At 61.5% G+C, this 115,343-nt stretch carries 94 protein-coding genes and 2 pseudogenes (1 of these 96 running past the window's edge); 47 read left to right on the top strand and 49 right to left on the bottom strand.

All coding sequences use genetic code 11. The features are described 5' to 3' along the window. The 3 genes in view from AB4Y34_RS15665 to AB4Y34_RS15655 are tightly spaced (at most 11 nt apart) and all read left to right on the top strand, a layout consistent with a single transcriptional unit that may run on beyond the window. Nucleotides 1-800, top strand: partial view of a methyltransferase domain-containing protein gene (locus AB4Y34_RS15665; RefSeq protein WP_368716539.1) — the 3' portion only. It extends 502 nt beyond the left edge of the window; only the last 800 of its 1,302 coding nucleotides appear in the window; its start codon lies off the left edge, out of view; the stop codon is at nt 798-800. Further along, a complete protein-coding gene (locus AB4Y34_RS15660) occupies nt 797-1,828 on the top strand; it encodes a glycosyltransferase family 4 protein (RefSeq protein WP_368716538.1) in 1,032 nt (343 codons plus the stop codon). Before AB4Y34_RS15665 ends, AB4Y34_RS15660 begins: the two co-directional genes overlap by 4 nt. Before the next feature lie 11 nt (nt 1,829-1,839). Further along, a complete protein-coding gene (locus AB4Y34_RS15655) occupies nt 1,840-4,260 on the top strand; it encodes a glycosyltransferase family 4 protein (RefSeq protein ID WP_368716537.1) in 2,421 nt (806 codons plus the stop codon). A gap of 40 nt (nt 4,261-4,300) precedes the next feature. Here AB4Y34_RS15655 and AB4Y34_RS15650 read toward each other — a convergent pair whose 3' ends face one another. From AB4Y34_RS15650 to AB4Y34_RS15635, 4 genes are read right to left on the bottom strand one after another with little or no spacing between them, the layout of a single operon-like run. Then, complete coding sequence (locus tag AB4Y34_RS15650; protein ID WP_368716536.1) at nt 4,301-4,543, bottom strand: hypothetical protein; 243 nt, start codon at nt 4,541-4,543, stop codon at nt 4,301-4,303. A gap of 58 nt (nt 4,544-4,601) precedes the next feature. Beyond that, nucleotides 4,602-5,918 carry a tetratricopeptide repeat protein gene (locus AB4Y34_RS15645; RefSeq protein ID WP_368716535.1) on the bottom strand — a complete coding sequence of 439 codons (1,317 nt, stop codon included), beginning with the start codon at nt 5,916-5,918 and terminating at the stop codon, nt 4,602-4,604. Continuing rightward, the gene (locus AB4Y34_RS15640; RefSeq protein WP_368716534.1) at nt 5,905-7,770 is read right to left on the bottom strand and encodes a CHASE2 domain-containing protein; all 1,866 of its coding nucleotides are present in this window, start codon (nt 7,768-7,770) and stop codon (nt 5,905-5,907) included. Before AB4Y34_RS15640 ends, AB4Y34_RS15645 begins: the two co-directional genes overlap by 14 nt. Beyond that, entirely contained in the window at nt 7,758-9,047 is a 1,290-nt protein-coding gene (locus AB4Y34_RS15635; RefSeq protein ID WP_368716533.1) for a FecR domain-containing protein, read from the bottom strand. The genes AB4Y34_RS15640 and AB4Y34_RS15635 overlap by 13 nt, the downstream gene beginning before the upstream one ends. Nucleotides 9,048-9,273: 226 nt before the next feature. On the opposite strand from AB4Y34_RS15635, the gene AB4Y34_RS15630 reads away from it, so the two are divergent. The 4 genes from AB4Y34_RS15630 (at nt 9,274) to AB4Y34_RS15615 (ending at nt 13,843) form a co-directional block, all read left to right on the top strand. After that, entirely contained in the window at nt 9,274-10,053 is a 780-nt protein-coding gene (locus AB4Y34_RS15630; protein ID WP_368716532.1) for a Crp/Fnr family transcriptional regulator, read from the top strand. Between the two features lie 157 nt (nt 10,054-10,210). Then, on the top strand, nt 10,211-10,957 hold the full coding sequence (locus AB4Y34_RS15625; protein ID WP_368716531.1) for a DUF1796 family putative cysteine peptidase: 747 nt from the start codon (nt 10,211-10,213) through the stop codon (nt 10,955-10,957). Nucleotides 10,958-11,242: 285 nt separating this feature from the next. Then, a complete protein-coding gene (locus tag AB4Y34_RS15620; RefSeq protein WP_368716530.1) occupies nt 11,243-11,842 on the top strand; it encodes a LemA family protein in 600 nt (199 codons plus the stop codon). 51 nt (nt 11,843-11,893) lie between these two features. Beyond that, nucleotides 11,894-13,843, top strand: coding sequence for a M48 family metallopeptidase (locus AB4Y34_RS15615; RefSeq protein WP_368716529.1), 1,950 nt, complete (start codon nt 11,894-11,896; stop codon nt 13,841-13,843). A gap of 46 nt (nt 13,844-13,889) precedes the next feature. Here AB4Y34_RS15615 and AB4Y34_RS15610 read toward each other — a convergent pair whose 3' ends face one another. Both AB4Y34_RS15610 and AB4Y34_RS15605 read right to left on the bottom strand, forming a co-directional pair. Further along, nucleotides 13,890-14,462 carry a class I SAM-dependent methyltransferase gene (locus AB4Y34_RS15610; protein ID WP_368716528.1) on the bottom strand — a complete coding sequence of 191 codons (573 nt, stop codon included), beginning with the start codon at nt 14,460-14,462 and terminating at the stop codon, nt 13,890-13,892. After that, the gene (locus tag AB4Y34_RS15605; RefSeq protein ID WP_176379795.1) at nt 14,462-14,812 is read right to left on the bottom strand and encodes a NirD/YgiW/YdeI family stress tolerance protein; all 351 of its coding nucleotides are present in this window, start codon (nt 14,810-14,812) and stop codon (nt 14,462-14,464) included. Before AB4Y34_RS15605 ends, AB4Y34_RS15610 begins: the two co-directional genes overlap by 1 nt. A 178-nt stretch (nt 14,813-14,990) precedes the next feature. Here AB4Y34_RS15605 and AB4Y34_RS15600 point away from each other — a divergent pair, with 178 nt between their 5' ends. Beyond that, entirely contained in the window at nt 14,991-15,182 is a 192-nt protein-coding gene (locus AB4Y34_RS15600; protein ID WP_368716527.1) for a hypothetical protein, read from the top strand. Between the two features lie 32 nt (nt 15,183-15,214). After that, on the top strand, nt 15,215-15,817 hold the full coding sequence (locus AB4Y34_RS15595; RefSeq protein WP_176379796.1) for a phosphatase PAP2 family protein: 603 nt from the start codon (nt 15,215-15,217) through the stop codon (nt 15,815-15,817). A gap of 182 nt (nt 15,818-15,999) precedes the next feature. On the opposite strand, the gene AB4Y34_RS15590 is transcribed toward AB4Y34_RS15595, so the two are convergent. Next, the gene (locus tag AB4Y34_RS15590) at nt 16,000-16,131 is read right to left on the bottom strand and encodes a hypothetical protein (protein ID WP_255208780.1); all 132 of its coding nucleotides are present in this window, start codon (nt 16,129-16,131) and stop codon (nt 16,000-16,002) included. A 136-nt stretch (nt 16,132-16,267) separates the two neighbouring features. Further along, entirely contained in the window at nt 16,268-17,191 is a 924-nt protein-coding gene (locus AB4Y34_RS15585) for a DMT family transporter (RefSeq protein WP_368716526.1), read from the bottom strand. A 340-nt stretch (nt 17,192-17,531) separates the two neighbouring features. Here AB4Y34_RS15585 and AB4Y34_RS15580 point away from each other — a divergent pair, with 340 nt between their 5' ends. Further along, a complete protein-coding gene (locus AB4Y34_RS15580; RefSeq protein WP_176379798.1) occupies nt 17,532-18,332 on the top strand; it encodes a helix-turn-helix transcriptional regulator in 801 nt (266 codons plus the stop codon). Between the two features lie 483 nt (nt 18,333-18,815). Continuing rightward, entirely contained in the window at nt 18,816-19,304 is a 489-nt protein-coding gene (locus AB4Y34_RS15575; protein ID WP_368716525.1) for a hypothetical protein, read from the top strand. Between the two features lie 889 nt (nt 19,305-20,193). Here the strand turns inward: AB4Y34_RS15575 and AB4Y34_RS15570 are convergent. Further along, complete coding sequence (locus tag AB4Y34_RS15570) at nt 20,194-20,610, bottom strand: mucin-associated surface protein (protein ID WP_368716524.1); 417 nt, start codon at nt 20,608-20,610, stop codon at nt 20,194-20,196. Nucleotides 20,611-21,462: 852 nt separating this feature from the next. Here AB4Y34_RS15570 and AB4Y34_RS15565 point away from each other — a divergent pair. Then, nucleotides 21,463-22,680: a hypothetical protein gene (locus AB4Y34_RS15565; RefSeq protein ID WP_368716523.1), complete on the top strand. Its 1,218-nt coding sequence runs from the start codon at nt 21,463-21,465 to the stop codon at nt 22,678-22,680. A 174-nt stretch (nt 22,681-22,854) separates the two neighbouring features. Here the strand turns inward: AB4Y34_RS15565 and dmeF are convergent, their stop codons facing one another. Further along, complete coding sequence (gene dmeF, locus AB4Y34_RS15560; RefSeq protein ID WP_368716601.1) at nt 22,855-24,093, bottom strand: CDF family Co(II)/Ni(II) efflux transporter DmeF; 1,239 nt, start codon at nt 24,091-24,093, stop codon at nt 22,855-22,857. Between the two features lie 672 nt (nt 24,094-24,765). On the opposite strand from dmeF, the gene AB4Y34_RS15555 reads away from it, so the two are divergent. After that, nucleotides 24,766-26,418 (top strand): alkaline phosphatase family protein, encoded by a 1,653-nt coding sequence (locus AB4Y34_RS15555; RefSeq protein WP_368716522.1) that lies wholly within the window; start codon nt 24,766-24,768, stop codon nt 26,416-26,418. Between the two features lie 1,284 nt (nt 26,419-27,702). Here the strand turns inward: AB4Y34_RS15555 and AB4Y34_RS15550 are convergent. Then, nucleotides 27,703-29,853 (bottom strand): hypothetical protein, encoded by a 2,151-nt coding sequence (locus tag AB4Y34_RS15550; protein ID WP_368716521.1) that lies wholly within the window; start codon nt 29,851-29,853, stop codon nt 27,703-27,705. A 417-nt stretch (nt 29,854-30,270) separates the two neighbouring features. Between AB4Y34_RS15550 and AB4Y34_RS15545 the strand changes: the two genes are divergently transcribed. Continuing rightward, on the top strand, nt 30,271-31,548 hold the full coding sequence (locus AB4Y34_RS15545) for an MFS transporter (RefSeq protein ID WP_368716520.1): 1,278 nt from the start codon (nt 30,271-30,273) through the stop codon (nt 31,546-31,548). A gap of 14 nt (nt 31,549-31,562) precedes the next feature. Here AB4Y34_RS15545 and AB4Y34_RS15540 read toward each other — a convergent pair whose 3' ends face one another. Further along, the gene (locus AB4Y34_RS15540; protein WP_368716519.1) at nt 31,563-32,576 is read right to left on the bottom strand and encodes a LacI family DNA-binding transcriptional regulator; all 1,014 of its coding nucleotides are present in this window, start codon (nt 32,574-32,576) and stop codon (nt 31,563-31,565) included. 158 nt (nt 32,577-32,734) lie between these two features. Here AB4Y34_RS15540 and AB4Y34_RS15535 point away from each other — a divergent pair, with 158 nt between their 5' ends. Next, complete coding sequence (locus AB4Y34_RS15535) at nt 32,735-33,568, top strand: NAD(P)-dependent oxidoreductase (RefSeq protein ID WP_176379806.1); 834 nt, start codon at nt 32,735-32,737, stop codon at nt 33,566-33,568. A gap of 562 nt (nt 33,569-34,130) precedes the next feature. Further along, the gene (locus tag AB4Y34_RS15530) at nt 34,131-34,523 is read left to right on the top strand and encodes a hypothetical protein (RefSeq protein ID WP_176379807.1); all 393 of its coding nucleotides are present in this window, start codon (nt 34,131-34,133) and stop codon (nt 34,521-34,523) included. Nucleotides 34,524-34,990: 467 nt separating this feature from the next. On the opposite strand, the gene AB4Y34_RS15525 is transcribed toward AB4Y34_RS15530, so the two are convergent. The 4 genes from AB4Y34_RS15525 to AB4Y34_RS15510 all read right to left on the bottom strand — a co-directional run bounded on the left by AB4Y34_RS15525 (nt 34,991) and on the right by AB4Y34_RS15510 (nt 40,970). Then, a complete protein-coding gene (locus tag AB4Y34_RS15525; protein ID WP_368716518.1) occupies nt 34,991-37,330 on the bottom strand; it encodes a filamentous hemagglutinin N-terminal domain-containing protein in 2,340 nt (779 codons plus the stop codon). A 636-nt stretch (nt 37,331-37,966) separates the two neighbouring features. Beyond that, the gene (locus AB4Y34_RS15520) at nt 37,967-38,842 is read right to left on the bottom strand and encodes an amidohydrolase (protein ID WP_368716517.1); all 876 of its coding nucleotides are present in this window, start codon (nt 38,840-38,842) and stop codon (nt 37,967-37,969) included. 51 nt (nt 38,843-38,893) lie between these two features. After that, on the bottom strand, nt 38,894-40,186 hold the full coding sequence (locus AB4Y34_RS15515; RefSeq protein ID WP_368716516.1) for an MFS transporter: 1,293 nt from the start codon (nt 40,184-40,186) through the stop codon (nt 38,894-38,896). Between the two features lie 61 nt (nt 40,187-40,247). Continuing rightward, a complete protein-coding gene (locus tag AB4Y34_RS15510; protein ID WP_176383646.1) occupies nt 40,248-40,970 on the bottom strand; it encodes a GntR family transcriptional regulator in 723 nt (240 codons plus the stop codon). A 164-nt stretch (nt 40,971-41,134) separates the two neighbouring features. Here AB4Y34_RS15510 and AB4Y34_RS15505 point away from each other — a divergent pair, with 164 nt between their 5' ends. Beyond that, a complete protein-coding gene (locus AB4Y34_RS15505; RefSeq protein WP_368716515.1) occupies nt 41,135-42,439 on the top strand; it encodes an MFS transporter in 1,305 nt (434 codons plus the stop codon). A gap of 799 nt (nt 42,440-43,238) precedes the next feature. Here the strand turns inward: AB4Y34_RS15505 and AB4Y34_RS15500 are convergent. After that, entirely contained in the window at nt 43,239-43,541 is a 303-nt protein-coding gene (locus AB4Y34_RS15500) for a VF_A0006 family four-cysteine protein (protein ID WP_368716514.1), read from the bottom strand. 200 nt (nt 43,542-43,741) lie between these two features. On the opposite strand from AB4Y34_RS15500, the gene AB4Y34_RS15495 reads away from it, so the two are divergent. Beyond that, nucleotides 43,742-43,870: a hypothetical protein gene (locus tag AB4Y34_RS15495; RefSeq protein ID WP_255208987.1), complete on the top strand. Its 129-nt coding sequence runs from the start codon at nt 43,742-43,744 to the stop codon at nt 43,868-43,870. Nucleotides 43,871-44,413: 543 nt separating this feature from the next. Here the strand turns inward: AB4Y34_RS15495 and AB4Y34_RS15490 are convergent. The 3 genes from AB4Y34_RS15490 to AB4Y34_RS15480 form a co-directional block, all read right to left on the bottom strand. Continuing rightward, on the bottom strand, nt 44,414-44,884 hold the full coding sequence (locus AB4Y34_RS15490) for a DUF4188 domain-containing protein (RefSeq protein WP_368716513.1): 471 nt from the start codon (nt 44,882-44,884) through the stop codon (nt 44,414-44,416). Beyond that, nucleotides 44,881-45,402 (bottom strand): hypothetical protein, encoded by a 522-nt coding sequence (locus AB4Y34_RS15485; RefSeq protein ID WP_176383649.1) that lies wholly within the window; start codon nt 45,400-45,402, stop codon nt 44,881-44,883. Before AB4Y34_RS15485 ends, AB4Y34_RS15490 begins: the two co-directional genes overlap by 4 nt. Nucleotides 45,403-45,663: 261 nt before the next feature. Beyond that, complete coding sequence (locus tag AB4Y34_RS15480) at nt 45,664-46,914, bottom strand: aminotransferase class I/II-fold pyridoxal phosphate-dependent enzyme (RefSeq protein ID WP_368716512.1); 1,251 nt, start codon at nt 46,912-46,914, stop codon at nt 45,664-45,666. Nucleotides 46,915-47,338: 424 nt separating this feature from the next. Between AB4Y34_RS15480 and AB4Y34_RS15475 the strand changes: the two are divergent. Then, nucleotides 47,339-47,518: pseudogene (locus AB4Y34_RS15475) on the top strand (acyl-CoA dehydrogenase); the annotation flags it as partial. Between the two features lie 25 nt (nt 47,519-47,543). Here AB4Y34_RS15475 and AB4Y34_RS15470 read toward each other — a convergent pair. Next, nucleotides 47,544-47,996, bottom strand: coding sequence for a CmcJ/NvfI family oxidoreductase (locus AB4Y34_RS15470; protein WP_368716511.1), 453 nt, complete (start codon nt 47,994-47,996; stop codon nt 47,544-47,546). A 38-nt stretch (nt 47,997-48,034) separates the two neighbouring features. Further along, entirely contained in the window at nt 48,035-48,256 is a 222-nt protein-coding gene (locus tag AB4Y34_RS15465; protein ID WP_368716510.1) for a hypothetical protein, read from the bottom strand. Between the two features lie 468 nt (nt 48,257-48,724). Here AB4Y34_RS15465 and AB4Y34_RS15460 point away from each other — a divergent pair, with 468 nt between their 5' ends. From AB4Y34_RS15460 to AB4Y34_RS15445, 4 genes and pseudogenes are all read left to right on the top strand, one after another. Then, complete coding sequence (locus AB4Y34_RS15460) at nt 48,725-49,801, top strand: LLM class flavin-dependent oxidoreductase (RefSeq protein WP_176368189.1); 1,077 nt, start codon at nt 48,725-48,727, stop codon at nt 49,799-49,801. Between the two features lie 11 nt (nt 49,802-49,812). Next, nucleotides 49,813-50,628, top strand: a complete 816-nt coding sequence (locus tag AB4Y34_RS15455; RefSeq protein WP_368716509.1) for a class II aldolase/adducin family protein — start codon at nt 49,813-49,815, stop codon at nt 50,626-50,628. Next, nucleotides 50,628-51,224 carry a cysteine dioxygenase gene (locus AB4Y34_RS15450; protein ID WP_368716508.1) on the top strand — a complete coding sequence of 199 codons (597 nt, stop codon included), beginning with the start codon at nt 50,628-50,630 and terminating at the stop codon, nt 51,222-51,224. The genes AB4Y34_RS15455 and AB4Y34_RS15450 overlap by 1 nt, the downstream gene beginning before the upstream one ends. Continuing rightward, a pseudogene (locus AB4Y34_RS15445) lies at nt 51,221-52,827 on the top strand (rhodanese-related sulfurtransferase). The gene AB4Y34_RS15450 and the pseudogene AB4Y34_RS15445 overlap by 4 nt, the downstream one beginning before the upstream one ends. A 7-nt stretch (nt 52,828-52,834) precedes the next feature. On the opposite strand, the gene AB4Y34_RS15440 reads toward AB4Y34_RS15445, so the two are convergent. Further along, nucleotides 52,835-53,746 (bottom strand): LysR substrate-binding domain-containing protein, encoded by a 912-nt coding sequence (locus AB4Y34_RS15440; RefSeq protein ID WP_368716507.1) that lies wholly within the window; start codon nt 53,744-53,746, stop codon nt 52,835-52,837. Nucleotides 53,747-53,937: 191 nt separating this feature from the next. Between AB4Y34_RS15440 and AB4Y34_RS15435 the strand changes: the two genes are divergently transcribed. Genes AB4Y34_RS15435 through AB4Y34_RS15425 form a run of 3 tightly spaced genes read left to right on the top strand, consistent with a single transcriptional unit; the run spans nt 53,938 to nt 57,232 of the window. Then, nucleotides 53,938-54,894, top strand: coding sequence for an ABC transporter substrate-binding protein (locus tag AB4Y34_RS15435; protein ID WP_368716506.1), 957 nt, complete (start codon nt 53,938-53,940; stop codon nt 54,892-54,894). 11 nt (nt 54,895-54,905) lie between these two features. After that, nucleotides 54,906-56,132, top strand: a complete 1,227-nt coding sequence (locus tag AB4Y34_RS15430; protein ID WP_368716505.1) for an acyl-CoA dehydrogenase family protein — start codon at nt 54,906-54,908, stop codon at nt 56,130-56,132. After that, nucleotides 56,129-57,232 carry an LLM class flavin-dependent oxidoreductase gene (locus AB4Y34_RS15425; RefSeq protein WP_176107301.1) on the top strand — a complete coding sequence of 368 codons (1,104 nt, stop codon included), beginning with the start codon at nt 56,129-56,131 and terminating at the stop codon, nt 57,230-57,232. Before AB4Y34_RS15430 ends, AB4Y34_RS15425 begins: the two co-directional genes overlap by 4 nt. A 60-nt stretch (nt 57,233-57,292) precedes the next feature. On the opposite strand, the gene AB4Y34_RS15420 is transcribed toward AB4Y34_RS15425, so the two are convergent. The 4 genes from AB4Y34_RS15420 to AB4Y34_RS15405 are packed head-to-tail and all read right to left on the bottom strand — an operon-like array spanning nt 57,293 to nt 61,208. Further along, entirely contained in the window at nt 57,293-58,327 is a 1,035-nt protein-coding gene (locus tag AB4Y34_RS15420; protein WP_368716504.1) for an ABC transporter substrate-binding protein, read from the bottom strand. 42 nt (nt 58,328-58,369) lie between these two features. Then, complete coding sequence (locus AB4Y34_RS15415) at nt 58,370-59,158, bottom strand: ABC transporter ATP-binding protein (RefSeq protein ID WP_368716503.1); 789 nt, start codon at nt 59,156-59,158, stop codon at nt 58,370-58,372. Then, nucleotides 59,152-60,177 (bottom strand): ABC transporter permease, encoded by a 1,026-nt coding sequence (locus AB4Y34_RS15410; RefSeq protein WP_176383671.1) that lies wholly within the window; start codon nt 60,175-60,177, stop codon nt 59,152-59,154. The genes AB4Y34_RS15415 and AB4Y34_RS15410 overlap by 7 nt, the downstream gene beginning before the upstream one ends. Nucleotides 60,178-60,206: 29 nt before the next feature. Continuing rightward, nucleotides 60,207-61,208 (bottom strand): ABC transporter substrate-binding protein, encoded by a 1,002-nt coding sequence (locus AB4Y34_RS15405; protein WP_176383673.1) that lies wholly within the window; start codon nt 61,206-61,208, stop codon nt 60,207-60,209. Nucleotides 61,209-61,982: 774 nt separating this feature from the next. Here AB4Y34_RS15405 and AB4Y34_RS15400 point away from each other — a divergent pair. Next, nucleotides 61,983-63,656, top strand: coding sequence for an APC family permease (locus AB4Y34_RS15400; protein WP_176383675.1), 1,674 nt, complete (start codon nt 61,983-61,985; stop codon nt 63,654-63,656). A 32-nt stretch (nt 63,657-63,688) separates the two neighbouring features. Here the strand turns inward: AB4Y34_RS15400 and AB4Y34_RS15395 are convergent, their stop codons facing one another. Continuing rightward, nucleotides 63,689-64,600, bottom strand: a complete 912-nt coding sequence (locus AB4Y34_RS15395) for a bifunctional 5,10-methylenetetrahydrofolate dehydrogenase/5,10-methenyltetrahydrofolate cyclohydrolase (protein ID WP_176383677.1) — start codon at nt 64,598-64,600, stop codon at nt 63,689-63,691. 506 nt (nt 64,601-65,106) lie between these two features. Between AB4Y34_RS15395 and AB4Y34_RS15390 the strand changes: the two genes are divergently transcribed. From AB4Y34_RS15390 to AB4Y34_RS15370, 5 genes are all read left to right on the top strand, one after another. Beyond that, complete coding sequence (locus tag AB4Y34_RS15390; RefSeq protein WP_176368176.1) at nt 65,107-65,442, top strand: hypothetical protein; 336 nt, start codon at nt 65,107-65,109, stop codon at nt 65,440-65,442. Nucleotides 65,443-65,565: 123 nt separating this feature from the next. Beyond that, nucleotides 65,566-65,946, top strand: coding sequence for a hypothetical protein (locus AB4Y34_RS15385; protein ID WP_176383680.1), 381 nt, complete (start codon nt 65,566-65,568; stop codon nt 65,944-65,946). A 181-nt stretch (nt 65,947-66,127) separates the two neighbouring features. Further along, nucleotides 66,128-67,522: an APC family permease gene (locus tag AB4Y34_RS15380; protein ID WP_176125227.1), complete on the top strand. Its 1,395-nt coding sequence runs from the start codon at nt 66,128-66,130 to the stop codon at nt 67,520-67,522. Further along, on the top strand, nt 67,519-68,250 hold the full coding sequence (locus AB4Y34_RS15375; protein WP_368716502.1) for a hypothetical protein: 732 nt from the start codon (nt 67,519-67,521) through the stop codon (nt 68,248-68,250). Before AB4Y34_RS15380 ends, AB4Y34_RS15375 begins: the two co-directional genes overlap by 4 nt. Continuing rightward, a complete protein-coding gene (locus tag AB4Y34_RS15370) occupies nt 68,237-68,533 on the top strand; it encodes a hypothetical protein (RefSeq protein ID WP_176125228.1) in 297 nt (98 codons plus the stop codon). The genes AB4Y34_RS15375 and AB4Y34_RS15370 overlap by 14 nt, the downstream gene beginning before the upstream one ends. A 28-nt stretch (nt 68,534-68,561) precedes the next feature. On the opposite strand, the gene AB4Y34_RS15365 is transcribed toward AB4Y34_RS15370, so the two are convergent. Then, entirely contained in the window at nt 68,562-70,442 is a 1,881-nt protein-coding gene (locus AB4Y34_RS15365; RefSeq protein WP_368716501.1) for a PAS domain-containing protein, read from the bottom strand. A 497-nt stretch (nt 70,443-70,939) separates the two neighbouring features. On the opposite strand from AB4Y34_RS15365, the gene AB4Y34_RS15360 reads away from it, so the two are divergent. Beyond that, a complete protein-coding gene (locus AB4Y34_RS15360) occupies nt 70,940-72,322 on the top strand; it encodes a histidine kinase (protein ID WP_368367368.1) in 1,383 nt (460 codons plus the stop codon). Nucleotides 72,323-72,685: 363 nt separating this feature from the next. Continuing rightward, nucleotides 72,686-73,339 (top strand): two-component system response regulator NarL, encoded by a 654-nt coding sequence (gene narL, locus AB4Y34_RS15355; RefSeq protein ID WP_176383683.1) that lies wholly within the window; start codon nt 72,686-72,688, stop codon nt 73,337-73,339. A gap of 60 nt (nt 73,340-73,399) precedes the next feature. Here narL and AB4Y34_RS15350 read toward each other — a convergent pair whose 3' ends face one another. The 3 genes from AB4Y34_RS15350 to AB4Y34_RS15340 are packed head-to-tail and all read right to left on the bottom strand — an operon-like array spanning nt 73,400 to nt 76,247. After that, a complete protein-coding gene (locus AB4Y34_RS15350; protein WP_176383684.1) occupies nt 73,400-74,167 on the bottom strand; it encodes an HAD-IA family hydrolase in 768 nt (255 codons plus the stop codon). 44 nt (nt 74,168-74,211) lie between these two features. Continuing rightward, on the bottom strand, nt 74,212-75,084 hold the full coding sequence (locus AB4Y34_RS15345; RefSeq protein WP_176125233.1) for a phosphoribulokinase: 873 nt from the start codon (nt 75,082-75,084) through the stop codon (nt 74,212-74,214). 14 nt (nt 75,085-75,098) lie between these two features. Then, nucleotides 75,099-76,247, bottom strand: a complete 1,149-nt coding sequence (locus tag AB4Y34_RS15340) for a fructose-1,6-bisphosphatase (RefSeq protein ID WP_368716500.1) — start codon at nt 76,245-76,247, stop codon at nt 75,099-75,101. Nucleotides 76,248-76,380: 133 nt separating this feature from the next. Between AB4Y34_RS15340 and AB4Y34_RS15335 the strand changes: the two genes are divergently transcribed. Further along, nucleotides 76,381-77,352: a LysR substrate-binding domain-containing protein gene (locus AB4Y34_RS15335; protein WP_368716499.1), complete on the top strand. Its 972-nt coding sequence runs from the start codon at nt 76,381-76,383 to the stop codon at nt 77,350-77,352. Nucleotides 77,353-77,381: 29 nt separating this feature from the next. Here the strand turns inward: AB4Y34_RS15335 and AB4Y34_RS15330 are convergent, their stop codons facing one another. After that, nucleotides 77,382-77,795, bottom strand: coding sequence for a dihydroneopterin aldolase (locus AB4Y34_RS15330; RefSeq protein WP_176383687.1), 414 nt, complete (start codon nt 77,793-77,795; stop codon nt 77,382-77,384). Between the two features lie 39 nt (nt 77,796-77,834). Then, nucleotides 77,835-78,758 (bottom strand): LysR substrate-binding domain-containing protein, encoded by a 924-nt coding sequence (locus tag AB4Y34_RS15325; protein ID WP_368716498.1) that lies wholly within the window; start codon nt 78,756-78,758, stop codon nt 77,835-77,837. 301 nt (nt 78,759-79,059) lie between these two features. Between AB4Y34_RS15325 and glyA the strand changes: the two genes are divergently transcribed. The 7 genes from glyA to AB4Y34_RS15290 all read left to right on the top strand — a co-directional run bounded on the left by glyA (nt 79,060) and on the right by AB4Y34_RS15290 (nt 88,807). Next, nucleotides 79,060-80,382, top strand: a complete 1,323-nt coding sequence (gene glyA / locus AB4Y34_RS15320) for a serine hydroxymethyltransferase (RefSeq protein WP_254906076.1) — start codon at nt 79,060-79,062, stop codon at nt 80,380-80,382. A 44-nt stretch (nt 80,383-80,426) separates the two neighbouring features. Continuing rightward, nucleotides 80,427-81,674 carry an aminotransferase class V-fold PLP-dependent enzyme gene (locus AB4Y34_RS15315; RefSeq protein ID WP_368716497.1) on the top strand — a complete coding sequence of 416 codons (1,248 nt, stop codon included), beginning with the start codon at nt 80,427-80,429 and terminating at the stop codon, nt 81,672-81,674. An 82-nt stretch (nt 81,675-81,756) separates the two neighbouring features. Next, nucleotides 81,757-82,713 carry a D-2-hydroxyacid dehydrogenase gene (locus AB4Y34_RS15310; protein WP_368716496.1) on the top strand — a complete coding sequence of 319 codons (957 nt, stop codon included), beginning with the start codon at nt 81,757-81,759 and terminating at the stop codon, nt 82,711-82,713. Nucleotides 82,714-82,774: 61 nt separating this feature from the next. Then, nucleotides 82,775-83,962 carry a malate--CoA ligase subunit beta gene (locus tag AB4Y34_RS15305; protein WP_368716495.1) on the top strand — a complete coding sequence of 396 codons (1,188 nt, stop codon included), beginning with the start codon at nt 82,775-82,777 and terminating at the stop codon, nt 83,960-83,962. A gap of 11 nt (nt 83,963-83,973) precedes the next feature. Next, nucleotides 83,974-84,879, top strand: coding sequence for a succinate--CoA ligase subunit alpha (gene sucD / locus AB4Y34_RS15300; RefSeq protein ID WP_176125240.1), 906 nt, complete (start codon nt 83,974-83,976; stop codon nt 84,877-84,879). After that, entirely contained in the window at nt 84,857-87,769 is a 2,913-nt protein-coding gene (locus tag AB4Y34_RS15295) for a phosphoenolpyruvate carboxylase (RefSeq protein WP_368716494.1), read from the top strand. The genes sucD and AB4Y34_RS15295 overlap by 23 nt, the downstream gene beginning before the upstream one ends. A 54-nt stretch (nt 87,770-87,823) precedes the next feature. Next, nucleotides 87,824-88,807 (top strand): CoA ester lyase, encoded by a 984-nt coding sequence (locus tag AB4Y34_RS15290; RefSeq protein WP_368716493.1) that lies wholly within the window; start codon nt 87,824-87,826, stop codon nt 88,805-88,807. Between the two features lie 86 nt (nt 88,808-88,893). Here AB4Y34_RS15290 and folD read toward each other — a convergent pair whose 3' ends face one another. The 12 genes from folD to AB4Y34_RS15230 form a co-directional block, all read right to left on the bottom strand. Continuing rightward, on the bottom strand, nt 88,894-89,793 hold the full coding sequence (gene folD / locus AB4Y34_RS15285) for a bifunctional methylenetetrahydrofolate dehydrogenase/methenyltetrahydrofolate cyclohydrolase FolD (RefSeq protein WP_368716492.1): 900 nt from the start codon (nt 89,791-89,793) through the stop codon (nt 88,894-88,896). Then, the gene (locus tag AB4Y34_RS15280; RefSeq protein WP_368716491.1) at nt 89,790-91,157 is read right to left on the bottom strand and encodes an FMN-binding glutamate synthase family protein; all 1,368 of its coding nucleotides are present in this window, start codon (nt 91,155-91,157) and stop codon (nt 89,790-89,792) included. The genes folD and AB4Y34_RS15280 overlap by 4 nt, the downstream gene beginning before the upstream one ends. A 15-nt stretch (nt 91,158-91,172) precedes the next feature. Then, nucleotides 91,173-91,871 (bottom strand): protein glxC, encoded by a 699-nt coding sequence (locus AB4Y34_RS15275; RefSeq protein ID WP_368716490.1) that lies wholly within the window; start codon nt 91,869-91,871, stop codon nt 91,173-91,175. Further along, the gene (locus AB4Y34_RS15270; protein WP_368716489.1) at nt 91,859-92,767 is read right to left on the bottom strand and encodes an amidophosphoribosyltransferase; all 909 of its coding nucleotides are present in this window, start codon (nt 92,765-92,767) and stop codon (nt 91,859-91,861) included. The genes AB4Y34_RS15275 and AB4Y34_RS15270 overlap by 13 nt, the downstream gene beginning before the upstream one ends. A gap of 50 nt (nt 92,768-92,817) precedes the next feature. After that, a complete protein-coding gene (glnT, locus tag AB4Y34_RS15265; RefSeq protein ID WP_176383709.1) occupies nt 92,818-94,146 on the bottom strand; it encodes a type III glutamate--ammonia ligase in 1,329 nt (442 codons plus the stop codon). Between the two features lie 81 nt (nt 94,147-94,227). Further along, nucleotides 94,228-94,902 (bottom strand): hypothetical protein, encoded by a 675-nt coding sequence (locus tag AB4Y34_RS15260; protein WP_368716488.1) that lies wholly within the window; start codon nt 94,900-94,902, stop codon nt 94,228-94,230. Continuing rightward, the gene (locus AB4Y34_RS15255) at nt 94,899-97,862 is read right to left on the bottom strand and encodes a glycine cleavage T C-terminal barrel domain-containing protein (protein ID WP_368716487.1); all 2,964 of its coding nucleotides are present in this window, start codon (nt 97,860-97,862) and stop codon (nt 94,899-94,901) included. The genes AB4Y34_RS15260 and AB4Y34_RS15255 overlap by 4 nt, the downstream gene beginning before the upstream one ends. Further along, nucleotides 97,863-98,120 carry a sarcosine oxidase subunit delta gene (locus AB4Y34_RS15250; protein ID WP_176110953.1) on the bottom strand — a complete coding sequence of 86 codons (258 nt, stop codon included), beginning with the start codon at nt 98,118-98,120 and terminating at the stop codon, nt 97,863-97,865. A 14-nt stretch (nt 98,121-98,134) separates the two neighbouring features. Continuing rightward, on the bottom strand, nt 98,135-99,322 hold the full coding sequence (locus AB4Y34_RS15245) for an FAD-dependent oxidoreductase (protein WP_255208991.1): 1,188 nt from the start codon (nt 99,320-99,322) through the stop codon (nt 98,135-98,137). Between the two features lie 128 nt (nt 99,323-99,450). Continuing rightward, on the bottom strand, nt 99,451-100,302 hold the full coding sequence (gene purU / locus AB4Y34_RS15240) for a formyltetrahydrofolate deformylase (RefSeq protein WP_368716600.1): 852 nt from the start codon (nt 100,300-100,302) through the stop codon (nt 99,451-99,453). Between the two features lie 490 nt (nt 100,303-100,792). Further along, complete coding sequence (locus AB4Y34_RS15235) at nt 100,793-101,437, bottom strand: XRE family transcriptional regulator (protein WP_176383717.1); 645 nt, start codon at nt 101,435-101,437, stop codon at nt 100,793-100,795. Nucleotides 101,438-101,835: 398 nt separating this feature from the next. Next, nucleotides 101,836-104,430 carry a winged helix-turn-helix domain-containing protein gene (locus AB4Y34_RS15230; RefSeq protein ID WP_368716486.1) on the bottom strand — a complete coding sequence of 865 codons (2,595 nt, stop codon included), beginning with the start codon at nt 104,428-104,430 and terminating at the stop codon, nt 101,836-101,838. 254 nt (nt 104,431-104,684) lie between these two features. On the opposite strand from AB4Y34_RS15230, the gene AB4Y34_RS15225 reads away from it, so the two are divergent. Next, nucleotides 104,685-105,587, top strand: a complete 903-nt coding sequence (locus AB4Y34_RS15225) for a LysR substrate-binding domain-containing protein (protein WP_368716485.1) — start codon at nt 104,685-104,687, stop codon at nt 105,585-105,587. Nucleotides 105,588-105,942: 355 nt separating this feature from the next. Next, complete coding sequence (locus AB4Y34_RS15220; RefSeq protein WP_368716484.1) at nt 105,943-107,649, top strand: FAD-dependent oxidoreductase; 1,707 nt, start codon at nt 105,943-105,945, stop codon at nt 107,647-107,649. 52 nt (nt 107,650-107,701) lie between these two features. Here the strand turns inward: AB4Y34_RS15220 and AB4Y34_RS15215 are convergent, their stop codons facing one another. Together AB4Y34_RS15215 and AB4Y34_RS15210 are read right to left on the bottom strand one after the other, a co-directional pair. Beyond that, complete coding sequence (locus AB4Y34_RS15215; protein ID WP_176383723.1) at nt 107,702-108,586, bottom strand: pirin family protein; 885 nt, start codon at nt 108,584-108,586, stop codon at nt 107,702-107,704. A 41-nt stretch (nt 108,587-108,627) separates the two neighbouring features. Continuing rightward, nucleotides 108,628-110,208, bottom strand: a complete 1,581-nt coding sequence (locus AB4Y34_RS15210; protein ID WP_368716483.1) for a cation:proton antiporter — start codon at nt 110,206-110,208, stop codon at nt 108,628-108,630. A gap of 500 nt (nt 110,209-110,708) precedes the next feature. On the opposite strand from AB4Y34_RS15210, the gene AB4Y34_RS15205 reads away from it, so the two are divergent. From AB4Y34_RS15205 to katG, 3 genes are all read left to right on the top strand, one after another. Next, nucleotides 110,709-111,704, top strand: coding sequence for an alpha/beta fold hydrolase (locus tag AB4Y34_RS15205; protein ID WP_176383728.1), 996 nt, complete (start codon nt 110,709-110,711; stop codon nt 111,702-111,704). 305 nt (nt 111,705-112,009) lie between these two features. Beyond that, nucleotides 112,010-112,405 (top strand): hypothetical protein, encoded by a 396-nt coding sequence (locus AB4Y34_RS15200; RefSeq protein WP_368716482.1) that lies wholly within the window; start codon nt 112,010-112,012, stop codon nt 112,403-112,405. Between the two features lie 106 nt (nt 112,406-112,511). Continuing rightward, nucleotides 112,512-114,704: a catalase/peroxidase HPI gene (gene katG / locus AB4Y34_RS15195; RefSeq protein ID WP_368716481.1), complete on the top strand. Its 2,193-nt coding sequence runs from the start codon at nt 112,512-112,514 to the stop codon at nt 114,702-114,704. Between the two features lie 117 nt (nt 114,705-114,821). Here katG and AB4Y34_RS15190 read toward each other — a convergent pair whose 3' ends face one another. Then, the gene (locus AB4Y34_RS15190; protein WP_176126488.1) at nt 114,822-115,103 is read right to left on the bottom strand and encodes a XapX domain-containing protein; all 282 of its coding nucleotides are present in this window, start codon (nt 115,101-115,103) and stop codon (nt 114,822-114,824) included. Nucleotides 115,104-115,343 lie beyond the last annotated feature (240 nt).

Below are 115,343 nucleotides of genomic sequence, written 5' to 3'. Positions count from 1 at the left end.
TCGAAAACACTGTCGGTGCCGTGATGCGCCAGGCCGCGCGGTCCGAAGAACTATCACGACGCGTGGACGATCTGCAGGTACAGTTTCGCAAAGGCCTCGCAGTGGCGCCGGAAATCATCGACGCCTATTACCTTGCATTCGAAGATGCCAATCGCGGCACGCGTGAGAACGTGCGCGCGAAGCTGGCGATCTACGACGACTGGCTCGCAACGAATGTTCCGCGCGCGGGCAGACTCAATCAGATCGTGGATATCGGCTGCGGTCGGGGGGAATGGCTCTCGTATGTGCGCGAGCGAGGCCACGACGCAATCGGTATCGACGTCAGCCCGGTCATGGTCAAAGCCTGCGTCGCGCAAGGCTTCGACGCCCGCCATACGGACGCACTGAAGTATCTGCGCAGTTTGCCGACAGGCTCGGTCGCCGCGGTCACCGGTTTTCATATCATCGAGCATCTGCCATTCGACTATCTGTTCGCGCTCGTGCAGGAAAGCTACCGGGTGCTGGTGGAAGGCGGTTCGGTCCTGTTCGAAACGCCGAACCCGGAGAACATACTGGTTGGCAGTCACACGTTTTATCACGACTTCACGCACCGCAACCCGATAACGCCGAGCGCGATTACGTTCCTGCTGAAGTATCACCACTTCGAAGCGATCGACATCATTCGCAGCAGCCCATACCCGGAAGAAGCGAAGGTGCCGGGCAACGATCCGCTGACCGAGCGCGTCAACGGCCATCTCTGCGGTCCGCAGGACTTCGCGGTGTATGGACGCAAACGGACCGCAACAGGAGCGCCGGCGTGAAGATCCTGGTGACCGCGAACATGGTGCCATTCATGCATGGTGGCGCCTCGTATCACATTGCCGGCGTGGTCCGTGAGTTGCAACAGGCGGGACATGAGGTGGAGCTGCTGCGTCTGCCTTTTCGCTTTTCGCCGGAACGGGACATCGCGCGGGCGATGGAACATGCGCAGTCGCTCGACTTCATCCGTCCGAACGGCGTCACGATCGACCAGGTGATCAGCCTGCAATTTCCGGGCTATGGAATCAGCCACCCGAATCACCGGGTGTGGGTCATGCATCAGCATCGCGCGGTTTATGAACTGTACGATGCCGCGCAGGCAACCGCTGAACTCAAGCAGCTGCGCGCGCAGGTGATCGCGTTCGACAACGCGGCGCTCTCGCGCGCGAACCTGGTGTTCGCCAATTCGCGGCGCGTCGCCGCGCGCTTGCGCGACTTCAACCGGATCGAAGCGACGCCGCTCTATCATCCGCCGGCAGACGCGGAGTCGTTCCGCTGCGAACAGGCTTTGCCGTATGTATTTTTCCCGAGTCGCCTGGAAACGCTGAAGCGGCAATCGTTGCTGATCGAAGCGGCGCGTCATATGCACTCGCCGCTGAAGATCCTGCTGGCAGGCGACGGCGGTCAGCGCGAGGTGCTTGCCCGGCTTATCGAACAACATGACGTGGGTAGCCGCGTCGCGCTGATCGGACATGTGACCGAGGCCGAAAAGCGCGCCTTTTACGCACGCGCGCTGGCCGTGGTGTTTCCGGCTTTCGATGAAGACTACGGATACATCACACTCGAAGCAATGCTGTCGTCGAAACCCGTGATTACCTGCACCGACTCCGGCGGACCGCTGGAGTTCGTTCGTGACGGCGAAACTGGCTGGATCGAGCCACCCGACGCCAAGGCGCTCGCCCAGCGCCTCGACTGGCTCGCGCAACATCCGCGCAAGGCTGCCGACGCCGGCATGCGCGGCCTCGAAGCCTACCGGGCTGCGAACATCTCGTGGCGCGGTGTGACCGAGCAGCTTACCCAACCTCTCTAACCTGATCTCCCATGAGAATTGCCATTGTCGCGCCGAGCCCGGTTCCCTTTGTGATTGGCGGCGCTGAGAACCTGTGGTGGGGCTTGCTCGACGCACTGAACGCACGGCCGGGAATCGTGGCGGAACTGATGAAACTGCCAACCCGCGAAGGCAACATGGGCGAACTGCTGGCCAGCTATCGGCAGTTCTTGCGACTGGATCTCGATCACTTCGACATGGTGATCAGCACCAAGTACCCCGCTTGGGCGATTCGACATCGCAATCACGTCGTCTATCTCCAGCACACGCTGCGCGGCCTGTACGACTGCTACCCATCGGGTATGCCGACGCAGTTCGAACCCGACGCACTGCTCGCGCTCGGCATGCCGGCGCGTATCGTGGACGCGCTCGTCAAGCGCGATGCGGCGAACCTCGAACTCGATGAACTGCTCGACGCGCTCGACGCAGCGTGGCAACGCGCGCCGCAAGCGGCTTGCTGGGCGTTTCCAGGGCCCGTCACGCGCGCGGTGATACGCCTGCTCGACGCAATCGCGATGCGGCCTGACAAGATCGTTCACTATGCCGCGATTTCGCAGGTGGTCGCGGCGCGGGAAGGCTATTTCCCCGCCGGCGTGAAAGTCGCGGTCCATCATCATCCGACCGGTCTGAAGGGGCTCGCGCCTGGCCCGCAGGAAGCCATCTTCAGCGCCAGCCGTCTGGACCCGGCCAAGCGTATCGATCTGATCATCGAGGCTTACCGGCAGAGCAAGGTGGAGGTGCCACTGCATATTGCCGGCAGCGGCCCCGATGAAGCGCGCTTGCGCGCGGCCGCCGCTGGCCATCGCGGCATTCATTTTCTCGGACGCATCACCGATGTTCAGCTCGCGCAGGAGTATGCGCGCGCAGTCTGCGTGCCGTTCGTGCCGCGTGATGAAGACTATGGGCTTATCACGCTCGAAGCGATGCTGGCCTCGAAGCCGGTCATCACCACTACCGATTCGGGCGGTCCGCTCGAACTGATCGAGCATCAGCGCTCGGGACTGGTCGTCGAACCGGATGCGGCTGCGCTCGCCGGCGCGTTGCGGCGGGTTTGCGGCGATCTTGCCGAAGCGCGGAATATGGGATTGGCCGGGCGCAAGAGCGTTGAGCATCTGAGTTGGACCACGCTGTGCGATGCGCTGCTCGCTGCCGGCCGACAAGTGGCTTCCGACGGTCAGGCAACCGACGCAACAGTCGCCGCGCCGGCGATCGTCGCCAGGCGCGCGAAGCCAGTGCTTGGCGTGCTCAATACCTATCCGATCACCCCGGTGATCAGTGGCGGCAAACTGCGCCTGCATGGGCTGTACAAACGGGTCGCCGAACACTTCGACGTGCAGTTCGTCAATCTGGCGCCAGTGGGTATGCGAGGTACGCGCAATCTCGCGGATGGCTTTACCGAGGAACTGGTGCCGAAGTCACAGGAATTCACTGAGGCCGAGTATCAGCTCGAACGCTCGCTGGGCGCTTCCGCTGAAGATATCGCGGCCGCCATGCATCCAACCACGGCCCCCGAATGGCTAGACGCGATCGACGCACTCGCGCGACGCGCCGACCTGATCGTGTGCTCTCATCCGTACGCAATGCCCGCATTGCGCGAAGTCACTTCCAAACCCTTCATCTACGAAGCGCACAATGTCGAAGCCGATCTGAAGGCCGACATTTACGGCCCACATCGCTGGGCCGTCGATCAGGTTCTTGCGCTGGAGCGCCGTGCCGTACTCGACGCGGCGCTCGTCACCGCGTGCTCGGAGCGTGATCGCGAACGCATGGGCGAGCTCTACGGGACGGCAGGCGATGCCGCGAAGATGATCGTCGTTCCCAACGGCATCGACGTTGCGGCGACGCGGTTGCGCGCAGGCGCGCAGATAGAGCGCCGCCGCGCGGCGCTGCGTGTCGCGCATCCGCTGGCCCTCTTCATGGGCAGCGCGCACGGCCCGAACATCGATGCCGCGCGCTTGATCGTCGAAGCAGCCACGCGCTTGCCTTCGGTCCACTTCGTGTTGCTGGGTTCGGTATGCCACTCGGTCCAGAGCTGGGAGCTGCCGTCCAACGTCGGTCTCGTGGATGTGGTCAGCGATGCAGAAAAGGCCACGTGGCTTGAAATCAGCGACCTGGGCCTGAACCCGGTAGTTTCCGGCTCAGGGACCAACCTGAAATTGCTCGAATACGCCGCTGTGGGTCTGCCGGTGGTGAGTACCGAATTTGGGGCGCGCGGCCTCGGCTATCGCGCCGGCCATGAATATCTGTGCGCGGAAGCCAACGACTTCGCCGATGGCATTGAAGCGATGTTGCAATTGACGCAGGCGGAGCGTGATGCGATGACGCGCAATGCGCGCCGCCGTGTTGAAGCAGAGGGAGATTGGACCGCGATCGCCGCGGCCTACTCGAAGTCGCTCGCGCAGGTGCTGGCGTAGAGGGGTATGGGAAAGGCGTATCCGCGGCCAGCGGTACGCCCTACAACAGATAGTGGCTCAGCGGCAGCAAGCCATCGAATTGGCCCACCACCGTGACCTCGACTGCGGCGGCCTCGTTCGTTGCATGGGTCGATGCATGGGTCGATGCTGCATGCGTGAACTCGCGCAGCAGATTGTCGACCGAGTCATACGACTGATGCTGGAACCCTTGCCATTCCAGACATACGGATTGGTCCTGGCTAGTTGCGGTATTCGACTCAGAAATTATGATCGGACTTTTCATTGCGCGAACCTGGCGGTGAAGTAGATCTATTCTAGCGATTAGCGCGGCGCTTGTCGCGTTAGTACTTCCACGACAGACCGAGCGAGCCGCTGTACACGGAGTACGCAAAGAGCGATATAGAATCGGAGACACGCGCTGCCGATGCCTGGGCATACACCGACCAGCCGCGCACCACTGGATACGTGTAGCGCAGCGATGCCGCCCGTATGGTCTGGTGCCGGCCCAGCGTGCCGAAGAATATTGGGTCATACGCATCGGCGTCGATCAGCGTTCGCTGCTGCAAGACTGCTTCGAGTTGGCCATGACGGGCCATGTCGTAATCGGCCGACAGCCAGGCTGAATAACCGTGCTGCGATCCGCCGGGGCGTCCGTTCAACGGCTTGTCCCATGCTGGACCGACGAATAGTTGCACCGAGGCGCGCTCGCCGATGCGAGCCTGGAACGCCGCACGCACTTCGACATACACCGAGTCATAGAGCGAGTTGCCGGGATACGCGGAATTCAGCACCGTCAGATCGAGGCCGCCGCGCGTGAGCATCGACCGCCATGCCGACGGCGGCAGCCAGAAATTCGCGTGCCAGCCGATATCGCGCTGATAGACACGCGTGCCGAGCCACAGCATGTCTGCGGTGAGTTGGTTATAAAGCTCGCCGCGCATCACACTGGTCCTGTCGGCCAGACCGATCGTCGCGGAGCGCTGGTCGAAGCTGTGCTGACTGCGGTACTGACGATTGGTTAGTCCAGCGAGCAGTTCCAGACCTGGCACGGACGAAATCGGCAACTCGCCCTGCACCGCCGATTCAATGTACTGGTCACCGTGCGCAAGGCTTTCGGGTGCGAGGATCAGCGAATTGACTGGCGAACTGGGCGCGAAATTCACGACGGAATTCGACGGTCCATAATTCGCGTTCGAAGTGACGCCCGCTCCGACGCTCGCGATCAACTGCGGCCGCGGGGCACTCGGTGTGCACGCGCTCGCGCGATAGAAGACGATCAGCTTCTCGATGGCGGGTGGCACGTCGTATTTTGCTTCGATACGCGCGAGCGTTTCTAGCGAGCGCGTGCGCTCCCCCAGCTGGCAATACAGAATCGCCGCATCGAGTAGCGCGCCTGCCTGGCGGGGGTCACGCCGTACCACTTCATTCAGCAGCAATAGCGCGCGCTGGCGATCTCCGTCACTGATCGCAACCTCGGCCTGCGCTTGCAGATCATCATCGATGGTCTGATCGAAGAGACTTTCCGGGGTCTGCGCCATTGCGTGAGATACCAGTGCGCTTGTCACTACGATGCCGAGCGCACGCAGCACCACTCCGACGATTGCGCGCCATGAACCACGCGACGGCAGCGCGTGAATGCGCCGCTCAATGAATCGCATGGGTATCGCCTTCGTGCATCGTATAAAGCCATTCGGCGGTGTCGCGCCCACGCAGTGCCACCTGAGAGCAGGTCTTCAGACGATGACGTTCGCTCTGCCGCGCAGTTTCGTGGCCAATCAGCACAGTGGTTTCGAGCGTCTTCGCATACTCCTGGAGCCGCGACGCCACGTTGACCGTATCGCCAATTGCGGTGTAGGACTTACGCGAGCTGGAGCCGATTTCACCGACCACCGTGGGTCCGCTATTCACGCCGATGCGAACGCGAATCGTCCTACCGTCGAACACAGGCAGCCCACTATGATTGAGCGCCGCCAACTCGCGCAGCATCGCGCTCGCACAATCGAGAGCGCGATCCGCATGGTCAGGCTGCGCGAGCGGAGCGCCCCAGAATGCCATCAGTGCGTCGCCCATGTATTTATCCAGCGTTCCTTCCGTGTCGTGCACGCAGCCGGTCAGACGCGTCAGCACGACTTCCGTCATCGCGAGCAGATGCTCGGGTGGCATCTGCTCGGCGAGCCGCGTGTAGCCTTCGATATCGACGAACAACACAGATATCTGCCGACGCTCCGGCTTGAAGGTCGCGAGTCCCCGCTCGCGGATGATTTCGCGCAGCACCGTCGGCGGCAAATAGTGGCTGAAGCGGCGCTCGAACGATCGCATCGCCGCCTGCGAATAAATCCACTCGACGGGCGCCTGCACCAGCAGGAACACCGCCGCGGGAATCAACGGCAGTGCGGCCAGTTGCGTGGGCACACTGCGTGTCGAAGCCAACAGGCCAAGCCACAATGACGTCGTCACGACGATCAACACCAGCGCAATCGTCGCGCGTTGCTGGCGGAACAGCACCGCGAAGATCATGATCGAGCACGCCGCCCAGGCGATCGGTAGCCATGCCGCCTGCGCTTGCGTATCGTCGTGCGAGCCCAGATCGAGCAGTTCGCCAAGCAGTTCGGCATGCACGATGACCGCCGGCAACCATGGTTCGATCGGCGATGCGACGTGATCCGTGAGCCCGAGCGCCGACGAGCCGACCAGCACATAACGATGCGCCAGCAGGGAAGATGGCACCCTTTGCGTGAGCACATCGAAAGCGGATACCACGTCGAGCGACTGAAGCGAATGCCGGAACGGCACATGCATCAGGCCTTGCGAGTCAATCGGCAGGCTGGCGAGCGATGCGAGCGGCCAAGTGCTCGCATTGCGGCAATGGATCAACTGCCATGCGAGCATCGGATAGACGGCGTTTGCGTACTGGATCACCGGGGCGACGGAACGGACCACCCCGTCCACACTGGCGTGCGGTGTCACATGCCCGACGCAGACCTGTGGATCACGAAAGAAATTGCCGACAAATCCCGACGCCACCGGCGCATGGGCAACGTGCGTGCCTGTCGGCAGCGCGCCGCCGACATGCCCGGCATGAGGCGCCCCCGCTCCCTCCGAGAGCGCGAATGCCTGCGCGAACACGAGCGGATACTGATGCGCGATGTCGAGCAGTGCGCGATCGCCGTCGTCCGGTCCTGCTTCGGGAAACATGATGTCGAGGCCGACCGCTTTCGCGTGATAACGCGTGAACAGCGTCTGCGCGAGCCGCGCCATCACGGCGCGTGGCCAGGGCCACGGCCCGATCGCATCGAGAGAGCGCTCGTCGATGTCGACGAGAGCGATGCGCGGGTCCGGTGCGGCCGTGATCAATTGCTTCTGCTGCCAGTCGTCGAGCGCATAGCCGAGCCGGCTATATGGTTCAGGCGACCATGCTCCGGTCGCCAGCAAGCAGCCTAGCAGTGAGATCAGGGCGAATATCGTGAGGCGAATTTGGTCCAGCGTGCCAAGGCCTGCTACCGGGACCACTGGGTCGCTCCATAGGCCGCATTGCTCCCGCCGAGAGACTGCGTGAACAGATAGCCCGCCTGCGTGGCGTTCTTGCCTGCGAGCACACCTCTGACGAGCGCCCGCGAAACGCCGAATTCGCTGACGAGCTTGCCGTCCGGAGTCACGCTGCCGCTTCCCGAAATCGCATAGCTCGCGCCGTTTGCGCTGAGGTTCATGCTCGTCTGAAAAGCACGCGTGCCGAAATCGATCGACAGTAGCGGATTGCTGATCTGCGCCTCTGTCGCCGCGCCCGTCGTTGCATTGACCACGAACGCCTGCGCCGCCTGAAGCCCGAATTTGAAGTTGCCGGAGGTGGGCATCACCATCTCCGTCTGCGGCGCGCGGGTCATCGCGAAAGGCCCCGTCCCAGTCAGGCTAACCTGTTCGCTGCCTTGCTGCACCAGCGCCGTCAACGTCGTGTCCGCGCCATACGAACCCAGCGACTTATAGCGTCCCCAGAAGATCTGCGCCTCCGGCGCTGGGTCGACGACGGGTACCGCTGGTGCTGCCGGCGTCGGCGGATCGGCGGGGGGAGGTGTCGTCAGCGGGAAGCTTAACTCCGCAGGCGCAACGCCCGGACTGACCGGCGCCTGGGCGGTCGCCGCGCGAGCGCTGTTTTCCTCGCTCTTCAACTCGGCCACTGCCTGCTCGGACATCATCAGCGACGGTCCAGAGTCGATTACGACAGGGCGCGCGCTGCCGCGATACACCTGCAGCCATTCGTTCGGTTTGCCAGCAAATAGCTGTGCCGCAGCCGAGCCCTCGCAAGGACCCACGCCCGTCGCCGAGCAGCCGGCGCCCAACGGCGTCATCACGATGCCGCCGCTAAGCACGTCTGCGCGCGTCACGTTTTCGTCGGTGAACACGGTGAAATCGGTGCCGCGCACGCCGAGCGCGGCGACCGGCGTGTTCATCCGATAGTGGTCGCGCGCGGCCTGAGCACCCGTACCCGATATCTCGCGCACCATGCCCCTCGTCAGCGACAGCTTGATGACCGTCTTGCGTGGATCGGCCGGGTTGTATTCGTAGCGTTCGAATGTCAGCGATGAATTGGGTCGCACACTGATAAAGCCGTGATCGACCGTGGTGATGTACACGTAGCCATCTTTGCCCGTCTCGATGGTGTCGCCCTGCTCAATGGAGGCGCCCTTGGCAAGCGGGGTGCAAAACGTTTGCGCGCGTTGTGCACACGCCTGTCCAATCACGAGGACTGCATTGCCAATCGTCGCGGACTCCGCATGCGCGTCATGGTGCACAAGAAACGCCGTGCAAACAACGAACTGCAATGCGGCCGAACGACCCCCTCGAAGTATGCGTTCCTGCATCTGATCTTTTCCCCGAGATCCTCACGGCACTGCGATCGAATAATCCGGTAATGATTAGCGAAATTTTGTAATTAGGATGTGACGGCCGTCACAGATACCAGCGCTCGATACGCATATCGTCCTGCGTGCCCGTGTCAGCAAATTACAGTTGAGAGAGATGTCGACCCAAGAAGAAAGGATCAATGGCGGCCCATTAAAGGCCATTGATCTCTTGAAACAACAAAAGCTGCTGCGCAACGTTGCGAACGAAGTCATTGAAGAGACCAGCCGCCACATTCGCTATCGCCGCTTCTCGAAGCGGGAATTCGTCGTTCATAAGGGCGACGCCGGTTCATCGCTACTCATGTTGATGTCCGGCCGCCTGCAGGTGATCGCACTGTCGGAAGACGGCCGCGAGGTGGGACTCGATTTCGTCGAGCCGGGTGACTATTTTGGCGAGCTGTCGATTATCGACGGCGGTCCTCGCTCGGCTTCGATCATTGCGATCACGGAATCAGTGGTCGGCTTTTTGCCGAAGCATCAGGCGCAAACACTGTTTTACCGTAATCCCGCAGTGGTGGAGGCGCTGTTGCAACGGCTGTGCCGCACGATTCGCCAGGCTTCGAATTACCGGTCGATGCTCGGTCTGACGCGCGCTTACGCCAGGGTCTATTCAGTGCTCGAGGCTTCCATGAAAACGAGTGCAGGCGGCCTGTTGACCATCGAGAATCTACCCAATCAGCAGGCCATTGCGATCATGGCCAACGTGAGCCGCGAAACAGTATCGCGCGCGATCCGCTCTTTTATCGACGGAGAGGTGATCGAACGTGACTATCGACGCCTGATCGTTCGCAATGCGGAAATGCTGGCCAAGCTTGCGAGGGGCGAGGCTGAGTTGCAACTACGTGCGAAAGCGATGGGCGAAGGCGCTACGGTCGGGCAATCGCGCCCCTCCTGAAACCGGTTGTTCGAGATAGGCCCTGGCAGGAGCGACGCTGCACCGATTGAGCATTCCAATCCATGCGTCACGATTTGTGACGCCCATCACACACTCAGCCCCGTTGGTTTGCTTTACTTAAAGTTCCGGTGCGATATGCATTGCCGCCGAAACTTTCATGCAAGCCAAGCTAAAGTTCCTCGAGAAATTCGCCGTCTTTAACCGAAAGAATCCGCGCGTCCGATCATACGATCGGGTCATAAGCATTGGCTCGAATTGCGAAGTGACCTGGAATATCCGCCATCACTTCGAGACGCGAACGGCTTATCCGTTCGATTGGTGGATGACGCCCTTCCAAGCTCTGCTCGACGTTCTCGATGCGCGATTCAGCGGCCTGTTCGAGCCGTCGCATCTGGCTATTCCTGCGGATCGAGGCACCGTCGTCGATACGCGGTTCAATCTCATGTATCACCACGATTTCGCGAGAGATGAAGAAGGTCGCGTGATTGTGGACGACGTCGAAAAGCAGCTTCCGGATCTGCGGAAGAAATATGCCCGGAGAATTGATCGCTTCGTCAACGAACTGGACGGCAAAAAGGTGTTGTTCGTTCGAAACAGATGCGGCAACGATCCGGTGTATTTGAATGGCGATTACGGCGACATTCAACCCGATCAATGCATCGAGATTCACCGTGTGCTCTCGGCGCTTCTGCCGCGCACGCAGTTCGATTTGTTCGCGACGAACAAGCCAGGTTTCGAGGCTTTTTCGTATCGCGGCTCCGAAATCTTCAGCGACTCGATCGTCGAGTATGGCGATTGCAGCGACTATATGGTGTCGCCCAAAGGTTGGGCGGAGATGTTCGAGCGCAACCGCATTGTTCTTCGCGCGGGTCATGAGGCATCGACGCGCACCTTGACAGTTTGACCCGGAAAGCACATATCGTCAGGTCGAGTTCGTGATCAGTTAGCCAGATCGACGATAACTAACCATAGTCTCCCGGCGGATCGGCGGGACGACTGAATACATACCGACGATGCTGTTCTGGCCTCGCCGCAACTGGATTGGCGGCGAGCGGCAGAGCATGAATCTCCGCCGTTTTACTTGTATCGGCATGCCGACTTGATTGAATTGAACGCCATTTCGTTTATCCTGTTTCCATAGTCGTGCGGTGGTCCAAACCAGCAGTGCTCTCGTCGGAGGTCACGGCCAATGAGTCCCGTCATCGTCACCCTGCTCGTGCTCCTGGGCATCGGGCTGTTGCTTGCGCTCTGGCTAATGGGCATCTACAACGGGCTGGTGGTTGCCCGGAAGCGCTTCGAGAACGCCTTCGCGCAGATCGATGTGCAGCTCAGGCGGCGCTATGACCTGATTCCGAACTTGGTCGAAGCGGTCAAGGGCTATATGGGCCACGAGAGGGAGACGCTCGACGCCGTCATCAAGGCCCGCAACAGCGCGATGGCTGCCGAGCAGAAAGTCGCCGCCAACCCCAGCGACCCGGAGGCCATTAAGGGGTTCAACCAGGCCGAGGCTCAGCTGGGCGGCGTCCTGGGCCGGCTCTTTGCCCTCTCCGAGGCATACCCGGACCTCAAGGCCAACCAGAACATGCTCGCCTTGCAGGAAGAGCTGACTTCGACCGAGAACAAGGTCGGCTTCGCCCGGCAGGCGTTCAACGATGCCGCCACCGAGTACAACATCCGGCGCGAGGTGTTCCCGGCGGTTACGGTGGCCGGCATGTTCGGCTTCAAGCAGGCGACGCTATTGGAAACCGCGGAGACCGAGCGCGCGGCGCCCAAGGTGTCGTTCCGGTAAGCCGGGACCCCATCGCTCTATGCGTCTCATGCTCCCCAAGCCGCTCTGACCGTGACCACCAATTTCTTTCAGCAGCAGGATTCGGCCCGACGCAAGACTTTTCAGCTGGTGGTCTATTTCGTCCTGGCGATCCTGATACTGATCGCCCTGGTCTACGGGCTGCTCGTGGCGTTCAGCACGTATGACGCCCACGCACCCGTGTCCTGGTGGCAGCCGGAGATGCTCCTGTTCGCGGCGTTGGGGGTGGGCCTTGTGGTCGGCGGTGCCAGCGCATTCAAGGTGAGTCAGCTCGCTTCCGGCGGCCAGGCCGTCGCCCTGATGTTGGGCGGTGTAGAGGTGCCCGGCACGACCACCGACCCGCGGCAGAAACGGCTGCTCAACGTTGTCGAGGAGATAGCCCTCGCTGCGGGAGTGCCGGTACCCCCCGTTTATATTCTGGACGAGCCCGGGATCAATGCCTTCGCGGCTGGCTATGCTCCGGGAGATGCCGTGGTCGCCGTCTCGCAGGGCTGCCTCGACTACCTGACCCGCGACGAGCTCCAGGGCGTGGTGGCCCACGAGTTCAGCCACATCCTCAACGGCGACATGCGACTCAACATCCGGCTAATCGGTCTGATCTTCGGGATCATGGTGTTGTCCATCATCGGCCGCAGCCTCATGTTCGCTTCCAGAGGACGCGCGTCGGGAAGGCAGAATGCCCAGGGCGGCATGGTGCTGCTGGGGCTGGGCGTGTTTGTGCTGGGCCTCGTGGGAGCGTTCTTCGGTCGGCTGATCATGGCGGCGGTGTCTCGGCAGCGCGAGTACCTGGCCGACGCCAGTGCCGTCCAGTTCACGCGCAACCCCGACGGAATCGGCGGGGCGCTAAAGAAGATCGGTGGGCTGGCTGAGGGCTCACGCATCGGCAACCCCCAAGCCGCAGAGGCCGGCCACATGTTTTTCGCCAACGCCTTCGCTGGCGAGGGACTCGCCGGACTGCTAGCTACCCACCCGCCCCTCGTCGAGCGCATCCGCCGGCTCAATCCCCAGTTCGACGGCCGGTTCCCGGAGGTGCGGCCGGTAGGTGTCGATCGGGAAGAACCTGAAGGCCCCCGGCCCAGCCATGCCCCGCCGTTCGGCGGGGCTCCTACGTTGCCGGGGCTTCCGCAGGTGCCGCTGCCGGTCCTGGGGCTCGCCGACGAAACAGCATCCCGGGTCGGCCACATCGATCCGGAACTGATTAGCTATGCGCAGGGGTTACACGACGGTATGCCAGACGTGCTCCGGGTCGCCGCCCAGGAGCCGTTCAGTGCTCGCGCCCTGGTCTACGCCCTCCTCATGGACCCGGGGTCGGACCTGCGGGAACTCCAGCTGACCCGGCTGAAAGCCGGCGCTGAGCCTCAGGACTTTGCCGAAACCCTGCGGCTGATCGCCCCTGTCCAGGCTTTGCCGGACACGCATCGGCTGCCCCTTCTGGACCTGAGCCTGCCAGCACTGCGGCAGATGTCGCCGCGGCAGCATCATTCATTCCGCGCTCAGGTCGAGATGCTAATGATCGCCGACCAGCGGCTGAGCTTGTTCGAGTACACGCTTCGCTGTGTACTGCATCGCCATCTCGACGCCCAATTCCTCCCGCAGCGCCCGGCGCGTGCAATGCGCAGTTCCCTGCAGAGCCTCGCGCACCCGGTGGCAACGGTATTGGCGCTACTGGCCTGGGAAGGCCAACCGGAAACCGATCAGGCCGCGCGGGCTTTCGATGCGGGCATGCGCGGCTACATCGGCGGCGAGCACGCCTACCGCTTGCGGCCTCGCGAAGAGTGCTCCCTCGCCGGATTCGACGCGGCCCTGCAAACGCTCAATCAATCGATCCCGGCCATCAAGCGCCGGATCGTCGCCGCCTGCGCGGCCTGCATCCTGGCAAACCAGCAGGTCACCGTCCGCGAAGCGGAGCTGCTCCGCGCCATCTGCGATACGCTCGGCTGCCCGCTACCGCCGCTCGTCGTGCGAGAAGCGGAAGAAGAGTAGTCCTGGCAATGCAGGTGCGAGGCGCTCCCGCCGAGTGTTGTGCCGCTCATAGTTGCATCGTCACGACACGGGCCGGCGGCAGGTTAGCCCAGATGATCCGGCTCGACAGCATCACAAAGTCGCCCATCCCACCGGCATTCACGACGTTTCGGTCCGGCCGGATATCGTAGGTGAACTGAATCACGACACCACCAGGACGCAGGACCTGCCGCCACTGGTCGACAATCTCATCCACCTCGCGTTGAGGCAACGAGCGCAACGGCAGGCACGACACGATCGCGTCGACGCGCAGGTCCAGTGGCAGGCACCAGGCCAGGCGGGCAGCGTCGGCGTGCATGACCGGCACATCCGGGAATCGCCTGCGCAGATGCTGCACGAAGGTAGGGGAGCGCTCGACGACGATCAGCCGGTCGGTTGGCACGCCGTTTTCGAGCAACGCGTGCGTGACCGCGCCAGTACCGCCACCGAGTTCGATGACCACACCGTTGCCTGCCGGCACCTCCCGCGCGAGGCGCGCGGCGAGTCGCCGTGAGCTCGGGCAGATGGCGCCGACCGACCAGGGCGCCGTCGCCCATTCCCGTGCAAACAGCCGGGACGTGTGCAGGGGGCCGGCAACCATTACTGCACCACCTTGATGTCATAGACCTTGGCCTTTGATGCGCCGACGATTTCCTTGTCGTACTCGCCGGTCAGCTCGATGGTGCCCGTCTGATTCACCGGCTGTGCGGCCGGCCAGCGTTTGTGGTCGATCTTGACCGGGAGCTCTGCCGTGCTGTCGGCGAACTGGTACTTTTCGTCGCCGATGGATTTCACGATATGGCCGCGCAGTGCGATGCGCTGGTCTTCCCTGCCTGCGTCGCGAAGCTGTTGGACCGTCGTGGCCGTCGCTTCGGCACCAGGGCCTGTGCATACCGCGTGAGCCTCTGCGGCGGACGTGGCGATCAGGCAGGCAACAATGAGTTTCTTCATTGGTTCTCCTTGAACGGGCGACATCGTGGTCGCGACAGAAAGCAGTCTACGGAACCGAGGCTGAAGCCAGAGTGAAGGCGACGCTGCGCTGTGTCCGCCCCTTAATGCAGTGTTAACCTTCCGGCCGGTAAGCTTGCGACGCCGCGTCACGGAACCGGCGGGAACAGGATGACGACGGATGCGAATACTGCTGGCCAAGGACGATCCGCTGCTCGGCAATGGACTAAGACTCGGCCTGCGCCGGGAAGGTTTCGCCGCACTACCCTACGGCCGCTTTCGGCGTGTCCAATCTCGCGAGCAGGGCGCGCTCGCTGCGGTGCCGCTTGTCATGTGTAGCCAAGCGCCGCAGCCGCAGCCGCACGGCGGCTGACGCATTCTTCATCTTCAGCACAAAACGACGCAATGAATACCATCGAAGCATTCAACCACGCGCTCTTCCTGATGATCAACGGCACGCCGGCAACGCCGGGATGGCTGGTCAGCACGGCGCTCGTCTCTGCAAATTATCTGATCTGGTTAGTCCCCCTCATGCTGGTCATGATGTGGCTTTCCGGGGACCGCCAGCGGCGCGAGCTGGCCCTGCGTGCCTGCTGCGTCGCGCTGCTGGCGCTCGGCGTCAACCAGTTGATCGGTCTCGTCTGGCAGCACCCCCGCCCGTTCATGATCGGGCTCGGCCACACGTTCCTGGCGCATGTGCCCGATTCGTCGTTCCCAAGCGATCACGCCACCCTCTTTGCCAGCATCGCGCTGCCGCTGCTCTTCGGGCGGATGTGCTGGCTCGGTGGCATGACGCTCGTCGTGGGTATCATCGTCGCGTGGGCACGCGTGTTTCTCGGCGTGCATTTTCCGCTCGACATGATCGGGGCAGTGGCCGTCGCGTGCATCGCTTATGCGGCAATTGCGCGGCTGTGGCAAACGGGTGGCACGGCGATGACGGATCTGGTGGTCACGCTCTATCGTACGCTGCTCGCATGGCCGATCAGCCGAGGCTGGCTGAGGCCGTGATTGCCTGTCTGCGACGCTCGCCGCCCCGCCGGGGGAAGACGCTGGCAGTCTGGGATATCCGGAGCCACCTCTGCCATTTGCAATCGAGACTCGACATTGCATCCACGCCTCACGACACAGGCCACACAAACGGTCTGCGCAAGAATTGAAGCGTGGATTGCACCGAGGATCGCAGCGGTTTGCTAAGGCGCGAACAGATCCATCCCCGCCAGGACCAGCGTGACACTCAGCGCTATTGCGGCCGTAGAATCCAAGAGAAGCAGGATTGCAGCAGACAGCCAGCAGGCGATGGCAAAGCCAATAGCTTGTTTCATGGTGACACCTCGCTGTCGGGGCAATGGCAGGTGATCGAAATCTCGCGGAGGGATGCACAGAGCCAGGCCGGCCCTTACCCAGATGACCACGTCAACGAAAACAGCAGGACTCATCTTCCGCGAATAGGCCGCGCGCTTATCGAGCTTTGCCGTTGCGTCTGGCGCCAGCCGAAGCTGTCAGCGAAATGCCGACAAGGACGGCAACAAAACTGAAAGTGAGACGCGTGCTCATGGGTTCATGTAGGAAAAGAACGCCGCCGAGCGCCGCAACGGGCGGCACTAGCAGTTGGATGGCAGCCGCGGACATTGCAGTCAGTCTTCGGATCGTCGAACTCCACACTACAAAGCCAATTGCTGATGTCACGGCACCAGAAGCCACAGCGAGGGCAACTCCGGCTGCGCTCGCATGTGCAGGGGCGTGAAGGATCAATCCTAAGACGATGCAGATCGGTGTCGCCCGAAGGAAGTTTCCTGTCGTTGCTGATAGTGGACTCGCGACGCGCTTGCCTCTCAGGGTATAGAGCCCCCATGCAGCGCCCGCCCCGACCATCATAAGCAAGCCTGATAATCCCGGAACGCCGGCGCCAGGGGCTGTCAGGCCTAGCAGTCCGGCAATAGCCACCAGATACCCAATTAGCGCCACGCGGTGGAAGCGTTCGCCTTTAAGGAGACAAGAAGTCAATATCGTCAGTTGTACCGTCCCGAACAGGACAAGCGCACCGGTGCTGACACCGAGGGATAGATATGACAACGAGAACAGGATCATGAAAGTGCCTAGCGCAGTCGCCGAAACCCAGTCAGCACTGGATTGCCGAGCACGTTCCGGCCTCAGTTTCGTCACGGCCAGCAATGTCGCACCTCCGGCCAGCAGCCGGATATCGGAAAACGTAGCTGCGTCGATGCTGTTGCTGAATAGCGCGACGCGACACAGCAGAGCGTTCGAGGCAAATGCAGCGATAGCGGCCGCGCCCTGCAAGGCGCAAGAAGGTGTGATTGCACTCGCGTCTGCGGGATCCAGATATGCATTCATCACGGTTCCTTTCCTCAGCACCGCAAACATGCGGGGCGATCAGCGCGACCACATTGCGGGCGGGCGTTCGTCTGGCGCGAGTCGACTCTCGCACGACGGTGCCCCATGCCACCAGGTTGCAGATGTTTTTCAGACTGCCCTTTTCCAGTTGCCGCTGTTGTGCCATGCGCGCAAGATTCAAGGTGATCTTTCTCGGGCTCGCCACGGTGCGCGCGGCGACCCAGTGCTGTTTAGTTCCAGTTGATGACGGTCGCGGCTGTGAGCGGCACATCAGTATCGAGCACCGTGATGCGCGTGGGTACTACCTAAAAAGGTGGTACCCTCATGCTCACCGAAGATCGGTGATCCGCACATTTTTCTTGAGGACGACATGCTTCCATTCGCGGATTCCACCAATCCACCGGTCCAAGATGACGTCTATGCACTCTGGGATCGGCTGGCCGAGTTCTCAGCAGGTGATGGCGATGTCGCGCTGCCCCATCTGCTGACCACGCTCTGTGCTATGGTCAAGGCACAGAATGCGCTTTGGGCCGTTGTTGTGCGATTGCCTTCGCTCGCGCCAAAGGATCCTTTGTTCGGCTGGCGTCCACGACTGGTTCGGCTCCTGCATCCGGTACCGGCGATGGTCGCTTCGGTGCAGGAGCAGTACGACACGCTCTGGTCCGGCCACGTCGACTCGTCACATGTCGTGGCCGCGTCAGGGCACGAGCCGTTCTGCGCCAACCTGCTCTTCGAGGCGATGCCCGCCGAATGGTTTGAAGGTGAGCACTATCGGCGCCACTACCTCGAAGTCGGACACGGCGACAGCATCCAGGTGCGTTGCTCGCTCAACGACGATGTGCGGATTCATCTCTTCGTGTTTCGCGATGTGCGGGCACCTCGTTTCTCTGCGCCGGATCTCGAGCGTCTGGGCTTCGTGATGCATGGGCTGAGATGGTTCAACCGGCAGCAACTGCTCAGCCATGGCCTGCTCATCGCCGACGCTCCCCTGACGACGGCCGAGCGAAGGGTGCTGCTGGGGCTGCTCGACGGACTCACGGAAAAGCAGATCGCGCAGAAACTCGACCAAAGTCCGAACACGACGCATGTCCACATCAAGTCGATCTACGCCAAATTCAACGTCCGAAATCGCTCGACGCTGACCGCGCTGTGGCTCGGCAAGTTGCGATAGCAAACTGCAGGCGCTGGGGCGTTGCAAGCAGCGGGCCTTAGGGCAGCCAGTCAGATGTACCTCCCAATTCACACATCGCCCTGACGACCTGGATCAACGATATCCAAAGCCCAGGATTCAGGGAATTCCAGACCCATATCACATGCCTGAGCCCGGCAGTGGCGCGCCGCTGGCCCCCGGCGCGCCCTCAACTGTGTCCGTCAGGTACGACGCCGATTAGTTCCGCGACAGCAGGTGCCCAACGGCGGCTTCGCCGTCACCGACCGCGAAGTCCGCGAGCTCATTCCAGAGTGCGAATATCGCGCCGTCAGGCTGTCTTTCCGAAGTGAACGGGAGCGGCGCCGTCGGCACTGGCCGGGCTCACGCGATCACCTATTCAGGTTATGTTCGGGCGTCAGCGAATAATCTACGATCCCGTAGAAGGTCCAGCCCGCAACTGTATTGCAGGGCGACCATAACAACCACAGATACGGGGATCCGACCTTGTCGTCGAACGAAGGGGATCACGTCATGATTTCAGTACCGAAATCGGGCCGTCAGGCAGCGAAGCGTCTTGCCGTGCATCTCGCTGGATTCGTTGCAATTGCAGGCGTCGCCGTGGCCTATGGGCTGCAAACGCAGTCGATGGAGGGGGGCGCTGCGGGACGGGCTGGCGGGAGTTACGAGAAGGCGTGGGCGGTGGTTGCGGCCTCGGGTGACGTGGGGAAGTTTGTCGCTTCGAACTATCGGACGTGCATCGAAGCCCACGACACGGGCTACACGATGACGGACTGGTGGCTCACCATCGATCACTCACGCTTGAACACGGCGGCGCAGTGCGGCCTGGAAACCGTCTCCCGCGCGTCAATGAAGGGTGACGCGTTTGTCGCCCAGGTGAAGGGCGTGATCGGCAGCCTGCCCACGCTAATTGCCGTGCCTGACCAACCGGCTCGCACGCTCCGATGGTTCGTCATTGACGATCGACCCACGTGATGCGCTGAGGGTGACGCGATCTACGACTGCTCCCTCGACCTGCATCGGTGGGCCGCAACATGCGGAATGACTGTCTACTTGCAGAGAAGAAGAAAACGACAATTGATCGATAAGGAATCCCATCATGTATTTCGCCTCCCGACTTAACAGCAGTGTGCTCATCGTTCTGCGCAACTTCCGCATTCGCGCAGGCTGCATCATCCGGTCCTGTCATGCACGCCAAGGTCAACGCCGAAGAGTACGGGTGGATATCGAGGGTTTATGAACAGCGCGGTGAGAGTCACTATCCGAAAAACGTGATTGCGCAGACTGTTGACGTACCAGCGACCAGATTCTGGACACACAGCGAATTGTGCGCCGTTCAACCAGACTTGCTCTTCATCCCGTTGCAGCGATGCCGAAGTGTCGACGTCGAATGCCACCTTAAGTGCGCGCGGAACAAGGGGCGTCTTCGATGGGAACCTCGCTTTCCCAATCCGCAAGCAGGCGTGCAGAGGGCACAGGCACGTCGACCGTGAGCGTTTATACGGAACGTGTTGACGACCTCTTCTTCAAAGGTCCAGCTTGGAATACAACTATCTTCCCAGGCAGGCGAGTGGACACTTTAACCTGCCGGGCTGTCGCACGTTGATTCGCGCAACGTGGCCGCCGTCGTCGGGACGCGCGGCACGAAGGTCCGTTCTTTGAGGGGCATTTGCCGCTTGAATGGCCGAGCAAGCCCAAAGGTGAACGGCAGAAGTTGGCCGCTTGCAGTCTTATGCCTCCCGCACCGATCATGCCGCCGTCCGTGGCGCGATAAGTCCCCGGCTGTGGCTCCGGCACCGGTTACGCCACTCCCGGTGCCGGGTGCGAAACGGGGCGGTACAAGGATTGCCCGGAGTGCCGATCGTCAATCCTCGTTGACTTCGCCGTCTTGATCGACGGCCGGATCTACTGGATCGGCCGCTGGGGTCTCATCAGCGGGTGCGCCGGCATCCGCCCCCGCACTTCCAGCTACCTGCGCATCAACGGCGTCGCCTGACGCAACTTCCGCCACAACTGCACCGTCGCTTGACCCAGCTTGCGCAACTTCTGCAACGTCGCCTGACTGAGCTTCCACCAGATCCGCAACGTCGCCCGACTCAGCTACCGCCTCATCTGCAACGTCGGCTGACTCAGCTACCGCCGCATCTGCAACGTCGGCTGACCCAGCTACCGCCAGGTCCGCAACGTCTCCTGACGCATTGGGCTCCTGGATTGACTCATCGGTCGGCGTCGTAACGATCTCATCCGGCACGCCAGCCGTGCCGTCCACGTTCAGTGTCATCGAAATCCTCATATGGTCGAGTTAATGGTAGAACCCCCAAAGGATTCCCAATGAAATGCGCGTCTCCTACGGTCGACTTTTTTATCGCAGGCAGCGTGGCCAGCGTGGGAGAGCACATAGTCTCACATCGCTAGCCCGACAATGGATCACAGCATGGACGCATTCGATCTGGATGTGTTCGCAAGCGAACACATCGCGTGACGCGCATAAAAGCTTAAGTGTTCCGCCGAACGGCCTGCTTGATCTTCTGCCCGGAAATGGCGTGCGTCATGCCGGCAATGCGACCTGAAGTTTGGCGCATCGTCGCTGGCTAAGCTCCAGCTCGTCTGCCAGCGCCTGGTCGCAGTTTGCCTTTGACGAACGGAGACGCTCGAACGAAGGCCGACTCGCGCACCGCGAATGCAATGCGAATACTCGTTCCCGCCGCTGCCAATCGTCGCTGCGGGCAATCGGCGTCAAGCGGTGCTGCCTCGTCCTGATCCTGTCCAGGTCGTCAGGAGCAAGGCGGCTGAGCCGAGGCGTCGGCAAGCGCATTTCGACTGCTATCGCCGGAATATTTGCCGCGCGCAGCCGTTTAGTGCGTACGTGCGGTCCCCTCCGTCTCGCGGCCGGGCCGCCCTGACTGCCGGACCGGTCGTGCCGGCAAGAACGGTGTTGCCGCGCACCTTGCCACAACGCCGCCTTTGTATCGCCTGATGCATCACCCGCCGCGGGTGAGGGGCCTTCGCGCGCTCGCCGTGGCGCAAATGCAACGCATCAGGCGGGATCGCTCGCGACAGCCAGCACACCACCCACAGGGCGTTCGCGCGTACGTGGATGGAGGCTGCCGCAGCTTTCGTGGAGAGTCGAGTCATGAAAACTGTCATCACACGCCTGGCTCCGCGTCTTGCGGCGCCTGCCAACCCCGCGCAAGCAACGCAGCCCATGCTCGCGCGAAGTACTACCCGTTCGGGCCGTCCCGCGCGCAGCGCACGCGGCCACCCGTGGCGCCGTCTGCTGCTCGCGCTGTGCGGCATCGGCGTCGCGCTCGGCGCAGCAAACTTTGTGTACGCCGAAGATTCCGTCCCATTGCTGCCGCCACCCTCGGTCACATCGACCACCGTGCCGGCCAATGGTGACCTCAATCCGTATGGCGTCGCGTTCGTGCCGGCCGGTTTTCCCACCTACGGCACCATCGCGCCGGGCGACCTGCTGGTGTCTAACTTCAACAATGCGCAGAACGTGCAGGGCACCGGCACTACCATCGTCAAGATCGTGCCGGGCGCGAAGCAAGCCACGACATTCTTCCAGGGCCCCCCCGGGCTTGGCCTCACCATGGCGCTCAATGTGCTGCGCGGCGGCTTCGTGCTGGTCGGTAACACCCCCACTACTGACGGCACGTTCCACACGATCAAACCCGGCTCGCTGATCATCGTGAACCGCAGCGGCAACATGATCGCGCAGTGGACGACCGCCGCGAAGATCGATGGACCATGGGGTATGACGGTCTTCGACCAGGGCGATCGCGCGAAAGTGTTCGTCTCGAACGTGCTGAACGGAACCGTTGTGCGGCTCGACGTCACGGTCGACGACAGCGGCGTGCATCTCGTGAGGGCAATCCAGGTCGCATCCGGCTACCAGTTCCGCGGCGACCCGGCAGCAGTGGAGATCGGGCCTGCCGGGCTCGTGTACGATCCGTTACGCGATGTGCTCTACGTTGCGTCGATCGTCGACAATGCGATCTTCGCAGTGTTCGGTGCGGGCACCTCACAGCATGACGGCGGCAAGGGCGTGGTGATCTACGCGGACAACAAGCACCTGCATGGAGCGCTCGGTTTAGCGTCGGGACCGAACGGCCATCTCTTCACCTCAAACGGCGACGCGATCAACCCCGATCCGGCACAGCCGAGTGAACTCGTCGAGTTCACGCCGCAAGGGCAATTCGTTGCGCAACTGCCGATCGATCCGGCGCCAGACGGTGCGTTCGGCATCGCGTTTGGTCGGGTGATGAACGAGCACGTGCACTTTGCCGCGGTCGATGACAATACGAACGCAATCACGGACTGGAACCTGCCGTTTGAGGACCGTTGACGGATCCGGCGGTGCCATCAGAAACGGTGCCGCTCTGAACCGACCCGCGCCGCGGCAGGCGCAATACACGCTACGGGGTAAAGGGGTTCATATACAAGCATGAAAAGTACGGCCGATCGTTCATGGCCAACGACTGCCTGAAGCGGTCGGTCCTAGCCGGCCATCCGCTTAGTATCAGGCGGCGGCATGCGTCGGATTCACTTCTACCGTCACGTGTGTCAGCCCCTTAAAACGTTTGAGCGCCGCGTGATAGAAGCTCGGGCTGCGTTGTATTTCACTGGTGACGACCGATACCACCGCGCTCATGTGCCCGGAGCCGACGCGCCAGACATGTAGGTCAAGCACGGCGTCACCGTTGTCTTCAATGACGTGACGAACGTTTTCGGCCATGCGCTTATCCAGATTCATGTCGAGCAGAATGCCTCCCGTATCGCGCATCAGGCCCCACGACCAGTTCGCAATTACCAGGGCGCCGATTACGCCTGCGAGCGGGTCCATCCAGGCCCAGCCGAACGCACGGGCCAGCAGGAGGCCGATGATCGCGAGCACGGAAACTGCCGCGTCTGCGATGACATGAATGTAGGCCGAGCGAATATTGTGATCGCGATTCGCCGCTGCATGCGCTTCGTCGTGACTGTGATCGTGCTCTTCGAATTCAATTGAGTGCTCGCCATCGGGCAAACTGACAATCGCCCTGAATGCATGCGGCTCGGGAATGTCATCTTTCGACTCCAGATAGCTCCCACGGTCGGCAAACGCGAAGGTCTGACGGGAACCGTCGGGGCGAACCGTAGTGACTGATACCGCGTCGGCGGTCAAGTTCGAAGAAGCCGTCTCAGGCGTAATGCGGAAGACGGGTGGCACGCCATCTTCGAAGATCGACACGGCGAAAACTCCAGCGCTACCCAAGATGCGATGCGCCTCTTCCTCATGACCGTGTGCGTCTTCATGTCCATGCCCGTGACCGTGGCTGTGCCCATGTCCATGATCGTGGCCGTGATGGTTTCCGCTGAGCAGCCAGACGCTTGCGAGATTCACCAGCAGGCCGAGCACCGCGATGGGAATCGCTTGACCGAAGTGGATGGGCACGGGCGAGAGAAAGCGCGAAATGGCTTCATATCCAATCAGCAGCGCGATCATGGCAAGCACGATAGCGCTGGTAAAACCCGCCAGGTCGCCCAGCTTGCCGGTGCCAAATACGAAGCGGCTATCGCTCGCGTGTCTGCGCGCGTAGGTGTATGCCAAAGCGGCGATCAGCATCGCGCCGGCGTGTGTCGACATGTGCAGGCCATCGGCGACGAGCGCCAGCGAGCCGAACAGGCTTCCGCCAACAATTTCAGTCACCATCATCGCACTGCACAGTGCGATGACCATCCACGTCCTGCGCTCGTTGTCTTCATGGGCCGTGCCCAGAAAGACGTGATCCGCTCATACAGCTTCGATTGACTGGTCCCTCGCCTGCTGCCGACGTCGAAAGGTTGGCCATACGAGCGCTTCGACACCTATGTAGTGCGAGGCCGTTTTCCCGATTCATAGCGCGCAAAGCCGCGTCATAGATACGTAATTTCCTGATGCGCCCGGTTGTTTCCGCCAACAGCGAGAACTGGTTGTCGCTTGCCGCGGAGAATCTGTGTCATCGGAACCAAGCTGGTAATTGCTGCGATTGCCGCGCAATCTTGGGACGCGATGCCCGTTTCCAGGGTCTTGGTATCGGTCTCGCCCGCCCGATACTTACGTTTGCCACCAATACGGTCTATCGCACAGCGTGATGGTAGACGCGGCTCGCCTGAGGCGCCGCGCGATGTGACGCGCCGACACGGCCATACTCACCCTGCGAGATATCCCCTCTGATTCGGAAAGCGTCGGTGATCGGCTTGAGTGTTTGGGCATCGGTGGGGGTACTCCAATCTACACTTCACCCTCTGATTCTCTAATCCGACATCAAAAAAGGGGGGCGTCGTCCGGTTGAATCGCCCTGTAACGTGGACGACTTATTCCGTCTGCAGAATGCTTGGCCGCTCGCGTGTCGCGTATGCGAACGCAGGCGCACCTTAACCCAACAATTATGTCGTCCGGAGAACTTTGATGAGCATTCCCTTTCGCTATGCGCTACCTTCAGGCTTGATCGCCGCCGCAGTGCTCGCCGCATGCGGCAGCAACGACAACAGCAATCCAGGTACGCCAGCAGTAGCGAGCGGAATAGCGAACGCGCAGCACGTGCTGCTAGTGAGTATCGACGGAATGCATCAGCAGGACCTCGCCAACTGCGTTGCCGCGAAGACCTGTCCCAACATCGCGGCACTCGCGCAAACCGGCGTCACATACTCAAGTGCGTCGACACCCGGGCTCTCCGATTCGTTCCCAGGCCTAGCTGCTTTGCTAACCGGCGGGTCACCGAAAACCGCCGGCCTTTTTTATGACGTCTCCTATGACCGCACGCTCTATGCACCGAGCGATACGCAATGCGCAGGCCCGCAGGGATGGAACGTGGTGTTCGATGAAACGACCGGCATCGACGCGATGAACGGTGGGGCGCTGACGCACCTTAACGGAGGCGGCGGCTTTAACCCGCAGGCAATCCCGAACGCGAAGGTGAACGGCGTGTGTACGCCAGTCTATCCTCACAATTACATCAAAACCAACACCCTGTTCGAAGTCGTCAAGTCACAGATGGCGAACGCCCGCACGGCGTGGGCCGACAAGCACGCATGGGGTTATGACTGGGTCAACGGGCCGTCAGGCAAGGGCGTCGACGACCTCGCCCGCACCGAAATCAATTCGATTGACCCGACGACGAACAGCGACTACACCGACATCTACACCCACACAGAAGCTTTTGACAATCTGCATGTGCAGGTGATTCTCAATCAGATCGACGGCAAGGATTCGACGGGGGCGACCACGCCGGGTGTACCGACCGTGTTCGGCACAAACTTCCAAACGCTGAGCGTTGCCCAGAAAGCGACGAACGCATCGGGCGGTGGCTACACGGATGCCAATTTCACGCCGGGTCCGCAAGTCAGCGCCGCCATCGCTTACGTCGATGGAGCGATCGGTAAGATGGTCACGGAGCTGAAAGCAAAGAACCTGTATGCGTCGACTGTAGTCGTCCTCACGGCGAAACACGGCCAGTCGCCGTCTGACCATACGAAGCTGGTCAAAAACGGTGACACGCTGACTGCGCTGCTTGAGGCGAACAACTATCTTGATGCGAACGGCAATTTCGGCCAGTTTTCGACGACTAGCGGCTCGCTTAACGATGGCACTGGGCTCGTTGGCACTGGCATGGCTCAGACCGACGATGTCGGGCTGATCTGGCTACGTAACCCAGCGCAAGCGGCTCAGGTCGTGGCGACACTTCAGGCCAATCTCTCGTGTACTTCTACGGGAATCTGTGCCGACGGTCCGCAGGCTTCGATCCTAACCGGCGCCGCACTGGTAGCGAAGTTCGGCGATCCGGCGCAAGGTCGCACGCCCGATATCATCGTGCAGCCTAATCCGGGCGTCATCTATACGAGCAGTACGAAGAAAGATGCCGAACACGGCGGCAACGCGCCGGACGATAGCCATGTCGGTCTGCTCGTTTCGTACCCGACGCTCCAGGCGGCCACGAACACAGAAACCGTCAGCTTGACCCAGGTCGCGCCTACGGTTCTGAAGTCGCTGGCACTGGATCCGTCGCTCCTGCATTCGGTCGCGGCGGAAGGCACGCAAGTATTGCCGGGCTTGGGCTTCTAAAGTCCTTGATGGAAGTCTTCGATCAATAGCATTTCGTGTTTCATCTCCTGGTGAGCGTTCGAGGTACGCTCACCAGGTTGATGAATGCAGTGGAGAAGGAACAGCGATCAATATCGTTAGCAAGTGTTTTCATAGTTCGGCTTCGAACCGAGCACGATTGCCGGTCGCTTGAACGCCCCGACTTTTTCCTGTGACTTTGAATGCCACAGGGAGGGTTCTTGATGTTCTGACGCATTTGCACTTGCGAATGTCCTCGTTGATCCATACCCGTTGTGAACGTCAGTGAAGCGACGGCGGCCAGTTAATATTGGCCGAATTCTGTGCGTAGCTCGTCCGTCACATTGTGGAGTAATGCGACCAGCCCCACGGCAGGCTTGCGGGAAGCGTTGGACAACACCTACCCGCATGCCACCTGTTTCTCGCAACCGGGCGAGGACCACCGCGCCTGTCGCCGACACCGAACACACCGGTCGGGTGGTGTACTGCAGAGATGCACCATGCACTGTAGCGGAACTGAAAGAACCATCGCGTAGGATCGCTAGCCCATGCGCTTGATAGCGTGGCTGCGTTTAACAATCCCTGGAGGTATCCGTGGAAACTTACGTAATTTTCGGCGGCGTTATAGCAATCGGCACAGCCATTGCGATATGGGGAATCTGGCATCTCAGGTGACGCGTACCTTCAGGTTATCCCAGATCCGTGAGGCATGCTGCAGTCGCGGACACGGGGGTGTGCCAGATGCCGATGTCCATCGAGTTCACAGATGTTGAACGCCGCCATGGTCGGCAATCGGGCGCATTGCTGACCAGAAACCCAGCACGGTCCAATGCCGGCTTTGGCCGACAACTGCGCGTTGAGCATCGGGCGGGTCTCGGCCACCGCATGACTCGGGCGAACGGCAGAAAGTGGCCGAACCTAGTCCGACGCCGAACCGAAGATCGGGGCTGTCGTCGATCCGGAGGTATCCGGCAGGAGTCGCCCCATTGCAGCGCGTCGAACCGCTCGGACCATTGACCGCTTTCGAGTAACGAACAGTCCTTCGTCGGGCTTTGGGCTGCCCGAACTGCATCTGGAAGTGGGCTGGACGACATCAATATTTCAGGCAGATCCCGACGAGTCGTCTGCGAATGACTCACTAACTGGCACAGCACTCCCTTTTGTGTGAGAGGAAAGTTGAACATCAAATTACAAATCAGGAAAATTCGACCATAGCAAGCTTTTCAGCTAATAAACTTCCTTGCAGGGCAACGCCGGCCCTTATAAGGGCCGGCCCACTTCGCAGGATCAATTCAAACCGGAGTACTTCAGAGTCCAGGTGAACGTACGACTACTGCCCGCGTTGAGTGCGAAGGGGCGCGTCGTACACGCGAAATTCGAATGCAGTTGCCCAATCGGCGTTGTCGACAGCGGATTGGTGACCCCGCCCGCCATCTCGAAGTTAGACAGGACACAACTGTCAAAACCCGTAGTGTCATAGCTGGTCGCATTACTATTGGAGTAGCGAACCGAGTAACCATCGCTACCCGCTGTGGCGTGCTGGACATCTGCAAAAGACGTGAAGTCCGTCTCGACCGCGATGTTGCCGGTCAACGTCCCAGAATTCAGCGTATCGGCTCGCGTCAGTGTGCCTTGACCAAACGTTAGGACCGTGTGGACCTGCAGGTCGATATCCGTGGCATAGGTTGCATTCTTAACGGCCTGCCGGAACTTGGTCGTGTCGAAAGAGACGATCACCTGGCCGTTATTTTCCTGAACGTTCAGGTTCCTATAATACGTGACCGGAATGTAAGTTTTCCCGTTATAGGAAACTTGCGGAATCAGCAACGCATAACCCTGATCCGTTGTGCCATAAATCAGGTTGTCGGAGAACGGCGTCGGGTAATAGGGCGTGTACGAATTGTAGTCGGGGGCCTGGTTCAGGTTGAGATTGATGATGCGCTTGCCATCGCGCACCGTGATAAGCGCTGCGCTGTATGGGTGAGCCGTGTCCGTGGGCAGGTTGTACCACGTGAGCGTGTAATGCGGTCTCGCATCCAGCCAGGCTTGCAGGTCGGAATCAGCCATGGGTGCACTGCCGCCAAAACCCAGTTTGTTCCACCAGGCATTCACATACATGTACTGGTGTAAAAGACTGAAATTCTCACCCATGACTCGAGGTTTGCCGCGATACGCATCGGTTCCGCGCCCTTTGACCCACATATTCACCGACGGCGTCGGCAGGGTCGGGTCGTACCAGAAAGTGTCAAAGCGGTAAGCCGCCTTATAGATGAACGAATAGGCGGCCTGCATTTCCTGCGCGGTCAACACGCCTGCATTGGCCGCCGCGGTCAGGATTTCCATGAAGGCTGTATCGCCGTATGGGCCGATGGAGCGGCCATAATTGAAACCCTGCCCGTCTGCGTTGAGCTGGGGAAGAATCAGATCGACTGACTTGCGCAGATAGGATTTCAATTCAGGTGTTAGATTGGCCTCATTGCCCATTTCGAACGTTCGCTCAACGACTTCTCCAATGAGCAGCGTGCTGTATCGATCGAAGCGTGCCTGATCAAAATAGGTCGTATGTGTATTCGAGGCCTCGTCGGAAAAACCGCCGGACGAGTCTCTTCTAATGTGATTCGTGAGTGTGTACAGCAGCGCGTCCCGCGCGCCCATCGATGCCACAGCCGGGTCGGTGGCGGAAGAGAAAGTCGGATTGGTCCATCCAAGTTTCTGTCTCAGCCCCGCAATACCGTAAGAAACCGCATAGTAATTCTGTGCGGTATTAAGCGATGCAACGTCGATCGGCACACCTGCGGCGGGGCACGTATTTTTCGTGCCGCTTGCATCCGCGCCGAACATATCGCAGAAGGTCAGGCGATTCTGCAGCGTAGCCAGCATGGCGTCACTGAAGACTTCGTTGAGCATACCGTGCGCCTTGAAATTATTGAGCGCAACGAGGTAGTAGTACTCGCCCCATGACGTATTTGCGTACGTGTAACTGGCGCCGCTCGTCTGCGCCATCATCGCGGTCGTTATCTTTTGATACGTCGCAAGGTAATCCGCGTATTTCGGATCCCCTTTCGCCTTCATATCGATCAATATGTACGACAGACCGAGCGCCAGTTTGCCAGGCAGGAATTTATCGCCCGTGTTGGTATCGAGCACGTGCACCGGGCTGCCGTCGCCCAAGTCCATGACCACTTGCGTGAAATCAGGTGCCTTCCTGATGAGGTCAAAAAGCGCTCTCATCTGTCCCATCACGGTGATGGGCACCCCTGCGCCTGAAGGGACGCTCGTATCCGTCGCTCCATAGACAATTCCATGAAGAGAAACTGTAGGTGCAGAAGAAACCGGATTTTTCACAGCGTCAATCCCGCCGCCTCCGCAGGCACTGACGAGAAGAAGCGTCAGTGCACTGAACGCAAACATAACGGATGATTTTCGCGATGGACGCATTTTTGTCTCCTGATTGTAAGTGGATCGACGCCGAAATTAGCAATCTCACCAACGCATCTGGCTATTCGTTCTCTTGGGTTTGCAACTGCGCACCAGTTCGACGGAAGTCAGAAAACTCGATCGCCGTCGACGTCGCACCATCTCGGCGTGATTCAGGCTGCTGCGGGCGTCAAAGAAAACGATTAACTAAATGCCAGGACACGATGGTCACACCGTTGCTGCCTAAAGCGCAAGACTAGGTAAACTACGGGGCTAGTAAAAGCGTCACAGATCTTCTATCTTAGAAAAACGTTTTCCTAACTGCACCTGCTCGTGGCTAACTCCGCCCGCAGTGCCATGCGTCGCGGGCTCGGCGCTCCCCGACATCAATCACACATAGCGCGGCGCGACGAGCGACGCCGCGCAACGGAGACTTACATGCAAACTGCCGTCATCGGGCTCGCCCGCACCGTCAGCCGCTACCGCTGGGCGGTGTGCGCGCTACTCTTCTTCGCGACCGTGATCAACTACATGGACCGTCAGATTCTCGGTCTGCTCGCGCCAGTGCTGCAGCACGACATCGGCTGGACCCAGGTGCAGTACGGCCGCATCGTGATCGCCTTCTCAGCGTTCTACGCAGTCGGCCTCTTGTGCTTCGGCCGCATCGTCGACTGGCTGGGCACGCGCATTTCGTACGCGCTCGCCATGCTGATATGGAGCGTGGCTGCAGTCCTGCACGCGGCGGTCGGCTCGGTGACCGGCTTCGCCATGGTGCGTGCGCTGCTCGGCATCGGCGAGGGCGGCAACTTCCCGGCCGCCATCAAGACGACTGCCGAATGGTTCCCGCGCCGCGAGCGCGCGTTTGCGACCGGCATCTTCAACTCAGGCGCCAATATCGGCGCGGTGTTCGCGCCCGCCATCATTCCGCCGCTCGCGCTGGCGTTCGGCTGGCGCGCGGCGTTCGTGATCATCGGGGCGATGGGCATCGTCTGGCTGGCCGTATGGTTCGCGTTCTACCGATCCGCCGACCCGCGCTCCCTCGAGGAGGGGCAGGACGAAGTCGAGGTGCTCGATGCCGCCAACGTAAATGCCCGCGCGCCGGGCTGGCGTGTACTGATCAGAAAGCGCCAGACGTGGGCATTCCTGATCGGTAAGTTCCTGACCGATCCGGTGTGGTGGTTCTATCTGTTCTGGCTGCCGAAGTGGCTCAACGAGTCGCGCGGTATGGACATGCAGCACATCGGCTTGCCGCTCGTCTGCATCTATGCGATGACGACCCTCGGCAGCATCGGCGGCGGCTGGCTCTCTTCGGCGCTCCTGCGCTCAGGATGGAGCGTGAACGCCGCGCGCAAGACGGCGATGCTGATCTGCGCGTGCTGCGTGCTGCCGATCGCGTTCGTCTCACAAGTCGACAACCTCTGGGGCGCAGTCGCGATCGTCGGACTGGCGGCGGCAGCGCATCAGGGCTGGTCCGCGAACCTCTTCACCACGGCGTCCGATCTCTTCCCGAAGCGCGCGCTGGGTGCGGTGGTCGGCATCGGCGGGATGGCGGGCTCGATCGGCGCGGTGCTGTTTTCGGAAGTAATCGGGCAGGTCCTGCAACGCACCGGCCATTACTGGGTGTTGTTCGCGATCGGCGCACTTGCCTACCTCGTCGCCCTGGCCGTGATGCAGATGCTGACGCCGCGCATGACGCCCGCGAAGCTCGACGCGTGAAGGCGCGATGCGTGTCAGCCGCAGGCCGCGGTCGATTCACGGACGATGAGCCTCGGCTCGAACGTCGAATGCCCGGCCGCCGCGTGGCCCGCGAGCGCGTCGATGAGCTTTTGCATCGCGAGCTCGCCCATCTTCTCGCTCTGGATGTCGACGGTGGTCAGCGCGGGCGCTGCGTACTCGCCGTACGGGACATTGTCGACGCCGGTCACCGACAGCTCGTGCGGCACCCTGATGCCGAGCGACGCCGCCTCTTTCATGAAGCCGAGCGCGATCAGGTCGTTGTAGCAGATCACCGCCTGCGGCCTGCGCGGACCGAGCATCACGCGCGAGCACGCGTCCTCGCCTGCATGCGCGGTCGGCGCGTGAGCGTCGTACACGTCGAGCGTGAGGCCGGCTTCCTCGAGACACTCGCGCGCACCGCGAATGCGCTCGTCGTTGATGCGCGCCTGCCCGAAACCGAGGTAGGCGATATGACGATGCCCGAGGTTCAGCAGATGCCGCGCGAGCATGTAGGTTGCGAGCCGGTTGTCGATGCCGACGCTCGGGAGCGGCAGCGCATCGCTACGTCTCAACAGCACAAGTGGCTTGTCGAGATCGAGCAGCCACTGCGCCTCGTCGTCGGGTATCCGCGAGCTGACGATCAGGCCGTCGACGCGCTGCGCGAGCGCTTCGATGAGCGGACGCTCGCGCGTCTGGTTTTCGTCGGTGTCGACGAGCAGAAGCGTGTAGTCGTGGCGCAGCGCGACGCGATTGGCGCCCTTCACGACATTCGTGAAGTGCGGATTGCTGATGTCAAGAATGGTCAGCCCGATGGTGCGTGAGCGGCCGGTGATCATCGATCGCGCAAGCGGATTCGAGCGGTAGCCGAGTTCCTCGATCGCCGCCTTCAGGCGCGCCTCAACCGGCGCGGAGAAGCGCTGCGCACCGTTCATGTACTTGGACACCGTGGCGACCGACACGCCAGCCGCAGCGGCGACGTCACGAATTGTTGGAAAGTTTTTTTTCATGCGGAAGGTAACGTTTTCCATTTTGTTAACAGATTGTCGCAGGAAACGCGGGCAACGGGCAAATGCCACCAGATTAAACCGCCCAGATGCCGGCGATGCGCTCGACAATTGGCGCTGCATATCGCCCGTCGTTTTGGAAAACGTTTTCCAAACTATCATTTTTTCAGGAATATTTCTTGATGAACCAAACAACCACAGCGTCGCTCAAGCCCTTCCGGCGTCTGCTTCTGACCGGCGCCGCCGGCAACCTGGGCCGCCAGTTGCGCGGCGCGCTCGCCAACTGGGCCGATGTCGTGCGCGTGAGTGACATCGCGAAGCTCAGCGAACCCGCGCCACATGAGGAAACGACCATCGTCGATCTGGCGGACCGGCGGGCGGTGATGCAGCTCGTCGAAGGCGTAGATGCGATCGTGCATCTCGGCGGCATCTCCATCGACGCCCCGTTCGAGGATCTGCTCGCAGCGAACATTGCCGGCACATACAACGTGTATGAGGCCGCGCGCAAGCACGGCGTCAAGCGCGTCGTGTTCGCGAGCTCCAATCATGCGATCGGCTTTCATCCGGTCACCGAAGTGCTCGACACCGACGCGCCGCAGCGCCCGGACAGCCTCTACGGCGTGACGAAGTGCTTCGGCGAGGCGCTTTCGCGGTATTACTACGATCGTTTCGGCATCGAGACGGTGTGCCTGCGAATCGGCTCGTCGTTCGAAGAGCCGAAGAATCCACGCATGCTCGTCACGTATCTGAGCTATCGCGACTTCATCGAACTGGTGCGGTGTTCGCTGTTCACGAACCGCGTCGGGCACGTGGTCGTGTACGGCGCGTCGAACAATCCGGTCAAGTGGTGGGACAATACGAAAGCCAGCTTCCTCGGCTTCAACCCGCGCGACAGCGCCGCGCAGTTTGCAGAACGTTTCCCCGCGACTGCACCGGGCGACTCGCACGACGACCCCGCGCAACGCTTCCAGGGCGGCCCATTCGTGCTCGGCGAGCCGATGGAGGCGAAGCGGTGAAGCAGCGCTCGCACCTACTTGACAAGCTTGATACAGGAAGCGGGTTACCGCGCGTAAAGGACGCCAGCATGGATTCATCCGATCGGCCGCAACTCGCCCTGCCCTCCTCTTGAGATGACGACCCATTTGACGGCCAGGGCAGGCAATATGCACGTGACTTGAAGTAGCTTGTGACGGTAGTGGAGTCGCAGGCAGGCAAGATCGTGCATCCCCAACTCGCGATAAACAGCATACAACTTCAAACCGTCGTCGAGTTTCCACAAGCCCGTGGGCCCACAGTCGGCACTTCGATTGCGGCCGCGGCGACGACATGGTTACAAGGACGCGTCGACCGCAAGGCGCAGATGAAGCTCGGGAATTGAAGCGAGAACAACGGAAGAGTCCTATCGGTGGCTGATTCATTCAGGCCCTCGCGCTGACGGCGGGGCAGTCCGGTCAAGAAGGTGCGAGTGACCGGACCGGCTGAACAGCCTGGGGAAAACGTGGAGCGGTTCAGGCTGGCGCGAGCGTACTCCCGGACCCGCCCGCGCTTCAATAACGCTCAGGCGAGTTCCACTGGACCGTGGTCATCGCAGTGGTCGCCGTGCGGGTGATGAAGATGGCCGTTAACCAGATAATCGACATGATCGCCATGCGGTACTGGGTCGTGTCCGCAGCCTGGGCCGTGGATGTGGCCCGGTTCATGGCCACCGCAGTCTGGTGTGCATTGGTCCGGATTTTTTGCGCTAACGTCGATCTTGTGTTCGTCCACGTGATCGCCGTGCGGATGGTGCAAATGGCCATCGTGCAGATAGTCTATGTGATCGCCATGCTTGATTGCGGTGTGTCCACAACCCGGGCCATGTTGATGGTCATGGTGTGCGTGATGCGGTTCGCTGCAAGTGCTCATGCCTGCCTCCTTTTTCCGTCTGGCCGCACGGCAACCTTCGACGGCCACCTGCCTACTCTCCATTGAAGGGTGCTTCGACGCTTGAAACCTGCCTTGCAGGCAGTTGCACTTCCGGGAGACGAAACCGAAATGCGTCGGCCTCACTGGAAGGATACTCCTTGCTCGCTCCGACGAAGACACGAACGACTTCCATGCAAGTGCGAGACCGCTCAATTAGTGAAACGCATAGTTCTTCGTGCTGTTTAAATGTCGCTCTTCGGTCTGAAGTCTGACGGGAAGTCGACGCTCGCCGGTCATACCGGAATGGCTCAGTTTGGCCGGGCTCTGCCCGTTGACGACCGGGGACAGTTAGCTGCCACCACGCCGTCGGTGAATGCACCAGATCGACCCCTATCTGCCATTTAATTCCTCGCAGCCTTATGCCTGCGTCCAAGCAGAATATATCGGCTCAGGACGAACCTGGCGAAAGATCTGTCTGCCGCGTCTCGCGACGCGGCAGACGCTCATGCAAGCGTCGGTGCGGTGGCTAAGATTCAGTGCCCGGTGACTTGCCAGGTCAGAACGGGGTGCGTCGCTCCGGGCGGCATCGTCCATGCGCCGTTCGGCCCGAAGTCCCAGCCAATAAAACTGGCCGGGTCGCTCATCTGGGCCGTAGTGAGCCCGTTCGACGCTGGCAGGTTGCCGCCGCTCGACGATTGTCCGGTTGTCTGTACGTTCCAGTAAACGTCGCTCCCAATGATGCCACCGCAAGCGGGCGCGCAGATGCCGCCGGTCGTGGTCGAACCGCCGGTCGTGCCCGAACTCACGGGACCCGCAACGAAAGACTGAGTGATCGTTCCTTGGTTGATCGTTTCTCCGTGTCCCACGTACGTTGCACTTTCGTTGCCCAGCACAAGTCCTCCCGCGGAGACGAAAGCACGTTCAGATCCGGTGACTGATCCGATCGTGTATGACTCCGTGATCGTGCCTCCGCTAGTGAGGGCCAGCCCGGCGGCACTACCCGCCTGGAGGGTTGCGCTGCTGCCCGAGCGCGCGATCAGCCCGTCGTTCTCAGCGACAAGTCCGGCGATCTCCGTGTATGAATTGCTGACCGGTGTGCCAAAGGCCCCGGAGGTAAAGACGTTAGCGATCGTTCCGTAGTTATAAAAGGCCAGTATCCCGGCGCCGAGGGGTAAGGTTGCAGGGGGAGCCGTGAGGCTGACGTTCGAGGTGACGTTCACGTCGCGCACGACACCGGTTGCGCCAATATCACCAAAAATCGCGACATCGCTCGGCAGGACGTTGGAAATCGTATGCCACATACCGTCCAACTGGCCCGTGAACATGATCGGATACCCAGGGTAGGGAGGATTAGCGAGTGTTACGAATGCGAAATTGCTCCCATCGATGTCCTTGCCGAGTGCGTAATTGCCGGCCAGATTGTTCTGGATGTTCTGCAAGTCCGTGACCGAATTGACGAGTTGATATCCAGTTATCTGTGTCACGAGCCCGCTGTAGAGCGGCGCGGTCCAGGCCGAATTGGCGACAAGCATGCCGGGGCTGTAGCTGCCGTTCATATCGTAAAGCGTGCTGACGATGCCCGTACTCTTCGACCAGTCGATCGTGCCGTTGTTGATGACGCTGCCACCGTTGTCAATTCCCGACGCGTCGGCGCGCAACGTCAGGTTGCCCGCACCGGCGTTCGCGATGGTCGTACCCGTCGTCACAGAGACGTCGTGGTACGCGGCGAGCGTGAGCGAGGCTGGACCGGACCAGCGCAGGCTCGAAGCGACGCCGAGGTCGCCCGTTGCGCCGTTCGCGCCCGTGGTGGTCACGTCGACCGAGGTGCCCGCGTTCAGGCTGCGCTGCAACGCATGCGCTGCGACATCATCGATGGTGAAGGTGGGCGTCGAGAGATTCCATTGGCCTGCATCGACCACCGCGTGCCTGCCGAACGTCAGTTGTGCCGCTTGTGTATCGACGGTTCCGCCGCTGCCATCCTCGTTGCTTGCGGCGATCTTGCCGAGTTGCTCGACACCACCGCTGTCGGCGACGAGCCAGACGTGCCCGTCGCGGCTGGCCGTGCCGGTTGCGCGAATGCGCGTGCCGCCGCCTGCGAGCGCGTATACGTTGCCGTCGGCGGCCTGCAGGCTGACCTGCGCGGCCGTTATCCTGCCCTTGTTGACGACCGTGCCCTGACTGCCCGTCTGCACGAACACCTGCCGGCTGCTCGCGGAGTCCTGCAGCAGCACCTGCCCGCCTGCGGCCAGTTCCGCCGTACCGTTGGGCGCGGACACGGTGCCGGCGTTGATCACTGCGTCTCGCGCAATCAGGAACACATCGCCGCCGCTCGAACTGATCCTGCCGAGATTGATCACGCTTGCATCGGAGTCGCCCGAAAGTGTGAGCGTGCTGCTGCCGGTCATGAATGCACTGTTGCAGACATCGAGGGTGGACGCGACGAAACGTCCGCCCGTTGTGATTACGCCCGATGACCCCACGACGACGCCTTGCGGATTGATCACATACAGGCTACCCGTCGCACTGAGGCTGCCGAGAATGTCCGAAGGTGTGCCACCCGTCACCCGGTTCAGGGTCGCGCCGGCGCCGTTCTCGAACGTCACGTTGTTATGCCTGCCGATCGAGAAACTGTTCCAGTCAATCACGCCGCGCGTCGAACCTGGTTGCGTGATCACGAGACCCTTCCCCTGGCTGGCTATCGTGCCCGTGCCGGCGACGTATGTGCCGCCTTGCGGAAGGACACCCGCCGCGAGCGCCACGGGTGTCAGGGACAGTCCAGTCAGCGAAACGCCGATGGCGAGCCAGATGTGTCTGCGCGACTGCTGTCGACGCAGTGCGCGTCGCGCGCTCCGATGTAGTTCTGGACGTGACATACATCCCCCTTTCCGCGTCGAGCGCGGAATGGCTGCCGACGACCCGCAGAGTCGACCTGAAACGCGTGGGTCGTAGCGTCTCAAGATTAGTTGCTGGCGTCGCCAATGCATGCCGATACCTCTGCTTCTTGCGCCTTCTTGCCCCGGCCTTTGTGGCCGCTTGTAGTGGGGGGCCATCTGACTCGCTTGCGAAATCGACGCGAAACTGCGCGCAGGGAATGTGTTCTCTTAGTCGTGGCCAATCTGCCGGCCGATGTGATCATCGAGGTAAGCGACTCGCGGCAGGAAATGTTTAGCTAGGACAAGGGTAGCGGCTGCATCGTCTAATGGCTGAGAGCCCCGATGCAACGACAGGATTGTCGCGAACGTCATCGGACAGCGGCGGCGACGAGGAATAGACGCATTCGAGGCCGCCCGGCTGCGGCCCTCCCTAAAGCCATAACTGCATTTGCTCAAAGCGAGGACATGGTTGAGCCGTTGAGGACGCAACGCCGAAAGGCAGAATGCCTGAGCCGTATCGCCGGTTCCAAAGGCGCGTATGACTATGACCGGTGTATGTCGCACTGAGACCTTATCGCCGCTGCGCGGCTAGCCAACCCGTTTAGCCAGCGCTGCCGTTGCAATGCGCGATGTGAATCACGCAATGTCGAACCTGTAAAGTCTTGCAGGCGTGTCTGCCAGGACAACCCTGCGCTCTTCTTCCACCGGGAGCAGCGCGCGTAGAAGTTCGAGCGCGTGAGCAAAATCCTCGTCCGCTTCAAACTGCGTATGCGGCCAGTCGCTGCCCCACATAAGGCGATGCACGCCAAAGGCCGCTTTCAGAAAATGAAATGCCTCCTGCGCATCATGGTCATCCTGGCGAAGCTGCCGTCGATTCCGGTACGCGGCCGATATCTTCACCCACACACGCCGCGTTTCAGCCAGTTGAAGAAGACGGCGAAAGCCTACGTCTTTTACACCGATATCCGGATCGGGCCTGCCGAAGTGATCGACGACGACATTCATGCCAGCGTCCAGAAGCGGCTCGACGATGCCCTGCAGCCGCGCAGCTTCCGCATGCACTTCGACATGCCATTTCAGATCGCGGACATGGGCGAGCGTATGCGCGCTCACCCATCTGTCGAGCGGCTGATCGGCATGTCCGATCAGGTTCAGCCGAATCCCTGCAATGCCCGCATTCGCCATCTCCGTCAGTGTGTCGATCCGACAATCACGCTCGATCACCGCGACACCGCGTAGCCGCTGCGGCGCGCGGCGCAACGCATCGAGCATATAGCTGCAATCGGTGCCGAGAAAGCTGGGCTGCACAAGCACGCCGTGTGATACGCCGTGCGTGTTCAGTTGGGCAAGGTATGCGTCGAGCGTGGCGTCGTAGTCGGGCACGTAGCGACGCTTTTGGGCGAGCGGCAGGCCGCGCTCGAATACATGAGCATGAGTATCGACAGATGCAATGTGGGCTGGACGATACACAGCCTGCCGTTGGCTCGCCTCTATCCTCGATTTCTCCATCATGGACGTTCCTTCATCACCAGTCTTGCGCGGCTACGGCGAGCGCCTTGCCCGTCAATGCCTTTGCGCGTGAGAAAGCGCGCCTGTGTGTTCGGGCTCGAACGTGGCTTCGCCCAGCGTGCGGCCGCGTGTCTCGGGCAGCATCAGCACGGACAGGACGACAATTGCGTATGCGAGTCCCGCATCGATGCCGATCGCCGTTCCAAGCGACATGGTCGCGGACATGTGCCCGACGAGCACCGGAAATCCCGCCGACACGACGCGGCCGAAGTTGTAGCAAAACCCGACGCCAGTGCCACGCATCCCGCGCGGATACAGCTCGTTGAACAGCGCGCCCATGCTTGCCGGAATGCCCGCTGCAAAAAAGCCTAGCGGAAAGCCGAAGAACAGCATCGCGGTATTGCCGAGCGGTAGGAACAGATACGCGATCACCGTTATCACGCAGCAGATCGCAAACGTGAGTATGGTCTTGCGGCGTCCGATGCGATCCAGCAGCTGTGCACTCACGAGGCACCCGCAAAAGAACGCGACGATCACGACGGCGAGGTAGCCGCCCGTACTCAAGACCGACAGATGGCGCTCGCTTTTCAGAAACGTCGGCAGCCAGGTCATCAGCGCGTAGTAGCCGCCATGCGCACCAACGCCGAGCAGTGCGCCGATCAGCGTCATGCGCAGCACTTGCGGAGAAAAGATGCCGACGACAAGGCCAGGCGTCGGCTGCTGACGCGCCCGCGCATCGCGCGCTGCGCGGGCCGGCGCGGCAGGCTCCTGCACGCCGCGTCGGACGTACAGAATCAGAAGCGCCGGAACGATGCCAACCCCAAACATCATGCGCCACGCAGTATCCGCAGGCAGCAGCGAGAACATCAGCGCATACAGCAGCACCGCTGCGCCCCAGCCGACCGCCCATGCGCTCTGCACGCTGCCCATCGCCTTGCCGCGATGCTCATTGCGGATGGTCTCGGCCATCAGCACGGCGCCCGCCGCCCATTCTCCGCCAAAGCCGAACCCCTGCAGTGTCTTCAGCACGAGGAACTGTGGATAGTTCTGCGCGAACGCGCACAGGAACGTGAACACGGAAAAACACGCGACCGTCCATTGCAGCGTCTTTACGCGCCCCAGCCGGTCCGACATCATGCCCGCGATCCAGCCACCCAGCGCCGACGCCACCAGCGTGACGCCACTGACGAGCCCCGCTTGCGTGCGGCTGATCGACCACTCGGCGATGATCGCCGGAATCACGAGGCTGAACATCTGCACGTCGAGCGAATCAAGCGCCCATCCGCCGAAGCACGCCCAGAAAGTCCGGCGTTCATTGCCGGAAATCTGGCTGAACCACTTGAACATTGCTGTCTCCTACGTCGTCGTTCCTGCGTGGGAACAACCTGTTTGTGCGGGCACGCGATCGCTAGCGGATCTCGGCCTGATAGATGAATTCGCTGGCAGGTCCGCGTGAGCGGCGCCATTCGAGCGGCTGTCTGTCGTAGCCGTATGCAAGACGCTCGATGACGACGGCGGGCGTACCCGGCTCGATGCGTAACAGCCGCGCATGCAACGGGCCAATCGCTTCGACGGTCAGTGTTTCCGTAGCGGACGCCACGACCTGATTGCATTGCGCCTCGTACACGGGGTACAGCAGGTCACCGATTTCATTCAGGTCCATCTGCGCAAACGCCGCAAAACGGACATAGGGCAGCCAGATTTCTTCAGCGAGCATCGGCACGCCGTCGATCAGCCGCAGGCGAGTCATCTGGATCACGCGCGCGCTACTCGAAATCTGCAAGATCGCGGCGACAGCCGACGGCGCATCGACGACCTCGCGTCGCAAGATGCGGCTCTCTGGAATGCGTCGTTCGCCCTGCCGTGTCTGGAAGCGGAAGAAACGAAACAGGGAGCTGTCGAAGCTCGCGCGGCGCACGAACGTCCCTCTGCCCTGAAAGCGTTCCAGCAGGCCTTCCGCGACGAGTAGATCGACGGCCTTGCGGACCGTCCCGACCGCCACGTCGTAGCTTTTGGCGAGCGCCTGCTCGGTAGGGATCGCTTCACCCGGCCGCCAATGGCGAGCCGCGATCAGAGCGACCATTTCGTCGCGCAAACGCTGGTAACGGGGCAACCGGTCATCGGCAGGCATCGTCGTCTCCGTTTAATTCATCTATATGATTTCATGATCAAGGCCGACGGTAGATCAGTGATAACCCTGTGTATGCCCTGAAATTTACCTCCAGCGGGTTTGTACCCATTGTCGAGAAAACAGATTCACATAAACATATATATGAATTTTGACGGAGATTGATTGTGAGCCAAACCATAATTGCCGAGCAGGCGGTCGTGAAAAAGGTCGCCTGGCGGCTCATGCCGCTGTTGATCGTGATGTTCCTGATCGCCTTTATCGACCGGCAGAACGTAGGCTTTGCCAAGCTGCAGATGGTGCATGCGCTGGGAATGTCGGAAGCGTCATATGGTCTGGGCGCGTCGCTCTTCTTTATCGGCTACCTGCTGTTCGAGGTGCCGAGCACGCTTGCGCTGCATCGTTTCGGCGCTCGCCTTTGGCTCGCACGCATCATGGCGACCTGGGGCGCCATTACCGTGGCGATGGCATTCACACATTCAACGGGACTCTTCTATGTGTTCCGGTTCGCACTGGGCGTCGCCGAAGCTGGCTTCTATCCGGGCGTGATCTTCTATTTGACGCTCTGGTTTCCGCAGAGTCATCGCACACGCATGCTCGGCTTCTTCACGCTCGGCAGCGCGCTCGCCAACATGCTCGGCTCGCTCGCGGGCGGCTTGCTGTTGTCGCTGGATGGCAATCTGGGTCTCGCCGGCTGGCAATGGGTGTTCGTGGCAACCGGGATACCTGCTGTCCTCGTCGCACTCGTTGCGTTGCGCTTTCTGCCTGAGTCCGTCGAACGCGCCCCGTTCCTGTCGAACGAAGAAAAAGCCCTGATGATCGCGGCGCTGCGGCGCGAGGCGCCGGCGCAAGCGGCCGCCGGGCATCCGTGGCGGGCGCTCGTCGACAAACGCGTGCTGATGTTCGCATGCGGCTACATGCTGATGTCCACCTCGCTCTACGGCGTGACGTACTGGTTGCCCACGCTGCTGAAAAGCGGCGGCGTCTCGCATTCGTCGCTCAATGGCCTGCTCAACATGATTCCGTGGATGCTCTCCGCGCTGCTTCTGCTGTGGCTGCCCGCGAAGCTGAAACGCGAGGGTGTGGTGCTCAGGGCGATGGCGTTGGTTGCGGGCGTCGGCGTGATCGGCTTCGCGCTAAGTCTCGTGCTCCCGGGTCTGCCGTTGCAATTTGCCGCGCTCGTGCTGGGCGGCGCATGCATTCCCCTGCTCTATCCATGCTTCTGGTCGCTGCCCCCGCGATACTTCACGGGCGCCCGCGCCGCAGCCAGCATCGCGGCGATCAATTCGATTGGCAATCTCGGAGGCTTCTTCGCGCAGAACTTGATGCCTTACATAGGAAAGGTCGCGGGCAACGCAAGCGCTCCGATGCTGGTGCCCGTCGTCTGCCTGACGTTGCTCGGCCTGGGCATGTCGATCGCGTCGGCGCGAACCAAAGCGGGCGAGCGCGTGCGGATAGCGGCGCGGCAGTAAACCATCTTGCGACGCAGGTGCTGGATGGTGCATGGGCGTACGTCGTTCACAGCGTCGACGGTTGGGTCAGCAACACGAGAAAAAAATCCCACAAAGTCCGACATGTTGTCGAGATGACTCCGACCGCGACGGAATGGTGCCGGGCGCGAAGCCGACGCTTGAATGGCGATCTGCGCGTCGGAGGAACGACCGTAGCACTCGCCGACGGGACGGCGGCGGCCAAGAGCCAGCGTTCGCTAGCGGCAGGACTCTGCCAACTTGGCGAATCTGCGATATTGCGACCCCGACAATCGGAAGCAAGATGAGAATCCGTCCAGACAACCGAGACCATTGTGCTTGCACTAACAACTTCTCTCCGGGCCTCGACTCGACGTCAGCGAACTGTGACCGGGTCATCCCTGAAGCCTTCGCGTTTCGCCAACGCAACCATCTGAAGCCCGCTGCAACAAGCACAACGAAGAAGAGAGCGAATATTCGCGTATCACCATGCGCATTTGCGCTCATACATGTGCCTCATCCGTGGAACGAGCGATTCTAGGGTTTAGTGGGCTTGAGCCAGCCTGGGCATTCAAGGATCGAACCGTTTGTCGGCGATTGCTGGCCGTGTGTCGACTGCCCGGTTGTGGCCGCACAGAGCCCGACGGCGACCGGTTCAGGACGACCTGTTGCGGACCTTGGGACCTGCCGAAAGCAGCCGTCCATGCCACGGTCACGCTACGTCACGACGGGGCGAGGTCAACGAAACAATCGAAACTGAATCTTGCGAATCTCAGCGCTGCAATCGTCAACGACGTCGGTGCTACATCTGATTTTGACGTCGGCATGCATGCAGTATCTCGTTGACCGCGAACGCTCCTCTCACGGTTTGCACGTTTTGCAGAACACACAAGTGATACGCTCTTTCGCGCGGCAGAAGCATTGCGCCATTTCGGTAAAGCGCGTCGCACGAGTTGCTAATCTCGCGAGCCGCAAAGCTGCTCTGACTATTTGCCAACGAATGCAGAATGCATTGATCGTAGTCTGAATTATCAGCACCGTATGCCAAGGCCGAGAGCGGGGTAGCGAGCGTGATCGAGAGAACGAGATAAGCGAGTTTGAGCATGCTTGTAGCTGAGGTCCGGAGGTATCACAGGGTGCAGTCACCGATTGTTGACGATTCAGGCCCCAATGTCGAACGTCTCAGACTGGCCGGCCGCTGCCCCACGCGGTCGGCTCTTGTTCGACCCGGAAGGGATCTTCCCACTTCTCCAAAGCAGATTCACTTCACGCTAAGATGTCAAGCACGTGTTCCTGGAGAACCGAATGAACAAGGCACTTATGCTTCTATTGGTCTTGAGCGTCCTGCTGATGATGCTTGGGCTTTATCAATTCCACTGGCAAGGCGTGAATTTGTGCAACGGCAAAGGCGGCAGATTCGTTTGCATCCGTTAGCCAATAATGTGGGATCTATCCCGTCTAACTGATATCGTGCTTTGAGCTTTCGCGTGTGCTTTCAATCAGCGTTCGCGTCCCAGAAGTAGACTTTTGTAATGAGATCGTGCGATAAGTACGGTCGTTTGTCCAAACACGAATCCGCCAACGCCTGCCCCGATCATTCCCCCCACGACCTTTTGAGCGGCAAATGCACCGAGTGCCAAACCCAATCCGGTGCATATGATGCATGCGAGCAGGCCAGCCCATGTCTGCCAATGGCGCCATGTGCAGCGATAGGCCCGCCTCCAATTTTTGCGTCGATCGCTCGCCGGTAAATTCGCGAGTTCTGGAATGCTTCTGAGCGTCCAAAAAATGGTCATCGCCAATTCCTTCCCGGTTGATTTACGGCATGAAATTGTCGACGATCTGGAGCCTGTTGTCGACCGACCGCTCCTGTCCGCACCGCGCCCCACGACCGACCACGATGATCGTCTTGGACGCGACTCATGCAAAACGCATCTAGCGACCCGAAGCGGACTATCCGCACCTGCGCTAGTTGCGCTATTTACCACGCCCGAGTCGGTCCACAGCGGATTGCTTGCGCCCGGTTGCTGGTTCCAGCTTGCCGGCGCGGCCCAAACCGAAAACAGGCATATTGACGTATACGCTCTCATAGGCCCCGGCAGCGACGGCAAAGGTTTCGTGCCAGATGCCAACTGAGCCATCGATGCCAATCGATTGATTGAACGCCTTCCATGCCGGGAGATGAGCTGCGTGCTTACTGGTGGCGTAGGCCATCAGTTGGTCGACCGAACGCCAGTACTGGACCATGATGATCGTTTTTGAAAACCACGTCTCCGCATGCAAGAAGCCCGGTTGGGGCTGGCTCCGCAGTTCGCTGATCAGGCGCGGCATGGCAGCAGCGACTGGCCACCACTTATGTACTTTCCAAGGCTGATTGATTCGCATACCGATCAGAAACACCACAAAGTCTCCGTCGATTGCGGCAGTCAGGCGTTCACGGTGAATCATGCTCCGGCTCCCTGGAGAAAGTTAAAACGTGCGCTTTTGTCCGTACCGATCCGTGACAAGGTCAGTGTACGGAAGATTGCGCGTTGAGGTCTGCTTTTGGCCGACTGGCGTCTCTTTAGCAGGTCACGCATGGTTTGGCTGAATGCGAACAAAGATACAGCAACGCCAAGCGCGACAAGGCCGACGAGAATGAAAAGCGTGCGAACACGATGAGCATCACGCCAAGCCGCCCGGCTTGCATGTCTGTCGCTCAGGGATTGCCAGCCGGTAAGACGGCAGCCGGAAACAACCAGGTATTCATCGGGATAGATCTTCTGCTCGCTGAGATCGATCCCATCCCGATCGTAGTCGTGGCCAGCGATCCTGCCTCCCTCTTCCTGTGCAGTGACCACGCCCGGCAAACGGTTGCCTGTGCCGTCATGAAGTGCATCTGCCTCGCCGCGACGACCATAGCGGCCAAAACCAGCGTCCTCGCCCCCAAAATGCGCTCCCTCTCCACCGCGGCTGCCAATGGCCATTGCATTGCCGGAAGTCGATCAGCCATTATTCTCATCGCGTTCGTCTTGGCATCGAATCTCGTGACTGTCGATGATTCGTGTGGCGGTGTCGAACGTCTCATATTGGCCGGGTCCTGCCGCTAGCGAACGCTGGCTCCTGGCCGCCGCCGTCCCGTCGGCGAATGCACCAAGCCGACCCGCTTCCGCCGTTGACCATTTCATGGATCAAACGGCCGCAATAACGCGCACATCGGGCATTGGGAAAGGCACCGCGGGAGAAAGCTACGACACCGCCCTTGCGCCGATGCTTTCCATTACCGCGATGGCATGATCGATGTGCACCTTGGTATGTGCAGCATTCATCATGAAACGCAGTCGTGCTTGTCCGAGTGGCACGGCCGGAAACTGGACTGAGTCGACGTGGACACCTTCTTCACGCAGCACCTTGACGTAACGCGCGCACAGTTCCGTCTCGCCGATCAGCACGGGGACGATTGCCGTCTCGGTCGACAACAGCTGGTATCCGAGCGGGCGGATACGATCAATGAAATAACGCTGGTTGTCCCACAGTTTTTGCCGCCGTTGCGGCTCTTCGGCCAACAGGTCGAGCGCAGCAAGTAGGGCGCTAGCCTGGTCCGGCGGCGGCGGGCAGGTAAAACCATAGGCGGAACTAGTAAGCCGGATCACGTCAGCCATATCGCGATCGACTGCCACGAACCCGCCAATGGCGCCAAATGCCTTGCTCAACGTGCCCATCTGGATGATATGGGGGCTGTAGCAACCGAAATGTTCCGAGGTGCCCCCGCCATGCTCGCCTAGTACGCCGGTAGCATGCGCATCATCGATATACAGGATGGCGCCATAGCGCTCGGCCAGCGCCACCAGGTCCGGCAGGGGGGTAATCGTCCCTTCCATGCTGAACACGCCGTCGCTGACGATGATTGGTGTGGTGCGGTCCCCCTTCTGCAGGAGCGACTCCAGATGATTCAGGTCGCGGTGTCGGTAGCTGTGCCGCAGTGCGCCGGACATCTGGATGCCTTCCCGAATGCTGACGTGATTGAACTCATCCGAGTAGTAAGCATATTTCCGGCGAGTCTTGGGGCGGTAGCCGTGTAAGCGCGCCAGCGTAGCGGCTTTGACCAGCGTCGAGAGCACGCCGAGATTGGTCATGTAGCCAGTCACGAACAGTACTGCGTCACTTTTGTGCTTGAGTGCACCCAGGCGTGCCTCGAGTTCGCGGTAGACCTCCAGATCGCCGCCCAGAAGGCGCGACTCGCAGTTACCGACGCCATAGCGATCAAGTCCCTGCTTGGCGGCAGTCACCAATCGGGGATGATTCGCCAGTGCCAGATAATTGTTCGAACTGAACGAAACGAATTGACGCCCATTTGAAATAAAGGTGGGATCCGGCAGTGTTGCGTGAACGTCAGATACGTGGTGAATAGTGTGGCTCTCCAGCCATTGGGCGATTTCGCTTAAGTCATGCATGGTATTTTTCGTTTCGGCGCCGCCACAGATCGTGCGTGTGCGCATAGACGCGCGGCGCCTCGTCGTTGTCGCTGAGGCGGGTGGTCTCTGCTTACGCGCGGCGGCAACGTTAGTCGTGCCCCTTGTATTGTTGTCGTCGACGGGACAGGCGTCGCGATATGCCGGGAGGCGCGCGTATTGTAAACAAAATTTCCTACAGAATATTACGGGCATAAACCCGCAGGCACGGTGCCTAGGGGAGATGGGCGGTTTTGCAGATGAGCAAGTGAAAAGATGGAGGCAATGCAGCAAGCCCTGCCTTAGCCGGGCAGTTTCGCCCATCGTCGCGCGAATTCATCGCATCATCCAGGCGCCTGGCCACTTCCAACTCGCGCATGAAGGTCGCAGATTACAGCGTCAAGGTTTAAAAAGGCTCGCGCATGGGCGAAATAAAAATGGCTAACGGCGGCCCGCGACTTGTTTCGCCGTCAGCTGGCTCATCGATCTCGGCTCAGGCTCCGTCGTCCCCCGCGCGGGCGGGATGGACCGGCACTGGCGCAATATCAAGCTCATCGCTTCGCACAATCCACGCCTTTACAAGGAGAAGCCGCTCGGGCAAAGCGCATTGACAGGTCAGCTTCGTCCGACGGGCGGCTTCTTCTTCGTTTGAACTCGTACGGCGGTTCCGCAAACGCTCAGAAGAACAGTAGCGCGCGCAGTTCGATGCTTCGGCGTGGCTGCGCATCAAGCGGCGAGGACGGATCATCGAACGCCGTGTGTGCAGTCAGCCGCGCGACATCGTCGCCCGCCGAATCGTAGATTTTCAGCAGCAGCACTTCGTCCGGCGACATCAGCGGAAAGTAGTACCAGCGGTGCCGCGGGTTGAACGCCGTCGGGTCGGAAAAATCGTTCAATGCACTTGCGTGATGGTGTAATTCGAAGCCGTTACGATCGAGCGACAAACCACCCGGCGGCGGCGCTATGCGCGCGTTGCTGACATTCACGCGCTGCGTCCGGTAGACGCCGCTACGCAACGGCGCACCATCGGGCGGCTCGTACGCATAGGTGGCGGGCTTTTCGCCGTTCGCAACCAGATAGTTCAACGCGGCCTCGACGACGGCCGGCTGCTCGATAACGATATCGTTCATTGCCTGCGCTCCATAACAGAGATTCGACACGCGCCCATTCACTCAGGCGCGATTTCTCCGAGTGCATGAAACATGTCTAGCGTGTATCCCAGATTGAAGTACCCTGCGCGCGCGTAATTCGCAATGCGTTCGAGCCGTTGCGGGTCGTTGCCGACGGCAGCATGCGGGCTTTCTCCTGGGGCTGCTGCGTGACTGGAGCCGATATCCGTGCGCTGCTGGACCACCGCAAATCGGCGGAAGATGGCGTGATCCATCAACATGGTGCGCCCTCCTGTTCGTTACGTTCATTGAATCTAGTCACCCAAAGGCGCTTCCACAAACAAGCATTTATGCAATGCTTTTTAGCGTGGCGCGCACTTAGGCAGCAGCACTCAAGGACGGAACCGCTCGGTATGGATCGAGCGTGAGCGGTCGGGCGCCTAAGCCCACAACAGGCGACGAACTCGCGGCACGACTTCTTCCGCGAAGCTGCGCATATCCGCCTCGAACGGTTGGAACTGAAGCATGAATTTCTACCGATATGGTATTGCATGAAAATCATTAAGCGCTCGACGCCAAAGCCCGCTGCGGGACAACATGCGCATCCTATATGTTTATCTGAATTTACTATTTAGCGCCCGCATAACGCAGTGTTAGCCTCGACGGGTTCGTCCGCTGACGCGCGTTCATCGCTGCGTCTGTTGCGGCATGCATTTCTCCATCGAAACGGATTTCCGCAAGGAGCTAACATGAGCGTCGAATTCATCGGCATGATCCAACAGCGCAAGGTATCGGAAACGCATCTTCCACAAGGTCCCGCTATCGACACCGACTATGTGCGCGCCTTCGCGCAGGCGCACGAGAACGCCGGCTTCGATCGCATCCTGGTTCCGCACAGTTCGACGAGCCCCGACGCGACGATCACGATCGCTTACGCGGCGAGCGTGACATCGAAGGTGCATTTCATGCTCGCACATCGTCCGGGCTTTGTTGCCCCGACACTCGCGGCCCGGCAAATCGCCACGCTCGATCACTTCTCAGGCGGACGGCTCGCCGTGCATTTCATCTCCGGCGGCAGCGACGAGGATCAACGGCGCGACGGCGACTTCCTGAGTCACGACGACCGTTACGCACGCACCGACGAATATCTGCAGATTCTGCGTCGCATGTGGACGGAAGATCAGCCGTTCGATCACGAAGGCCGCTTTTACCGCGTGGAAAAGGCCTTCTCCGAGGTCAAGCCGAAGCAGTCGCCGCATGTGCCGATCTATTTCGGCGGCGCATCCGAGCCAGCACTGGCCGTCGCTGGCAAGCACGCCGATGTCTACGCGCTGTGGGGCGAATCGAAACAGCAGGTCCACGAACAGGTGACGCGCGTGCGGGCCGAAGCAGCGAAGCATGGCCGCAGCGTGCGCTTCTCCGTGTCGTTCCGCCCGATTCTCGCCGCGACGGAAAAGGCCGCATGGGAGCGCGCAGAACACATCCTCGAAGAGACCCGTCGCCTGCGTGTCGAACAGGGCTTCTCGCGCGGCGGTCCGCAACAGAGCGAAGGGGCGCGCCGCCTGCTCGCCGCATCAGGTGAAGGCGTGCGCGCGGACGAGCGTCTCTGGACCGCCGTGGCGAAAGAAATCGGCGGACGCTCGAATTCGACGGCACTTGTCGGCACGCCTGCTCAGGTTGCACAGACGCTTGCCGAATATCATGAACTCGGCGTCACGACCTTCCTGATTCGCGGCTTCGATCCCTTGGAAGACGCCATCGACTATGGCCGCGAACTGATTCCCGCGACCCGCGAACTTACGTCCCGCGCACGCCGCGCCGCCTGACAGGAGCGATCATGAGCACCGTACTCGCCGATCGACCGTCGCTCGCGCGGCGCGACACGCCCGTGCGCAAGTTCTGGTTCGACGATGAACAGGAACCTCAGCGCTCGCTTGCCGAAGAACGTCTGCATCGCCAGCAACGTCTCGCGGGCGCGTTTCGACTGTTCGCACGATATGGCTTCGCGCAAGGGCTCGCGGGCCATATCACCGCGCGCGATCCCGAATGGACCGATCACTTCTGGGTCAATCCGCTGGGCCGGCACTTCGGCCGCATGCGCGTGTCGGATCTGCTGCTGGTGAATCGCCACGGCGAGATCGTCGTCGGCGATGGGCCTGTGAATCAGGCTGCATTTGCGATTCATGCCGCGATTCACGAGGCGCGCCCCGATGTCGTCGCGGCCGCTCATACGCATTCGCTGTATGGCAAGGCATGGTCGACGCTCGGCCGCAAGCTCGATCCGTTGACACAGGACTCTTGCGCGTTCTACCAGGACCACGCGCTGTTTGATGATTTTCGCGGCGTCGTGCTCGATACGACGGAAGGCGCGCGCATCGCGGATGCGCTCGGCTCTCGCAAGGCCGTGATCCTGAAGAATCACGGCATCCTGACAGCGGGTCCGACAGTCGAAGCGGCTGCATGGTGGTACATCGCGCTCGACAACGCGTGTCATGCGCAACTGCTCGCGGAAGCGGCAGGCACGCCGCAGCCGATCCCTCACGATATGGCAGATCTCACGCATCAGCAGGTCGGCCGCGCAAACGGTGCGCGTCATGCATTCGACAGCCTGTATGAAGGGCTGATCGAAAGCGAACGGGAGTTGCTCGACTGATGGCCATTCACAAACTGCGGCACTTCGTCGAAGAGATTGCAGAACTCGTCGATGCCGGCGTCGATGAAGCCGGGCTGCTCCATCGGGGCGCGCTTGCGCTGCGCGAACTGATCCGCGTTGACGACTGGCTGCCCGATGCCTACGCGCAGCCGTCCCTCGAACGCTACCAGCAATTTCTGCTCTACGCCGATGCGCGGCAACGCTTCAGCGTAGTCAGCTTCGTGTGGGGCCCGGGCCAGCAGACGCCGATTCACGATCACACCGTGTGGGGACTCATCGGTGTGCTGCGCGGCGCGGAACTTGCGGCACCCTATGCGCGCAACAACGACGGCGCGCTACGCGCGGCGGGTGCCGAAGTGCGTCTCGAAGCGGGCGATGTCGAAGCGGTGTCGCCCGCCATCGGCGACATTCATCGCGTGCGCAATGCGTACGACGACCGCACGTCCATCAGCATCCACGTTTATGGTGCCAACATCGGCGCGGTGCGCCGCTCCACCTATCCGCCAGGCGAGCGGCCCAAGCCCTTTATTTCAGGCTACTCGAACGACACACTCCCCAACCTGTGGGATCTCAGCAAGGAATCGCATCTTTCATGACGTCATATCCCGTCCGCACATCTGAAGACGTGCGTGAAGCGCTGCTCGCACGCCGCGAAATCGCGCTGCTCGATGTCCGCGAAGAAGACCCGCACGCGCAGGCTCATCCGCTCTTCGCCGCGAACCTTCCGTTGTCGAAGATCGAACTCGATGCGTACACACGCTTGCCGCGCCGCGACGTACCGATCGTGCTGTTCGATGCAGGCGAAGGACTTGCGACGCGCGCCGCGGACAAGCTCACGTCCCTCGGATACACACAGATCGCGCTGCTGGCGCGCGGACTCGACGGATGGATTCGCGCCGGCGGCGAAGTGTTTCGCGACGTCAACGTGCCGAGCAAGGCTTTCGGCGAATTCGTCGAAGCCCAGCGGCATACGCCTTCGCTTTCCGCCGAGGCGGTCGGAGCCTTGCTTGAAAACGGTGACGACGTCGTCGTGCTCGACGCGCGCCGCTTCGACGAATATCAGACGATGAACATTCCCGGCAGCATCAGCGTGCCCGGCGCGGAACTCGTGCTGCGCGCGCGAGCGCTCGCGCCGGACCCTAAGACGCGTGTGATCGTCAATTGCGCGGGACGCACACGCAGCATCATCGGCACGCAATCGCTGGTCAATGCAGGGCTGCCGAATCCCGTCGCGGCGCTGCGCAACGGCACTATCGGCTGGACGCTCGCGGGGCAGACGCTGGAGCACGGCAGCAGCCGTCGGTTCGATGCCGAGGCCGGTCTCGATCAGACGAACCTCGATGCATCGCGCACCGCAGCGCGCGCGCTCGCCGACCGCGCGGGCGTCCAACGCACGACGCTCGATGAAGCCGCTCGCTGGGCGTCCGATCCGTCGCGCACCACGTATCGCTTCGATGTGCGTACGCCAGCCGAATACGAACGCGCGCATGCACCGGGGTTTCAGGGCGCGCCGGGCGGCCAGCTCGTGCAGGAGACGGACATGTTCGCGCCCGTGCGCGGCGCGCGCGTGGTGCTGTTCGACGATGACGGAGTACGCGCCAACATGACGGCCTCGTGGCTCGCGCAGATGAACATCGACGTCTATGTGATCGATGATGCTGCCGACCAGGATCTGACGGACAGCGGCGCCTGGCGCGGCGCAAAACCCGAGCCCCGCATACACCTACCCTGTCCGCCGAAGAACTCGCCGCGCTGCTCGCCGATCCATCGAGCCGCACCGTGGTGATCGACGTTACGTCGAGCGCGAACCACGTGAAGGCGCATATTCCGGGTGCGCACTGGATCGTGCGTTCGCGCCTGTCGAACGATGTCGAGGATCTTCACGCGCTGCCCGACGCGAAACGTTATGTCGTCACCTGCGCGACCAACGCGCTCGCACCGTTCGCCGCACCCGAAGTCGCCGCGCTGACAGGTAAGCCCGTGCATGTGCTGGAGGGCGGCACATCGGCGTGGATACGTGCGGGCTTTCTGACCGAATCGGGAGAGTCTCGGCTCGCTTCGCCGCGTATCGATCGCTATCGTCGTCCGTATGAAGGCACCGACAATGCGCGCGAAGCGATGAACGCCTATCTGGAATGGGAATACGGCCTCGTCGCGCAACTCGATCGCGACGGCACGCATGGCTTTTTCGTGGTCTGATCGGGGATCAGGCGGCGCGCGACAGAGGTGCCGCCTTGAAGCTTTGTTCGACGCTTTCCGCGAGCACGCCGAGCGCTGACTGCAGCTTGCCCAACGCGCGCGAACGTACTATCCACACTGCAATTTCTGGTTTGAAGTCGGCGATCTGAATCACGTCGAGCTGCGCTGCGTGCGAGCTATTGCGCAGCAGCGGCAGCGGAACCAGCCCCAGGCCAACGCCATCTGCGACGAGCCCGAGCTGCAATTCGGTGCCGAGCGTTTCGAGGTTGAGCTTTAACGTGTAGCCTTGTGACGCGAGCGCCTGCTGCAAACCCGCGCGAAAACCGCAGCCATCGGGATTCAGCACCCAGCCATAGGATTGGCATTCCGCCAGCGTATGCGCGCGCTTCTTCAGGCTGCCCTTTTGCGCGACAACCGCCAGCTTCAGTTCGCCAAGCGTTTCGCCCGTTAGCGTATCGGGCAACGTACGGTTGGCCGGCAGCAGCACGATCGCGGCATCCAGCTCTCCTTCATCGACTCTCTGTAGCAGCGGATTGCCCCATCCAGTCGACACGCGCGCCTGCAACTCGGGATGCGCACCGCGCAGCGCATGGAGAGCATTCAGCATGGCCACATCGGCGACCGTCTGCGCGACGCCGAGTCGCAACACGCCCGCGAGTGGTGCGTCGTCCGAGACCAGATGCCTGAGCGCGTCCACCTCGCGCACGATGGCACGGCATTGCTCGAAAACGACGCGGCCCATCGGCGTCGTCTTCAGCGGTTTCGTATTGCGATCGAGCAGCTCGACGCCGAGCGCCTCTTCGAAGTTCTGGATGCGGCGCGTGACGGCAGGTTGCGTCAGCGCGAGAGAATCGGCGGCCTGACTCAGCGACTGGCTGCGCACGACGGCAACGAAGGCCTCGATTTCATCGAGTTTCATGGATGGTCTTGTCTTCAAATGAAGTATTGATGGAGCGACATTAGCCTGCAACCGCCCGTACGCTCAAGCGGTATTTCCAGCTTTCCGCTTTCCTCTCACGCATATTAACAAAGAAGAACAATGCGTTTGCCTTATAAAACCTGCGACCGTATCGTGTGTTTTTATCCAACTACCTCATGCTGCGCTCCCTCATGCCCTTCCTTCTCAAGCGATTTCTGCAAAGATTTTCCGGCCTTCTGATTTGCGCGATCGTCGCGAGCGCATCGCCTGCCGCGCTGGCGGACACGACGCTTAAAGTCGGCGACCAGCAGTTGCAGACGCGCGGCATACTCGAAGCGTCAGGCCAGTTGAAGGACGTGCCGTACAAGATCGAATGGTTCAACTTCCCTGCTGCGCAACCGCTAGGAGAGGCGCTCAATGCGGGGGCAATCGATGTCGGCGGCCTCGGCGATGCGCCGCTGATCTTCGCGTACGCGGCGGGCGCCCGAGTGCGTGCGGTAGCCGCAACGCGCTCGACGCCGACCGATCTCGCGATCATCGTGCCCTACGCATCGCCGATCAGAACGGCCGCCGATCTCAAGGGCAAGCGCATCGCGACCACGCGCGGCTCGATCGGCCATTACCTCGCGATTGCAACGCTCGAACGCGCGGGCATCAAGCTCTCGGATGTGTCGCTGCGCTTCATGCAGCCCGCCGACGCAAAAGCTGCGCTCGCGTCCGGTAACGTCGACGCGTGGTCCACGTGGGATCCGTATGTCGCGCTTGCCGAGCAGCGCGATCACGACCGCAGCATCGCGAATGGCGTCAATCTGTCTTCTGGCCTTAGCTTCCAGGCTGCGACGGAAACGTCCATCAAGGACAAGCATGCCGAAATCGCCGATTTCCTCAAGCGCGTCGCGGCCGGCCAGCGCTGGGCGCTCTCGCATCCGAACGAAGTGGCCGCGATGCAATCGAAAGTGACGGGCTTGCCGCCCGAAGTGTTGATGACCGTCTATCAGCGCGCGCAACTGCATCCCGTCGTCATCGACGATGGCCTCATCGCCGAACAGCAAAAGACGGCCGATCTCTATCACCGTGCGGATGTGATCAAGACACCGCTCGATGTCACGAAGAGTTTCGATCGGCAATTTCCGCTTACCGCACAGTGAACCGACCGACCATGACCAGCCGTCAACCCGAAGGCGCGCTTGCTGATGCAGAGCGCGACGGCGAAGCGCTCGAAGCACTCGCCGATCTCGACAGTCCGCAAGCCGATGCGTGGCTCGCCGCGCTGACAGCCGAATTCGGCGCGGGCGCCGCCGCGCTCGACGCCGGCCCGATCTTCCCGCACGAGAACCTCGCCCGTCTGCGTCGCGCGGGTCTGCTTTCGCTGACCGTGCCGCGTGCGCTCGGCGGACGCGAGGCGACACTTGCACAAGCGCTCAAGGTGATTCGCGCGGTCGCACGCGGCGAACCTTCAACGGCGCTGATTCTCGTGATGCAGTGTCTCTATCATCTGCGTTTGCAGGCCAATCCGAACTGGCCGATAGCGCTGAAAGAACGCATTGCGCGCGATGCCGTCGAACGCGGCGCGCTGATCAACTCGTTGCGCGTCGAGCCCGAACTCGGCTCGCCGTCGCGTGGCGGCCTGCCCGCCACGGTTGGCCGCGGCGAAGGCGATCACTGGATACTGAACGGCCGCAAGCTGTATTCGACGGGCAGTCCCGGCCTGACCTGGTTCGCCGTGTGGGGACGCACGGACGAAGCGGCACCGCGAGTCGGCACGTGGCTCGTTCATCGCGACACGCCCGGTATCCGTTTTGGCGAGCCGTGGAATCATCTCGGCATGCGTGCGACGGGCAGCCATGAAGTGATCTTCGACAACGTGCGCGTACCGTTCGACCAGGCCGTCGATCTCCAACCGCCCGGCCCGACCAACGGCATGGACCTGGTGACAAGCCTGTGGATGAATGTGCTGCTGCCTTCGATCTACGACGGCATCGCACGCGCCGCGCGCGACTGGTTCGTGCAGTGGGCGGCGCACCGGGTGCCTTCGGGACTGAACGCCCCGCTATCGACGCTCGACAGTTTTCAGCAGACGGTGGGGCGCATCGATGCGCTACTGTTCAACAACCGCGTTCTGCTCGATGCAGGCGCAGCCGGCCAGATCGGCACGGTCGAAGCGCCGACCGTCAAGTATCTCGTCAGCCAGCACGCGATCGATGCCGTCGAACTCGCACTCGAAGCGAGCAGCAATCCTGGCCTCAGTCGCAACAACGCACTGGAGCGCCACTACCGCGACGTGCTCTGCGCGCGCATTCACACACCGCAGAACGACACCGTGCTCGGCAATCTGGGCCGCGCCGCATTCACCACCACTTCACCCACGAGGAGCGAACCCAGATGAGCGTCGAATTCATCGGCTATGTGAGCCATCAGGAAGCGAGCGAGATTCATTTGCCGAAAGGACCCGCCGTCAATCCGCCGTACATTGCCGCCGTGGCGCAAGCGCATGAATATGGCGGCTTCGACCGTGTGCTGATTGCGCATTCGAGCGCGTCGCCCGACGGCTTTCAGATCGCCTCGTTCGTCGCGCAACAGACGAAGCGCCTCGGCATCCTGCTCGCGCATCGTCCGGGCTTCGTCGCACCGACACTCGCGGCACGTCAGCTTGCTACGCTCGATCATTTCAGCGGGGGACGCACGGCCGTCCATATCATTTCGGGCGGCGACGACGTCGAGCAGCAGCGCGACGGCGATTTTCTGTCGCACGACGAGCGCTATCGGCGCACGGACGAATATCTCGACGTCGTCAGGCGTTCATGGACCAGTGAAACACCGTTCGATCACGAAGGCGCTTACTATCGTGTCGCGGGTCACAAGTCGCAGATCCGTCCGTTGCAGCAGCCGCATTTGCCCGTGTATTTCGGCGGCTCGTCGGACGCCGCAATCGAGGTCGCGGGCAAGCATGCCGATGTGTATGCGCTGTGGGGCGAATCGCTCGCCGCCGTCGAAGAAACGATAGCGAAGGTGCGCCAGTCTGCTGCGCGCCATGGACGGGAAAAGCTCATCCGCTTCAGCCTGTCGCTTCGCCCGATCATCGCCGCGACGGAAGAGGCCGCATGGGCGCGCGCCGAGTCGATTCTGGAGCGTGCGAAGGGTGTCGTCGCTGCCTCGCCGAATTTCACCCGCAGGCCAAAGGAGCCGAAGAATGTCGGCGCATTGCGATTGCTCGCTGAGGCGGACAAGGGAAGCGTGGTCGACACGCGTCTGTGGACGGGAATCACCGCACTCACGCGGGCAGCGGGAAATTCGACGTCGCTTGTCGGCACACCGCAACAGGTTTCCGACGCGCTGGTCGAATATCACAAACTTGGGGTAACGACCTTCCTCATTCGTGGATTTGATCCGCTCGAGGATGCATTGGCCTACGGGCGTGATCTACTGCCGCTCGTACGCAACGCGGTCGCAGAGAGGAACAGGACGCGAGAAGCCCTTCCCGCTTAGCTCATTTTCCGCACTCTGCGCAAACGCAGCGCGCCGAAGCCGGCGCGCTGCGTTCCTCCATCAAGCCAATACGTCGGCAAACACCCGCGTGGCAAACCGGTCCGAGTTCGTCCCCGAATTCAACACGCCTACGGATTTCAGATCGTCGGCGTACAGCGAGATCTCTTTCTTGAAGGCATCACCCACGGGATGATGGTGATCCGTGTGGCTCTTCAACATCTCCGTCAGTTGCGCGACGTTCGCGCCAGGCGCATTCGGCGCGAAGACCGCCGCGGCCTCGGCGGGATGATTCGCGGTCCATTCGGTGGCTTCCAGCAAGGCCTGCGTCAGCGCCTGAGCCGTCGCGCGGTCCTTGCGGACGAGGGAGCCACGAACGCCTAGCACACAACACACGCGGTTCGCGTACTCGCCGCACAGGTTGTTCGACACTTCCTGCAGATGATCGGCCTCGCGCAATGTCCAGATGGTCGGGTCGCCATCGGCGATCGCGTGCACTTCACCCTTCTTCAGCGCTTCACCCAGCAGCGGCGCCGGATACTGGCGCCAGTGCACGTCGTTGTCGGGATCGACGCCGATCTTCTTCAGCGAGACCGCGAAGAAGTTCCTTGCCGGGCTCGCCATGTCGCTCACGCCGACAGTGCGGCCCTTCAACCCTTGCAGATCGACGATGCCCGATGCGCGCGTCGCGAGCAGGCGCATGCAGCCGCCGTGGATGCCCGCCGTCAGCTTGACGTCGAATCCCTGCTCCAACGGCTTGATCCAGCGCAGCGCCATGCCGACGCCCGCGTCGGATTTGCCCGTAGCGATCGCTTCGAGTAGCTGGTCGGTCGAACCCGCGAAGTTGATCAGTTCGACCTGCAAGCCATGCTTGCGGAAAAACCCCTGCTGCACGGCGACGGGCACGGGCGCCGTGCAGATGGCGCCTGCATTCCATGAGAGTTTGAGCGGTTTCAATGCTTCGTCGGCGGATGCGCGCACGCCGGGCAGTCCGAACGTCGCGCCGCCGAGCGCCGCAGCGCCCATTGTCCATGCCGTGTTGCGCAGCCAGGTGCGGCGCGCGGCGTTCGATGGTGTGTTGTCGCCTGAATGCTTCATCGCGTGATTCGCCTAAGTGAAGTTGTTTTGGTTACGCGCCGTTCAGGTGTCGAGGCCGAGCAGCCCCAGCACTTCGCGGCGCAACCTGACGAGATCGGGGTCGTCGCGATGGCGCGGATACGGCGCGTCGTTGTGCACTTGCGAGACGATGCGCGCCGGGCGTTCGCTCAGCACGATCACCCGGTTCGCGACAAACAGCGCTTCTTCGACGTCGTGCGTGACGAGCAGTATCGAAAAGTTTTCGGCCTGCCAGAGACGTACCAACTCGGACTGCATCCGGATGCGCGTCAACGAGTCGAGCTTGCCGAACGGTTCGTCGAGCACGAGAAGTTGCGGATCGTTGACGAGAGCGCGCGCCAGCGCCGCGCGCTGCGCCATCCCTCCCGAGAGCTGATGCGGAAAGGCTTTCGCGAACGCCGACAGGCCCACGAGTTCGAGCGCGGCGTCGATACGCTTTGCCGCGTCGCGCTGCGCACGCTGAGCCTGCGGACCGAGCGCCACGTTGTCGCGCACCGTGCGCCACGGAAACAGCGTCGGGTCCTGGAACACGACCACACGCGACGGATCGGGTCCTGTGACGGTTTCACCGTCCGCATGAATGACGCCTTGCGCGGGTGCATCGAGACCCGCCACGAGCCGCAGCAAGGTGGACTTCCCGCAACCGCTCGGTCCGAGCAGCGCGACAAATTCGCCGGGTTCGATTGTCAGACTGATGTCGTCGAGCACGGGCAGCGCTTCACCGCGCAGCGCAAACCGATGTGTGACGTTGCGCACGTCGATGCGCGCGCCGTGCTTCGCGTGAGACGTGTGAGACAAAGAAGCGGCTACCATTTCAGCATTCCTTTTTGCCAGATGAGCAATCGGTCACGAACGCGGAACAGCAAGGTGATCAGGCCGGAACACATCAACGCCATCACCAGCAGCGCGGCGTACATGTTCGGATAGGCGGCCCAGCCCTGCGCCCATTGCAGATACCAGCCGAGCCCCGCTTTCACGCCCATCATTTCCGCGACGATCAACACCGCGAACGAGGCACCAAGTCCCATGAACAGCCCGACGAAAACAGACGGCAACGCAGCGGGAATCGCGACACGCAGGATCAGAAACGAAGGCTTCGCGCCGAGCGTGCGCGCCACGTCGTAGAACGCGGAATTGACGCTCGCGACGCCCGACCACGTGAGCACCGCAACGGGAAACGCCGTCGCCAGCGCGATCAGGAACACGCTCGCGCTGAAACTCGACGGAAAGAAGAAGAACGCAAGCGGCAACCAGGCAGCAGCCGGCAGCGGACCGATCAGCCGCAGCACAGGATGCAGCCAGTAGCCGACTGCCTTCGACCAGCCGATGCTCACGCCGATCACGAAGCCCGTCAGCGCGCCCAGCACGTAGCCATATGCGAGCAATTCGAACGAATGTGCGACGCTCGCGGCGAGGCGTGGGAGGTCGTCGGCATAAACGGCGATCAACGCTTGAGGCGGCGCAAAGAATGGCCGCGGCAGCAATTCCAGTTGCGCGGTGACGACTTCCCATGCGGTCAATCCGATGGATAGCGCGAGCAGCCACGGCGCACCGTTGAGCCATGCTTCGACGCGCGCGCTTCGGGTGTTGCTCGTACGCCAACCCGCGATGCCTACGGCAAGCGACAATGCCGCCAACAGCAGCTTGAGAATCGACAGCTCGCGTGTATAAGGCCAGTCGTCAAGCGCGGGCCACCATCGTGTGACGGCCGCGCCGCCGAGCCAGCCGAGCGCGGCCACCAACGCGACCAGGCGTTTGCCGTGCTCGCGTCCGTCGCGCTTGCCCTCTTCTGCGACACCAGCAAGCTCAAGCGTTTGTGTTTGCGTGGACATGTCATCGTGCTCCGTCGATCAATCCAGGTTCATGCGCTGGCAAGATGCGTCTCCGAGATCGCGCGCACGTCGATGCGGCGCGGCAGGATCGCATCCTGATGCGCACGATCCGCTACTTTTTGCAGTGCTGCGATATCGGCGTCGGTGACGAAATGCTGCTTGAGCGACGCGCGTTGCGTGATCTGCCTGGCGGCATCGAGCGGCGTGCGTGTCAGCGTCGCGTAGATTTGCGCGTAGGCGTCGGGATTCGCGAGCGCCCAGTCGCCCGCACGTTGATAGCGAACGAGCACGTCAGCGATAGCGGCATGCTTGCGCGGATCAGCCAGCGATGCGCCCGAAGCGGTGATAAAGCCCAATCCGCTATTGATGCCCGAGCCGTCGCGCAGGATGCGGCCGCCACGTTGCACAGCGATGCCGTAGTACGGATCAAAGGTCGCCCACACTTCGATCGCGCCGGATGCGAAGGCCGCAAATGCATCCACGGGCAGGATGAAGCGCACCGTCACGTCGTCTTTCGTGAGTCCGGCTTCCGCGAGTGCACCGTATAGCTGAAACTGCGAAATGCTGCCGCGTGCCGACGAAACGAACACCGTGCGGCCTTTCAGATCCGCGATGGTGCGGATGGTCGATTTCGGTGCCACCAGAATGCCGAGTTGAGCGCCCGAACCGATGCGCGTCGCCACGATCTTCAGCGTCGGGTCGCCGACGGCGGCCGCCAGCACTGGCAGATCGCCCGCTGGCGCGAGATCGACGGAGCCCGCGCGCTGCGCTTCGAACAACGGCGCGGCGCCCTGGAAGTTGGCCCATCGGAACGCGTAGGGCGCACCGTCGAGTACCTTCGCCGCTTCGACGAGCGCGCGCGTGCCGCCCGCCTGATCGCCGAGCACGATGGTTACATCGTCTGCCGCACGGGCGTTACGTGCGCCTGTCAACGCACTTGCCATTGCAAGCGGCGCGGCGGCAAGCGAACGCAGCACACGCCGGCGCGAGTGCACCGACGTTGATAAAGACGTTGGAACAGAGGCGGTCATAAGTCCTCGCTGTGCATATTACGCACAGCGTAACGACGACTGTCCGCCTTGAGAATTATTCAATTTCGATATGTTTATATCGACTCAATATTTATCGTTTGCATTTTCTCGGGGGTATGCGGGCACGGTGGAAATCAATCGACGTTCACCGTCTACCGACTGCGCGTCCCGGTCGGACTGTGGCCTTCGACCGGTCGGCAGATTGACGATCAGCGCGCCGATGGGCCTTGGTGAACTGCGTCTGAACACTCCAACGCCTTGGCGAACGCACTTCGGCCACGCCTCGCCGGTTCGGGCAGCTGGAGCTTCGTCCTTGCATCCGGCAGGCGCAGCTTCGCGCTCTCCAAGACACTCCGTAGTGTCGGACATGGCAGAGAAGCGTTCGCGGAGCGGCAACCGGCCCGCTCCTGAAAGCGGATGGAAGCCACTCATCAGACGGGGTTCTCGTCGCCGCGTCGCCCGAGCGAAACGGCCCGTATAGCAGCTTAACTGCACTCGGAAGACGTTGTAACACGCAAAGTTGACCGGCGCCCCAGCCAACGTCCGTCTGGCAGTCAGAGTGACTGAAGGCCCGATTCGCTGTCGAATGGGCTCGCGCCGTAGAAGCATCATTTTTTTCCATCGGCATGCGTGCTACATTCGGTTACCGACAAGCGCTCGCTGTGCCATAAGGCGCACACGAACCGTAGCGCACTCGCGCGATCGTTTTTTCCCTCAATCGACCAATGGAAAGGGGCATCCCACGAGGTGTCCCATCGGCAAAGGAAGACAGCAATGAGCGCGATTCCCGAACCCCACGCCCTCGAACCGCAAGGTTCGTTAAAAAGAAGCATAACGTGGACGGGCGCATTCTGGGTGGCAAGCGGCGCATCGGCGCTGGTCCTTTTCTCAATCGGCTCGATTGCCGCCACGGTCGGCAAGCTCTCGTGGGCGGTCTGGATGATCTCGATAGGTCTCGGCTTTATCCAGTCGTTTTCCTATGCGGAGATTGCGGGGCTGTTCCCGCACAAGTCTGGTGGTGCCTCGGTCTACGGTGCAATCGCATGGGTGCGCTACGCAAAACTGCTCGCACCGCTATCTGTGTGGTGCAGCTGGTTCGGATGGTCGCCGGTGATTGCGATTGGATCCGGACTTGGGGCAGGCTATGTCCTGACAATCATGTTCCCGCCGGAAGCCGCAATCAATACCTGGCAGATCACACTCGTCAATCTCGACTGGTTGAGAAGCGGATTGAGCCTCCGGATCAACGCGACATTCATACTAGGTGCGGCGATTCTGCTTGTCACCTTTGCGATGCAGAATCGCGGCATCCTGCGCACGGCGCGCATCCAGATGACGCTCGGCGTCCTTGCGCTTATACCGCTGATCATCGTTGGCACCGTGCCCCTTCTGCATGCTGATCTGCCGCTTCACAACCTTTTGCCGCTCCTTCCGTTCGCGCGAGACGCGAGCGGACAGATCGTAGATGGCACATGGGGACGCGCCGGGATCACCCTGATGGCGGGTGGACTTTTCATCGCCGGCTATTCGACCTATGCATTCGAAACAGCCATCTGCTATACGCGCGAATTCCGTGATCCGAAGGTCGATACGTTTAAGGCCAATCTCTATTCGGGCCTGCTGTGCATCTTCGTATTCACGGTGTTGCCTCTGTCCTTTCAGGGTGTGCTCGGGCTGGGCCACCTGGTCACCCCTGAAGTCAAGGACGCAGCCGGGCACGTCGTGACACCGGCCGTCTATAGCGGCATGCTGGCCCCCGACATCTATAGCGGTCTGGGCATCGCGAAGGCAATGGCACCGATGATCCACGGTGGCCCGCTTGTAGAACGCGTGCTCGCGGTCATGCTGGTGCTGGCGCTCGTGCAGGCCATCATGACAGCGATGGCGGGGTCCTCCAGGACGCTCTATCAGGCTTCGCGGGAAGGCTGGCTGCCGAAATACCTCTCATACGTCAATCAAGACGGTGCTCCGACCCGGGCGATGTGGACAGACCTGTGCTTCAACCTGATCCTCCTCTTGATGTCGGACTATGTATTCGTGCTGGCCATGTCCAACGTTGGCTATATCATCTTCATTTTTTTGAATCTGAACGCTGCCTGGATTCACCGGCGCGACCGCCCGGACTGGCACCGGCCGTTCCGCGCTCCTAACTGGCTGCTGGCGCTCGGAACGTTATTCTCATTCGTCAATCTCGGACTGCTCGGCATGGGGTCGAACATCTGGGGCTCGGGGACGCTCATTTCGGGCCTCGCTTTCGCCGCAATAATCATTCCCGTTTTTCTTTATCGCCATTACATCACTGATAAAGGGATTTTTCCCGAAACGATGATGGAGGACATGCATCGGACAGAAGAAGGCAATTCGAGCAGGCGTGCGGGACTCCTGCCCTATTGGACGATCATCGCGGGGGTCCTCGTGGTCGCTATCACGCGCAGTCTCGCGGTCTAATGACGATATACACGTTCAAGACACTGTCCCACTCAAACTGTCAACGTTGCGGCTGGTTGGTTCGAACGCGCCGCAGCGTTCAGCGTATTCAGCATCAACATCGCGATGGTCATCGGGCCAACCCCGCCCGGCACCGGTGTAATTGCGGTGGTGAGCGGCAACACGTTGTCGTAGTCGATGTCGCCGACGAGGCCGGATTCGCCATTGGTTCTCGTGACCCGGTTAATACCTACGTCAATTGCGACCGCTCCCTCCTTTATCCAGTCCGCTTTCACGAGCTTCGGGATACCGACCGCGGCAACGACGATGTCAGCCTGACGGCAAATGTTCTGCGGCTCGACCGTACGACTGTGGACGATGGTGACCGTGCAATCGTTGTGCATCAACAAGTTCGCCATCGGCTTGCCGACGATGTTGGAGCGCCCTATCACGACCGCATGCTTGCCGCGCAGACCATCGCCTAGCACCTGCTTTAGCAAATGCAGGCAACCAAGTGGCGTGCAAGGAACAATGGCTTGTTCGATGTCTCCCGTTCCCAAGCGACCCGCATTTGAATAATGAAATCCATCGACGTCCTTGTTTGGGGCAATCGCCTCGATAACAGCATTGGGATTGATTTGCGGTGGAAGGGGGAGCTGCACCAGGATGCCGTGAATCTCGGGATCCTGATTGAGGTCCCGTATGAGCGCGAGCAGTTCGACCTCCCTGGTGGCCTCGGGTAGATCGTACTGACGGGACAGAAATCCGCATTCTTCGGCACGGCGTTTTTTGTTCCGCACGTAGACGCTGCTTGCCGGGTCTCTTCCCACGAGAACCACGGCCAGACCGGGCCGTAGCTTTTCGGCCTGCACTTTCGCCTTGACTGACTCGACGACATTCGAGGCCGCGGCTACGCCATCGATGATGTGAGGCTGTTCAATAGAAGACGCTCGGTTGCTGTTCATTGGCCGGTTTCCGTGTCCGTGGATGAAGAAACATCATCGTTGCGCTGTCACGCGAATCAATGAGAAATGGCAGAGACCAACAGTAGCGAAGCACACCCAAAGCGTCAACGCCAATCACCTTTTTTTCTCGTCAGGGAACACGTGTACACCCGAAGGGGTATCGCCTCGAATTGCCGCTCACTCGCACAAGCGCTGCCGTCTCCCAGACAGACAGGTCGAAAGCCTGCCCCACCACGACCTTAGGAATATTTTTCCCGTCCGCACAATTCGCCTCACCATCACGCGCATCGGCCGCGAACTCCGTCGAGCGGTACGAAACGCGAGTACCTCCAAAAAGGTAGGTGTAGTCACCCTTGAACGGGCTACCCCTTGCCCGTTGTTGACAAGGCCACCCGGACACACAGATATTGTCACGAAACTCTGTTGACCCCACAGAACCAGGAAGATAGCCCGATCAGTGATCTTTGCCGGAGTCTCCGGCGTAACCCCAGGAAGGAGTGGACGACATGGAACACGCAATCCGTAAGCGTATTGATCGAATGTTTTCCCGCGACAAGCGTATGGCGCAAATCGCTCTCCTCCTGTTGTGGGCGACCGTGGGGTATGTGTACTTTGCCGTCACCTCCCAGACTGCCGACGCGGCGGTTCGGCTCGCACTGTCGATCGGCGCAGGTGCCGTACTGGTGTTCAATTCCGCGTCGATCATCGCGATGATTCGCCACTACAGGGAAGACAAAGATCACATCTACGGCCTCGACATCCGTCACCTGGACGCAAACCGCGCTGCCAAGGCGGAGTTGGCGGGACGCGGCGATGGATCGTTTAGTCCTGCCGCCGACTAGGACTGCCTTTTTCACTTTTGTCTGCGCACGGCCGTGTCACACAGTTGCCCTGGCCGGCAACTGTGACGAACGGTATTTGCCTGCGTGCGCAATCCACAATACCGCCTGAAGAGGAGAATCATCATGGCAGCCGATTACGTACCTCCCGTGCAGAAAGGATTCGGACAGCTTATCGATAGCATCTTTCTGCTCGTTCTCGTGTACTGCAGCCTTCTCGCGCCCCTGTTGCTGAAGGCCCCCGACCAGGCTCCTGCAACGCAGGCTGAGAGCAAGCAGGTAACGTGGCGCGATTTGGGGCAAAACCCCACTATGGAAGGGCAATGGCGCAAGCTGGGTTTCGACGTGCAACAAGCGAAGCCGATCATTACCCAACGTTTCGACTATCAGATTGAACCCGTCTCGCTGATTGCGACGGCGCTCGTCATCGTCGGGTACTTCGTGTTCGTGCTGCGCGTATCCGACAAGCAATACCGTCAGGTGATCGCGGAAAAATTTGGGAGGTGATGTCATGAATCTTTGGCAATGGTCGAGCAATGCCGCATGGGGCCTGTCCGTTCTCATCTTCGCTTGGATTCTCGTCGACGCATTCAGGGTTAGCCGTGAATACGACGATGACTTCCTGATGAGTTCCACGGAAGGGAACGAATAGCTACACAGTGTTGGCATAAACCACAGGGAGCCACTCATGAGTGACGCAGCAGGAGTAGCACAGACAGGCGAGCGCATCGCTTTGCTGAAGGTGTTGGGCCCAATTCACGTGTGGGCGCTTGGCGTCGGCATCGTGCTGGTCGGCGAGTTCATGGGTTGGAACTTTTCGGTCGCGAAAGGCGGCGCATACGGATCGCTGATTGCATGCTGGATCATCGGTCTGCTCTACACATGCGTCGCGATGATCGACTCGGAAGTGACTTCGACTGTCGCGGCAGCGGGCGGGCAATATACCCAGGCCAAACACATCATCGGGCCGCTGATGGCGTTCAACGTCGGGCTCTATCTGGTGATGGCTTACACGATGCTCGAGGCTGCGGACGCGCTCGTGGTGGGCGATCTGGTCAAAGCAGTCGCCACGGATTCGGGCTACGCGAATTTCGATTCACGGCCATTTACACTCGTCACGATCGCCTGTCTCGCCTTGCTCAATTACAGGGGCGTGTTCGTCACGCTCACGGTCAACTTCGTCATCACGGCCATTGCGTTCCTCGCGATCGTCATGCTGTTCCTTGGCGTCGCCCCCTGGCATCCGGGACAAACACTCCTTCATCACGAGTTACTGACCCAGTTGCCGTATGGATGGCTCGGGGTCGTCGCAGCCCTGCAATTTGGCATGTGGTATTACCTCGGCATCGAAGGCACTTGCCAGGCTGCCGAGGAGGTTCGCTCCGCAGGCCGCTCGATTCCGCTCGGGACGATGTCGGGCATGATCACGCTGCTCGTCGCAGCTGCCATGACATGGTATGTCGCCACGGGCCTCATGCCCTGGGAGTATCTCGGCCAGGCGGTCACGCCCCTCTACGACGCAGCGCGGCTTACCGGCAGCAAGTCGTTGCAGGTACTGTTGTTCGTCGGGACACTATTCTCGGCCGTTGCGTCGGCGAATGGCTGTATCAACGATGCCTCGCGTGCATGGTTTTCCATGTCGAGAGACCGCTATATGCCGATGTGGTTCGGCGCCGTTCACCCCCGTTACCGCACGCCATACCGCGCGATCATTTTTCTCGTGCCGATCGCCATCTCCTTCGCGTTCACGGGCCTGCTCGACCAGGTGATCACATTCTCGATTCTTTCCGGCCTGCTCGGCTATACATTCATGTCGATCAACATCGTCAGGTTCCGTCGGAAATGGCCGCTCGGAATCATCAATCGCGGCTACATTCACCCGTTCCATCCGATTCCGTCGATCGTGCTGGCCATACTCTGCTCCGCGACGTACTTCGCGACCTATCTCGGGTACGGCACTTCTCTGCTGTCGATCATGGCCTTCTATATCACGGCGTCGATCTGGTTTGCGCTGCATCGCTATAAATACGTCAAGCGCGGCGAGCAGTTCACGATGGACTGGCCGCGTCCAAAGGACTATTGATCGACATTCTCCTTGCCAAAGCCGACGTGAACCCACGTGGAGCGGCCGATATGCACTCAACGGGTATTGCCCTTGCGTTTCTGTTCGTGATCGTGCTCGCACTGATGTACCTGCGTAACAGCAAGGTACTACGAGCGGAGCGAGGCAGGCTGTTCGACGCATGCCTCGCGCTGTTCGAGCAGCATCGCCTGACCCAGGACGGTGTCTCCTGGCCCGTGCTGTCGGGGTCCTACGATGGATACGAGGTCCATGTCGCTCCCCTCGTCGACGATGCTGCTTTCCGCAAGGTGCCCTCGCTTTGGCTGCTCGTCACGGTGAAGCGCAAATTGCCGATAAAGGGAGCGGTAGACCTCCTCGCCCGCGCGCAGAACACCGAGTTCTACTCCCCTGCCGACAGCTTGCCATTACGCCTCGTGCCCCCCGAGGAGTGGCCCAGCCAGACGACGATCAAAGCCGACAAACCCGCCACCGAGTTACCCCTTTCCGTACTGGACCCTCACGTTAGGCAATTCTTCGCGGATCCGCGTGCGAAGGAGATGCTCGTCACGCCACATGGCGTGCGGATCGTCTATCAGGCGCAAGGTGCGGACCGCAGTGAGTATCTCGTACTGCGTCGGGCCGTGTTTCGCGAAGCGAGGCTTTCCACAACGCTCGTTGAATCGCTGCTCGACCAGGCCGTGCAAGTGTGTGCAGATGTAATCAGAGGAGGTGTTTATGGACAAACCTGAATCGTCGCGTGCGCGGCGTCCCGTGCATCCTTATCTAGTGCTGGTAGCGGGAGCCCTTCTGCCAGGAGCCGGTCAGGTGATCAACCGGATGCCCACGCGTGCCTTGATCATGATGTTCTTCATGCTGTCGCTAGGGTTCGTGACAGTGCAGCTTGCAGCACCCGGTCGGTCTTTCATTGGGCGAAATGCCGGGGGGATTTTCGTCTATGCAATTTCAGTGATGGACGCCTACTTCATCGCACGGTACAGGTGGGAAGCGTTTCGCGTGCGCGCCGTCGGGTAACCCGCGCCCGTGTCTTCCCAACCACCTTTCACTCCCCCTTGCTGCGCTCACTCGCCCCTTCCCAACCTGAAGCGGACAGTGCGCGGTCGAGGATCTTTCTGGTGTCGGCCACGCCCGCCTCGATCCAACTGCACCCAATCTGCGTTGGAACCTTGAATTCGTGGCCTTCTACCTTGACGGGATCATCAAGGAGTTTCTGCAGGCTGTTCCGTAGCTCCTCCAGCGCCGCATCGGGGTCTGCCAACCCCCGTTCGGCGAGGTGTTGCGCACCGCCACAGTGGGCAAGTGCTTCTGCGCTGAAGTCGACCAGCAACACCGCGAATACGTGAGAATCCAGCAACGCAGCGCAGTTCAGTTGGCCCTGAATCGCTTCGAGCCTCCTGCCGATGGCGATCAGCACGCGATCGGCGTAATCCTGACCAAAGCGCGTCGCAACACGCTCCAGTTCTCCAACATTGATCGCGAAGATTGCACACGGCAGTGGGCTTCGCGACGACAGAGCCAGGGAAAACTCCAGGCGGCCGAGAAATAGCGGCAGACTCATGAGGCCAGTGGAATTCTCAAAAGTCTGGCTGCGCCGGGCGTCTTCTTCGATCATCTGCCTGCGCGCCACTTCCACGATGAATCCCTCCAGCCCCATCAGTTCGTCCCGGGCGGAATAGACACCGCATCCCTGATCCCAAACCCATTTGGTTTGCCCAGCGCGGTCGACAATCCGGTAAGTCAGCTCATAGGGCTTTCGCGCCACGATCTGCGTCTGCACCTCGTTCCAGACGAATTCGCGATCATCGGGGTGGATCAGCGAACGGAAGGTCAGGCGGCTTTCATCGATCAGCTCGAAAGCCTCATAGCCAGTCAGTTCGAAGCAGCCTTCACTCACGAAAGCCATCGACCTGTCACGATTATTCTGCCCCCGATAAATCATCGCGCGCAAATTGGACAACAGGGTGCGCAGGCTGCGTCGGCTGGCGCGCAAAGCTTCTTCGTGGCGTTCGCGGTTCGAGACGTCGATCGCAAGTCCGACGGCACCGACGAGCGCGCCTTCGTGATCGGACACTGCATGACAACGCAGTTCCACCTGCGCCATCGTGTTGTCGGCACGAATGAGTCGCGCTTCCCCGACCATTTCGCTCATGTGTCCGCCGAGCAGCGCTTTGAGCCGGGCATTCAGGGTTTCTGCGTCCTCTGGATGAAAGAAGCCCGAAAATGGTCGCGGCTCCGGGTCGTTCCCGACGGCACGGACCAGGCTGCGCCACGCTGGATTCGAGAAGATCAGACGCAACTCGCGATCCACACGAAAGAGCGCCTGGGGCAACTGGAGCACGGCATCCTGGCAATGTTGAAGAATTTGCAGCTCGCTGCGCTGAGCGTCCGTACTCGTGTAGGGCGCCGGAAATTGCAGCAGCGTCATACGCGAGTCGCGCGCACTCAGTGCCGTCACGGGTTGCAAACGGAAACTGCCGTCGCCGTAGGCGATCCGCAGCGACGCAGAGGTGCGCTCGCCCCCGTCGCGCGACTGCGTGAGCAGCGCCGTCAAATCCAACAAGGACTGCGGATGAACGAGGTTGCTGAACGGCATCCCGACGATTTCATCCGCGTACGGTTCCCAACGCGCGTACTTGAGGAAAGCGCTATTGACGAACACGAGCGCATCGTTGTCGAGTAACGCGGCGGGCATCGAAAGATTCGCAGCAAATGCGCGCAGATCAGGCAACTTGACTGCGCGTGCAACGCGTGGCGCCGTGCGGCGGGCACTGTAGGCCATCGCCAGCAGAAATGCGGCAAGGCATCCCGCCAGTACAATCGCGACGTACAATAAACCACTATTACCGGGACCGTAGCCAAGCCGGGGCAGCACTAGCGCGGCGACCGCACCAAGAAGTATCGTGGCGAACAGATAAACCGACATGACATTTTCGCTCGGAAAAACACGATTACAGCTCGCGACCGGTTCGGTGCGCGTTATTACTTCATTCACCCATGAATACTGCCCGGTCTGAGGCCTCTTACCACTATCCGCTCTTTGCGAAGGTCTGCTCGCTGCTCGCCTGCATCGTCGGCTTGATCGCGCTGCTCTATGTGAGTGGATATATGCAGGCCAAAGGAAACGAAGGATTCCGGCAGACCCTCTCTTCTCTCGACGAAGTCGCGCGCCTGCGAACAGCCGCCGCGAAACCACAGCCAGGCCCGCCAGGAAAGGCTCAAGCGCTAACTGAGCAGGCCGATTGGCTCGTCAGCAACGATACGCTACTGAACGACTGGAGGCAACATGGCGCCCCGACGAAAGAACTCGCTAGCGCACTCGTAGCCGCGACTGCAGGGTCTACATCAGATAGTGCCCGCGGGCCGGATGCAAAAATTTCGGCACTACGTGCGCTACGTTCGCAAGTCGCTTACCAGGCGCAGGTGCAAAAGGCCGTGCTCGGGCTGCTGCAGGGCGCAACCGCTTGCCTTCTGGTCCTTGGCATCGTTGCGCTCGCAAGGGGTGCGCATCGCGCCTTCGTCACGCGACCAGCAGCGGCGCTACAGGCGCTCGCGGAATCCGGGCAGACAATACCGCAAGGGGACGACGAAATCGACCGGCTTTTGAAGCTTCAGGCGCAACTTGCCGTTCGACTGCGCACCGAGCAAAGCGAGTCGGCGCAACTCAAGCGAATCGTCGAAGACTACATTGCATTTGCGGACCAATCGCTCGAGCTGCTTCACCACATCTGCGCGCAGCTTGCCGAGCAAGAGCCATCGGGCCGCACGCTCGAGGCGCTGTTGCAGCGTCTCGTCGGTGTGTTGCGCGCCCAACGTATTGCGCTGGTGGTCACCGAATCGACGGCCCAGCTGCTCGATATCGATCCCGTCGTAGCGCCGAACGGCGACGTGCCGCAGATCGTCAAGGCACGCGTCACGAACGAACTGATGACGCTTGCCGGCAACTATACGTCTTCTTTGCTCAATGACGGCGGGGTGTCGCCCCCGGTGCTTGCCGCCCCGGTACGCGTGCCGCTCGCAACCTATGGGGTTCTGATCGCGGAGGGCGAGCCGGACACGCGCTTCGAGCAGCGGCATCTGTATCTGCTGGAAACGATCGCCAGCGTGCTCGCACACGCGATCTCCAATGTCAGCCGCGATGTGCGCGACCGGCGTATGGCGCTTTTCGAGGAACGCAATGCCATTGCGCGCGAGTTGCATGACTCGCTCGCGCAATCGCTCTCATATATGAAGATCCAGCTCGCGCGGCTGCAAGCCGTGCTGCCGCCTCAACTCTCGCAGAGCGATGTCGCCGAAATCGCGCGCGCGATTCGCGAGGGCATCGACAGCGCCTACCGGCAGCTGCGCGAACTGCTCACGACCTTCCGCGCGCCAATGCATGCGCACGGTCTTGCGTCCACGCTCGAGGAGCTTGCCGAAGAATTCGGATCGCGCAGTGAGGTACAAATCTCGATTGACAATCGTGTGCCGCGCATGCGTCTCTCAGTCAACGAGGAAATGCATGTCGTGCAGATCGTGCGTGAAGCGCTGACAAATGTAATCCGTCATGCGCGCGCCACGACGGCGCAGGTGCAACTCATGTCGGACGGACTCACGATGACGGTGACGATCGAGGACGATGGCAAAGGTGTCACCCGCTCACGAGGCGACGAACATCACTACGGCCTCGCGATCATGCGCGAGCGAGCCCGCAGCCTCGGTGGACGTCTGGAACTGAAGCCCGCCGAACGCGGCTCGCGCGTGGTATTGAACTTCATCCCCGCAGCGCAGAAGGCTCGCGCCATCAGTGGTGCCGGTGTCCGCTAGCGTAAATTCGTGAAGCTAACACTCCGGGAGTAGCTCAGCCTACTCACCAGGAGGTAGAGACGTCCACCGATCCATCAAAACGCGATTTCTTCGCCAGCCACGAAGGGTATCGCCGACGTGCCTTCTCCACCGCGTTAAATGGCGCCGTATTGTTGTGACTAAGGAAAACCCGCAAAGCGTCAGCATCGGGCAGGAATCTATTTTTTCCAATCGCGTCATGTTGCTAGAATGATTCAGGCATCAAGTTCGAACAACAAAAGCCTCTTCTCCATGTACTCGAGATCGCACTGCCGTGCGCATTGCAGTTGACGGAGCCAGGCCGATGTAGCTGGTCGATCTGGCATATGAGCCCAGGAAGAGCCGATGGTCACTAACACAGTACTTCTGATCGACGATCACGCGTTGTTTCGAAAGGGCGTCGCGCAACTCATCCAGATGAATCCCGCCTTCGAAGTGGTGGGCGAAGCGATTTCCGGAGAAGACGGCATCGAGATGGCCGTGCGCCTGAAGCCGGACGTCATCCTGATCGACCTGAACATGCCGCGCATGAACGGGATCGAAACGTTGGACCGCATGCGTGAAGCCGGCGTCGAAGCGCGTTTCATCATGCTGACGGTGTCCGATAACGAGCGCGACGTGGTGGCCGCGTTGCGCGCCGGCGCGCATGGCTATTTGCTAAAGGACATGGACCCCGAGGACTTGTGCCTCTCGCTCGAAAAGGCGCTCAGGGGATCTGCCGTTCTCAGCGAGTCGGTGACGGGCGCGCTGGTTCATGCATTGTCGGGTGGCCAGCGCCTTCCTGTCACACAGAACGAGCTGACCGCGCGCGAGCTCGAGGTCTTCGACTTTCTGGTTGCCGGCCTGAGTAATAAGGCCATCGCGCGCAAACTCGATATCAGCGTCGGCACCGTGAAAGTTCATGTTAAGCATGTGCTGCGGAAGCTCGATCTTCACTCGCGGCTCGAGGCCGTGCTCTGGCAGCGGGACCACGGCGCGCGCGCGCACTCTTATTCGTGAGGGCGCGGCGCGGCTTGAAACCCGCGCCGGCACATCGAGCTGTCAAGCGCCTCGTTGAACTCAGTTCGGCTGCTGCGCTTGCATCGCCCGCATAGGGATTCTCTGATCAGCATGAGTAGCACTATGCCCCTTGTGCAGACCGCCGAGCAAATCCGTCAGCTCGCCGATGTGGTGAATGACGCGCAAGCAAGGCAACTCCGATACCGGGTGATTGTGGCTGTATCCGTAGCTCACGCACACCATCGGCATATTGGCCGCCTGTGCCGCTAGCGCATCCGTCACGCAATCGCCAACGAATAGCGTATGGGTCGGGTCCACGCCCAGCGCTTCGCACGCCTGCAGGAGTGGCTCGGGATCGGGCTTACGCGGCAAGCGGGCATTGGCATCGACCACCATGTCGAACCATGCATGCAAGCCGAAACGCCATATCAGCGGATCGACGAAGCACGACTCCGAGTCGGTGACGAGGCCCAGCTTGAGACCCATCTCCCGCAAGCTGTCGAGCGTCGCTTCCGCGCCCGGGTAAAACTCGCTCAACTGGTTCTTATCGCGGCAGATCTGATGATAGGACGCCTCATAGCGGCGCAGGACCAGATCCAGCGTGGCGGGGCGCGCATCGATGCCGAGCAGCGTCAGCGCGCGATCGACGAGGATCTCTGAACCGCCGCCTATCAACGTTTGCGCGACGCCAGGCGCGAGCAGGGGAAAACCGTTCTCGGCGAGTGCCCGGTTGAGCGCGTTGCCGATATCGGGCGACGTATGCAACAGCGTGCCATCGAGATCGAATAGCACGGCATCGATCGGCATATTGCGCGGCATGACTTGCATGTTCGTGTCTCCTGTCTGGTGAGTACGAGTGTTCCCGCGGATGGTCACGATGCCCGTTTCTGGCGGTCGATCATCTGCAGGATCATAGGGGTGAAGATCAACTGCATCGCAAGTCCCATCTTGCCGCCAGGTACGACGATGACATTGGGCCGGCTCATGAACGAGTCATGCAGCATGGTGAGTAAATAAGGAAAGTCGATGCCCTTCGGATTGGCAAAGCGGATGACAACGAAGCTCTCGTCGGCGCTTGGTATGTCGCGGGCTGCAAACGGATTCGACGTGTCCACGGTCGGTACGCGCTGGAAGTTCACGTGCGTTCTGCTGAATTGAGGGCAGATATGGTGAGCGTAGTCCGGCATGCGCCGCAGGATCGTATCCATGACAGCCTCCCGCGAATAGCCGCGCAGCGCCTCATCCCGATGAAGCTTCTGTATCCATTCGAGATTGATGATGGGGACGACCCCCACCAGCAGGTCCGTATGTTGTGCGACGTCGACGCCACGGCCGATAAAGCCGCCATGCAGCCCCTCGTAGAAAAGCAGATCGGTGGGCGGCTCGATGTCTGTCCACGGCGAGAACGTACCGGGTTCCAGACCATAAGGCGCAGCCTGGGCGTCGTCATGGAGGTATTTCCGTAACCTGCCCCGCCCCGTCGCCGAATACTCACGAAACAACTCGGCGAGTTCCTGCAGCAGATTCGCCTCAGGGCCGAAGTGGCTGAACTGGTGACGGCTTTCCTCTGCAGCTTTCATTGCAGACTGCATGCCCGCGCGGTCGAAGCGATGAAATGCGTCGCCCTCCACGATCTGCACGTTCAGCTTTTCGCGCCGGAAAATGTGCTGAAAACTGTTCATGACAGTCGTGGTGCCGGCACCGCTCGACCCCGTTACCGCAACGATTGGATGTTTGATCGACATGCTCCCACCCCCATCTACACGCGTGCTTCCGGGCGAAACAGGGAGCGCTCGTTGAAAAGCGGTGACGTGAATGGCGTGTCCTCGCCTCGATCGTGTTCCCAGTGGTATCGCTCGATACGCTCGACTTCATGCTGGCTGCCGACGAATAGCGGCGTGAGTGCATGCGCATCGGCGTCGACATCGAATATCCGTGCACGCCCCGAGCTGGCAAGTCCGCCCGCCTGTTTGACGATCCAGGCGAGCGACTGCGCCTGATATAGCGACGGTTGACGTGTCGCAATGGGCCCCCGGCGCCTTTCGCACGGGAAAAGACACAGGCCGCCGCGCATCAGCGTGCGGTGCGCATCGGCCGCCAACGAATCGTTCCAGCGTGTGTCGAAATCGCGCTGGCGCACGCCCGCGCTTCCGTCACGGCACTCGTTCACATAACGCTGCACAGGCCGCTCCCACGAGCGCTCATTGCTGCAATTGATGGCGACCACAGGGCCTTGTTCGGGGATGCGCATTGCGTGATGCGTCAACATGAATTCGCCCCGTTGACGGCAAAGCGTGAACCCATGGGTGCCGCGCCCGACGGTGATCACCAGCATCGTGGAAGGACCGTAGAGAGCATAGCCAGCGGCAATCTGCTTCGTGCCGACGATCTCGCAGTCACCGTCATGGCTTCGCGCCTCTGTCTGCCGTATCGAGAATACGGTTCCGAGCGCAACGTTCGATTCGATATTGGCCACACTATCGAGCGAACTGGCAAACAGCACATATGGCCCTGCCACCGCAGGATGCCGCGCCTGCTCGCAATGCAGCACAATGCCCGCTTTCTGCGCCCTGCACTCGCTCGACGCGATGAAGGCTTCCCTCGCGGCATCACGGCACGACCCGCTATCTGGCGAGGCGCTCGCCACCTGTAGCGTCTGCGAATCGACGATCGTACCCTGTGCGATACGCGCCGCAATGATCTTCGCCGCTTGCGCAATGCCCTGAAGAACGTTACGCAGCGAGACGGCATGCGGATCCTGCTCGATGGCAAGCGCTTGCTCGCGGTCGGTGCCGAGGTGGGCCGCAAGAAAAACCGGCAGCGTCGGTTGGGTCACGATCGCCGCGGTGCGTCGATTTCCTGCGCCAACCGCCTGCGCATGCTCAGCTGATTCAATTCGTGCATTCATCGCTACCTCGATCGTCCATTGCTCGCCAGGACTGCTGACTAGAACGGTAAGCCAGCGCATACTCGGGGAAAACTCAAATGTTTTTACTTGCGTTTTAAGCGATGCTTATCTGTCGCATCCAGGAGTGCCGATCATGCTCAATCTCCTTCGCAATCTCACGTTGCGTCAGTTGCAGATCTTCTCTGCCGCCTCTCGATACGAGAGCTTCGCCCGCGCCGCCGAAACCCTGCACCTGACCCAACCCGCCGTCTCAATGCAGATCAAGCAGCTCGAGGAGGCGATTGGAGTGCCTCTATTCGAGCGCATCGGCAGGCGCATTGCCCTGACCGAAGCCGGCGCGACGCTTTCTCACCACGCAAAGCGGATTCTCGGTGACATCAAGGATGCCGAAGATGCGATGCGTTGCCTTTCATCGGCGGATGGCGGCAATATCTCCATCGGAATCGTCAGCACGGCCCGCTATTTCATTCCTCGCCAGATTGCGCGCTATGTGGAACGTCAACCCAAGGTCGATATCAGCTTTTCAATCGGCAAGCGTGATGTACTGCTGCGCCAGTTGCAGGACAATGAGATCGACCTCGCCGTCATGGGCCGGCCTCCCGTCGAGCTCGATGCGCACAGCGAGCCGCTCGCGTACAACCCGCATGTCGTCGTCGCGAGCACGAATCATCCTTTTATCGACGCGGCATGCTTCGACTTGCACGAAATGCGCAGCGAGACGTTTCTGATGCGTGAGCCAGGTTCCGATACGGAGGACGTCGCGAGCGAAATGTTTCGCCATCATCTTTTCACTCCAGCCCGCACCCTCACCTGTGACAGCGACGAAACAATCAAGCAGGCGGTGGCCGCTGGCATCGGCGTCAGTGTGTTGCCGCTGCATACGTTACGGCTCGAACTGCTGACGGGCGAAGTGTCAGTCCTGCATGTCAACGGCACGCCCATTAACCGTGTGTGGCACGTGGTTCACATGAAGGCGAAGCGGATGTCTCCGACCTGCGTGGCGTTCCGCCGTTTTTTGATCGAGAAGTCTGGTGCGTGGCTCGAAGGTCAGTTCGCCGACCTCACCCCTCATGACCCGGCCGCCCGCCCCTTCGTGCAGATATGACGCGAGAACCAGGCGAGCCGATGTGCCGCCTACGGCCATCGTATGGTGCGCTCGATAGTCACGCCGACAGCCTTGACGTTTGCGAACTTCGCTGGCTTCGCAATTGAAATGCGCACCCAATGCGCGTTGAAATCGGCCAATAGCATCTGCGCAATCGACTCTGCCAGCGCCTCCAGTAATTTCACCCTGTGGTGCACGAGTTGCAATTGCAGCGCCTCATGAACCTTGCCGTAGTCGATCGTGTCGGCAATAGCGTCCGTATCGCATGCGTGGCTATGCGGTACCCCGGCCCACAAGTCGATTCGCACGGGTTGCAGCGCAGTCAGTTCATCGGGATCTATCCCGATGACGGTATCGCCCTGAAAGCCTTCGATGAAGATCATGTCCATCCCCGACGAAGCGAGGTAGGGCCTCGCCGCGAGGTTTTTGTCGATCATATTCATGTGGTTTCCTTTTCGCTATGGTCGCGGGAACTCCGCGGCCTAGACTTGCATTGCTACGCGCTCGCCCGCCTCTTGCGCCCCACTCATCAGGCTCTCCCTGAACGCCGACGCGGCTGAAGAAAGCTGCTTGGATTCTCTGTGCACCAGATACAAATACCGGAGGATCGGAAAGTTCTCGACGTCAAGCACCTTCAGTCGCAAGGTTTCCAATTCGGCCATTATCGTTGCGAGCGCGACGACAGACAGTCCCATTCCCGCCTGCACGGCCCATTTGATGGCCTCATTGCTGCTCACTTCCATCCCGGGCCGCAAATTGATGCGATGCTCGGCAAAGAAGCGCTCTACCGCGCGGCGGGTTCCCGAACCCGACTCACGCATGAGAAAGGTTTCGCGTTCGATCGTGCTCAACGCGATGCGGCGCTCCCGTGCGAGCGGGTGATCGGGTGGCGCGATCATCACAAGCGGATTGCTCGCCACATGCACAGCGACCAGACCCTGTCCTTCAGGCGGGGCCCCCATGATCGCGACGTCCGTTTCGTTGGTGGCAAGCTCGTTGAGAACACACTCCCGATTCCCGACCGAGAGGCTCACCGTCACGCCAGGAAACGCGCGAGTAAATTTCGCGATCAACTGCAGTGCTAGCGGGTTGGCCGTGCCACTAACCAGGGACACTTTCAGCTTTCCTTGCTTCGTGTCGCGCAACTGGTCGAGCGACTCTTCGAGGACGGACAGTTGCTGTTGAAGCAGCCGCGTATGGTTGTAAAGCTCCTTGCCGGCCGCGGTCAGAAACACCTGCCTGCCGACCTGTTCGAACAGCGGCATACCGACGATCGCTTCGAGCTGCTTCAATTGCGACGAAACGCCTGGCTGAGTCAGGTGAAGCTCCCTGGCTGCGCGCGAAAAGCTCAGATGCCGCGCGCTCGCTTCGAATACCTGTAACTGGCGCAAAGTCAGATGCAGCATCGCTTTTCATTGCCTCCCGAATGCCCGGGCCGCACGCTCGAAGCGGCCTGATTTCACGCCTCAACTCTATCAGCCAGACCTGGGCGCGCAATGCCCATGAAGAGGTACTCCGCAAGGCGAAAAGCCCGTCCTGCAAGGCTCGCATGCAGGGTTATGGGTCGAATAAGTAAGCCGAATGAGTGTTTCCGCGTGCATGGCGCTACGATCGTTTCACAGGAATGCCAACCAGCCGACCGCAGCAAAGCGGCAAGGGAACGCGCGGGTTGCCGAGTGAACGACTCCACTAAAGCGAGGTTCAGCCATGTTCAGCTACAAAAACACGATTGCGGTGACGGACCCTGAGCTGCATCGGGCCATCGCAGGCGAGACTCAGCGCCAGCAGGACCACATCGAGCTGATCGCATCCGAAAACTACACGTCGCCCGCCGTGCTGGAAGCGCAAGGGTCGCAATTGACCAACAAATACGCGGAAGGTTATCCGGGCAGGCGTTACTACGGCGGATGTGAACATGTCGACCTGGTCGAGCAACTCGCGATCGACCGCGCAAAGCAGTTGTTCAACGCCGAATATGCAAACGTTCAGCCCCACTCGGGCTCGCAGGCCAATCAGGCCGTGTATCTCTCCGCACTCAAGCCGGGCGACACGATTCTCGGCATGTCGCTCGCGCATGGCGGGCACCTCACGCACGGCGCCTCCGTCAACGTGAGCGGCAAGCTGTTCAATGCGGTGTCGTATGGCCTGAATCCGGATACGGAAGTCATCGACTACGACGAGGTGCGCAAGCTGGCGCAGACGCATCGCCCGCGCATGATCGTCGCAGGCGCGTCAGCCTATTCGCTCGTGATTGACTGGCAACGCTTTCGCGAGATCGCCGACAGCGTCGGTGCAACACTGCTCGTCGACATGGCGCACTATGCCGGTCTCATCGCGGCGGGACTCTATCCCAGTCCGGTCGGCATTGCAGATTATGTGACCACCACCACTCACAAGACGCTGCGCGGGCCACGTGGCGGGCTGATTCTCGCCCACGCACAAGCGGCGAAGGCGATCGACTCGACGATCTTTCCCGGCATCCAGGGCGGCCCCCTGATGCACGTGATAGCGGGCAAGGCGGCCGCCCTGCGCGAAGCGATGACAGGCGAATTCCGTCAATACCAGCAACAGGTACTCCTGAATGCGCGAGTCATGGCGCAAACGCTTCAGCAACGCGGCCTTCGCATCGTGTCGGGACGCACCGACTCACACGTGTTCCTCGTCGACCTGCGCGCGAAGAATGTGACAGGCAAAGAGGCCGAAGCCGCGCTTGGCCGCGCACTCATAACCGTCAACAAAAACGCCATTCCCAACGATCCGCAAAAGCCGTTCGTCACGAGCGGCGTGCGCATCGGCTCGCCTGCCATCACGACACGCGGCCTGCGCGAAGCCGAAACGAGCGAGCTTGCCCATCTGATCGCGGACGTGCTGGATGCGCCCGCCAACGATCTCGTCATCCGTCGCACAGCCGACGCCGTGCTCGCCCTCACCGCGAGGTTTCCGGTCTATCGCGATGGGCCCGTCGCGACGACGCCCGGCGCGTCTGCGAACGACGACGCATCGGCCGCAACGGCGCGCACCGCGCACTGAAACCTCCAGACAATTTTTCACGACCACTACCCAAGGAGACAGTCATGTCGAACACGCCAGGCACGCGCATTCCGGGACGTAACATCCTCGCAGTCCCCGGTCCAACGAACATTCCCGACGCCGTACAACGCGCGATGGTCGTATCGATGGAAGATCACCGCTCGACGAAGTTTCCCGAACTCGCGCATGGTCTGCTTTCCGATCTGAAAACGCTCTACCGGACGGCAGACGGCCAGCCCTTCATCTTTCCGTCGTCAGGCACGGGCGCGTGGGAAGCGGCTCTCACCAACACGCTCTCGCCCGGTGACCGCGTTCTCGTCCCGCGCTTTGGCCAGTTCAGCCACCTTTGGGCCGATATGGCGCAGCGTCTCGGACTCGGCGTGGAAATTCTCGATGTCGATTGGGGCGAAGGCGTGCCCGTCGAACGGATCGGCGAGATCCTGAAGGCGGACCGCCAGCACACAATCAAAGGCATCCTCGCCTGCCACAACGAAACTGCGACGGGCGTGACGAGCGATATCCGCGCACTGCGCCGCGTGATGGATGACGCGGGCCACCCTGCCTTGCTGTTCGTGGACGGTGTGAGTTCGATCGGCTGCATCGACTTCCGCATGGACGAATGGGGCGTGGATCTCGCCGTGACCGGCTCGCAAAAAGGTCTGATGCTGCCTGCGGGGCTCGGCATCCTGTGTGTGAGCCAGAAGGCGCTGAAGATGATTACGCAGGCGAAATCGCGCCGCTGCTACTTCGATCTCGCCGATATGGTGCGCGCCAACGCAACCGGCTACTTCCCTTACACCCCTGCGCTGTCACTCCTCTACGGACTGCGCGCAGCACTCGACCTGCTGTTCGACGAGGGTCTCGACCGGGTCTTCGCACGCCACCACTACCTCGCGTCTGGCGTGCGCGCCGCCGTCGCGGAAGGCTGGGGTCTGGAGTTGTGTGCAAAAGCGCCAAAGTGGCACTCGGACACGGTCTCGGCAATCGTCGTGCCCCAAGGGTTCAACGCCGCACAGGTCATCGACACGGCCTTTCGCCGTTACAACCTCGCGCTCGGCGCCGGGCTCTCGAAGGTCGCCGGCAAGGTATTCCGCATCGGCCACCTCGGAGACCTGAACGAACTGATGCTGATGAGCGCGATAGCGGGCGCGGAGATGGCGATGCTCGATGCCGGTATCGACGTTTGCCCGGGCAGCGGCGTGGGTGCAGCCGGACAGTACTGGCGCACCCACACGCAAGCCGCGGCAGACCCCGTCGCCAAGCCGGCGCTGCGCCGTGTCGCCGCGGCCTGATTGCGGCGGTCTCGATGAAATCTTCAGGCCGAGGCGCGTCAGATCGCAGTCCTTCCGATCACTCTATGGCAGGAATGACATCATGCAACACGAAATCGTCTTTCTCGACCGATCGACATTGAACGCCGATGTCCGTCGCCCGGCGTTCGAACATGGGTGGGTCCAGTTCGCGTCGACATCGTCGCACGAGGTCGGGCATCGACTCGAACGCGCGACCATCGCCATCACCAACAAGGTGCCGCTGCGCGCCAATGTGCTCGAAAGGCATCCGTCGATCAGGATGATCGCGGTGGCGGCGACGGGCTACGACTGTGTCGATACCGAGTACTGCCGCGAGCGCGGCATCGCGGTCGCGAACATTCGCAACTACGCGACCCATACGGTGCCCGAGCATACCTTCGCGCTGATCCTCGCGTTGCGGCGCAACCTGCTCGCTTACCACAGCGACGTGTCGCGCGGGCGCTGGCAACAGGCAAAGCAGTTCTGCTTCTTCGATCATCCCATCCGTGACCTGCACGGTTCGACGCTCGGCATCATCGGCGGCGGCGCTCTGGGCCAGGCAACGGCACAGATTGCCCGCGCCTTCGGTATGCGCGTCGTCTTCGCGGCTCACGACGCGAAGCGCCCCCGCTCGCCGGACCTCGAATACGTCTCGCTCGACACGCTGCTGCGCACGTCGGACGTCATCTCCTTGCATGCGCCGCTCACCGCCGCCACGCGCAACCTGATCGGACTCGACGAGTTGCGCCTCATGAAGCGTAGCGCTCTGTTGATCAACACGGCACGAGGCGGGCTCGTGTGCGAGGCGTCGCTTGCCACTGCACTCACGGAAGGACTGATCGCGGGCGCCGGCTTCGACGTGCTGAGCCACGAGCCGCCTGTCGCGGGTAATCCCCTGCTCGAGCTCGATTTGCGCAACTTCATCCTGACCCCGCACGTCGCCTGGGCTTCCGGCAATGCCATGCAGTTCCTCGCCGACCAGCTGATCGAGAACATCGAGGCATTCGCGCGCGGCGAGCCCCGCAACCTCGTGGTCTGAGCGCCACGGGACCACGCACAACCTCGCAACGCAAACGACGCAATCCACCGGAGACACCGATATGGACATTCACGAATATCAGGCCAAGGACCTGCTGGCTGGGTTCGGCGTGCCGATCCAGCGCGGCGCGGTCGCCTACACCCCTGACCAGGCCGTGTACTGCGCGACGGAACTCGGCGGCTGGCATTGGGCCGTCAAGGCTCAGGTCCACTCCGGCGCGCGCGGCAAGGCGGGGGGGATCAAGCTATGCGAGACCTACCACGACGTGCATGAAGCGGCCACCGGTCTCTTCGGCAAGCGCCTCGTGACGGCGCAGACGGGACCGGATGGCAAGATCGTCGAGCGTGTCTACATCGAGGTCGCGGAGAGATTCGAAAGGGAAATCTATCTCAGCATCGTGCTCGACCGCAAAGCCGAACGCGTGCGCGTCATCGTTTCCGCGCACGGCGGCATGGATATCGAAGAGGTCGTGCACACGAACCCGGAAGCCGTGCTCCAGACAGTCGTCGAGCCCGCCGTCGGCTTGCAGCCATTCCAGGCGCGCGAACTCGCCTTCGGACTCGGCCTGAACATCAAGCAGGTGAGCCGCGCGGTGTCCGCGATCATGGGCGCATATCGGGCATTTCGTGACCTCGATGCGACGATGGTCGAAATCAATCCGCTCGTCGTGACCGATGACGATCGCGTCATTGCCCTCGACGCAAAGATATCGTTCGACGACAACGGCCTGTTCCGGCATCCGCACGTCTCGGAGATGCGCGACCCGACGCAGGAGGATCCCCGTGAGGCCGAGGCCGCTCAGTTTGGCCTGAACTATGTTGGGCTCGACGGCGATATCGGCTGCATCATCAACGGCGCCGGGCTCGCGATGGCCACCATGGACACGATCAAATATGCCGGGGGCGAGCCCGCCAACTTTCTCGACGTCGGCGGCGGCGCATCGCCCGAGCGCGTGGCGGCCGCGTTTCGCCTCGTGCTCTCGGACGGCAACGTGTCGGCCGTGCTCGTCAACATCTTCGCCGGCATCAATCGTTGCGACTGGGTCGCCGAAGGCGTCGTACGGGTGGCCCGGGGACTGACGGTGCCTCTCGTGGTACGCCTCGCGGGGACCAACGTCGAGGAGGGGCGACGCATCATCAAGGACAGCGGCCTGCCCATCATCACAGCAGATTCGCTGCTGGAAGCGGCGCAAAAGGCCGTCGAGGCCTCGAAAGCGCATCGTGCGCGCCGCGCGGCCAACCACAGATAAGGACTACCGACATGAGCATCCTGATCGACGAAACCACTCGCGTCATCGTACAGGGCTTTACAGGTGACAAGGCCTCGTTCCACGCGAAAGAGATGATCGCCTATGGGACGAACGTGGTCGGCGGCGTGACTCCCGGCAAGGGAGGAAAGCATCACCTCGAGCGCCCCGTGTTCGACACCGTGAAAAACGCCGTGAGCGAAACAGGCGCAACTGCGAGCCTCGTGTTCGTGCCGCCCCCTTACTGCGGCGACGCCATCATGGAAGCCGCCGACGCGGGCCTGAAACTCGTCTGTGTGATCACGGACGGCATTCCGGCGCAGGACATGATGCGCGTGAAGCGCTATCTCCTTCGCTATCCGAAGGAGACCCGCACCATGGTGGTCGGTCCGAACTGCGCGGGCATCATCAGCGCGGGACGCGCGATGCTCGGCATCATGCCTGGCCATATCTACCGCCGCGGCAATGTCGGCATCGTCTCGCGCTCGGGCACGCTCGGTTATGAAGCCGCTGCGCAACTCAATGCGCTCGGCCTCGGCGTCACCACGAGCGTGGGCATCGGCGGCGACCCGATCAACGGCAGTTCGTTTCTCGACCACCTGAAATTGTTCGAGCAGGACCCCGAAACCGAGGCTGTCGTGATGATCGGGGAAATCGGCGGGCCGCAAGAGGCCGAAGCGGCCAGGTGGGTCAGCGAGCATATGACCAAGCCTGTCGTCGGCTATGTAGCGGGCTTGACCGCGCCCAAAGGACGGCGCATGGGACATGCGGGCGCCATCATCTCGGCAGCGGGCGACAGCGCGGCCGAAAAAGCGCAAATCATGCAGTCCTACGGTCTCGCGGTTGCGCCCAGCGCGTCCGACCTGGGTTCCACGGTTGCTTCTGTGCTCGAACAAAATGTCACGCGCCGCGTTGCCTGACTGGGGCTATGGCACAGACACACAGTCCGACTCGCCGCGCGTCGAGACTGTGCGCCCCCTCCATGCGCTCGGACACACCGCCGACGACGGGCTGCACAGGCTCGCAACGGCCTCGGCGTCCTTGCCCACGCTCAGCGCGGAGAACTATGAGCACGCAGTGATCGACCTCCTGTCGCAACTGTTGTGCGACGTCGCGCGCGCCCGTCAGCCCGAGGTGGAACGTGCTTTGCGCGGCGAGTCCGCACACGAGTCGATGAGCGAACTGATGCACGAACGGATGAACGATCGCACCGCGCGCGTCGTCCTGCGACGCATGCTGCAAGCCCAGGGCATGTGGTTCCAGTTGCTCAGCATCGCCGAGCAGAGCACCGCAATGCGCCGGCGCCGCGAGATCGAGATCGAAGGCGGCTACGACCGGCTGCCCGACTCGTTTGCACGGGTCATCGCCGAAGTCGCCGGCGCCGGCGTCCCCGCCGCCGAAGTACGCCACGCGTTGAGCCATCTGAAAGTGCGGCCGGTGCTGACGGCTCACCCGACCGAAGCGAAGCGAGTCACCGTGCTCGAAAGCCACCGGCGCATCTACCGGCGTCTAATGGAACTCGAATCGCCGCGCTGGACGCCGCGAGAGCGCTATACGCTCGTCCTCGCGCTCCGCAACGACATCGAGCTCTTGTGGATGAGCGGCGAATTGCGGCTTGAAAAGCCCACCGTTGCGCAGGAAGTCGCATGGGGACTGCACTTCTTCGGCGAAACGCTTTTCGAAGCCGTGCCGCAACTCATCGACAAGCTGCAGAGCGCGCTTGAGCGTTGTTATCCGGGCGAGCGATTCGACATGCCGCGCTTTTTCCAGTTCGGCTCGTGGATAGGCGGAGACCGCGACGGCAATCCATTCGTCGATGACAGCGTCACACGCGCCACCTTGCACGAGCACCGGGCTGCGTCTCTCAAGCGATACCGGCTACGTCTCGTCGAGTTGACGCAGATGCTCAGCATCACGTCCGAAGCGCTGCCCGTACCGGGCAGTTTCCAAGCAGCGTTGGCTCGCGCGCTGACGCGCAGCGGCGAACCCGGGCCGATCGCCTCGCGCAATCCTGGGGAGTTGTTCCGGCAATACCTGACCTGCATCCTGCGCCGCCTCGATGCGACGCTCGCCGACATCAATCAGGCGAGCCACGCTTCGCCGGTTCCGGGCGCATACGCGAGCGCGGATGATCTGGCGGCCGATCTGCTCGTGATCGAGCAGGCGCTACTCGCGACACAAAGCCAGCAGCTCGCACGGATGCTCGTGCGGCCGTTGCGTCATGAAGTCGAGACGTTTCGCTTCAGCACCGTGCAACTCGACCTGCGCCAGAACACGACGGTCGTCGGGGAAACGCTGCGCGCGCTGTGGCGCGCGACATGCGCGACCGCGGGCGAACCGCCCGCGAGCGACTCGCCCGAATGGAAAGCATGGCTGATCGGCGAACTGGGAAAGCCCTCGGAGAGCGAAGCGCAAAGGACCCGCCGTTTCGAATCGCTGCCGCCCGACGAAGCGCAGACACTGCAGATGTTCCGTACGGTGCTCGAAATGCGTCAACGGGTGGACCGTCATGCGTTCGGCGCGTTCATTCTGAGCATGACGCATCGAGCGAGCGACGTGCTCGGCGTCTATCTGCTGGCAAAGGAGGCCGGCCTCTTTTCCGACTCGCTCGGCACCGAGAGCTGCACGTTGCCCGTCGTGCCCCTGCTCGAAACCATCGACGACCTGCGGCGGGCACCCGAGATACTGCGCGAGTTGCTGGCCGTGCCGATGGTCCGTCGCAGCATACGCGCGCAAGGCGGCGTGCAGGAAGTCATGATCGGCTACTCCGATTCAAACAAGGATGGCGGCTTTCTCGCCAGCAACTGGGAACTGTCCAAGGCGCAAACGAAGCTCAAGCGGCTTGGCGACGAGCTTGGCGTCACGATCGCGTTTTTTCATGGACGCGGTGGATCGGTGAGCCGCGGCGGCGTTCCCGCTGGCCGCGCCATCGCCGCGCTACCCGCCGGGTCGGTCAATGGACGTTTTCGCGTCACCGAACAGGGTGAAGTGGTCTCGTTCAAATATGCGAATCGCGGCACGGCGCAGTATCACGTCGAATTGCTTGCATCGAGCGTGCTTGAACATACGCTGAAGTCCGAGCGGGAGGACGCATTGTTGCCCAAGGGCGAATTCGACGAGGCGATGGAAGCGCTCAGCGGCGCGTCGCGGGCAGCGTACGTGAAGTTCATCGAACAGCCTGGCATGCTTGCGTATTTCCAGGCCGCCAGTCCGCTCGAAGAACTGTCGATGCTCAACATGGGCTCGCGCCCTGCCCGCCGGTTTGGCGCAAAGAGCCTCGAGGATCTGCGTGCGATTCCGTGGGTGTTCGCATGGGCGCAGAACCGGCATGCGCTCACTGGCTGGTACGGCGTCGGCAGCGCGATACAGGGCTTTCTCGCGGTACGCCAGGAGCGCGGCGCCGAGCTGCTGCGGCGGATGTTCGACGAGTCACGGGTGTTCCGGCTCGTCATCGATGAAGTCGAGAAAACGCTGGCACAGGTGAACCTGGTTATCGCGCGCGAATACGCGAGCCTCGTGCAGGATGCCCACATCCGCGACACGATCTTTTCGCAAGTCGAAGCCGAATACCGGCTCACCGTGAAGATGGTGCAGGCCGTCACGGGTTCGGCCGGCCTGGGCACGCGCTTTCCGAAGTTCAGCGCCCGCCTGCAGCGGCGCGTGCCCGCCATCGACCTCATCAGCCGGCAACAAATCGAACTGCTGCGCCTCTACCGCACGGCGGCGACCGAACGGCAGCGCCGGGCCTATCAGGTGCCTCTGCTGCTTTCCATCAACTGCATTGCGTCAGGCTTCGGCGCGACGGGCTGAGCGCCCTTGCGCCGGTCCGCGCCGCGCCTATTGGACAACCCAGGAGATTTCACTATGAGTTTCACTGTCATCGAGCAGGCCAAAGCACGGTTGCACCGTTCCGAGTTAGCCGTCCCCGGTTCGAACACCGCGATGTTCGAAAAGGCCGCACGTTCGGCCGCGGACATCATCTTCCTCGACTGCGAAGATGCCGTCGCGCCGGACGACAAGGAGCACGCACGCAAGAACATCATCGAAGGACTCCACGACATCGACTGGGGAAACAAGACGATGATGGTCCGCATCAACGGACTCGACACGCATTACATGTATCGCGATGTCGTCGATATAGTCGAGGCATGCCCGCGCCTCGACATGATCCTGATCCCCAAAGTCGGCGTGGCCGCCGACGTGTACGCCGTCGACATGCTCGTCACGCAGATCGAAACGGCACGCAAGCGCACACGACGGATCGGCTTCGAGGTGCTGATCGAAACCGCGCTCGGCATGGCGAACGTCGAGAGCATCGCTCAGTCGAGCCGGCGGCTCGAAGCCATGTCGTTCGGCGTCGCAGACTATGCGGCCTCGACGCGCGCACGCACGACGGTGATCGGCGGCGTGAATCGCGATTACGGCGTGCTCGCGGACGAGAATGAGCGCGGCGAACGCGACTACTTCTGGGGCGATCAGTGGCATGCCGCACAAACGCGGATGATGGTCGCCTGCCGCGCGTACGGTCTGCGTCCCATCGACGGACCGTTCGGCGACTTCAGCGACCCCGATGGCTACATTGCGGCAGCCCGCCGCGCCGCCGTACTCGGCTTCGAAGGCAAATGGGCCATTCATCCGTCGCAGATCGAACACGCGAACCAGGTGTTCACGCCCGCCGAAGCGGAAGTGACGAAGGCGCGCCGCATCATGGACGCCATGGCGCAGGCCGCGAAGGAAGGCAAAGGCGCGGTATCGCTGGATGGCCGCCTGATCGATGCCGCCAGCATCCGGATGGCCGAGGCGCTGCTCACGACGGCCAGCGCGATCGGCAATGACAGCAGCCGTTAGCGATCCAGGGACGTGGGTGGCGGAAAACAAAAAGGGCGTCCGCAGGGCGCCCGAAACACACTGAATCAAGGAGAATACTTTGCCGCCTAACTTGCCGGCACCTGCCAGAACGGCTGCGGCGGGTGAAACGCACCCCCGTCCGCAAACCGTTCGGCGGAGCGCAGCGTGTTCTCGATCAGCATCGTGACCGTCATCGGACCCACGCCGCCCGGCACCGGCGTGATCCATGCCGCCCGCTCGCGCACGGGCTCGAAGTCCACATCGCCGACGATGCGCCCGTCCTGCATCCGGTTGATCCCGACGTCGATGACGATCGCACCCTCCTTGACCATTTCGGCCTTGATGAGCCCGGGCTTGCCCGCCGCAACGACGAGAATATCGGCGTGTATCGTGTGCTGTGCGAGGTCCCGCGTCTTCACGTGGCAAACGGTGACCGTCGCTTCCTTCTGCAGCAACATCAGCGCCATCGGCTTGCCGACGATATTGCTCGCGCCTACTACCACGACGTTTTTCCCCGCCACGTCGATGCCCGTCGTCTCGAGCAGAAGCTGGACCCCATACGGCGTGCAAGGCGGAAAGATCGAGTTGCCCACCACCAGCGCGCCGACGTTGTACAGATGAAAACCGTCGACGTCCTTGTCGACCACGATGCCTTCCAGAACGCGCCGCACGTTGATCTGCGGCGGCAACGGCAGTTGCACGAGAATGCCGTGCGTGCTGCGCTCGACGTTGAGGGCGGCAATCCGGTCGAGCAGTTCCGCCTCGCGGCAGTTCGCGGGAAAGCGATGCATGAACGAGCGTACACCGCAGTCCGCGCACGCCTTCACCTTGTTCGCCACGTACAGCTCGGACGCGGCGTTGTCGCCGACCAGCACCACCGCGAGACCGGGCACGACACCTCGCACGGACAAGGCCGCCACGCGCTCGCGAAAGCGCGTGCGCAGACGTCGCGCGAGGTGGCGGCCGTCGATCAGTTGCGCCGTCATCGTGCGCCGTTCACGCCGGGGATCCAGTTGGTCCCGGCAAGCGGCACACGGGCCATCGCCGCTGCTTCGACCGTGAGCGCCACGAGGTCCTCCAGCTCCAGGTGGTGCACGTTCTGCTTGCCGCAGGCTCGCGCGATCGTCGTCAGCTCCATGTTCAGCGTCTTCAGATAGTTCTTCAGGCGCTTCGCGCCGACATCGGGTTTCAGCCGCTCCTGCAACACGGCGTCCTGCGTCGTGATGCCCACGGGACACTTGCCCGTGTGGCAATGGTGGCAGAAACCAGGCGCCGTGCCGAGTCGCGCATAGTCGTCGAGCGCGTTGACATGGTGGCCGTCCTCGACGTACGAAGCGCTATTGCAGCCGAGCGACACCAGCACCCCCTGACCGATCGCGACTGCGTCGGCCCCCATCGCCAGTGCCTTCGCAATGTCGGCGCCGCTGCGGATGCCCCCGGAGATGATGAGCTGCACCTGCCCCTTCATGTTGAGGTCTTCGAGCGCGTCGACGGCTTGGCGCAGGGCAGCAAGCGTCGGAATGCCGACGTTTTCGATGAAGCAGGTTTGCGTGGCAGCCGTACCGCCCTGCATGCCGTCGACGACGATCACGTCCGCGCCGGCATGCACCGCAAGCTTGACGTCATTGAACGTGCGCGTCGCGCCAACCTTCACGTAGATCGGCTTCTCCCAGTCCGTCATTTCGCGCAGCTCGAGGATCTTGATCTGCAGATCGTCGGGGCCCGTCCAGTCCGGATGGCGCGATGCCGAGCGCTGGTCGATACCCTCGGGCAGCGTGCGCATCTTCGCGACACGCGGCGAGATCTTCTGGCCGAGCAGCATGCCGCCGCCACCCGGCTTCGCGCCTTGTCCGATCACGACCTCGATGGCGTCCGCCTTGCGCACGTCGTCGGGATTGAAGCCATAGCGCGACGGCAGGCACTGATAGACGAGCGTTTTCGACGACATCCGCTCTTCTTGTGTCATACCGCCGTCGCCGGTCGTCGTCGAGGTGCCCATCTCCGTGGCCGCGCGGCCGAGCGACTCCTTCACATTGGCCGACAGCGCACCGAAACTCATGCCCGCAACCGTGATGGGAATCGCGAGTTCGATCGGCTTTTTGGCGAAGCGTGTGCCGAGCACAGTCTTCGTCACGCACTTCTCGCGGTATCCCTCCAGCGGATAGCGCGACAGCGATGCTCCGAGAAACAGCAGGTCGTCGAAGTGCGGCACGCGCCGCTTCGCCCCCAGGCCACGGATCTCATACAGTCCGTGTGCCGCGGCGTTCTGGATATAGTCGATCGTCTTGCGGTCGAAGCCCCAGGACTCTTCAGTGGCGATGTGTTTCATGTGTACGGGCTTGATTTCCATGGCGGGGTCCCTGGTTCAATATTCCTGATTCGCGTCGGCATTCCAGTGGTACAGCGAGCGAGCCGATGCTACGCGTCTGAATTCCTTGGGGTCGAACTCGGCGAATGCTGGGCCAGCTGCGCGCAACAGCTGTGCAACGGCTTCCACGTCGGCGCCTTGCATCGGCTCTTCACGCGCATCCGCACCCAGCGACTTGACCTTGCCGCGCACGTAGATCACCGCCTCGTACAACGAGTCGCCCAGCGCATCACCCGCATCGCCGCAGATCACGATCCGGCCGGCCTGCGCCATGAACGCCGAAAAGCTTCCGACCGATCCCTTCACGACGATGTCCGCCCCTTTGAGCGAGATGCCGCAACGCAGGCCTGCATCGCCTTCGATGACGAGCAGACCGCCGTGCGCGGATGCACCCGCCGCATTGGAGGCGAAGCCCTTCACGTGCACGCGCCCGCTCATCATGTTCTCGGCCACACCCGTACTGGCGCTGCCCGAGATCGTCACTTTCGCTTCCTTGTTCATGCCGGCGGCGTAGTAGCCCGCGTGGCCGTCTATCTCCACCTCGATGGGCAAATCGAGTCCCACGGCGATGTTGTGCGCACCATCGGGATTGGAGATGAACACCTTGCGCGTGCCCGCTTGCGCGGCCTCGCGATGCAGGAAGCCATTCACGTGCGTCACCGACGCGGACGCCAGGTCGAAGTTCACACTGTCCATACGTACATCTCCTCTGGGGCCGGTTCGAAAACACGCGCGTGCTTGATGTCGGGAAGGTGCGCGAGCGAGCGGAACTCCGAAGCAATGGCGACGAAGTCGTCCGTCTCGGCCACGACGGCCGGCTTGCACGCGAACGGATCGCGGATCAGTGCGAGCTTGTCCGGCGTGCCCATCAGGAACGTGTAGAAACCGTCGAGCTGCTCGAAGCCCTTTTGCAAGGCGGTTTCGAGATCGTCGCCCTCACGCAGCCGGTATTCGAGAAAACGGCATGCCGCTTCCGTGTCGTTGTCCGTGTCGAAGCGAATGCCATGCGGTTCGAGCATGCGCCGCACGCCGTTGGGGTTCGACAGCGAGCCGTTGTGCACGAGGCAAAAGTCTTCGCCAGCCGTGAACGGGTGTGCCCGATCGGGCGTCACGGCGGACTCCGTCGCCATACGCGTATGGCCGACCAGATGCGTGCCCGTCAGCCCGCTGAATGCGTAGCGGTCTGCGACCATGCCGGGCGTGCCCGTGTCCTTGTACAGGTCGATCATGCGGCCGGTCGACAGCACATGCAGCCGGGGATGTGTTTCGCGGATCCAGTGCTTGACCGTCTCGGGATCGATGGCGACGCTCAGGATCGCGTGATTGTCCTTCGCATGCACCGATGCCTTCGCGCCGAGATGCTCGTTCAACTCATGCGCGAGCCCCTGCCAGTTGAAGTCGGCGCCCTCATCGGTGAGGCCCGAGTAGAGGCTGATCTTGCGCACGCCATCCGCAATGGGCTCCGTGAACACGGCCAACCCTGCCGAATCGGGCCCCCGCTCCGTCATGCCCAGCAACATCGGCACCATCAATTCTCCGAGCCGGCCCCGCAGCTCGGGCTTTTTAACAAGTAGTCCCACAATTCCGCACATCGTTTTCTCCTCGCGATCACATTCAAATCGACAAACTGTCCTGGTTTTGGTCAGAAAAATTCGAGGTACGTCTTCTGTTCCCAGTCCGACACATGGCGCATGTACTCGATCCATTCCATGTTCTTCAGACGCAGGAATTCCCCGCCCGCCGGCCCCAGCGCTTCGAGCATCACTTCATCGTGCTCTAGCGCATGCAACGCGGCCGAGAGGTTCTGCGGCAGGATGCTGATGCCGTGCTCATTGAGTTCCTGCGGGGACATTTCATAGAGATTGGCATTGCACGGCTTGCCTGGCTCCAGACGGTTCTCGACGCCATCGAGCCCGGCCGCGATCACGGCGGCAGTCGCGAGATATGCGTTGCAGGCGGCGTCGGGCAGGCGCAGTTCGATCCGGCCGCCCGGAATACGCACCATCGACGAACGATTGTTGTCGCCATAGCTCACGTAGGCGGGTGCCCATGTCGCGCCGGTCAAGGAACGGCCCACGACAAGACGCTTGTATGAATTGACCGTCGGGGCGCAGATCGCCGTGAGCGCCGCGGCATGCTTGAGAATGCCCGCCGTCCAGTGATACGCGAGCTTCGAAAGGCCAAGACCGTTCTCGTCGTGGTCGTCGGCGAAGAGGTTTTTCTTTCCGTCCGAAATCGACATGTGCATATGCATGCCGTTGCCGGGCCGGTTCGCGAAGGGCTTCGGCATGAACGAACAGATCAGGCCGAGTTCGTTGGCGATCTCCGCGGCCGCCATCTTGAAGAATACGTAGTGATCGCAGGACTTCAGGCAATCCGTGTACGTGTAGTTGATCTCGAACTGGCCGTTGGCGTCTTCGTGGTCGATCTGATAGACATCGATGCCTGCCTTGATGAGCGCATCCGTCAGGCGTTCGAGGAACTCGCGCGAGCGCGAGAGCCCCTTGTAGTCATAGCAGGGTTTGGGCAACGCGTCGGTGTGATCGCACGGCACGATCGCGCCGTCGGGGCCCTTGCGCAGCAGGGAGAACTCGGGCTCGAGGCCCGTGTTCAAAATCCAGCCCTGTTCTTCGAGACGCCGCACCTGCCTCTTGAGCGTCACGCGGCTTTCGAACGGCCAGGGTTCGCGCTTGACATGCCCATCGCACACGATGCGGGCGTAGCCCGGCTGCCATGGCACGAGTTGCAACGTGTCGATGTCGCCGACGGCCATGAAGTCAGGCCCCTGCGGATCGATACCGAGCCCCCATACTGCGAAGCCTGCGAAACCGGCGCCTGCCGTCAGAATGCTGTCCAGGTGAGCGGCGGGCACGGACTTCGTCTTCGCCACTCCGTGGATGTCGACGAACTGGGCGAGGATGTACTTTACCTCGTTCTCTGCTAGAAACTTGCGGGCGAATTCGGGGGTCATGTGAATGTCCTCAAACGTAATAAGTCCAGGGGTTTCGGAGAACGCTGGCCCGTGTTCGCGCCCGCGTCGACCACGTGCTCACTACCGGGGCGGCGACTGATCGATATCCGTAATCGCGGCGATCCCGACCGGGCCGCCGCCAAGCTCGGCAGCGATGCCCGAGAAGGTTTCCCACAGATACAGCCCGTACGTTCCGTCGGCCCAGATCCGGTAGTAAGGCCTGCCTGCCCGGGCGCCTGGCATGACGGTGACGGCGACTCCCGCCATCGAGGTCAGCACGACTGGCCGGGCCGCCAGATCGAGCGCGCCGAAGTTGACATTGCAGGTTTGCAGCAACAACTCGTGCACCGCTTCGCCGCACAGCACGAGCGCGACATCCTGATGCAACACGGGATACACGTGCACGGGCGTGTCGAGATGCGACATCCGCGCCGAGCTGCCTTGAATGAGCCCGTCTTCCATCAGATACTCGGCGAGGCCCAGCCGCAACACCACGCCACCGGCAGCGAGCGGCGCCCAGCTATTGGGCTGCGCCGGCACGGGAATGCCCTGTGCCTGTAGCCAGGCGGCCACGCCATTGCCCTTGAAGCCGGTGCGGGCAAGGTACGAAACGTCGGCAATCCCGAGCGTCTGCGCCCGTGCGCTGTCTACGTCATCGATCTGCTCGACGACGCGCATGTCGTCGCGCACGCTCCATCTCAGGCTCGCCGGCTTGCGTGCATCGCTGACCGGGCTCATTCGAAGTGGCGCGTTCATGCGGTCTCCTTTTTCGGCGAAGCGGTTTCGGTCGTGACGCTGTCCTTCTGACGTTCGTTCTCCGGGTCGTAGAACGGTGTGGAAACGACCGTTGCGGGAACCATCCGGCCATCCGTCAAACGGAAGCTGATGCGCGTGCCGGGCTCGGCCTGGTCCGGCCGCACGAACGCGAGACCGATCGTCTTTTTCAGGGTTGCGCTCCATGCGACGCTCGTCACGCGCCCCGCAATCTCGCCGCGATCGATCACGAGATGACACTCGCGCAGCTCCGTTTCGCGTTGACCCGCGTCCAAAGCAAAGCCGACGAGGCGCTGTTTGGCCGGCGCCCTGTCGATGATCTGCAGGCTGCGCTTGCCGACGAAAAACGGCTTGTCCATCTTCACGGCCCATTCCATGCCCGCGTCGCGCGGCGTCGTCAGACCATCGGTGTCCTGGCTGACGATCACGTGGCCCTTCTCCAGCCGCAACAGACGCTGAGCTTCGACACCGAATGCACGAATGGCGTGTTCCTTGCCGGCTTCGAGAAGCGTGCGCCAAAGCGCCGCGCCGTACTCGGCGGGAATGTGGATTTCGTAGCCCCATTCGCCGACGAAGCCGACCCGCATGAGCCGTGCTGGCACGCGATGCTGATCGAGCGCGATGCCCGTCACGCGCACACCGAGATACGGAAACGCGGCGGACGACAGATCGAGATCGACGAGCTTGGCCAGCACCGCACGCGACGCCGGACCGGCGAGATTGACCGCCGCGAACCCGCCCGTGACGTTGACGATGCCGCAATCGAGTTGCCAGATGGTGTTGAGCCGCGACAGCTCGCGATAGATGGCGGCAGCGCCTGAGGTCGTCGTCGTGAAGTAGAAGTGATCATCCGCGAGACGCGCGATCACCCCGTCGTCGATCACCACACCCGATTCGTCGCACATGACCGCATAGCGCGTCATGCCCGGCTTCAGGCCTGCGTACTTCGACACGTACACGCGTTCCAGAAACTCGGCGGCCTGCGGCCCGCGCACCTCGATCTTGCCGAGCGTGCCCACGTCGATGACGCCCACGCCATTGCGCACCGCGAGCGCCTCTTCCTCGATGCATGTCCCGCGCGCCTTGCCCGGGACCGCGTAGTACTCCGGCCGCTGCCAGACCCCTGCCGCCATCCAGACTGCATTGAGCGACTGATGCTGCGCGTGCAGCGGCGTGCGCCGCTCGGGATTGAAACCACGGCCGGCAAGATGCGACATCGGCACCGGATGGAAGAACGGCCGCGCCGTAGTAGTGCCGACTTCCTGCGGCTTCTTGCCGGTGAGCCGCGCAAGGATGCGCAGGCCGTTCATGTTCGAGTGCTTGCCCTGGCTCGGCCCCATGCCGTTGGTCGAGAAGCGCTTCAACAGTTCGATGTTGTCGAAACCCTCCTGAACCGCATTCGCGAAGTCCTTCAGTTGCAGGTCCTCGTCGAAATCCACGAAGTTCTTGCCGGAATCATGGCCCACGATCGGCCAGGGATGAGAAGGCGATTCCTGCTCCGCGAGACGCGACCGGGTCGCGCTCGCCGTCTTCACATCGCAGAAGCCGCTGTGCGCCGCCGCCTGAATGCCGGCGCGCGCGCCGTCCAGCAGCTTGCTCTCGAACGTATAGACGCCATTGACACGGCCGCACGCGAAGACACCGGGCGGCAACTGCTCCGGCACGAACTGCTCGACGTCATGGTCGAAGCGCATCTTCGTGTTGGCCTGGTACAGAAGGTTCGCGGCGGGCGCCCAGCCCACGCTCATGAGCAACGTGTCGCATTCGATCAGGCGCGTCGCGACCGTCGAGGCGCGCAAACCCTCTTCCGCCGAAAACGCGCCGACGCGTACGCCCGTCAACTGGCTGCCCTTGGCGTCCGGCACGGCCTCGACGACACAGCTCGACATCAGCACGTCGACACCCTTCGCTCTCAGAACGCGTTCGAGCTCCTGGCATTTGTGCGATGCGCGCAGGTCCACGACCGCAGCGACCGGGATGCCGCGAGCGAGCATGTCCAGCGCCGCGCGATAGCCATCGGCGTTGGCCGTGAGCACCACGGCCCGTTTCCCGGGCGCGACGCTGTAGCGATACGCGAGTCGCTGCGCCGCCGAAGCCAGCATCACACCAGGCAGGTCGTTGTTGCGAAACACTGCCGGCTGCTCGAATGCACCGCTCGCGACGATCACCGCTTTCGCACGCATCTTCGTAATGCGCGTCGGCTCCACGAGAGGCACCCACAGGTCGGCGTAATACGCCGCCGCGAGCGTTTCCGTCATCACGCGGATGCGCGGGTGTCCAAGCGCCGCCGTCTCCAGCTCGCGGGTCCGCTCGAATCGCTTCTCGTCGCCACCCAGTTGATAGCCGCCGCTGCCGCCGATGCGCGCGTTCTCGTCGACGATGACGACGTCGGCGCCCTGTTGAGCCGCAGCGAGCGCCGCCGAAAGACCCGACGGACCCGCGCCGATCACGAGGACGTCACAGAAGCCATAGCGTTTCGGTGTGCGAATATGCGGCGCGTTGAAGTCGACGGTACCAAGGCCCGTCATCGCGCGAAACATGCGTTCCCAACGCGGAAACCAGCGCTTGCTGTGGAACGCCTTGTAGTAGAAGCCGACGGGGAGGAACGCGGCGAGCTTGCCAATGACGCGCCCTCGATCCGCGTCCACGCCGCCGAACGTGTTGACCGAATGCCAGTTGCCCTGCGTCAGGGCCGTCACATCTGCGCGCACATTCAATCTCGCGCCGTCCTGAAGCATCACGTTGACATCGTGATTGGCGAGCGAAAGCACGCCGCGCGGCCGGTGGTATTTGAAGCTGCGGCCGAGCACGTGCACGCCGGATGCCCACAGTGCGCTCGTGATCGTATCGCCTGAAAGGCCGCTATAGTGCTTGCCTTCGTACGAGAAGCCGATGTGCGTATTGCGTGTGATCCATTCGCCGCGATGAGGTGTGAGACGCATTCAGGCCTCCGCGCCGGCAAGGTAAGTACGTAGCACGAGATCTTTCGCAGTATCGCGCTCGGCAATGAACCACGTGTTGCTCGAGGTGTGGCACCACCACTCCTGCTTCACGCCCGCAGCGCCGTTGCGGCAGAACACGTAGTCGGCCCATTGCGCATCGTCCGCGACCAGCGGATCTGGCATCGGCCGTATCTCGCCCCAGTACGTAAACTCCGACATCGGGCGCGCACCATTCACCGGACAGGTCATGATCTTCATCGTCATTCTCCAGGTCAGTGGCCAACGGATGCCGCACCCTTTTCGCCCGTCAGCGAGAAGCGGCGGAACCGGTCAAGCGAGAAACCCTCGATCAGCGGGTGGCTGGTGTCGTTCGCCACCGTGTACGACATCGTCTTGCCGCATACGGGTGTGGCCTTGAAACCCCAGGTGCCCCATCCCGCATCGAGGTAGAAGCCCTCTACGGGAGTCTTGCCCATGATTGGCGCAAAGTCAGGCGTCATGTCGGCCATCCCCGCCCATTGCCGCATCACCTTCGCCTGCGACAGGAACGGGAACATTTCGAGCATGTGGGCAGTGAGGCCTTCCACGAAATCCAGCGTGGAGCGGGTCGAATGCAGTTCGTACGGATCGAGCGACGCACCCATCACGAGTTCTCCGCGTGCCGACTGGCTGATGTAGACATGCAGGCTGCCGGACACGAGGATCGGATCGAGCCAGGGCTTGAGCGGCTCGCTCACCATCGCCTGAAGCGGGTGGATGAAGATGGGCGTGCGCACGCCTACCATGTCCGTCATGCGAGGGGTCGAGCCCGCGACGGCGCACAGCACCTTGTTCGTCGAGATGTAGCCGCGCGAGGTCTTCACCCCTTTGACCTTGCCCCCCACCACGTCGATGCCGAGCACCTCGGTTTGCTGATGAATCTCGACGCCTCGCTGATCCGCCCCGCGCCCGTAACCCCAAGCCACCGCATCATGCCGTGCAACGGCGCCTGGCGCGTGATACAGCGCTCCCATGATCGGCGCGACACCCCCGCATGAAATATCGATCATCGGTGCGGCTTTCTTGATTTCGTTCGGCCCGACGACTTCCGAATCCACCCCGTAGTGTTTGTTGACTTCCGCGCGCCAGCGCATCGTGCGCATCGCAGAATCCGTATGGGCAAGCGTGTAGTGACCGCGCGTCGAATAAAACAGGTTGAGGTCGAAGTCCTGGGAGAGGTCCTGCCAAAGTTTCACGGACTCGTCGTAGAACTTCACCCCTTCGGGCGTCAGATAGTTCGAGCGGATGATCGTGGTGTTACGCCCGGTATTACCTCCACCGATATACCCCTTTTCCAGCACTGCCACATTCGTAATGCCGTGCTCCTTCGCAAGGTAGTACGCCGACGCAAGACCGTGGCCTCCAGCGCCGATGATCACCACGTCATATGAACGACGCAACGTGTCGTGTCTGGTGAACATCCTCGGTTCGGGGTGTTTCTTCGAGAGAGCGAAGCGGACAAGACGCCATGGCATAACACACACTCCTTTGTGTTGCCCCCGCGAGGGGGCGGCTCTGCGACCTGGACAAACCAAAGATGACCGCGCAACTACCGCAGGACGATGGTCTTGTTGCCGTGGATCAGCACACGATCCTCGAGGTGATAGCGTAAGCCCCGCGCCAGTACGGCCTTTTCGATATCGCGGCCTAGCCTCACGAGATCGTCTGGCCGGTCTGAATGACGCACGCGAATCACGTCCTGCTCGATGATCGGCCCCTGGTCCAGTTCTTCCGTCACGTAGTGACAGGTGGCACCCGTGAGCTTCACGCCGCGCCCGTATGCCTGGTGATAAGGCTTGGCGCCCACGAAGCTCGGCAGGAACGAGTGATGGATGTTGATGATTCGCCCCGGATAGGCCGAGCACAGGGTCGGAGACAGAACCTGCATGTAGCGCGCGAGCACCATCGTGTCGGCGCGCGCATCGTCGAACAGGCGCTGGACTTCGTGGTACGCCTGTGCCTTGTTGTCGGGGGTGACGGGCACGTAGTGGAACGGAATGCCGTGCCACTCGACGAAGCTGCGCCACGTCTCGTGATTCGAGATCACGCACGGAATCTCGATGTCCAGCTCACCCGCCTTCCAGCGCGCGAGCAGATCGTAAAGACAGTGCTCGAGCTTCGATACGAGTATCACTACCCGCTTCTTGACCGAGTTGTCGGAGATCTTCCAGTCCATCGCATACTCGCGAGCGATGTTGGCAAAGCGCTCGCGAAACGCGTTGATGCCGAATGGCAGCGACTCCGCGGCAATCTCATGACGCATGAAAAAGCGCTTTTCGATCTCGTCCGCGTGATGAGTGGCCTCGATGATCCACGCGTGATGTTCGGCAAGGAACGTGCTTACAGCAGAGACGATCCCGATGCGGTCGGGACACGAGAGGGTCAGCGTGAAGCGGTGCATGGTGGAGGACATGGTGCGCATCGAACCGAAGTGGGGAGTCGTTGAGCACAACAGTAGCCAGATAAAACGCCACCGTCAACGTGAATCAACTTTTTTTCTCGTCAGGAAACACCCGTACGACTTTTCTACCCATGGAGGAGTATCGCGATGCATGTAATCCCAACGCTCAGAAAATCGCTCTCGTTTACCCCAAAAATGCTCTGCAATCCCCATCCGGAGGCCGAGGTGCATCTATGCTCGCGACACCTATCGGTCGAAAGCTTCCCTTTTGAATAGCGTGAATGCGAAAAGCGGGACGAATGCGCACCCCCCACCATCAGGTGCGGATTTGCGCGAGGCGTCGAACTTGTCGATGTGCGCTCGGTCGACGCAGCGCTCAATCGCTGTCAGTTCGACCGTGCGCTAGTTGATGCCGTAGCGCGCGAAAGGCAGTTGTCCCGCCAGCGCGCCAGTTTGTGGAAGTTCGTGATGCCAGAACGCAGGTGAAATGCTATTCACTCGCGTCGGGCGAGTGCCCGTACATGATGACGGTAATGAAGCGGATGGGCAATTTGATTAGGCGTTCGGGGCCATGCGCAACCGACCCTTGAAAGGTCAGTGCGTCGCCGGGCTGCAGCAGATAACTGCGATTACCATGGCGATATTCCATTTTTCCCTGCAGCATATAGATGAACTCGGTGCCGGGGTGTTCGAAAGTCGGAAATACCTCGGCTTCGTCGTCCAGCGTGATGAGGAATGGTTCGAACAGCTTGACGGGCCCCTGGTCATAGGCGAGCAGATGATACGTGTGACCTTTGGTGGTACCGCGCCGCACTACCTCCATTCCAGTACCCGACTTCACGTGCTGCGCATTCCCCTGGCGATGCTCGAAGTTCTTGAATAGCGTGGAAATCGATATGCCCAGTGCGCGCGCAAGGCTCACGATAGAGTCCAGGCTGGTCGACACCTGCCCGTTCTCGATCTTCGACACCATGCTGCGCGACAGACCGCTTTGCTCCGCGAGGTCGGCAATCGTCAGTCCCTGATTCGTCCGGTGCTCCTTGACGACCTTCCCAAGGAATGCCTCGATAGACCTCCCGTCGCCAGTCTCATCAGACTCACTGGCAAACAACTCGGAATCTTTTTCGCTTTTCATCGCTCGGCTCTACACGTGACTTATCGACGACCGGATGCGGAGACCCATGCGTAACGGCCCGCACTCGCATAGTACCAGCGGCTGGTGAAGGAAGGACGAGTTCTTTCCGTCTGGCTATCGACGTGCGATGTCAGCCGCGGGACAGACCCAACGCGAGGTCTATGGCCGGTTGCAAACTGGAACGGCCATTCGCGCGGAATATCGGCCGGCAAGTCGTCGGCCTTATGTAAAGCTCTCCATAAGGCAGACGTTCAAGCGATGGCTTTGGTCGGTCGGCTTGACGGCACATGCGCACCTCCGCAGTCGTAAGCGACGCGTCCGGACCGGTTAGTTAGTGCAAACCCGGCAGCGCGCCCGCCTCAGGCGCCGCCGCGAGTCCCATCCGTGCAAGGTGCGGGTCATTGCACGCTTGAGCGCGCGTGTTCATGAAGCGTCTCGCTCACCCAGCACGGCTCTGCAACGCGATCCGCCAGAATCAGCGCATTCATGGAGACTTTGCACCCGGCGCTGGCAAACGCTTCCAGTTGCGGAACGGTTGCTCGGGAAAGGGCTACCGGCTTGCCGCCAAGGATGTTCTCGAATCCTTCGCCGTAGACGTCCCAATGCGCCAATCCGCGCCGGCTCGTGCACTCGCGAAGCATGCGCGTGAGCTGCCGGGCGGAGTCATGCTCGCCTGCCCAGATCATGATGGGTATTGAACCGAGGGCGAGGCCGTAGACGATCGACAGGTCGTGCCCGATCGAAGCGACGAGTTCGGCACAGTCCCTTGCCAACCTGACAGCGCGCTCAGTCTCACCTTGCAGCCAGAGAATTCGCATGTACACCGTCATGCTCGCGATCCGGCCATCCATCTGCGCATCGTTCGCCTTTGCAAGATTTTCCCGCGTGGGGCCAGCTTCTAGGGCTATGACCCTCTCGATCAGCGTACGCGCTTTCGCCTGATCGCCGAGGTAATGGTATGCATAGGCGAGATTGCGGCCCGACATCTGATTGAGCGTCAAGTCTGCGGACCGATCCGCAAACGCCTGCATCGCCTCGGCCAGTGCGAGACCTTCCAGGTATCGACCTGTAACAAGCCGATGTGCAAATACACCCCACAGAATGCGGAATTCCAACGCCTCGTCACCCAGTCGTCGGCTCAACGCGTAGGCACGTTCAAAAGCGCGTGCCATTTCGATGGTTGGCCCACGCGTATGCCAGAGCGAGTGTCCGTAGGCCACCAGCAGTTCGGCGTGCCGCGTGCTGCCGGCCTGCTCGGAGCGCTCAACCGCTGCAATGGCATGCTCGGCCATGCTGAGGAACTCGTGCGGCAGCGACAGATGGAGCCAAAGCGGCGCCGTGGCGATAACGAGATCGATTTCGAGCTCCGGATCGCCTTCCTGATGGGAGGCCCACTCGAACGCCGCGCGGATATCGTCAATTCGCTTGCTGAGCTGGGCCAGCCATTGGGGTTGCGCCTTGCCGTCCCAGGCGGCGCCCAAGTCCGCGAAGGTCTCGCAGCAATGTATGGTATGGAGGCGCCTGGTCGCGTTCGCTTCGCCGGCTTCCAGCAATCGAAGGTGTGCGTATTGGCGCGTCGTATCGAGAAGCCGATAGGGGTTGTCGGCGTCACCGATATCACGTGCTACAAGCGACTTGCCGATAAGGCCGCTGATTGCGTCAAATACCGCCATTTCGTCAATCTGACCGCAGCGTGCCACCGCAACGGCTTCACGCATGCCAAACGAAGAGCGCATCACCGACAGCCGGCGCAGGACGTGCTGCTCACGCGGGTCCAACAGCTCGTAGCTCCAGTCAAACGTCGCTTTCAACGTCTGATGCCGCGGCAGTGCGGTTCGGCGCCCTTGTGTGAGCAGCGCAAAGCGGTCGTCCAGGCGCGCGGCGATCGCACGCACGTCCATGTGCGCGACGCGCGCCGCGGCAAATTCGATCGCCAAAGGAATTCCGTCCAGGCGTCGGCAAATGTCGGCCACGGCGCCGATGTTCGAAACCGTGAACTGAAAGGCGTCGTCGGCAGCCTTTGCGCGGTCGTGAAACAACGAGATGGCTGGATAGCTTCCGGCCGCCTCGATGCCGATCCGCGCACCGACGTCGGGAAACGGCAGGGCCGAAAGCCGATGCACCGACTCGCCATCCGCGCGCAACGGCTCCCGACTTGTTACCAGAAGGTGCACGCCTGACGCGCCTTGCAGCAATTGTTCCGCGACCTGGGCAACCGCCTCGACGACATGCTCACAATTGTCGAGCACCAGGAGTATTGGGGTGTCGCCCAGTGAGGCAATCAGGTCGGGGACTGGATTGCCGCTGAATACGGCGACGCCGAGCGTCGACGCCACGGTACTGGCGACGCTCGCCTTGTCGGAAACGGGGGCGAAGTTGACGAATAGTGCGCGGATACCGGTACGCCCGGAAAAGCGATGCGCGATAGCCACGGCGACCGTGGTTTTGCCGATGCCGCCGGGACCGGCGATGGTCAATAGCCTGCGCTCGGGAAGCTGATCGGTCAGGCCGTCAATGACATCCTCCCGGCCGATGACCCGGGCGAGGGTCACGGGCAACGCTCGCGCACTTTCATCGCGGGTACTGGTCGGCGCAGTCGGCGCGGGGGCGGTGACTCGCGGAGCCCTCGTGGAATGGACCGGCACCGCGAGCCGATAGCCGCGTCCATTGTCGTTCACGATGTACCGGCTTTCCGATTGTCCATCGCTCAGCGCTTTCCGAAGGGTGGAAACGTGCACACGAAGCGCGCCATCGTCGACCACGCTTTCTTTCCAGACCTGGTCGCGCAGTTGACGAGCCGAGACCAGTTCGCCACCGTGCTCGGCCAGCGCGATAAGAATATCGAGCGCACGACTGCCGATGCGGACTTCGTCACCATTTCTGGTGAGGACACGCTGCGGGAAATCGATGCGGAACGGGCCGAAAGTCAGGCTATACCGGGTAACCATCAAAGCACCATGCGGGTCAACGATACGATTATCCGTTGCGGTCAAAACAAGCTGTCCGGCAAATCCAATCCCTGCAAAGTCGGATACACGCGGGTGATTAGAATCGCTCTATCCCCGTGGCTTCGGTCGCGGACTGGCCTCCTGGATCGACGGCGCGATTCTACCCATTTATATCCTGGCGAAAAACTGCGGCTCGCGAGAAAGATATTTGAAAAAAGATCAAATATTGGCGGTCGGCGTGTCAGAATCTCGACCCTAAACCTGTTCAAAAACGACTCGATTTGGTTCCGAAAGCAAGTATGAAGAGTACGTTCGATGAGTTAGAGGCATTCGTTTCCGTGGTGGACACGGGATCCATCACGGCAGCCGCGAATCAGCTCAATCTAACCATTTCGGCAACGAGCCGAACGTTGGCGCGGCTCGAAGACAAGCTCGGGACGACGTTGTTGCGCCGGACGACACGCCGGCTGGAATTGACGGAAGAAGGACAAGCGTTTCTCCGCGACGCGAGGGCGATTATTTCGCTTCTGGAGAACGCGGAGGAGCAGATGGCAACCCGCCGCGAGCGACCGTCGGGGCGCTTGCGTGTCGACGCAGCAACGCCATTCATGCTGCACGTCATCGTGCCGAACGTGCCGGGTTATCGAACTCGCTATCCGCAAGTGGAACTGGAGCTCAATAGCAACGAAGGGATCATCGATCTGCTCGAGCATCGCACCGATGTTGCCATCCGGATCGGCCAGTTGAAGGACTCGACCCTGCACAGCAGACCGGTGGGCAGCAGCCGTATGCGCATTCTCGCGAGCCCGGAATACCTGGACGCGCATGGCCAGCCGAGGCGGGTGGAGGATCTAAGGAAACTTTCACTGCTGGGGTTCACTAAACCAGAAGGGTTGAATGTCTGGCCCATCCTCGGGCCCGACAATGAGCCTTACCGCATTTCGCCCGCCGTTCACTCCTCGAGTGGCGAGACGCTTCGGCAGTTGGCCCTTGCGGGTGCTGGCATTGTGTGTCTGTCCGACTTCATGACGGCGCGCGACCGTCGCGAAGGGGCGCTGGTGCAGATTCTGCCTCGCCAGACGCTGGATTTCCGGCAGCCGATCAACGCGGTGTACTACCGCAATACTGCGATTTCGTCGCGCATCGGGTCGTTCGTCGATTATCTGGTGGAGTCAGTGCGCGGTTCGGCATTCGAATGCTAATGAGGCCCGCGTGACCTTCAGGCGGTTAGCAGCCGCAATGGCTCGGTAATGGCCTGCGCAACCGGTAACCGCTCAAACGGATCGCGGTGAATATCGGCCAGATCGCGAACTGCCGCAGCGTGCGCCCGCTGTCACGGGCAGGTCGCGAAAGCCCGCTTCTTCAATGCGGGCGACTAGCTCGTTTACATCTGCGTCCAGCTTCCCGATTCCTGACTTCATTGCGATTTCCCAAATGCTCGCGTCGCTGACGGTTGCTGCTCTCTTCAGAACTATTCAGCGTCGCGACAAGAACTTTTAGGCTCCCTATCGCTAACATCCTCCCTCTAACTCAACTTGGTCGACGGGCGAGGCAAATATGATCGACGCAGGTAATACGGACGCAGGCCCAGTCGACGCTGAACCTCCATTTTCGTCCCTTGAGTATCGGCAGCACCAAATGTTTCCGCGTCTTTCTGATGCGGAGATCCGTAGTGCGAGCCGCTATGGCCGCCCCAAGGCGTTCAAGGCTGGCGATTCGATTTTCCGGACGGGGCGCGTTGCCGAAGGGCTATTCGTCTTGCTGCACGGGAGTGTCCGGATCTATTCGTGCGAACCGCAAGGACGTACCACGGTCGTGACAGACCATCATGACGGCCATTTCATGGCCGAAATGGCGCAACTCACCGGCAAACCGTCGCTGGTGGACGCGATTGCCATGACTGACTGCGAGACACTCGTCCTGAACTCGGAGCAGTTGCGGGCGCTGATCATCGCGGACGCCCAGTTGGGCGAGCACATCATGCGCGCGTTGATCCTGAGGCGTCTCGGGCTCATCGAGCAGGGGCTCGGTCCGATTATCGTCGGCAAGGGTGACGACGCGAGGGTGGTCCGCCTGCAAGGCTTTTTGCGGCGCAATGCCTATCCGGCTGCGGTGATCGATGCACACAAGGATTCGGACGCCGTGCAACTGCTTGCCGGCCTCACCTCGAAGGCTGAGGATTTTCCGCTTGTTTTCTGCCCGGACGGGTCGGTCCTAAGGGCGCCCGACGAAGTCGAACTCGCCACCCGGCTCGGCCTCGTGCCGACGTTCAGTGCGTCGCAGCGTTACGACATCGCAATCATCGGCGCGGGTCCGGCGGGCCTCGCGGCGGCCGTTTACGCAGCCTCGGAAGGCCTTTCGGTCGTCGTTTTCGATCGACGCGCGCCAGGTGGTCAGGCCGGTGCGAGCGCACGTATCGAGAACTATCTTGGCTTTCCGACTGGCATATCAGGGCAAGCCCTTGCAGCGCGCGCGTTTCAGCAGGCATTGAAATTTGGTGTTCACGTGGCCATTCCCACTGCGGTCGATCGGGTCGAGGGCGCGGCGGGCAACTTCATGCTCGCGCTTTCCGATCGACAGTGCGTTCGTGCGCGGACAGTCGTGGTCGCGAGCGGAGCGGTGTATCGAAAGCCTTCGGTGACGGGCTTTGAACGCTTCGAGGGCAGAGGGATCTACTATTGGGCGTCGCCCATCGAGGCGCGTCTCGTCAGCGGGAAAGACGTTGTGCTGATTGGTGGGGGTAATTCGGCTGGGCAGGCTGTCGTCTTTCTCGCCAACTTTGCCAAAAGCATCCGCGTTCTGATACGTGGACATGGTCTCGAAGCGACCATGTCTCGCTACCTGATAGACCGGCTCGGCGCTCTGCCAAACGTGTCGATTTGCGCAAAATGCACGCTCGAATCACTGGAAGCGAGCGACGGCGGTCTTGAGCGAATTCGCGTCTTTCATCACGACAAGGGCAGCGAGCTCATAGAGGCGCGGCATCTTTTCCTGTTCATCGGCGCGGATCCAAAAACGGACTGGTTGACATCGTTGGGCGTTCGGCTGGACGAGCGCGGCTTTGTCGAAACGGGATCGTCCGATGCGAGCGCAGGCACTCGGCGCCTCCCGCTCGAGACGAATGTGCCGGGGCTCTTCGCCATCGGCGACGTTCGTTCAGGCGCGCCGAAGCGGGTGGCCGCAGCGGTAGGAGACGGCGCAGCGGTTGTCACCCAGATTCATCAGTGGCTCAGCCGAGAACAGGCGCGCGTCAAGGCTGCTTGAGGCCGCAACGAGTGGCGTTACGCGGAAAACGCAGTCGCTTCCCAGCCCCTGCTCAATGTGCGCCACGCTCGGGCTGGGGTGTCCACTCATGCTCTTCGCCAGGCACTTTGCCGAAGGTCTGCGCAGCCCAGGCTTGCCTCGCAGCCACAATCTTCTCGCGCGAAGCGGACACGAAATTCCACTCGATTAAGCGTTCGCCCGGCAGGTGCGCGCCGCCGACGAGCATCACGCGCGCGCCATGCGCGCTGGCGAGTTCGGCCGTTGCACGCGGCTCCAGCACGGCCATCGTTGCAGGAGACAACGGCGTCCCATCGATGCTCAGATCTCCATCGACGAGATAGACGCCGCGCTCCTCGTGCTCGGCATCGAGTGCGAGGCGGCCGGCAGCCGCGAATTCGGCGTGGACGTAGAGCGTGGGTGAAAACACTTCGACCGGCGAGGTCTTGCCGAAAGCTGTGCCTGCGATCACGTGTACGGTGGCCCCGTCGCGCGTGAACGTCGGCAGCGTATTGGCCGGGTGATGAATGAACGCGGGCGCGACGTCTTCGTGTTCGAGCGGCAGCGCGACCCAGGTCTGAATGCCGTGGATGGCCTGAGCAATCGGCCGGTCCTCGAGCGGCGTGCGTTCTGAATGGACGATGCCGCGCCCGGCCGTCATCCAGTTCACGTCGCCGGGTACGATTTTCTGCCGGCAGCCGAGGCTGTCGTGATGCATGAACGAGCCTTCGAACAGGTACGTGACGGTCGCGAGGCCGATATGCGGATGCGGAAGCACATCCACGCCGTGGCCAGCGGGCAGCACTGCCGGGCCCATATGGTCGAAGAAAATGAATGGACCGATGAGGCGCGCGGCACGTGCGGGAAGCACGCGACGCACGATCAGGTTGCCGATGTCGCTTTCGCGCGGCGTGAGCAGAGCCTTGATCGTAGCGGGCATGATGAATACCTTTCGTTAAGGGCCGACGTGGACGCGAGCCGTTACGGTTCGAGCAGCCGCAACAGCCGCAGTTCCTCGAAATCAAGCTCGGATTCGATGCGATGCAGGACCGCGTCGTCCACCTTGCCGTCGCGGTGCAGGCCGAGCAAGGCCTCGCGCGACACGCCGACGAGTTCGAGTTCGACACGCAGGAAATGCGCACGGTGTTCGATTCGGTCCGCACCCGACTGGTATGCGCTTTCGTTCGCGGTGACGCGAATCCGGTATTCGGCGAGCAGCCGTTCGAAGGTCGCGCGTTCGATGCCGGACGAACGGTGGTCGATTTCCTCGAGCGCGGCCAGCGAGGCGCCGAACGTACGGGCGCGAGCCTCGTGCTCGGACATGGTGTGACAGGCCGTCGGGCGCAGTTTCAGCAGCCGGATCAGCGGCGCGAGACTGCCGCCCTGCACCACAAGCGTCGCGATGATCAGCAGAAATGTGCTGAAAACGATGAGGTCGCGGCCAGGGAAATTAGCGGGCAGCGCGATCGCGGCCGCCAGACTGACGACGCCGCGCATACCCGCCCAGCCGAGCACGACCGCTTCCTTGAAGGTCCACGGCTGGCGACCCGAGCGTTTCGTGCGCAACTGGTCGGGCAGCCAGATCGCAGCGAACACCCATGCGAGGCGCGCAACGATGGCTGCGGCAGTTGCCGGCAACGCGACACGCAGCCCGGCCGTCAACACGCCCGATTCGTGATTCACCCGTGACAGCAGCGCATGCAGTGTGAGGCCGATCAGGATGAACACCAGCGCCTCGAGCACGAACACGACCGCTTCCCAGGTCGCCTTGGCTTTTATGCGCATACCGGCGTCGAATACCCGATGCTGGCGGATGCCGAGCACGAGACCGCAAGTCACGACGGACAGCACACCCGATCCGCCGACGGCCTCGGCGATACCGTAGCTGGCCCACGCCATCACGAAGGTCACGACGATGCCGAGCATCGGATCGCGCAGACGCGGCAACACCCAACACATGGCCTGGCCGCACACGATACCGACCGCGACGCCGATCAGCGTAAGCGTGAAGAACAGCACGGTTCCGCTCGTGACGGTAATCGTCGCGGCTAGAGCTGCCGAGACCGCCATCTGATAGAGCAGCAGGCCCGACGCGTCGTTCACGAGGCTTTCGCCTTCCAGCACCGCCACGAGCCTGGCGGGCAGCGGGTGGCGCTGAAGGATCGCCTTGGCGGCGACCGCGTCGGGCGGCGAGACGATCGCACCGAGCGTGAAGCACGCCGCCCACGGCAGGTTCGGGTTGAAGGCATGCACGGCGACAGCGACCGCGACGGTGGTGAACGTCACGGCCCCGAGAACGAGCGAAACGATCGTGCCGATGCCGCGTTGAAATTCCTTCCACGCCGTATAGAACGAACTCGACATCAGCAGCGGCGGCAGCACGGCCGCGAGCAGCAGGTTCGGGTCCACGTCCGGTACGCGCCTGCCGGCGACCGCGATCACACAGCCGCCGAGCAGCAGAACGACGGCAGGCGGGATCGCGATGCGCTCCGCGAGCCAGGTCAGGGCGCCCGCGCCGCAGATCAACAGCAGCAGGTAATGAAAAAACTCGACGTTGTTCATCCGCTAGAGCCCCGGGGATGGCACATCGATCACACCGTGGACGATGCCGGCGAGAACACCGGCGAACAGCGAAAGGATGGACAGTCTCATGATGCGAGTCTTGGCTGGTGAGCGTGGCATGACAGGAGCAGGAACTACGCGAAAAGGTTCGCGGAAAGAGTATAGGTTTGTCTGGATCACCAAGAGTCGGATTGAGAACATTTAATCTCTGGCACATGCCGCATATCCGTTCGATCGAGCTTGGGGACGTGCGTAAGCGCGAAGACGGCGCCGAATCGTAGCGCAAAGCTTTTAGGTCTCTTTGGGCGCAAAAGGAATGACGGCTTCATTTCAGGACTTTTTAGTTTGCGCCAAGGACTTCGGCCGCTTGCGTTATTAGAGTGCCAGCCGGCATGTGGCGCTATTCAGCAAGTTCTCGCTGGTCGCCGCATCGCTGTCCAACTCAACACGCAAGGTCGTCGCCACGCCCGCGCGCGGCGATGCAACGACGGAGATCCAGCATGAACACGCAGCAAATCGATTCGACCAGACCTTCGGCATCGCGCCGCAGGCTGCTTTCGGCAGGTGCGGGCATGGCCGGCGCCGTGGCCGCCATGTCGAGCCTGTCCGCGAATGCAGCGGCGTCCGTGACGGGCGGCTCGGTGCATACGCACGGCACCTCGCATCATCACGGCGGCAACTACGTGAGCGCGAAGGACGGCACGCAAATCTTCTTCAAGGACTGGGGCACCGGCGTGCCGGTCGTCTTCTCGCACGGCTGGCCGCTCTCGGCTGACGCGTGGGACGCGCAGATGCTCTTCCTGGTGAACCAGGGCTACCGGGTGATCGCGCACGACCGTCGCGGCCATGGCCGCTCGGGCCAGCCGTCCGAGGGCAACGACATGAACACCTACGCCGACGATCTCGCCGCTGTGCTCGACGCGCTCGACGTGAAGGGCGCGATGCTCGTGGGCCATTCCACGGGCGGAGGCGAGGTCGCGCATTACATCGGCCGCCATGGCGAAAAGCGCGTGGCGAAGGCCGTGCTGATCGGCGCAGTGCCGCCGCAAATGGTCAAGTCCGCGAACAATCCGAACGGTCTGCCGATGTCGGTGTTCGACAACATCCGCGCCGGCGTGGCGGCGAACCGCTCGCAGTTCTATCTGGACCTAACCACACCGTTCTACGGCTTCAACCGCCCCGACGCAAAAGTCTCGCAGGGCCTCGTGCAGGACTTCTGGCGCCAGGGCATGGCCGGTTCGATCAAAGGCCAGTACGAGTGCATCAAGCAGTTCTCTGAAGTCGACTACACCGACGACCTCAAGAAGATCAGTGTGCCCACTCTGATTCTGCACGGCGACGACGACCAGATCGTGCCGATCGACGATTCGGCGAAGCTCTCGGCGAAGATCGTCAAGAACGCGACGCTCAAGGTCTACAAAGGCGCGCCGCACGGCATGTGCAGCACGCACGTCGATCAGGTCAATGCCGACCTGCTCGAGTTCCTCAAGTCCTGAGGCGCCACGACGAGATCTGCGTGACACGCTTGCGAGGCAACGCGCGTCCGTTCGGAACTCTTCGGCCTGTCACAAGGACCATCAGCCGCGCGCCGCCTAAGCTCGATGCCAATCGCGGCCACCATGCTCCGCTGTGCGGCGGGGCATGCGTGAGTTCGCCCCGCTGCGGTTCACGCGCGCACTGCCGCGCGCGACCCTGTCCGGCATACGCCGGCACGCGCACGGCTTGGCATGGCGCAGTAACGTGCCCGCGTCGGACCTGAACGGTTTGCTTGGGGCGCTCCCGGCTGTAGTCGCTTCGCGTTTTGAACGAACGCGAAACAGGCCTTTTGCGCCTGGCGCCCGGTTTTGAGTGGCTTCGAAAAGGGAATGAAATGGGTTTGAAACTGCAAGGCTCGCACCCGCATAGCCTCGAGATCACGCGTCTGGCTGCCGCCGTTCGCGCGAACGCTGACGATGCGCGTGTCTGGCGCTGGTACGCCGACCTCATGGAAGACGGGCGCGTGAGTTGCACGCGTACGCGCAAGGGATGGCTGATTACTGTAGACGGTCGCTGCACGGTGGAAGACGAGTCGTTCGATTGCGCCGTGCGTCGAGCGGAGCAGACATGGAGTGACATCGCGCAGTCTCAGGTCAAGCTGCTCCGCCGCGGCAAGACCACTGTGAAGACGATCGGTTCGAGTTTGCCGCAGCTTAGGTGAAGCGGCGAGGCTGGGTGCATGCCGCGTGCACGACGGGAGTCCGGGGCATCGTTGGGCATGTGAGTGCAGGTGGCGCTGGAATCAATCACACAGATCAAGAACAATCATGACAAGTAAAGCAACGTGTCCGTTCAATCACACCGCCGGCGGCGGTACGACCAACCGTGACTGGTGGCCGAAACAGCTGCGGCTCGACCTGCTGAGCCAGCATTCGCGCAAGTCCAATCCGCTCGACCCGGATTTCAACTACGCCGAAGCGTTCAGGAGCCTCGATCTCGCCGCGGTGAAGCAAGACCTCGCCGCGCTAATGACCGACTCGCAGGAATGGTGGCCCGCTGACTTCGGCCACTACGGTCCGCTTTTCGTTCGCATGGCGTGGCACAGCGCTGGCACGTACCGGGCGTTCGACGGACGCGGGGGCAGCGGCCGCGGGCAACAGCGTTTTGCGCCGCTCAACAGCTGGCCCGATAACGCGAGCCTCGACAAGGCGCGTCGCCTGCTGTGGCCGATCAAGCAGAAATATGGGCAGAAAATCTCCTGGGCCGACCTGCTGATTCTGACTGGTAACGTCGCGCTCGAAACGATGGGCTTCAAGACCTTTGGCTTCGCGGGTGGCCGCGAGGACACGTGGGAGCCGGATCAGGATGTCTACTGGGGCAACGAGAAGACGTGGCTCGGCGGCGATAAGCGCTACGGCACGGCGGCGGCCGACAACGGCCGCAACCTGGAATATCCGCTTGCCGCGGTGCAGATGGGTCTGATCTACGTGAATCCCGAGGGCCCGGATGGCAAGCCCGACCCGATTGCGGCCGCGCACGACATTCGCGAAACCTTCGCGCGCATGGCGATGAACGACGAAGAAACCGTCGCGCTGATCGCGGGCGGCCACACCTTCGGTAAAACGCACGGCGCGGGTCCGGTCAGCAACGTCGGGCCGGAGCCCGAATCGGCGGATCTCGAGAACTTGGGCCTCGGCTGGAAAAACAGCTTCGGCAGCGGCAAGGGCGCCGACACCATTACGAGTGGCCTCGAGGTCACCTGGACGAGCACGCCGACGCAGTGGAGCATGGGCTTCTTTTGCAATCTGTTCGGCTACGATTGGGAGTTGACGCAGAGCCCCGCTGGCGCGCATCAATGGGTCGCGAAAAACGCTGAAGAAACGATTCCTCACGCGCACGATGCTGCGAAGAAGATCAGGCCGACGATGCTCACCACCGACCTCGCGCTGCGCTTCGATCCGGCCTACGAGCAGATCTCGCGCCGCTTCATCGAGGACCCCGAGGCGTTCGCCGATGCCTTCGGGCGCGCGTGGTTCAAGCTCACGCACCGCGACATGGGTCCGCGAGCCCGCTACCTCGGCCCGGACGTGCCGGCCGAGGAACTGATCTGGCAAGACCCGATTCCGGCTCTCGATCATCCGCTCGTGAGCGAGAAAGACGTGGCGGTGCTCAAGCAGACGATTCTCGCTTCGGGGCTATCGGTCGCCGAACTGGTGCAGACAGCGTGGGCTTCGGCTTCGACTTTCCGCGGCTCCGACAAGCGCGGCGGCGCGAACGGCGCGCGCATCCGTCTCGCGCCGCAGAAGGACTGGCCCGCGAACGAACCCGCGCAACTCGCGCGGGTGCTCGGCACACTGGCGGACATTCAGGCCGGGTTCAACAGCGCGCAGTCGGACGGCAAGCAGATTTCGCTCGCCGACCTGATCGTGCTCGCGGGCGGCGCGGGCATCGAGGAGGCCGCGAAGCGAGCCGGGCACGCCGTTACGGTGCCGTTCTCGCCGGGCCGCACGGATGCGTCGGCGGAACAGACGGACATTGAATCGATCAACATGCTCGAACCGGCCGCCGACGGCTTCCGTAACTTCCTCAAGGGCGAGTTCCCCGTGTCCGCCGAGGCGCTGCTCGTCGACAAGGCTCAGCTGCTCACGCTGAGCGCGCCGGAGATGACTGCGTTGATTGGCGGCCTGCGCGTGCTCAACGTCCACACGGGCCGGGACGCGCACGGTGTCTTCACAGAGCGTCCCGAAACGCTCACCAACGACTTCTTTCGCAACCTCCTCGACATGAGCACCGAATGGCAGCCGGTCTCGGCGGCGAAGGACGTGTTCGAGGGCCGCGACCGCAACACCGGCAAGCTCAAGTGGACCGGCACGCGCGTCGACCTGATCTTCGGTGCGCACTCGGTGTTGCGCGCGCTGAGCGAGGTCTATGCGAGCGCGGACGGCGAACAGAAATTGGTGCGCGACTTCGTGGCCGCGTGGGTCAAGGTGACGAACCTCGACCGTTTCGAGCTCGCGTGAAGGCGGCAAGGGTCACGCGACGAACGACGTATGTCGTCAGCGCGTGACTTGAGGGATCGGGCGAGGTAACCCAGGGGTTCTCTCGGGCATTTGAGGCTGATGCCCGAGAGATGCCGATCAGAATGAGGATGACTGCGGGTCCTTTGCGGCTGCGTTGGAGCCGTGAGCACCCGGCAGCGAGCCGAACATGTGCTGGCTGCATTTCGCCTCGCGCCATGCGGCACCCAACCTGGAACCGGACAGTACCCTGCGCGCGAGCGGAAGTATCTGCTCACCGGCAAGCATGCCTAGCAGGCCCATCAGCGCAATGGTGGGTGGCGCCGGCGACTGCACGCCGATCACACCGTAGACGACCCCGGCAAGGATGCCGGCCAACATGGAAAAGATATACGGTTTCATAGTGCGAGTCTCATTAAAGACCTGTCCCATTACAGGATTTACCAGCGAATTCGTGAAAAGACTACCGGCTACTCTGCATTAAGAAAATCCCAATTAAGCGTTTTTAAGATTAATTAGTCGAACCTGAACAATCCGGAGAGCCTTTTGCAGCAAGGGTTTGAAGCGGAAAGTTGTTGATGCATTTGCAGGAACCTGGCAGATTATGGGTAGTTTCCTGCAAATTCTGTCGAGGTCTGGATG

The sequence above is a fragment of the Paraburkholderia sp. BR10954 genome (assembly GCF_040965775.1).
In the GTDB taxonomy this organism is placed as follows: Bacteria; Pseudomonadota; Gammaproteobacteria; order Burkholderiales; family Burkholderiaceae; genus Paraburkholderia; species Paraburkholderia youngii.
This window is presented reverse-complemented; position numbering and strand designations above follow the sequence as displayed.

What these genes read in the sequence shown, in the direction of transcription:
- AB4Y34_RS15655 (WP_368716537.1), top strand. Translation starts at nt 1,840, where the DNA reads ATGAGAATTGCCATTGTCGCGCCGAGCCCGGTTCCCTTTGTGATTGGC.
- AB4Y34_RS15650 (WP_368716536.1), bottom strand. Translation starts at nt 4,543, where the DNA reads ATGAAAAGTCCGATCATAATTTCTGAGTCGAATACCGCAACTAGCCAG.
- AB4Y34_RS15645 (WP_368716535.1), bottom strand. Translation starts at nt 5,918, where the DNA reads ATGCGATTCATTGAGCGGCGCATTCACGCGCTGCCGTCGCGTGGTTCA.
- AB4Y34_RS15630 (WP_368716532.1), top strand. Translation starts at nt 9,274, where the DNA reads ATGTCGACCCAAGAAGAAAGGATCAATGGCGGCCCATTAAAGGCCATT.
- AB4Y34_RS15625 (WP_368716531.1), top strand. Translation starts at nt 10,211, where the DNA reads ATGCAAGCCAAGCTAAAGTTCCTCGAGAAATTCGCCGTCTTTAACCGA.
- AB4Y34_RS15620 (WP_368716530.1), top strand. Translation starts at nt 11,243, where the DNA reads ATGAGTCCCGTCATCGTCACCCTGCTCGTGCTCCTGGGCATCGGGCTG.
- AB4Y34_RS15610 (WP_368716528.1), bottom strand. Translation starts at nt 14,462, where the DNA reads ATGGTTGCCGGCCCCCTGCACACGTCCCGGCTGTTTGCACGGGAATGG.
- AB4Y34_RS15605 (WP_176379795.1), bottom strand. Translation starts at nt 14,812, where the DNA reads ATGAAGAAACTCATTGTTGCCTGCCTGATCGCCACGTCCGCCGCAGAG.
- AB4Y34_RS15600 (WP_368716527.1), top strand. Translation starts at nt 14,991, where the DNA reads ATGCGAATACTGCTGGCCAAGGACGATCCGCTGCTCGGCAATGGACTA.
- AB4Y34_RS15595 (WP_176379796.1), top strand. Translation starts at nt 15,215, where the DNA reads ATGAATACCATCGAAGCATTCAACCACGCGCTCTTCCTGATGATCAAC.
- AB4Y34_RS15590 (WP_255208780.1), bottom strand. Translation starts at nt 16,131, where the DNA reads ATGAAACAAGCTATTGGCTTTGCCATCGCCTGCTGGCTGTCTGCTGCA.
- AB4Y34_RS15585 (WP_368716526.1), bottom strand. Translation starts at nt 17,191, where the DNA reads ATGTTTGCGGTGCTGAGGAAAGGAACCGTGATGAATGCATATCTGGAT.
- AB4Y34_RS15580 (WP_176379798.1), top strand. Translation starts at nt 17,532, where the DNA reads ATGCTTCCATTCGCGGATTCCACCAATCCACCGGTCCAAGATGACGTC.
- AB4Y34_RS15570 (WP_368716524.1), bottom strand. Translation starts at nt 20,610, where the DNA reads ATGACACTGAACGTGGACGGCACGGCTGGCGTGCCGGATGAGATCGTT.
- AB4Y34_RS15565 (WP_368716523.1), top strand. Translation starts at nt 21,463, where the DNA reads ATGAAAACTGTCATCACACGCCTGGCTCCGCGTCTTGCGGCGCCTGCC.
- AB4Y34_RS15555 (WP_368716522.1), top strand. Translation starts at nt 24,766, where the DNA reads ATGAGCATTCCCTTTCGCTATGCGCTACCTTCAGGCTTGATCGCCGCC.
- AB4Y34_RS15550 (WP_368716521.1), bottom strand. Translation starts at nt 29,853, where the DNA reads ATGCGTCCATCGCGAAAATCATCCGTTATGTTTGCGTTCAGTGCACTG.
- AB4Y34_RS15545 (WP_368716520.1), top strand. Translation starts at nt 30,271, where the DNA reads ATGCAAACTGCCGTCATCGGGCTCGCCCGCACCGTCAGCCGCTACCGC.
- AB4Y34_RS15540 (WP_368716519.1), bottom strand. Translation starts at nt 32,576, where the DNA reads ATGGAAAACGTTACCTTCCGCATGAAAAAAAACTTTCCAACAATTCGT.
- AB4Y34_RS15535 (WP_176379806.1), top strand. Translation starts at nt 32,735, where the DNA reads ATGAACCAAACAACCACAGCGTCGCTCAAGCCCTTCCGGCGTCTGCTT.
- AB4Y34_RS15525 (WP_368716518.1), bottom strand. Translation starts at nt 37,330, where the DNA reads ATGTCACGTCCAGAACTACATCGGAGCGCGCGACGCGCACTGCGTCGA.
- AB4Y34_RS15520 (WP_368716517.1), bottom strand. Translation starts at nt 38,842, where the DNA reads ATGATGGAGAAATCGAGGATAGAGGCGAGCCAACGGCAGGCTGTGTAT.
- AB4Y34_RS15515 (WP_368716516.1), bottom strand. Translation starts at nt 40,186, where the DNA reads ATGTTCAAGTGGTTCAGCCAGATTTCCGGCAATGAACGCCGGACTTTC.
- AB4Y34_RS15510 (WP_176383646.1), bottom strand. Translation starts at nt 40,970, where the DNA reads ATGCCTGCCGATGACCGGTTGCCCCGTTACCAGCGTTTGCGCGACGAA.
- AB4Y34_RS15500 (WP_368716514.1), bottom strand. Translation starts at nt 43,541, where the DNA reads ATGCTCAAACTCGCTTATCTCGTTCTCTCGATCACGCTCGCTACCCCG.
- AB4Y34_RS15495 (WP_255208987.1), top strand. Translation starts at nt 43,742, where the DNA reads ATGAACAAGGCACTTATGCTTCTATTGGTCTTGAGCGTCCTGCTGATG.
- AB4Y34_RS15490 (WP_368716513.1), bottom strand. Translation starts at nt 44,884, where the DNA reads ATGATTCACCGTGAACGCCTGACTGCCGCAATCGACGGAGACTTTGTG.
- AB4Y34_RS15485 (WP_176383649.1), bottom strand. Translation starts at nt 45,402, where the DNA reads ATGGCCATTGGCAGCCGCGGTGGAGAGGGAGCGCATTTTGGGGGCGAG.
- AB4Y34_RS15480 (WP_368716512.1), bottom strand. Translation starts at nt 46,914, where the DNA reads ATGCGCACACGCACGATCTGTGGCGGCGCCGAAACGAAAAATACCATG.
- AB4Y34_RS15470 (WP_368716511.1), bottom strand. Translation starts at nt 47,996, where the DNA reads ATGAACGATATCGTTATCGAGCAGCCGGCCGTCGTCGAGGCCGCGTTG.
- AB4Y34_RS15465 (WP_368716510.1), bottom strand. Translation starts at nt 48,256, where the DNA reads ATGTTGATGGATCACGCCATCTTCCGCCGATTTGCGGTGGTCCAGCAG.
- AB4Y34_RS15460 (WP_176368189.1), top strand. Translation starts at nt 48,725, where the DNA reads ATGAGCGTCGAATTCATCGGCATGATCCAACAGCGCAAGGTATCGGAA.
- AB4Y34_RS15455 (WP_368716509.1), top strand. Translation starts at nt 49,813, where the DNA reads ATGAGCACCGTACTCGCCGATCGACCGTCGCTCGCGCGGCGCGACACG.
- AB4Y34_RS15450 (WP_368716508.1), top strand. Translation starts at nt 50,628, where the DNA reads ATGGCCATTCACAAACTGCGGCACTTCGTCGAAGAGATTGCAGAACTC.
- AB4Y34_RS15440 (WP_368716507.1), bottom strand. Translation starts at nt 53,746, where the DNA reads ATGAAACTCGATGAAATCGAGGCCTTCGTTGCCGTCGTGCGCAGCCAG.
- AB4Y34_RS15435 (WP_368716506.1), top strand. Translation starts at nt 53,938, where the DNA reads ATGCCCTTCCTTCTCAAGCGATTTCTGCAAAGATTTTCCGGCCTTCTG.
- AB4Y34_RS15430 (WP_368716505.1), top strand. Translation starts at nt 54,906, where the DNA reads ATGACCAGCCGTCAACCCGAAGGCGCGCTTGCTGATGCAGAGCGCGAC.
- AB4Y34_RS15425 (WP_176107301.1), top strand. Translation starts at nt 56,129, where the DNA reads ATGAGCGTCGAATTCATCGGCTATGTGAGCCATCAGGAAGCGAGCGAG.
- AB4Y34_RS15420 (WP_368716504.1), bottom strand. Translation starts at nt 58,327, where the DNA reads ATGAAGCATTCAGGCGACAACACACCATCGAACGCCGCGCGCCGCACC.
- AB4Y34_RS15415 (WP_368716503.1), bottom strand. Translation starts at nt 59,158, where the DNA reads ATGGTAGCCGCTTCTTTGTCTCACACGTCTCACGCGAAGCACGGCGCG.
- AB4Y34_RS15410 (WP_176383671.1), bottom strand. Translation starts at nt 60,177, where the DNA reads ATGTCCACGCAAACACAAACGCTTGAGCTTGCTGGTGTCGCAGAAGAG.
- AB4Y34_RS15405 (WP_176383673.1), bottom strand. Translation starts at nt 61,208, where the DNA reads ATGACCGCCTCTGTTCCAACGTCTTTATCAACGTCGGTGCACTCGCGC.
- AB4Y34_RS15400 (WP_176383675.1), top strand. Translation starts at nt 61,983, where the DNA reads ATGAGCGCGATTCCCGAACCCCACGCCCTCGAACCGCAAGGTTCGTTA.
- AB4Y34_RS15395 (WP_176383677.1), bottom strand. Translation starts at nt 64,600, where the DNA reads ATGAACAGCAACCGAGCGTCTTCTATTGAACAGCCTCACATCATCGAT.
- AB4Y34_RS15390 (WP_176368176.1), top strand. Translation starts at nt 65,107, where the DNA reads ATGGAACACGCAATCCGTAAGCGTATTGATCGAATGTTTTCCCGCGAC.
- AB4Y34_RS15385 (WP_176383680.1), top strand. Translation starts at nt 65,566, where the DNA reads ATGGCAGCCGATTACGTACCTCCCGTGCAGAAAGGATTCGGACAGCTT.
- AB4Y34_RS15380 (WP_176125227.1), top strand. Translation starts at nt 66,128, where the DNA reads ATGAGTGACGCAGCAGGAGTAGCACAGACAGGCGAGCGCATCGCTTTG.
- AB4Y34_RS15370 (WP_176125228.1), top strand. Translation starts at nt 68,237, where the DNA reads ATGGACAAACCTGAATCGTCGCGTGCGCGGCGTCCCGTGCATCCTTAT.
- AB4Y34_RS15365 (WP_368716501.1), bottom strand. Translation starts at nt 70,442, where the DNA reads ATGTCGGTTTATCTGTTCGCCACGATACTTCTTGGTGCGGTCGCCGCG.
- narL (WP_176383683.1), top strand. Translation starts at nt 72,686, where the DNA reads ATGGTCACTAACACAGTACTTCTGATCGACGATCACGCGTTGTTTCGA.
- AB4Y34_RS15350 (WP_176383684.1), bottom strand. Translation starts at nt 74,167, where the DNA reads ATGCAAGTCATGCCGCGCAATATGCCGATCGATGCCGTGCTATTCGAT.
- AB4Y34_RS15345 (WP_176125233.1), bottom strand. Translation starts at nt 75,084, where the DNA reads ATGTCGATCAAACATCCAATCGTTGCGGTAACGGGGTCGAGCGGTGCC.
- AB4Y34_RS15340 (WP_368716500.1), bottom strand. Translation starts at nt 76,247, where the DNA reads ATGAATGCACGAATTGAATCAGCTGAGCATGCGCAGGCGGTTGGCGCA.
- AB4Y34_RS15335 (WP_368716499.1), top strand. Translation starts at nt 76,381, where the DNA reads ATGCTCAATCTCCTTCGCAATCTCACGTTGCGTCAGTTGCAGATCTTC.
- AB4Y34_RS15330 (WP_176383687.1), bottom strand. Translation starts at nt 77,795, where the DNA reads ATGAATATGATCGACAAAAACCTCGCGGCGAGGCCCTACCTCGCTTCG.
- AB4Y34_RS15325 (WP_368716498.1), bottom strand. Translation starts at nt 78,758, where the DNA reads ATGCTGCATCTGACTTTGCGCCAGTTACAGGTATTCGAAGCGAGCGCG.
- glyA (WP_254906076.1), top strand. Translation starts at nt 79,060, where the DNA reads ATGTTCAGCTACAAAAACACGATTGCGGTGACGGACCCTGAGCTGCAT.
- AB4Y34_RS15315 (WP_368716497.1), top strand. Translation starts at nt 80,427, where the DNA reads ATGTCGAACACGCCAGGCACGCGCATTCCGGGACGTAACATCCTCGCA.
- AB4Y34_RS15310 (WP_368716496.1), top strand. Translation starts at nt 81,757, where the DNA reads ATGCAACACGAAATCGTCTTTCTCGACCGATCGACATTGAACGCCGAT.
- AB4Y34_RS15305 (WP_368716495.1), top strand. Translation starts at nt 82,775, where the DNA reads ATGGACATTCACGAATATCAGGCCAAGGACCTGCTGGCTGGGTTCGGC.
- sucD (WP_176125240.1), top strand. Translation starts at nt 83,974, where the DNA reads ATGAGCATCCTGATCGACGAAACCACTCGCGTCATCGTACAGGGCTTT.
- AB4Y34_RS15295 (WP_368716494.1), top strand. Translation starts at nt 84,857, where the DNA reads ATGTCACGCGCCGCGTTGCCTGACTGGGGCTATGGCACAGACACACAG.
- AB4Y34_RS15290 (WP_368716493.1), top strand. Translation starts at nt 87,824, where the DNA reads ATGAGTTTCACTGTCATCGAGCAGGCCAAAGCACGGTTGCACCGTTCC.
- folD (WP_368716492.1), bottom strand. Translation starts at nt 89,793, where the DNA reads ATGACGGCGCAACTGATCGACGGCCGCCACCTCGCGCGACGTCTGCGC.
- AB4Y34_RS15280 (WP_368716491.1), bottom strand. Translation starts at nt 91,157, where the DNA reads ATGGAAATCAAGCCCGTACACATGAAACACATCGCCACTGAAGAGTCC.
- AB4Y34_RS15275 (WP_368716490.1), bottom strand. Translation starts at nt 91,871, where the DNA reads ATGGACAGTGTGAACTTCGACCTGGCGTCCGCGTCGGTGACGCACGTG.
- AB4Y34_RS15270 (WP_368716489.1), bottom strand. Translation starts at nt 92,767, where the DNA reads ATGTGCGGAATTGTGGGACTACTTGTTAAAAAGCCCGAGCTGCGGGGC.
- glnT (WP_176383709.1), bottom strand. Translation starts at nt 94,146, where the DNA reads ATGACCCCCGAATTCGCCCGCAAGTTTCTAGCAGAGAACGAGGTAAAG.
- AB4Y34_RS15260 (WP_368716488.1), bottom strand. Translation starts at nt 94,902, where the DNA reads ATGAACGCGCCACTTCGAATGAGCCCGGTCAGCGATGCACGCAAGCCG.
- AB4Y34_RS15255 (WP_368716487.1), bottom strand. Translation starts at nt 97,862, where the DNA reads ATGCGTCTCACACCTCATCGCGGCGAATGGATCACACGCAATACGCAC.
- AB4Y34_RS15250 (WP_176110953.1), bottom strand. Translation starts at nt 98,120, where the DNA reads ATGAAGATCATGACCTGTCCGGTGAATGGTGCGCGCCCGATGTCGGAG.
- AB4Y34_RS15245 (WP_255208991.1), bottom strand. Translation starts at nt 99,322, where the DNA reads ATGTTCACCAGACACGACACGTTGCGTCGTTCATATGACGTGGTGATC.
- purU (WP_368716600.1), bottom strand. Translation starts at nt 100,302, where the DNA reads ATGCACCGCTTCACGCTGACCCTCTCGTGTCCCGACCGCATCGGGATC.
- AB4Y34_RS15235 (WP_176383717.1), bottom strand. Translation starts at nt 101,437, where the DNA reads ATGAAAAGCGAAAAAGATTCCGAGTTGTTTGCCAGTGAGTCTGATGAG.
- AB4Y34_RS15225 (WP_368716485.1), top strand. Translation starts at nt 104,685, where the DNA reads ATGAAGAGTACGTTCGATGAGTTAGAGGCATTCGTTTCCGTGGTGGAC.
- AB4Y34_RS15220 (WP_368716484.1), top strand. Translation starts at nt 105,943, where the DNA reads ATGATCGACGCAGGTAATACGGACGCAGGCCCAGTCGACGCTGAACCT.
- AB4Y34_RS15215 (WP_176383723.1), bottom strand. Translation starts at nt 108,586, where the DNA reads ATGCCCGCTACGATCAAGGCTCTGCTCACGCCGCGCGAAAGCGACATC.
- AB4Y34_RS15210 (WP_368716483.1), bottom strand. Translation starts at nt 110,208, where the DNA reads ATGAACAACGTCGAGTTTTTTCATTACCTGCTGCTGTTGATCTGCGGC.
- AB4Y34_RS15205 (WP_176383728.1), top strand. Translation starts at nt 110,709, where the DNA reads ATGAACACGCAGCAAATCGATTCGACCAGACCTTCGGCATCGCGCCGC.
- katG (WP_368716481.1), top strand. Translation starts at nt 112,512, where the DNA reads ATGACAAGTAAAGCAACGTGTCCGTTCAATCACACCGCCGGCGGCGGT.
- AB4Y34_RS15190 (WP_176126488.1), bottom strand. Translation starts at nt 115,103, where the DNA reads ATGAAACCGTATATCTTTTCCATGTTGGCCGGCATCCTTGCCGGGGTC.